This is a genomic window from Corynebacterium sp. AOP40-4SA-5, assembly GCF_052377355.1.
Lineage (GTDB): Bacteria > Actinomycetota > Actinomycetes > Mycobacteriales > Mycobacteriaceae > Corynebacterium.
In genome coordinates, this window is sequence record NZ_JBQSWS010000010.1 from 1 (window position 1) to 107,698 (window position 107,698).

General features: G+C 67.0%; 120 protein-coding genes, 4 pseudogenes and 1 riboswitch. Of the genes and pseudogenes, 82 read left to right on the forward strand and 42 right to left on the reverse strand.

Annotation, left to right across the window (positions count from 1 at the left end; all coding sequences use genetic code 11):
* The 6 genes from rraA to ACT3S3_RS07685 all read right to left on the reverse strand — a co-directional run.
* On the reverse strand, nt 1-495 hold a 495-nt coding region (gene rraA / locus ACT3S3_RS07660; protein WP_444614832.1), incomplete at its 3' end, for a ribonuclease E activity regulator RraA.
* A gap of 27 nt (nt 496-522) precedes the next feature.
* Nucleotides 523-1,125, reverse strand: a complete 603-nt coding sequence (locus ACT3S3_RS07665) for an alpha/beta hydrolase family protein (protein ID WP_444626568.1) — start codon at nt 1,123-1,125, stop codon at nt 523-525.
* Nucleotides 1,126-1,196: 71 nt separating this feature from the next.
* Nucleotides 1,197-2,339, reverse strand: coding sequence for a tyrosine-type recombinase/integrase (locus ACT3S3_RS07670; RefSeq protein WP_444626570.1), 1,143 nt, complete (start codon nt 2,337-2,339; stop codon nt 1,197-1,199).
* Nucleotides 2,340-2,482: 143 nt separating this feature from the next.
* Nucleotides 2,483-3,094, reverse strand: a complete 612-nt coding sequence (locus tag ACT3S3_RS07675) for a DUF4352 domain-containing protein (RefSeq protein ID WP_304043196.1) — start codon at nt 3,092-3,094, stop codon at nt 2,483-2,485.
* On the reverse strand, nt 3,091-3,567 hold the full coding sequence (locus tag ACT3S3_RS07680; RefSeq protein ID WP_444626671.1) for an ImmA/IrrE family metallo-endopeptidase: 477 nt from the start codon (nt 3,565-3,567) through the stop codon (nt 3,091-3,093). The genes ACT3S3_RS07675 and ACT3S3_RS07680 overlap by 4 nt, the downstream gene beginning before the upstream one ends.
* Entirely contained in the window at nt 3,455-3,985 is a 531-nt protein-coding gene (locus ACT3S3_RS07685; protein WP_444626673.1) for a hypothetical protein, read from the reverse strand. Before ACT3S3_RS07685 ends, ACT3S3_RS07680 begins: the two co-directional genes overlap by 113 nt.
* 189 nt (nt 3,986-4,174) lie before the next feature.
* Here ACT3S3_RS07685 and ACT3S3_RS07690 point away from each other — a divergent pair, with 189 nt between their 5' ends.
* From ACT3S3_RS07690 to ACT3S3_RS07790, 21 genes are all read left to right on the forward strand, one after another.
* Nucleotides 4,175-4,405, forward strand: a complete 231-nt coding sequence (locus ACT3S3_RS07690; RefSeq protein WP_444626571.1) for a transcriptional regulator — start codon at nt 4,175-4,177, stop codon at nt 4,403-4,405.
* 28 nt (nt 4,406-4,433) lie between these two features.
* The gene (locus tag ACT3S3_RS07695) at nt 4,434-4,655 is read left to right on the forward strand and encodes a hypothetical protein (RefSeq protein ID WP_304043188.1); all 222 of its coding nucleotides are present in this window, start codon (nt 4,434-4,436) and stop codon (nt 4,653-4,655) included.
* Complete coding sequence (locus ACT3S3_RS07700) at nt 4,652-5,515, forward strand: hypothetical protein (protein WP_304043185.1); 864 nt, start codon at nt 4,652-4,654, stop codon at nt 5,513-5,515. The genes ACT3S3_RS07695 and ACT3S3_RS07700 overlap by 4 nt, the downstream gene beginning before the upstream one ends.
* A gap of 3 nt (nt 5,516-5,518) precedes the next feature.
* Nucleotides 5,519-5,929 (forward strand): hypothetical protein, encoded by a 411-nt coding sequence (locus ACT3S3_RS07705; RefSeq protein ID WP_444626574.1) that lies wholly within the window; start codon nt 5,519-5,521, stop codon nt 5,927-5,929.
* A gap of 534 nt (nt 5,930-6,463) precedes the next feature.
* Nucleotides 6,464-6,718 (forward strand): hypothetical protein, encoded by a 255-nt coding sequence (locus ACT3S3_RS07710; protein WP_444626575.1) that lies wholly within the window; start codon nt 6,464-6,466, stop codon nt 6,716-6,718.
* A complete protein-coding gene (locus ACT3S3_RS07715; RefSeq protein ID WP_444626576.1) occupies nt 6,715-6,984 on the forward strand; it encodes a hypothetical protein in 270 nt (89 codons plus the stop codon). The genes ACT3S3_RS07710 and ACT3S3_RS07715 overlap by 4 nt, the downstream gene beginning before the upstream one ends.
* 26 nt (nt 6,985-7,010) lie before the next feature.
* Nucleotides 7,011-7,277: a hypothetical protein gene (locus ACT3S3_RS07720; RefSeq protein ID WP_444626578.1), complete on the forward strand. Its 267-nt coding sequence runs from the start codon at nt 7,011-7,013 to the stop codon at nt 7,275-7,277.
* Nucleotides 7,274-7,813: a hypothetical protein gene (locus ACT3S3_RS07725; protein ID WP_444626580.1), complete on the forward strand. Its 540-nt coding sequence runs from the start codon at nt 7,274-7,276 to the stop codon at nt 7,811-7,813. The genes ACT3S3_RS07720 and ACT3S3_RS07725 overlap by 4 nt, the downstream gene beginning before the upstream one ends.
* Nucleotides 7,806-8,063, forward strand: a complete 258-nt coding sequence (locus ACT3S3_RS07730) for a hypothetical protein (RefSeq protein WP_444626581.1) — start codon at nt 7,806-7,808, stop codon at nt 8,061-8,063. The genes ACT3S3_RS07725 and ACT3S3_RS07730 overlap by 8 nt, the downstream gene beginning before the upstream one ends.
* Entirely contained in the window at nt 8,060-8,932 is an 873-nt protein-coding gene (gene bet, locus ACT3S3_RS07735) for a phage recombination protein Bet (RefSeq protein ID WP_444626583.1), read from the forward strand. The genes ACT3S3_RS07730 and bet overlap by 4 nt, the downstream gene beginning before the upstream one ends.
* Entirely contained in the window at nt 8,913-9,287 is a 375-nt protein-coding gene (locus ACT3S3_RS07740; RefSeq protein WP_444626585.1) for a hypothetical protein, read from the forward strand. The genes bet and ACT3S3_RS07740 overlap by 20 nt, the downstream gene beginning before the upstream one ends.
* Nucleotides 9,287-9,595: an HNH endonuclease gene (locus ACT3S3_RS07745; protein ID WP_444626586.1), complete on the forward strand. Its 309-nt coding sequence runs from the start codon at nt 9,287-9,289 to the stop codon at nt 9,593-9,595. Before ACT3S3_RS07740 ends, ACT3S3_RS07745 begins: the two co-directional genes overlap by 1 nt.
* A complete protein-coding gene (locus ACT3S3_RS07750) occupies nt 9,595-10,242 on the forward strand; it encodes a GIY-YIG nuclease family protein (protein WP_444626588.1) in 648 nt (215 codons plus the stop codon). Before ACT3S3_RS07745 ends, ACT3S3_RS07750 begins: the two co-directional genes overlap by 1 nt.
* Nucleotides 10,243-10,245: 3 nt before the next feature.
* Nucleotides 10,246-11,172, forward strand: a complete 927-nt coding sequence (locus ACT3S3_RS07755; protein WP_444626590.1) for a hypothetical protein — start codon at nt 10,246-10,248, stop codon at nt 11,170-11,172.
* Nucleotides 11,169-11,693: a hypothetical protein gene (locus tag ACT3S3_RS07760; RefSeq protein ID WP_444626591.1), complete on the forward strand. Its 525-nt coding sequence runs from the start codon at nt 11,169-11,171 to the stop codon at nt 11,691-11,693. Before ACT3S3_RS07755 ends, ACT3S3_RS07760 begins: the two co-directional genes overlap by 4 nt.
* A 2-nt stretch (nt 11,694-11,695) precedes the next feature.
* Nucleotides 11,696-12,181, forward strand: coding sequence for a single-stranded DNA-binding protein (locus ACT3S3_RS07765; RefSeq protein WP_444626592.1), 486 nt, complete (start codon nt 11,696-11,698; stop codon nt 12,179-12,181).
* Between the two features lie 124 nt (nt 12,182-12,305).
* A complete protein-coding gene (locus tag ACT3S3_RS07770) occupies nt 12,306-13,106 on the forward strand; it encodes a hypothetical protein (protein ID WP_444626594.1) in 801 nt (266 codons plus the stop codon).
* Nucleotides 13,107-13,321: 215 nt separating this feature from the next.
* On the forward strand, nt 13,322-13,645 hold the full coding sequence (locus tag ACT3S3_RS07775; RefSeq protein WP_444626596.1) for a hypothetical protein: 324 nt from the start codon (nt 13,322-13,324) through the stop codon (nt 13,643-13,645).
* A gap of 2 nt (nt 13,646-13,647) precedes the next feature.
* Complete coding sequence (locus ACT3S3_RS07780; protein ID WP_441582805.1) at nt 13,648-13,926, forward strand: hypothetical protein; 279 nt, start codon at nt 13,648-13,650, stop codon at nt 13,924-13,926.
* Complete coding sequence (locus tag ACT3S3_RS07785; RefSeq protein ID WP_444626598.1) at nt 13,923-14,297, forward strand: hypothetical protein; 375 nt, start codon at nt 13,923-13,925, stop codon at nt 14,295-14,297. Before ACT3S3_RS07780 ends, ACT3S3_RS07785 begins: the two co-directional genes overlap by 4 nt.
* Nucleotides 14,294-14,497: a hypothetical protein gene (locus ACT3S3_RS07790; RefSeq protein ID WP_444626600.1), complete on the forward strand. Its 204-nt coding sequence runs from the start codon at nt 14,294-14,296 to the stop codon at nt 14,495-14,497. The genes ACT3S3_RS07785 and ACT3S3_RS07790 overlap by 4 nt, the downstream gene beginning before the upstream one ends.
* 183 nt (nt 14,498-14,680) lie before the next feature.
* On the opposite strand, the gene ACT3S3_RS07795 is transcribed toward ACT3S3_RS07790, so the two are convergent.
* On the reverse strand, nt 14,681-14,854 hold the full coding sequence (locus tag ACT3S3_RS07795; RefSeq protein WP_444626602.1) for a hypothetical protein: 174 nt from the start codon (nt 14,852-14,854) through the stop codon (nt 14,681-14,683).
* Nucleotides 14,855-14,959: 105 nt separating this feature from the next.
* Between ACT3S3_RS07795 and ACT3S3_RS07800 the strand changes: the two genes are divergently transcribed.
* The 9 genes from ACT3S3_RS07800 to ACT3S3_RS07840 all read left to right on the forward strand — a co-directional run bounded on the left by ACT3S3_RS07800 (nt 14,960) and on the right by ACT3S3_RS07840 (nt 19,976).
* Nucleotides 14,960-15,274: a hypothetical protein gene (locus ACT3S3_RS07800; protein WP_444626604.1), complete on the forward strand. Its 315-nt coding sequence runs from the start codon at nt 14,960-14,962 to the stop codon at nt 15,272-15,274.
* Entirely contained in the window at nt 15,271-15,588 is a 318-nt protein-coding gene (locus ACT3S3_RS07805) for a hypothetical protein (RefSeq protein ID WP_444626606.1), read from the forward strand. The genes ACT3S3_RS07800 and ACT3S3_RS07805 overlap by 4 nt, the downstream gene beginning before the upstream one ends.
* Nucleotides 15,585-16,421: a hypothetical protein gene (locus tag ACT3S3_RS07810; RefSeq protein ID WP_444626608.1), complete on the forward strand. Its 837-nt coding sequence runs from the start codon at nt 15,585-15,587 to the stop codon at nt 16,419-16,421. Before ACT3S3_RS07805 ends, ACT3S3_RS07810 begins: the two co-directional genes overlap by 4 nt.
* A gap of 28 nt (nt 16,422-16,449) precedes the next feature.
* Nucleotides 16,450-16,779 (forward strand): hypothetical protein, encoded by a 330-nt coding sequence (locus tag ACT3S3_RS07815; RefSeq protein ID WP_444626610.1) that lies wholly within the window; start codon nt 16,450-16,452, stop codon nt 16,777-16,779.
* Complete coding sequence (locus ACT3S3_RS07820) at nt 16,776-17,159, forward strand: hypothetical protein (RefSeq protein WP_444626611.1); 384 nt, start codon at nt 16,776-16,778, stop codon at nt 17,157-17,159. Before ACT3S3_RS07815 ends, ACT3S3_RS07820 begins: the two co-directional genes overlap by 4 nt.
* Nucleotides 17,156-17,485, forward strand: a complete 330-nt coding sequence (locus ACT3S3_RS07825; RefSeq protein ID WP_444626612.1) for a hypothetical protein — start codon at nt 17,156-17,158, stop codon at nt 17,483-17,485. The genes ACT3S3_RS07820 and ACT3S3_RS07825 overlap by 4 nt, the downstream gene beginning before the upstream one ends.
* Nucleotides 17,475-17,774: a hypothetical protein gene (locus tag ACT3S3_RS07830; RefSeq protein ID WP_444626613.1), complete on the forward strand. Its 300-nt coding sequence runs from the start codon at nt 17,475-17,477 to the stop codon at nt 17,772-17,774. Before ACT3S3_RS07825 ends, ACT3S3_RS07830 begins: the two co-directional genes overlap by 11 nt.
* A 9-nt stretch (nt 17,775-17,783) precedes the next feature.
* The gene (locus ACT3S3_RS07835; RefSeq protein ID WP_444626615.1) at nt 17,784-18,365 is read left to right on the forward strand and encodes a hypothetical protein; all 582 of its coding nucleotides are present in this window, start codon (nt 17,784-17,786) and stop codon (nt 18,363-18,365) included.
* A 418-nt stretch (nt 18,366-18,783) separates the two neighbouring features.
* Nucleotides 18,784-19,976 (forward strand): IS3 family transposase gene (locus ACT3S3_RS07840; RefSeq protein WP_443410448.1). Its coding sequence is split into 2 segments (ribosomal slippage): nt 18,784-19,068 and nt 19,071-19,976, totalling 1,191 coding nucleotides; the frame shifts between segments, so codons are not numbered across the junction.
* Between the two features lie 72 nt (nt 19,977-20,048).
* Here the strand turns inward: ACT3S3_RS07840 and ACT3S3_RS07845 are convergent.
* Nucleotides 20,049-22,121 carry a GmrSD restriction endonuclease domain-containing protein gene (locus ACT3S3_RS07845; RefSeq protein ID WP_444626617.1) on the reverse strand — a complete coding sequence of 691 codons (2,073 nt, stop codon included), beginning with the start codon at nt 22,119-22,121 and terminating at the stop codon, nt 20,049-20,051.
* Between the two features lie 295 nt (nt 22,122-22,416).
* Here ACT3S3_RS07845 and ACT3S3_RS07850 point away from each other — a divergent pair.
* From ACT3S3_RS07850 to ACT3S3_RS07990, 29 genes and pseudogenes are all read left to right on the forward strand, one after another.
* A pseudogene (locus tag ACT3S3_RS07850) lies at nt 22,417-22,668 on the forward strand (integrase core domain-containing protein); the annotation flags it as partial.
* A 262-nt stretch (nt 22,669-22,930) separates the two neighbouring features.
* Nucleotides 22,931-23,524, forward strand: coding sequence for an NUMOD4 motif-containing HNH endonuclease (locus ACT3S3_RS07855; RefSeq protein WP_444626619.1), 594 nt, complete (start codon nt 22,931-22,933; stop codon nt 23,522-23,524).
* 87 nt (nt 23,525-23,611) lie between these two features.
* A complete protein-coding gene (locus ACT3S3_RS07860) occupies nt 23,612-24,286 on the forward strand; it encodes a hypothetical protein (protein WP_444626621.1) in 675 nt (224 codons plus the stop codon).
* A 136-nt stretch (nt 24,287-24,422) separates the two neighbouring features.
* Nucleotides 24,423-24,758, forward strand: a complete 336-nt coding sequence (locus ACT3S3_RS07865) for a hypothetical protein (protein WP_444626623.1) — start codon at nt 24,423-24,425, stop codon at nt 24,756-24,758.
* Nucleotides 24,718-26,301: a hypothetical protein gene (locus ACT3S3_RS07870; RefSeq protein ID WP_444626625.1), complete on the forward strand. Its 1,584-nt coding sequence runs from the start codon at nt 24,718-24,720 to the stop codon at nt 26,299-26,301. Before ACT3S3_RS07865 ends, ACT3S3_RS07870 begins: the two co-directional genes overlap by 41 nt.
* Nucleotides 26,302-26,313: 12 nt before the next feature.
* Nucleotides 26,314-27,753, forward strand: a complete 1,440-nt coding sequence (locus ACT3S3_RS07875) for a phage portal protein family protein (protein ID WP_444626626.1) — start codon at nt 26,314-26,316, stop codon at nt 27,751-27,753.
* Nucleotides 27,746-29,125, forward strand: a complete 1,380-nt coding sequence (locus tag ACT3S3_RS07880; RefSeq protein ID WP_444626628.1) for a head maturation protease, ClpP-related — start codon at nt 27,746-27,748, stop codon at nt 29,123-29,125. The genes ACT3S3_RS07875 and ACT3S3_RS07880 overlap by 8 nt, the downstream gene beginning before the upstream one ends.
* A 9-nt stretch (nt 29,126-29,134) precedes the next feature.
* On the forward strand, nt 29,135-29,557 hold the full coding sequence (locus ACT3S3_RS07885) for a hypothetical protein (protein WP_444626629.1): 423 nt from the start codon (nt 29,135-29,137) through the stop codon (nt 29,555-29,557).
* Between the two features lie 139 nt (nt 29,558-29,696).
* Nucleotides 29,697-30,617, forward strand: a complete 921-nt coding sequence (locus ACT3S3_RS07890) for a hypothetical protein (RefSeq protein ID WP_444626631.1) — start codon at nt 29,697-29,699, stop codon at nt 30,615-30,617.
* Between the two features lie 50 nt (nt 30,618-30,667).
* Entirely contained in the window at nt 30,668-30,949 is a 282-nt protein-coding gene (locus tag ACT3S3_RS07895) for a hypothetical protein (protein WP_444626632.1), read from the forward strand.
* Between the two features lie 9 nt (nt 30,950-30,958).
* Nucleotides 30,959-31,378 carry a Gp19/Gp15/Gp42 family protein gene (locus ACT3S3_RS07900; RefSeq protein WP_444626634.1) on the forward strand — a complete coding sequence of 140 codons (420 nt, stop codon included), beginning with the start codon at nt 30,959-30,961 and terminating at the stop codon, nt 31,376-31,378.
* Nucleotides 31,375-31,707: a hypothetical protein gene (locus ACT3S3_RS07905; protein WP_444626636.1), complete on the forward strand. Its 333-nt coding sequence runs from the start codon at nt 31,375-31,377 to the stop codon at nt 31,705-31,707. Before ACT3S3_RS07900 ends, ACT3S3_RS07905 begins: the two co-directional genes overlap by 4 nt.
* Complete coding sequence (locus ACT3S3_RS07910) at nt 31,707-31,994, forward strand: hypothetical protein (protein WP_444626638.1); 288 nt, start codon at nt 31,707-31,709, stop codon at nt 31,992-31,994. Before ACT3S3_RS07905 ends, ACT3S3_RS07910 begins: the two co-directional genes overlap by 1 nt.
* On the forward strand, nt 31,994-32,365 hold the full coding sequence (locus ACT3S3_RS07915; RefSeq protein WP_444626640.1) for a hypothetical protein: 372 nt from the start codon (nt 31,994-31,996) through the stop codon (nt 32,363-32,365). Before ACT3S3_RS07910 ends, ACT3S3_RS07915 begins: the two co-directional genes overlap by 1 nt.
* A 71-nt stretch (nt 32,366-32,436) precedes the next feature.
* Nucleotides 32,437-33,150, forward strand: coding sequence for a phage tail tube protein (locus tag ACT3S3_RS07920; protein WP_444626642.1), 714 nt, complete (start codon nt 32,437-32,439; stop codon nt 33,148-33,150).
* Nucleotides 33,151-33,217: 67 nt separating this feature from the next.
* Nucleotides 33,218-33,580, forward strand: a complete 363-nt coding sequence (locus tag ACT3S3_RS07925) for a hypothetical protein (protein ID WP_444626644.1) — start codon at nt 33,218-33,220, stop codon at nt 33,578-33,580.
* Between the two features lie 108 nt (nt 33,581-33,688).
* Nucleotides 33,689-34,054 (forward strand): hypothetical protein, encoded by a 366-nt coding sequence (locus ACT3S3_RS07930; RefSeq protein ID WP_444626645.1) that lies wholly within the window; start codon nt 33,689-33,691, stop codon nt 34,052-34,054.
* A 77-nt stretch (nt 34,055-34,131) separates the two neighbouring features.
* Nucleotides 34,132-34,416 carry a hypothetical protein gene (locus ACT3S3_RS07935; RefSeq protein WP_444626647.1) on the forward strand — a complete coding sequence of 95 codons (285 nt, stop codon included), beginning with the start codon at nt 34,132-34,134 and terminating at the stop codon, nt 34,414-34,416.
* 10 nt (nt 34,417-34,426) lie between these two features.
* Nucleotides 34,427-39,478: a phage tail tape measure protein gene (locus ACT3S3_RS07940; RefSeq protein WP_444626649.1), complete on the forward strand. Its 5,052-nt coding sequence runs from the start codon at nt 34,427-34,429 to the stop codon at nt 39,476-39,478.
* Between the two features lie 13 nt (nt 39,479-39,491).
* Complete coding sequence (locus ACT3S3_RS07945) at nt 39,492-40,277, forward strand: hypothetical protein (protein ID WP_444626651.1); 786 nt, start codon at nt 39,492-39,494, stop codon at nt 40,275-40,277.
* Nucleotide 40,278: 1 nt separating this feature from the next.
* Nucleotides 40,279-41,910 carry a Gp37-like protein gene (locus ACT3S3_RS07950; protein ID WP_444626653.1) on the forward strand — a complete coding sequence of 544 codons (1,632 nt, stop codon included), beginning with the start codon at nt 40,279-40,281 and terminating at the stop codon, nt 41,908-41,910.
* Nucleotides 41,911-41,930: 20 nt separating this feature from the next.
* Nucleotides 41,931-42,458 (forward strand): hypothetical protein, encoded by a 528-nt coding sequence (locus ACT3S3_RS07955; RefSeq protein ID WP_444626655.1) that lies wholly within the window; start codon nt 41,931-41,933, stop codon nt 42,456-42,458.
* Nucleotide 42,459: 1 nt separating this feature from the next.
* Complete coding sequence (locus ACT3S3_RS07960) at nt 42,460-43,251, forward strand: hypothetical protein (protein WP_444626657.1); 792 nt, start codon at nt 42,460-42,462, stop codon at nt 43,249-43,251.
* The gene (locus ACT3S3_RS07965; protein WP_444626658.1) at nt 43,248-45,014 is read left to right on the forward strand and encodes a hypothetical protein; all 1,767 of its coding nucleotides are present in this window, start codon (nt 43,248-43,250) and stop codon (nt 45,012-45,014) included. Before ACT3S3_RS07960 ends, ACT3S3_RS07965 begins: the two co-directional genes overlap by 4 nt.
* Entirely contained in the window at nt 45,007-45,318 is a 312-nt protein-coding gene (locus ACT3S3_RS07970; protein ID WP_444614847.1) for a hypothetical protein, read from the forward strand. Before ACT3S3_RS07965 ends, ACT3S3_RS07970 begins: the two co-directional genes overlap by 8 nt.
* A 39-nt stretch (nt 45,319-45,357) precedes the next feature.
* Complete coding sequence (locus tag ACT3S3_RS07975; RefSeq protein WP_444626660.1) at nt 45,358-46,602, forward strand: peptidoglycan DD-metalloendopeptidase family protein; 1,245 nt, start codon at nt 45,358-45,360, stop codon at nt 46,600-46,602.
* 2 nt (nt 46,603-46,604) lie between these two features.
* Nucleotides 46,605-47,063 (forward strand): hypothetical protein, encoded by a 459-nt coding sequence (locus tag ACT3S3_RS07980; protein ID WP_444626662.1) that lies wholly within the window; start codon nt 46,605-46,607, stop codon nt 47,061-47,063.
* 50 nt (nt 47,064-47,113) lie between these two features.
* On the forward strand, nt 47,114-47,515 hold the full coding sequence (locus ACT3S3_RS07985; RefSeq protein WP_444626663.1) for a hypothetical protein: 402 nt from the start codon (nt 47,114-47,116) through the stop codon (nt 47,513-47,515).
* Between the two features lie 92 nt (nt 47,516-47,607).
* The gene (locus ACT3S3_RS07990) at nt 47,608-47,802 is read left to right on the forward strand and encodes a hypothetical protein (protein ID WP_444626664.1); all 195 of its coding nucleotides are present in this window, start codon (nt 47,608-47,610) and stop codon (nt 47,800-47,802) included.
* A gap of 1,465 nt (nt 47,803-49,267) precedes the next feature.
* On the opposite strand, the gene ACT3S3_RS07995 is transcribed toward ACT3S3_RS07990, so the two are convergent.
* A complete protein-coding gene (locus ACT3S3_RS07995) occupies nt 49,268-49,573 on the reverse strand; it encodes a hypothetical protein (protein ID WP_441579486.1) in 306 nt (101 codons plus the stop codon).
* 136 nt (nt 49,574-49,709) lie between these two features.
* On the opposite strand from ACT3S3_RS07995, the gene secA2 reads away from it, so the two are divergent.
* From secA2 to ACT3S3_RS08015, 4 genes are all read left to right on the forward strand, one after another.
* Nucleotides 49,710-52,127, forward strand: coding sequence for an accessory Sec system translocase SecA2 (secA2, locus tag ACT3S3_RS08000; RefSeq protein WP_301442623.1), 2,418 nt, complete (start codon nt 49,710-49,712; stop codon nt 52,125-52,127).
* A 220-nt stretch (nt 52,128-52,347) separates the two neighbouring features.
* A complete protein-coding gene (gene odhI / locus ACT3S3_RS08005; RefSeq protein WP_075816070.1) occupies nt 52,348-52,782 on the forward strand; it encodes an oxoglutarate dehydrogenase inhibitor Odhl in 435 nt (144 codons plus the stop codon).
* A gap of 73 nt (nt 52,783-52,855) precedes the next feature.
* Nucleotides 52,856-53,596 (forward strand): transcriptional regulator FtsR, encoded by a 741-nt coding sequence (gene ftsR, locus ACT3S3_RS08010; protein ID WP_301442614.1) that lies wholly within the window; start codon nt 52,856-52,858, stop codon nt 53,594-53,596.
* A gap of 262 nt (nt 53,597-53,858) precedes the next feature.
* The gene (locus ACT3S3_RS08015; RefSeq protein ID WP_301442615.1) at nt 53,859-54,470 is read left to right on the forward strand and encodes a MerR family transcriptional regulator; all 612 of its coding nucleotides are present in this window, start codon (nt 53,859-53,861) and stop codon (nt 54,468-54,470) included.
* A 9-nt stretch (nt 54,471-54,479) separates the two neighbouring features.
* Here ACT3S3_RS08015 and ACT3S3_RS08020 read toward each other — a convergent pair whose 3' ends face one another.
* The 6 genes from ACT3S3_RS08020 to gndA all read right to left on the reverse strand — a co-directional run bounded on the left by ACT3S3_RS08020 (nt 54,480) and on the right by gndA (nt 61,690).
* A complete protein-coding gene (locus ACT3S3_RS08020) occupies nt 54,480-55,337 on the reverse strand; it encodes a hypothetical protein (RefSeq protein ID WP_301442616.1) in 858 nt (285 codons plus the stop codon).
* A gap of 2 nt (nt 55,338-55,339) precedes the next feature.
* A complete protein-coding gene (locus ACT3S3_RS08025; protein ID WP_301442617.1) occupies nt 55,340-56,266 on the reverse strand; it encodes a 3-methyladenine DNA glycosylase in 927 nt (308 codons plus the stop codon).
* A complete protein-coding gene (locus ACT3S3_RS08030; protein WP_301442618.1) occupies nt 56,256-57,317 on the reverse strand; it encodes a hemolysin family protein in 1,062 nt (353 codons plus the stop codon). The genes ACT3S3_RS08025 and ACT3S3_RS08030 overlap by 11 nt, the downstream gene beginning before the upstream one ends.
* Nucleotides 57,310-58,731 carry a hemolysin family protein gene (locus ACT3S3_RS08035; protein ID WP_444614830.1) on the reverse strand — a complete coding sequence of 474 codons (1,422 nt, stop codon included), beginning with the start codon at nt 58,729-58,731 and terminating at the stop codon, nt 57,310-57,312. The genes ACT3S3_RS08030 and ACT3S3_RS08035 overlap by 8 nt, the downstream gene beginning before the upstream one ends.
* 7 nt (nt 58,732-58,738) lie before the next feature.
* A complete protein-coding gene (locus ACT3S3_RS08040) occupies nt 58,739-59,881 on the reverse strand; it encodes a DEAD/DEAH box helicase (protein ID WP_441579487.1) in 1,143 nt (380 codons plus the stop codon).
* Nucleotides 59,882-60,241: 360 nt separating this feature from the next.
* Complete coding sequence (gene gndA / locus ACT3S3_RS08045; protein ID WP_301442620.1) at nt 60,242-61,690, reverse strand: NADP-dependent phosphogluconate dehydrogenase; 1,449 nt, start codon at nt 61,688-61,690, stop codon at nt 60,242-60,244.
* Nucleotides 61,691-61,809: 119 nt separating this feature from the next.
* On the opposite strand from gndA, the gene ACT3S3_RS08050 reads away from it, so the two are divergent.
* Nucleotides 61,810-62,313, forward strand: a complete 504-nt coding sequence (locus tag ACT3S3_RS08050) for a PaaI family thioesterase (RefSeq protein ID WP_367620299.1) — start codon at nt 61,810-61,812, stop codon at nt 62,311-62,313.
* Nucleotides 62,314-62,349: 36 nt separating this feature from the next.
* Here the strand turns inward: ACT3S3_RS08050 and ACT3S3_RS08055 are convergent.
* The 3 genes and pseudogenes from ACT3S3_RS08055 to ACT3S3_RS08065 form a co-directional block, all read right to left on the reverse strand.
* Nucleotides 62,350-64,622 (reverse strand): annotated as a pseudogene (locus ACT3S3_RS08055) (bifunctional hydroxymethylpyrimidine kinase/phosphomethylpyrimidine kinase).
* Nucleotides 64,619-65,458: a hydroxyethylthiazole kinase gene (thiM, locus tag ACT3S3_RS08060; protein WP_444626666.1), complete on the reverse strand. Its 840-nt coding sequence runs from the start codon at nt 65,456-65,458 to the stop codon at nt 64,619-64,621. Before thiM ends, ACT3S3_RS08055 begins: the two are co-directional and overlap by 4 nt.
* Nucleotides 65,447-65,545: riboswitch (TPP riboswitch) on the reverse strand. It overlaps the preceding gene by 12 nt.
* Before the next feature lie 111 nt (nt 65,546-65,656).
* Nucleotides 65,657-67,084: an NAD(P)/FAD-dependent oxidoreductase gene (locus tag ACT3S3_RS08065; RefSeq protein WP_441582028.1), complete on the reverse strand. Its 1,428-nt coding sequence runs from the start codon at nt 67,082-67,084 to the stop codon at nt 65,657-65,659.
* Between the two features lie 329 nt (nt 67,085-67,413).
* Here ACT3S3_RS08065 and ACT3S3_RS08070 point away from each other — a divergent pair, with 329 nt between their 5' ends.
* On the forward strand, nt 67,414-68,778 hold the full coding sequence (locus tag ACT3S3_RS08070; protein WP_441579176.1) for a class I SAM-dependent methyltransferase: 1,365 nt from the start codon (nt 67,414-67,416) through the stop codon (nt 68,776-68,778).
* 5 nt (nt 68,779-68,783) lie between these two features.
* Here ACT3S3_RS08070 and ACT3S3_RS08075 read toward each other — a convergent pair whose 3' ends face one another.
* Nucleotides 68,784-70,136 (reverse strand): MFS transporter, encoded by a 1,353-nt coding sequence (locus tag ACT3S3_RS08075; RefSeq protein WP_441579177.1) that lies wholly within the window; start codon nt 70,134-70,136, stop codon nt 68,784-68,786.
* Nucleotides 70,137-70,286: 150 nt separating this feature from the next.
* Between ACT3S3_RS08075 and ACT3S3_RS08080 the strand changes: the two genes are divergently transcribed.
* Nucleotides 70,287-71,966, forward strand: coding sequence for an FAD-binding dehydrogenase (locus tag ACT3S3_RS08080; protein ID WP_301442253.1), 1,680 nt, complete (start codon nt 70,287-70,289; stop codon nt 71,964-71,966).
* A 31-nt stretch (nt 71,967-71,997) separates the two neighbouring features.
* Here the strand turns inward: ACT3S3_RS08080 and ACT3S3_RS08085 are convergent, their stop codons facing one another.
* From ACT3S3_RS08085 to ACT3S3_RS08120, 8 genes are all read right to left on the reverse strand, one after another.
* Nucleotides 71,998-72,498: a phosphoribosyltransferase gene (locus tag ACT3S3_RS08085; RefSeq protein ID WP_301442252.1), complete on the reverse strand. Its 501-nt coding sequence runs from the start codon at nt 72,496-72,498 to the stop codon at nt 71,998-72,000.
* A 41-nt stretch (nt 72,499-72,539) separates the two neighbouring features.
* Entirely contained in the window at nt 72,540-74,378 is a 1,839-nt protein-coding gene (locus tag ACT3S3_RS08090; protein ID WP_301442255.1) for a BCCT family transporter, read from the reverse strand.
* A gap of 202 nt (nt 74,379-74,580) precedes the next feature.
* Nucleotides 74,581-75,057, reverse strand: a complete 477-nt coding sequence (locus tag ACT3S3_RS08095; RefSeq protein WP_301442251.1) for a GyrI-like domain-containing protein — start codon at nt 75,055-75,057, stop codon at nt 74,581-74,583.
* Nucleotides 75,058-75,077: 20 nt separating this feature from the next.
* A complete protein-coding gene (locus ACT3S3_RS08100) occupies nt 75,078-76,181 on the reverse strand; it encodes an FUSC family protein (RefSeq protein WP_301442250.1) in 1,104 nt (367 codons plus the stop codon).
* Nucleotides 76,182-76,229: 48 nt separating this feature from the next.
* Nucleotides 76,230-77,033 (reverse strand): hydroxymethylpyrimidine/phosphomethylpyrimidine kinase, encoded by an 804-nt coding sequence (locus ACT3S3_RS08105; protein ID WP_301442249.1) that lies wholly within the window; start codon nt 77,031-77,033, stop codon nt 76,230-76,232.
* An 81-nt stretch (nt 77,034-77,114) separates the two neighbouring features.
* Entirely contained in the window at nt 77,115-78,272 is a 1,158-nt protein-coding gene (locus ACT3S3_RS08110) for an AAA family ATPase (protein WP_441579178.1), read from the reverse strand.
* A gap of 99 nt (nt 78,273-78,371) precedes the next feature.
* Complete coding sequence (locus ACT3S3_RS08115) at nt 78,372-78,989, reverse strand: DJ-1/PfpI family protein (protein WP_301442247.1); 618 nt, start codon at nt 78,987-78,989, stop codon at nt 78,372-78,374.
* Nucleotides 78,990-79,024: 35 nt separating this feature from the next.
* Nucleotides 79,025-79,492 (reverse strand): nuclear transport factor 2 family protein, encoded by a 468-nt coding sequence (locus ACT3S3_RS08120; RefSeq protein ID WP_301442246.1) that lies wholly within the window; start codon nt 79,490-79,492, stop codon nt 79,025-79,027.
* Between the two features lie 17 nt (nt 79,493-79,509).
* On the opposite strand from ACT3S3_RS08120, the gene ACT3S3_RS08125 reads away from it, so the two are divergent.
* A complete protein-coding gene (locus tag ACT3S3_RS08125) occupies nt 79,510-80,547 on the forward strand; it encodes a GlxA family transcriptional regulator (RefSeq protein ID WP_441579179.1) in 1,038 nt (345 codons plus the stop codon).
* Here the strand turns inward: ACT3S3_RS08125 and ACT3S3_RS08130 are convergent.
* Entirely contained in the window at nt 80,535-81,785 is a 1,251-nt protein-coding gene (locus tag ACT3S3_RS08130; RefSeq protein WP_301442244.1) for a pyridoxal phosphate-dependent aminotransferase, read from the reverse strand. The genes ACT3S3_RS08125 and ACT3S3_RS08130 overlap by 13 nt on opposite strands.
* Before the next feature lie 37 nt (nt 81,786-81,822).
* On the opposite strand from ACT3S3_RS08130, the gene ACT3S3_RS08135 reads away from it, so the two are divergent.
* Nucleotides 81,823-83,262, forward strand: coding sequence for an aminotransferase-like domain-containing protein (locus tag ACT3S3_RS08135; protein WP_301442243.1), 1,440 nt, complete (start codon nt 81,823-81,825; stop codon nt 83,260-83,262).
* Here the strand turns inward: ACT3S3_RS08135 and ACT3S3_RS08140 are convergent.
* From ACT3S3_RS08140 to ACT3S3_RS08155, 4 genes are all read right to left on the reverse strand, one after another.
* A complete protein-coding gene (locus ACT3S3_RS08140; RefSeq protein ID WP_301442242.1) occupies nt 83,225-84,124 on the reverse strand; it encodes an HAD family hydrolase in 900 nt (299 codons plus the stop codon). The two genes, ACT3S3_RS08135 and ACT3S3_RS08140, sit on opposite strands and share 38 nt — an antisense overlap.
* Nucleotides 84,108-84,578, reverse strand: a complete 471-nt coding sequence (locus tag ACT3S3_RS08145) for an META domain-containing protein (RefSeq protein ID WP_441579180.1) — start codon at nt 84,576-84,578, stop codon at nt 84,108-84,110. Before ACT3S3_RS08145 ends, ACT3S3_RS08140 begins: the two co-directional genes overlap by 17 nt.
* A complete protein-coding gene (locus tag ACT3S3_RS08150) occupies nt 84,578-84,985 on the reverse strand; it encodes an META domain-containing protein (protein ID WP_301442240.1) in 408 nt (135 codons plus the stop codon). The genes ACT3S3_RS08145 and ACT3S3_RS08150 overlap by 1 nt, the downstream gene beginning before the upstream one ends.
* Nucleotides 84,986-85,072: 87 nt before the next feature.
* Nucleotides 85,073-86,929 (reverse strand): penicillin-binding transpeptidase domain-containing protein, encoded by a 1,857-nt coding sequence (locus ACT3S3_RS08155; RefSeq protein ID WP_301442239.1) that lies wholly within the window; start codon nt 86,927-86,929, stop codon nt 85,073-85,075.
* A gap of 41 nt (nt 86,930-86,970) precedes the next feature.
* Between ACT3S3_RS08155 and ACT3S3_RS08160 the strand changes: the two genes are divergently transcribed.
* From ACT3S3_RS08160 to ACT3S3_RS08180, 5 genes are read left to right on the forward strand one after another with little or no spacing between them, the layout of a single operon-like run.
* Nucleotides 86,971-87,789: a thioesterase family protein gene (locus ACT3S3_RS08160; RefSeq protein WP_301442238.1), complete on the forward strand. Its 819-nt coding sequence runs from the start codon at nt 86,971-86,973 to the stop codon at nt 87,787-87,789.
* A 22-nt stretch (nt 87,790-87,811) separates the two neighbouring features.
* Nucleotides 87,812-88,606 carry a class I SAM-dependent methyltransferase gene (locus ACT3S3_RS08165; RefSeq protein WP_301442237.1) on the forward strand — a complete coding sequence of 265 codons (795 nt, stop codon included), beginning with the start codon at nt 87,812-87,814 and terminating at the stop codon, nt 88,604-88,606.
* Nucleotides 88,607-88,626: 20 nt separating this feature from the next.
* A complete protein-coding gene (locus ACT3S3_RS08170; protein ID WP_301442236.1) occupies nt 88,627-89,193 on the forward strand; it encodes a hypothetical protein in 567 nt (188 codons plus the stop codon).
* Between the two features lie 6 nt (nt 89,194-89,199).
* Nucleotides 89,200-89,796, forward strand: a complete 597-nt coding sequence (locus ACT3S3_RS08175) for a hypothetical protein (protein ID WP_441579181.1) — start codon at nt 89,200-89,202, stop codon at nt 89,794-89,796.
* 60 nt (nt 89,797-89,856) lie between these two features.
* Complete coding sequence (locus ACT3S3_RS08180) at nt 89,857-90,825, forward strand: isopenicillin N synthase family dioxygenase (RefSeq protein ID WP_301442893.1); 969 nt, start codon at nt 89,857-89,859, stop codon at nt 90,823-90,825.
* Between the two features lie 21 nt (nt 90,826-90,846).
* On the opposite strand, the gene ACT3S3_RS08185 is transcribed toward ACT3S3_RS08180, so the two are convergent.
* Together ACT3S3_RS08185 and ACT3S3_RS08190 are read right to left on the reverse strand one after the other, a co-directional pair.
* Nucleotides 90,847-91,158 carry a thiamine-binding protein gene (locus tag ACT3S3_RS08185; protein ID WP_441579182.1) on the reverse strand — a complete coding sequence of 104 codons (312 nt, stop codon included), beginning with the start codon at nt 91,156-91,158 and terminating at the stop codon, nt 90,847-90,849.
* A 4-nt stretch (nt 91,159-91,162) separates the two neighbouring features.
* A complete protein-coding gene (locus ACT3S3_RS08190; protein ID WP_444626668.1) occupies nt 91,163-92,293 on the reverse strand; it encodes an aminotransferase class V-fold PLP-dependent enzyme in 1,131 nt (376 codons plus the stop codon).
* Nucleotides 92,294-92,360: 67 nt separating this feature from the next.
* Between ACT3S3_RS08190 and ACT3S3_RS08195 the strand changes: the two genes are divergently transcribed.
* Nucleotides 92,361-92,708: a DUF952 domain-containing protein gene (locus ACT3S3_RS08195; protein ID WP_301442890.1), complete on the forward strand. Its 348-nt coding sequence runs from the start codon at nt 92,361-92,363 to the stop codon at nt 92,706-92,708.
* 110 nt (nt 92,709-92,818) lie between these two features.
* Entirely contained in the window at nt 92,819-94,105 is a 1,287-nt protein-coding gene (locus tag ACT3S3_RS08200) for a glycosyltransferase 87 family protein (protein ID WP_301442889.1), read from the forward strand.
* 7 nt (nt 94,106-94,112) lie between these two features.
* Here the strand turns inward: ACT3S3_RS08200 and ACT3S3_RS08205 are convergent, their stop codons facing one another.
* Genes ACT3S3_RS08205 through ACT3S3_RS08215 form a run of 3 tightly spaced genes read right to left on the reverse strand, consistent with a single transcriptional unit; the run spans nt 94,113 to nt 96,780 of the window.
* Nucleotides 94,113-94,877 carry a gamma-glutamyl-gamma-aminobutyrate hydrolase family protein gene (locus ACT3S3_RS08205; RefSeq protein WP_301442888.1) on the reverse strand — a complete coding sequence of 255 codons (765 nt, stop codon included), beginning with the start codon at nt 94,875-94,877 and terminating at the stop codon, nt 94,113-94,115.
* Nucleotides 94,874-95,551 (reverse strand): helix-turn-helix domain-containing protein, encoded by a 678-nt coding sequence (locus ACT3S3_RS08210; protein ID WP_444626669.1) that lies wholly within the window; start codon nt 95,549-95,551, stop codon nt 94,874-94,876. The genes ACT3S3_RS08205 and ACT3S3_RS08210 overlap by 4 nt, the downstream gene beginning before the upstream one ends.
* A gap of 17 nt (nt 95,552-95,568) precedes the next feature.
* Nucleotides 95,569-96,780, reverse strand: a complete 1,212-nt coding sequence (locus tag ACT3S3_RS08215) for an NAD(P)/FAD-dependent oxidoreductase (protein WP_441579834.1) — start codon at nt 96,778-96,780, stop codon at nt 95,569-95,571.
* Nucleotides 96,781-96,928: 148 nt separating this feature from the next.
* On the opposite strand from ACT3S3_RS08215, the gene ACT3S3_RS08220 reads away from it, so the two are divergent.
* The 3 genes and pseudogenes from ACT3S3_RS08220 (at nt 96,929) to ACT3S3_RS08230 (ending at nt 99,442) form a co-directional block, all read left to right on the forward strand.
* The gene (locus ACT3S3_RS08220; RefSeq protein WP_301442885.1) at nt 96,929-97,075 is read left to right on the forward strand and encodes a hypothetical protein; all 147 of its coding nucleotides are present in this window, start codon (nt 96,929-96,931) and stop codon (nt 97,073-97,075) included.
* A gap of 12 nt (nt 97,076-97,087) precedes the next feature.
* A pseudogene (locus ACT3S3_RS08225) lies at nt 97,088-98,194 on the forward strand (allantoate amidohydrolase); the annotation flags it as partial.
* Between the two features lie 93 nt (nt 98,195-98,287).
* Complete coding sequence (locus ACT3S3_RS08230) at nt 98,288-99,442, forward strand: tyramine oxidase subunit B (protein ID WP_301442884.1); 1,155 nt, start codon at nt 98,288-98,290, stop codon at nt 99,440-99,442.
* A 10-nt stretch (nt 99,443-99,452) separates the two neighbouring features.
* On the opposite strand, the gene ACT3S3_RS08235 is transcribed toward ACT3S3_RS08230, so the two are convergent.
* A complete protein-coding gene (locus ACT3S3_RS08235; RefSeq protein ID WP_301442883.1) occupies nt 99,453-100,721 on the reverse strand; it encodes an ammonium transporter in 1,269 nt (422 codons plus the stop codon).
* A 230-nt stretch (nt 100,722-100,951) separates the two neighbouring features.
* Here ACT3S3_RS08235 and ACT3S3_RS08240 point away from each other — a divergent pair.
* The 3 genes and pseudogenes from ACT3S3_RS08240 to ACT3S3_RS08250 all read left to right on the forward strand — a co-directional run bounded on the left by ACT3S3_RS08240 (nt 100,952) and on the right by ACT3S3_RS08250 (nt 103,565).
* Nucleotides 100,952-102,061 (forward strand): annotated as a pseudogene (locus ACT3S3_RS08240) (ISL3 family transposase).
* A 111-nt stretch (nt 102,062-102,172) separates the two neighbouring features.
* Nucleotides 102,173-102,580, forward strand: a complete 408-nt coding sequence (locus tag ACT3S3_RS08245; protein ID WP_441579185.1) for a hypothetical protein — start codon at nt 102,173-102,175, stop codon at nt 102,578-102,580.
* Between the two features lie 346 nt (nt 102,581-102,926).
* Nucleotides 102,927-103,565 carry a hypothetical protein gene (locus ACT3S3_RS08250; RefSeq protein WP_441579186.1) on the forward strand — a complete coding sequence of 213 codons (639 nt, stop codon included), beginning with the start codon at nt 102,927-102,929 and terminating at the stop codon, nt 103,563-103,565.
* 780 nt (nt 103,566-104,345) lie between these two features.
* Here the strand turns inward: ACT3S3_RS08250 and mgtE are convergent.
* From mgtE to ACT3S3_RS08270, 4 genes are read right to left on the reverse strand one after another with little or no spacing between them, the layout of a single operon-like run.
* Nucleotides 104,346-105,680 carry a magnesium transporter gene (mgtE, locus tag ACT3S3_RS08255; RefSeq protein WP_301444011.1) on the reverse strand — a complete coding sequence of 445 codons (1,335 nt, stop codon included), beginning with the start codon at nt 105,678-105,680 and terminating at the stop codon, nt 104,346-104,348.
* Between the two features lie 22 nt (nt 105,681-105,702).
* The gene (locus ACT3S3_RS08260; protein WP_301444012.1) at nt 105,703-105,888 is read right to left on the reverse strand and encodes a hypothetical protein; all 186 of its coding nucleotides are present in this window, start codon (nt 105,886-105,888) and stop codon (nt 105,703-105,705) included.
* Between the two features lie 33 nt (nt 105,889-105,921).
* A complete protein-coding gene (locus ACT3S3_RS08265; protein WP_301444013.1) occupies nt 105,922-106,608 on the reverse strand; it encodes a YceI family protein in 687 nt (228 codons plus the stop codon).
* A 35-nt stretch (nt 106,609-106,643) separates the two neighbouring features.
* A complete protein-coding gene (locus tag ACT3S3_RS08270; RefSeq protein ID WP_301444014.1) occupies nt 106,644-107,003 on the reverse strand; it encodes a hypothetical protein in 360 nt (119 codons plus the stop codon).
* 138 nt (nt 107,004-107,141) lie between these two features.
* On the opposite strand from ACT3S3_RS08270, the gene ACT3S3_RS08275 reads away from it, so the two are divergent.
* Nucleotides 107,142-107,513, forward strand: coding sequence for an RNA polymerase-binding protein RbpA (locus ACT3S3_RS08275; RefSeq protein WP_301444015.1), 372 nt, complete (start codon nt 107,142-107,144; stop codon nt 107,511-107,513).
* Nucleotides 107,514-107,698: the final 185 nt, after the last annotated feature.

Here is a 107,698-nt window from a genome sequence, read left to right on the forward strand (position 1 = left end):
CGGCGGATCGACCGGGGCGTCGGTGACGACCACACCGTCGGCGTCGGCGTAGGCGATGTGGCCCGGGGTGAAGTCCACCCCGCCGAAGCTGACGACCACGTCGCGCTCGCCGGCGCCGTCCTTGGCGGACTTGCGGGGGTTGGTGCCCAGGGCCTTGCAGCCGAACTCCATGCCGCCGACCGCGGCGGAGTCGCGGATCGCGCCGTTGATGATCACCCCGGCCCAGCCGTGCTCCACGCCGAACTCGGCGATCATGTCGCCCATCAGCGCGGTGTGCACCGAGGCGTCGCCGTCGACGACGAGCACGCCGCCGGGGTTGTCCTCCTGCAGGATCTTCTTGACCAGGCCGTTGTCCTGGAAGCAGCGCACGGTGGTGACCGGCCCGCAGAAGTCGGTGTGTCCGCCGAGGTCACGGAACTGGGTGTCGCAGCTGCGCACGTCGGCGCCGATGACGTCGACGAGGTCGGCGGTGGGGATGAAGGTGATGTTGTTCATGGTGGCTCAGCCTATCGTGTGACGCCGTCACGCACGCCCGATGTGCGGGGCCGCCCATGTGGCGATCGTCTCCCCGGCGCGTTGGGCCGAGCCGCGCACGGTGAGCAGGTGGTCGGTGTCCTGCAGGCTGATCATCGACTTCGGCCATCGGGCGGCGTCGAGGATGCGGGACGCCTCGGACACCGGCACGGTCTGGTCGGTCGGGGAGTGCAGGACGAGCAGCGGCGCGCCGACGCCGGCCACCGCGGCGACCGCGGCGTCCTGCGCGGAGGCGTCCGCCAGGTCGGAGAGGAAGTCGTGGGAGACGGCGACGTCGCGCCCGGCGAGGTGGACGGTGCGCACCTCGCCGGGACGCATCGCGGCGCAGGCGTCCTGCAGGGAGCGTGCGGCGGACGCCGGACGCAACGGCGCGCCGATCGTCGCGACCGCGGACAGCGACGGGATGCTCCCGGCGGCGTGCAGGGCGGCGGCCCCGCCGAGGGAGTGGCCGACCAGCAACGACGGTGCGGCGAGGCGGGCGTCCAGCCAGGCCGCGGCGGCCTGCAGGTCGGCGACGTTCGAGCTGAACATGATGTCCGGGAAGTCGAAGCGCAGGCAGGCGATCCCGGCGCGCGCGAGTGTCTTGGACACCCGGAAGGCCGCCGGGACCTGACGGTTGCAGGTGAAGCAAAGGGAAGAATCTAACGCAGCAGGTAGACGTACTACACCACCCGCAAACCACCCCGCCCATCCCTCAACGATCCCGCAAGAGCACCGATAGCGGCCCGCGATCCCTCAAGATGCCCCGGCAGGAAGTGCGAGTAGATCCGGTCCGTCGTCGCGATCTCGTCATGCCCCAGCAACGCCGACACTGCGTGCAACGGCTGACCGCCACCCAGCAACGCCGTCGCATAGGCATGCCGCATCCCATGCATGCTGATCGGGGCCTCGATCCCCGCCACGCGCCGCGCCGCGGTCATCGACGCACTGATCACCGGAGAGGAGACACCGTCGCCCCGAGCGCCCGCGATCACACGATCCTGCGGCTCGCGCATCCACCGCTTCAGATCACGGGCAAGCTCCCGACTGATCGGCACGTAGCGGTCGGATGATGCGTTCTTCAAAGGGCCGTCCACCCCGACCTTGTGGGGGCACTGCCGGGCCACGTGTATCCGCATCCGGTCGAAGTCGATGTCGTGCCCCTCGAGGCCGGCGACCTCCCCGATACGCAAGCCTGTCTCGGAGGCGAGGATGATGCACCGGGCGAGCCATTCGGACGGCGGCAGACGATCCTCCTTCTCGACGCCCTTGACCGTGTACGTCGCCACCCCGCCACGCCGTGCAGCATCGATCAGCATGTTGATCTGTACAGGCGTTGGAACCTGGCGCTCCTGGACCGACTTGAGCTTGTTCGCCATCCCCTTCCTCGCGAGCTTCACGGGGTTCTTCACGATCAGGTCATCGTCTACGGCCTGCTGTACCACGGTGGAGAGCTGGCCAACCCGCAGGCTGATTGTCGAGTCCGCGTACGGCTGATTGTCCGCCCACGGGCGTCCTCGACGGAGCGTCGCTATCCATGAGGTGACGTGCGATTTTCGGAGCCCCCCGATCGGCACATTCGCGAGGGCGCCGAGGTTGTCGATGAGCGACTTCCTGTTCGACCTGGTTCCCCGTGCTACAGCCTGCTCCATCCACTGTTCCGCGAGTTCCTTGATCGTCGTCTCGAGGTCTTGGGGGTTGACGTAGACGCCTTTTGCGACGTCCGCCTTCATCTTGTCTTCGTGGAGCTTGGCGTCTTTCCTAGAGTGGAAGGACAGCGATTTTGTCTCTCCGTCGGGGCCGTACCACCGGGCGACCCATGCCACGGGCTTCCCGTTCTTCGGCTTGCCTGTACGTGGTCGTCTCTGGACCATTGCTACACTCCTGGTGTCTGCTGCTTCGTGGACAATCTCATCGGCCCTCATCGCCCTGCCCGGCGGTGGGGGCCGTTTTCTGTGTAGCTGCTGGCTTAGAGGGTGGCGTTCCACTCCGCCTCGGCCGAGTTGAGGAAGGACATGGCCTCCTCGAAGTTCAGCCGGTAGTCGCCGGGTGCGGATGCCGATTCGAAGCACGCGGTCCCGGAGTAGTTACCGCCGGGGCCGACCTCCACGGTGTCGTAGTTCGCCTCTTCGGTGAACGTCTGGCTGTGAGTCACCCCGTTGGGGTCGGTGAGCTTCCAGTCCATCGCACCGTTCAGGCTCAGTGAGTCGTCACCTGTCACCTCGAAGCTCACGTCGACGCAGAGGTACTCTCCGCCAAGAGCGCTTGTGGAGGGGCGCAGGTTGCTGGCGGTGATGTCGGCCTTGTCGGTGTGGACGGTGTCGCCGAGCTGCGCGGCACCGTCACCGCCCTCGTTACCCTCGGCCTGGTCCTCACCGCCGTCACCGTTGTCCTGGCTGTTGGACGAGCTGTCGGAAGTGCTGGAGTCGTCATCGTCGCCGCCGCTGAGCGCGGAAGCGAGGATGATGATCACGACGATGATCAGCAGGATGATGAACCACACGCGCTTGTAGAACGGCTTCTTCTCCGGCGTGGCCTGCTGCGGGGGCTGGCCGTACTGTGGCTGCTGGGGGTTGGTCATGGTAGGTCTCTCCTCTTGAATGTGTCTCGCCACGTCATAGCGAGGTGTGTGGTGACGCCGATTTCCTCGGCGATCTTGTGGATGTCTGGCCCGTAGGCCAGTTCCGCCTTAGCGTATGCCATCGGGGGTATCAGCAGGTGTGAAGCCTCTCTATTGGCTCGATCTTCCACCGCGTCGTCACCGTCGCACAGGTCATCGTGGGCGACATGGGACAGCTCATGAGCGATGGTGCTCTTCGTCTGTGCGTCGCTCATGCCGTGGCGGATACTGACCCTGCCGTCTTTCCATGCCCCTTTCGGTCCGCCGATGTGCCAGCGGACTGGCCGCCCGGTGCGCCAGCGCACCAGGTGGTGGAGGTGGTTAAGGGAAGGGGTCTGCACCTTCTTCCTCTCGTCCGGCGTCTTCGTCTGGGCTGCTGTCCGCCGCATAGGTTCCGGGTTCCCAGTCGAATGGGCGGACAGTTCCATCATCATCGTCGTCGTCATGGACACTTGGGGGAGTCTCAGACTGTTCTGACTGGTCATTCGTAGTGCCACCGGGGGTATTTCGACGTTCTGCAAGCTCGTCGACGGGGGTCTGGAACACCTTGTGGGTGCCGGGGAGCTTCATGCGTTCGAGGACGTGGTTGGCGATTGCCTCCTCACTGAGCGACCAGATGGCTGTTTCGGGATCGACGGTCTTTGCCCACTCCTCGTCGAGGTACCCGGTATCGACCAGTGCCCGGACGGGCGACTTGCTGTATCCCTCGGCGATCTTGATAACGACCTCGGCAGAGAACTGGTGCCGGTTGATCTGGTTGGCGACCGTGCGGAATGAGACATCGGCATGTCGGCCGATCTCGCGGGCACTGTCGCCGGCGGTGATGGCTTCGAGCCATTTCATGTGTTCCATGTGAACCATTCTAGTTCATGATGTCAGGGTGTGCAACTTTGGTTCACGCCGTGACCTGCACGAACAAAAAAGTTTGCCTCACGCCTTGCCAAGTCGGTTCAACTCGTGCCATGATGGTTCACAACGAACCGGAGAGGTTCGACATAGGCCACAGAAGCATTCACGTCACAGGAGGTGACAACACACAACATGGACTACCGACTCGACCCCCAGGTCCTCGATCTCGCCAAGGAAGTCACTGGCGTCGGCGGCGATGAGGAGCTGGGACAGAAGCACCTCGGTAAGACCGGCAGCACAGTTCGGAACTACCGGACGGGGAAGACCACTCCGCCGATCGGCGTGCTGATGGTCCTTCGGAAGCTCACCGGCCGTCCGCTGGACCAGATGTTCCTCCCCGTGGCGACTCCAGCCGCCGCGTAACCCCCACATACAGAAAGGAGGCCCGGGAATGCAGTCCCAGGCCAACACCCACACCGTATCAGACGACACGTACACCCCGTCGCGGGAGTCGAAGATCATGGCCGCTGCCGGCATGAAGATCGCCGCCTCGGACGCCCGCCTCATGGCGAACGAACTCCACCGCGAGGGCAACCTGCCGGCCGCTGCCGCGATGCGCACCTTCGCCGCAGAGACCGAAGCCAAGGCCAAGAAGATGGAGGAAGAAGCATGAGCAACGTCATCAAGTTCGCTCCGGGCGCGTCCCCATTCGACAGCTTCAAACGCGGCCGTGAGGACGGAAGCGAGTACTGGACAGCCCGCGACCTCATGCCCCTGATGGGCTACCCGCGGTGGAACGAGTTCAAGGTCCCCCTCGATCGGGCGATGATCTCGGCTGGGGCACAGGGGCACGACGTCGATGACCTTTTCAGGGGATCGGCTGAAAAGACCGGAGGGCGCCCCCGCGAGGATTATGAACTGTCCCGTTTCGCCGCGTACCTCGTCGCTATGAACGGTGACCCGAATAAGCCGGAGGTCGCCGCCGCACAGGGGTACTTCGCGGTGCAGACCCACGTCGCTGAGACTGCGGCGCCCGCCATCCCGCAGACGTACTCCGATGCGCTCCGTGCCGCTGCGGACGCCTCGGATCGTGCCGAGCTGGAAGCTGCCCGCGCGGATGCCGCGGAGAAGAAGTCGGCTCGGCACCAGCAGGCGCTCGACATTCAGGCGCCGATGGTCGCCAAGGCTGCCGCGCACTCCGGTGTGGACAAGGCGATCGGCCGGCAGCAGTTCGCCCGCCAGGTCCAGCAGTTCGGTGATACCCGCGGCGCCGACATCAAGCAGAACGACGTTTACGAGCTCCTCGGCAGGCATGGCATGACCGTCCGCGGCGACCGGCAGGACAACGGGCACATCACCGCCCAGGCCCGGCGCAACGGCTGGGGGTGGAACGAGACCGGGGTGAGCGAGAAGACCGGTTACGAGTTCACGAAGCCGCTGATCAAGAAGAAGGGCCAGGACATCGCCTGGAAGTGGGTCCAGAACGACTTCGAGACCTACGGCGCAGCACTCAACCCGCGGAAGGCGGCATAAGCAATGAGCAAGGACTACATGTACCGGGCGAGGATCACCGAGTACCCGGAGTTTGAGGAATACATCGCGTTCGATGACCGCGGAAGGTACGGCGAGAACAACCAGAGGCGCCATGAGGAGTGGTCGCGGCCGGTCGGGTGGAGGGCATCTGCCGACTACATCGAGCACTACGGGACGAACAAGTTCTTCGAGCCTCGGACGGAGCGGTGGTACAAGTCCCGCTCCTCGGCGGCGGATCGTGTGAAGCTCCTGGGCTCGATGGGGTATCGGGCAATCGTGCAGCGGTCGGCGCCGGTGGTGTGGCCGCGGGGTCATGCGTCGAAGGTCGAGGTGTCGGAGTCTGCCGCGGTGGTGGATGCGATCCGAACGCTTGTCCGCGCCGGTGTCGTGAAGTCTGCCGACGACCTGCTGTAACCCCCTGGTCACCTGCATGGGGAAGTGCGGGTGACTCGCTCCACCGCCAGTTTGCTGGCCGGCCCCGTCGTGGGGGAGTGGGAGCACTAGACCCTCGTGGTCATGAGTATTTGAAAACTGAACAGTGGAAGTCGCCAGAAGATACTGGCCCAGCCGGGTGGACATGTCCCCGGTGCAACCCCCGATCGTGACCTGTCCGGTCGGGGTGATGGGCAACCCCTCAACGAGGGGAGGAACCCCCGACGTTACGGCGTGGGGGAGGGAAACGAGGGCGACGTTAAACGCTAGACAGCCCTGCCGCGGACGTGGTCCGCCACCGTCGTCATGGACGAGCAGGGCACCAGGGCGGGGCGTGAATCCCGGGGTCGGAAGTCCTCCCCGGAAAGCGCGCTCATGACCGGCGGCCAAACCTCCGCTGATGAGGCGTCCAGCTGCGCCCCGCCCCTTGAACCACCCACGTCGCCGTCGGCGCAGTCTGCCAGGACCATGCGCGCCGACGACGACACCGACCAACCCCCTGAATAGGAGAAGGCCATGACCTCACCTTACAGACCACCCCTGATGATCACCGTCGACGAGGCCGCCAGCCTGATGTCGATGACCCCTAAGGCCCTCTACGGGCAGATCTACCGCGGCACCTCCGGGCTCATCGTCCGCCGGGGCGGCAAGACCCTCCGCGTGTCCCTCAAGTCCGTCCTCGCCGTCGCCGGCATGACCCTCAGCGAGTACATCGACTGGCAGGGCGAAACCGCGGGGGCACCCCGCACGAAGATCCGAGGTGCAGCATGACCCGCCAGATGACCGACAAGGAACGACTGATGCACTCGATGGTCAACCACCCCGCAGGCAAGTCCGGCCCGGCCCGTCCCGCGCCGGGATGTCACCGCAAGCCTGACGAGGCCGACCCGTACACCACTCCGGCGGACGTGCTGGAGCATGACCGTGCGTGGCAGGTCGCCCAGGGGATCATGTTCGGCATCGGCGCCCTGGGCGTGGTGCTGCTCGTCCTCGTCGTCCTCATCACGGTGTTCCGGGCGGTGATCGGCCCGTGGTGATCGACGACCGCACGTACTGCGCAGTGATGACGGGGCGTGACTACGTCGCCGTCGCCCGCATGATCGACCGGGCCCGCATGATCGCGCACGACCGGGAAGCGCAGACCCGCCTGGAGCGCCGAGCTGCGCGCCGCCTGGAGCTGGTGCGCCGCGACGTCAAGGACGACGGCACGGGCCGCGTCTGGGCGCGCACGGACATCGCGGCGGGGCAGGGCCTCGTCCGCTCAACCCAGGGTCACGCCCGTGACGCTGTGGCCGCCACCCGCACCCACATCAAGGAGATGAACCGATGAGCGCTATTCAAGAAGCCCTGGCACTGCGCCAGGCGAACGCTGACCGCGTGGTGTTGCAGTCCGCGGTCCTCAAGGAGCTCAAGGCTCGCCACGATGAGGACCGGGCCCGGCTGCAGGAGGACATGTCCCGTGGCGAGAAGCTGACGGCCCGCGCTGATGATGCGTCGCTCGGCACGGTGAGCTACTCCGACCCGAAGCCCAAGGCGACGGTGACGGACCGCGCCGCCCTCCTCGGCCACGTCGCCGAAACCCAGCCGGACGCGATCGGCCTGCGGATCACGAACATGCCCGCCGCCCTCGCCGTCCTCGAGGAGCACGCGCCGGAGGTGCTGGAGCCCGCGCTGGAGCAGCACGTGGAGGCGCAGTGCCTGCGTGACGCGCTCGGCGGGGAGCAGGTGCCGGGCGTGGAGGTGTCGACGGGGTCGCCGGTGATGTCGGTGCGTGCGTCGCAGGCAGGCAAAGATGCTGCGGCCGCTCTGGTCGCGGGGAGCCTGGCCCTGGCCGTGCAGCAGGAGCTGGAGGCTGGCGATGAGTGACAACACCAGGGCAATGCGGCAGGTCGTCCACTTCTTCGACCCCGACCACCCGTTCGCCCTCCCCACTGGGGATAGCAGTTTCGTGCACTGCCTGATCCGGGCGGTGTGTAAGGCCGACGAGCGTAACCGCGACCGGCTCTACGCCGCCTATCCCGCGATCGTGTGGGCGGTGCAGGTCCTGCAGTACGACCTCGACGGCTACACCAAGGTCGTCAAAGCCATCACCGAAGAAGAGGAGGCCCCACTGTGACGAAGGAACTCGCGATCCGCGACGACCAAGACGAGTTCGACGAGCGCCAGGTCGCCGCCCTGCAGCACATCGGCATGGGCGGCGCCCACCCCGGCGACCTCGCCGTGTTCTTCCATCAGTGCAAGCGCACCGGCCTGGACCCGTTCGCCCGCCAGATCTACATGATCGCCCGCCAGGGCAAGCAGACCATCCAGACCGGCATCGACGGGTTCCGCCTCATCGCTCGCCGCGCCACCGACCGGTCCACGGGCACCCTCGGCTACGAGGACACGCAGTGGGCTGACCCGAACGGGCAGTGGCACGACGTGTGGCTGTGGAACGAGCCGCCGGCCGCCGCCCGCGTCACCGTCGTGCGCGACGGCGCCCGGTTCCCGTCGATCGCCCGGTTCATGGAGTACGCCGGCCGCAAGCGCGACGGGCAGCTGAACCAGATGTGGTCGACGAGGCCGGCACTGATGCTCGAGAAGTGCGCGGAGGCCCTCGCGCTGCGCAAGGCGTTCCCGCAGGACTTGTCGGGCTTGTATACCTCGGACGAGATGCAGCAGGCGACGGTGATCGATCATCAGCCGCCCGCCCCGTCGAAGGCGAAGATGCCGCCGAAGCCGGATCCGGACCGTCAGCTGACGGAGGATCAGCGGGTCTTCGCTGAGCAGATCGAGGGCATGACTGATGTGCAGGCCCTGCGGGGGCTGTGGCGTGATGCGCAGGCCCTGGACATGGTCAGTGAGTTGGCGTGGCGTGCGGTGGCGGTGGAGAACCTCGCGGAGCGCGCCGGACGTCTGGACGGCGGAGAGGAAGACACCCCGCCCGACGACGGTATTGAGACCGTGAATCCGGAGGTGGTGACCGATGGAGACGTCACCGACTGAACCGCTGAACCCCGTCGCCGTCGAGCGTCGGATCCTCGAGCTGTCGAATCTCATCGCCCAGGGCGTGAAGCAGGTCACCGACCACCTCCGCGCCTACCGCCAGGCCGACGCCACCTACGACCGGGCCAAGGCCCACGCGCAGCTCGCCGCCGAGGGCAAGACCGTGGCGGACCGGGAGGCGGAGGTGGAGCTGGCGACGGTGGCCGAGCGTGACGCGAAGGACGTTGCCGAGGTCGCGTATTCGCACGTGAACCGCAGGGTGAAGGCGTTCGAGCGGGAGCTGGACGCGATCCGCAGCATCGGCGCGTCGGTCCGGTCGATGTACTCCGTCGCCGGACGCGGGGAGGGCGCCTGATGACCAAGCAGCGCATGCCCCAGCACGTCGCCGACACCGTCATCGACCGGGCGGACGGCGCGTGCGAAGCAATGATCCGCGGAGTGTGCACCGGCGGGGCAGAGCACCTGCACCACCGGATGATGCGCTCCCAGGGCGGCCGGCACACGGTCGAGAACCTGGTGGGCGTCTGCTCCACCTGTCACCGATACCTGCACGCCAACCCCACGTTCGGCTATAAGTCCCGGCTGCTCATCCACTCGTGGCAGCCCGTCGAGTGGCCACCCCGCTACTACCGGGGGATCTACACCCCACCAGAGGAGGAATGATGACGAACATCACCGCACTACCGCCCCCCATCTCGCTGGACGCTCAGCTGCCCGGCGGCGACTGGGGGTTCACCGAGTACGCGACCATCACCGAAGAAGGCGATGAGGTGGCGCACCTGACCGACCGCCCCTTCGACCCGTCTGGCCACAGCGCCCGAATGGGGCTCGAAGAAGGATCTAGCGTCGCCTACGAGAGCTTCATCCTGTCCGTCTGCGGGTTCACCACCGACGGGGATGGGACTGAACGAGTCGTGGTCGTCATGGGGGAGGGCGGGATCGCCCTCGACCGCCACCTCATCTGCCGGCCGGAGATCCTTTCCCCGGTGACCACGTGGCGATTCCGCCGGAACACCGCACCCTTGCGAGTCGGGAATGTTCTCCCCGAACAGGGGCAGTGGCTCTACGTCATCCGCAACTCGCAGCAGCGGATCATCTACATCGGCATCAGCGTCAACGCGCCCACCCGGTGGACCCAGCACCAGGCGGACAAGCCCTGGTTCGTCCAAGCCGCCACCTTTGAGCGGATTTGGTACCCCACCAGGTCAGCGGTTGAAGCTGCCGAGGCCCATCTCATCGCCCTTGTCAGGCCGCCGTACAACACGACCCACAACCCCGACAAGTCCCGTTCCGGCATGCCAGGAGGGTAGGCGATGACATGGTTCAAGGCAGACGATCAGTTGTCCCGGTCGAAGAAGGTTCTTCAGATCCCGCGACGGTATCGGATGCAGGCGATGGGGCTCTGGATCCTCGCCGGAACGTGGTCGGCCGGCGAGCTGACGGACGGGTTCATCCCCGGGCACATGCTCGACGAGCTCGGTGCCACGAAGGCCGTTGCGGCCCGTCTGGTGGCGTCCGGACTGTGGCGCGAGGTTCCCGGAGGGTTCCTGTTCAACTCCTGGAGCGAGTTCCAACCGAGTTCGGACGATGTCAGGGAGAAGCGCGCACGTGACGCCGAGCGCAAGCGGGAGGCCCGCGAGAAGAAAGCCGCAGAGCAGGAAAAGAGCCGTGACCAGCACGGTGACAAAAATGTCCACGCGGACGCCGAGCGGACAGGTAGCGGAGTCCAAGCGGAGTCCGAGCGGAGTCCGCAGAATGTCCGTTCTACCCGACCCGACCCGACCCGACCCGACCTCTTGTTCTCTAACGAGAACAAGAATGGTGCAGATCGCCCGAAGCGGGGGAACCGGTTCGATGAGTTCTGGGATCGGGTGCCGAAGGGCCGGAAGTCGGGCAAGGACGACGCCCGCACCGCGTACGCCGCGGCGGTGAAGCGGGTGAAGGATGAGCAGGTTCTCATCGACGGGATGGAGCGGTACGCCAACGATCCGAACCTCCCGGCCGAGAAGCAGTTCATCAAGCTGCCGGCGACCTGGCTGCGTAAGGGGTGCTGGACCGACGACCCGCTGCCGGCACGCCTGTCGACCGTGGACTCCCGGACGGATAACACCTTCGCCGCCTGGGGTGGTTCACGGGCGGCGGCCGAGGAGCTCGGCATCGACTGGGATGCCCCGCCAACGTCCGCCACCGTCGACGGTGAAGTCGTCGACGCCGAGATCGTGAGGGAGCTTGGAGCATGAGCGCATTGACGTACCACGACATCGCGTCGGTGGTCCTGCAGGAGGTTCGCAACACGTATTCGAACGGTCGGAAGCCGGATGAGGACATCACCCGGTCCTGGGCGGCGGCGTTTGAGCGTGCCCGTCGGGTGTATCCGGCGATGGTGTGGCGTGAGGCGGTGACGGTATGGGCGGTGTCGAACAGTGATCCGCCGTCGCCGCATGACGTGATCACGGCGGCGGGGCAGGTTGTCGATCAGTGGCAGCTGGACCCGGAGCGCAAGCGGCAGCTCGAGGAGTTCCGTGCGCAGCGTCTGGAGGCGAAGTTCGGCGCCGGCTATGGGGCTCGGGAGTCGTTGCCGGCGGGTGATCGGGGCGAGTTGGAGTCGTCGGAGTCGCGTCGGTCGTGGCGTGAGTTGCGGGCGGAGATCGGTAGGCGCGCCCAGGATCGGCGTGTTTCGGAGCAAGGCGCGGCGGGTCGAGGTGACCTGTTCGCGGACATGAACAAGCAACCCGGGGACGCCCCGGAGAACGGAAGTTAGACATGGCACAGATCAGCATCACCGGCACCCTCGGCAAGGACCCGGAGGGCAAGACCAGCAACGCGGGCAAGACGTTCGCCCGGTTCTCGCTGGCGTGGTCGGAGTCGAGCAAGGACCAGCAGGGCAACTGGCAGGACGGGCCCACGCAGTGGATCCAGGTCACGTGCTTCGGGCGGGTGGCGCAGAACCTCGTGGCGTCGCTGCACAAGGGCGACCGGGTGAACGTGGTGGGCCGGATCAAGCCGGAGGCGTGGTCGTCGCAGCAGGGCGAGCAGACGGTGCTTGCCCTGGTCGCCGACAGCGTGTCGCCGGATCTGACGTTCGCGTCGGTGCAGGTGCAGAAGAACCCGAAGCAGGGCGGCGGTGGGTACGGCGGTGGTCAGCAGCAGGGTGGTTTCGGTGGGCGCCCGCAGGGCGGTGGTGATCCCTGGAACTCGGCCCCGCAGGGCGGTTTCGGCGCCGAGGGGGACGAGCCCCCTTTTGAGTGAGGGGCTGATCTGACGGTCCCGAACCCTCGCACCCCCACTCCACACACCACCAACCCCGTTCAGTCGCTCTACGGCGCCACTGGGCGGGGTTCTGCGTACCTCACGCCCGAAAGGACCACCCACCATGACCATCTGCGCCCGCCCACGGTGCGACCGCGCCGCCAGACGAGGCCACGACCTGTGCCAGACGCACCTGTACGCCACCGGCCAGTTCAAGCCCCGCGTCCCCGTCCAGCCCGTCCGCGACCACCTCGCCGCCTGCGTCGACGGCGGGGCGACGTACGGCGGCATCGCAGTCGCCACCGGAGTCTCCAAGGTCACGATCATGCAGCTCATGGGCCGCTACGAGTACCGCGACCAGCGCCGAGTCGGTGCCGATGTCGCCGAGAAGCTGATGCGAGCCACCCCGGACATGTCCCGGTTCGTACCGGCCTGGCCGTACACCCGCCGCGTCCGCGCCCTGCGCGCCGCCGGGCACACGATCAACGCCATCACTGCCCACATCGGCCTGTCGGTCTGCACCATCATCGACCTCAGTGACGGCAAGTACGACCGCCTGCGCGACGTCACCGCCGAGACCGTGCGGGCGGGCTACGAGTCCATGTCAGCGTGGCCGGTGCGCCCCATCAATCCCCGCACCCTCGCCCGCCAGTGGGCCCCGCCGATGGCCTGGCAGGACATCGACGACCCGGACGAGGACCACACCCCACCGCCAGGCGCAGTACAGGCCGCGGGGCCCGTCATGGCCGCGATGCTGGAGCTCGTCGGCGAGTACGGCATGGAGCCCGCTGCGGACGTCGTCGGCGTGTCACGGGAGACGATCCGCAAACCCCTCGCAGGGGAGCGGCAGTTCATGCTCAAGCGGTCGGCCCTGGCGATTCTGCGGGCACAGTCCGCTCTGCGTCGTGGGGCGGTGGCGGCATGACCGGCTGCAAGCATGGGCACCCGTCCGATGATCGCTACCGCAGGGGCCGCGGTGACCTGGCTTGCCGGGGCTGCGACCGGGACCGCACCAACCGCGCCTCGGCCCTGCGAGCGGCCAGAAGGGCAACCGACAACGGCCCCTGGCACGAGGTTGAGCCGCGCACGTCGTGGCTGCCGCGTGCGGGGTGCCGCGATGTTGACCCCGACGAGTTCGACGTGGGCCTGAACGTATCCGGATCCGCGCCACCCGCCGCCCGCATCGACGCGATGTGGGACCAGGGCAAGATCTGCGAGTCCTGCCCCGTCCTCGCGCTGTGCGCCCGCGACGCCATCGCCCACGGTGACATCGCGATCGTTCGTGCTGGTGTGCCGATCGTGGCGAACGCGGATCTTGCGTGGCGGAAGATGGAGCGTTCTGCTCTGGCGGCGATGGCGGCGACGGATGATCCGGCCGGGACCAGGCGTACGTGGCGCACGGCTGCGCACCGTACGTCGGATCGGCGCCGGGCCGAGCGCAAGGCGAAGCAGGACGCAGCATGAGGATGTTCCGCACCGATCGTCGCGCCCTCCTCGCCGTCGCCGCCACGGGCGCCTGCCAGAGATGGCACGCCCGTGACTTCGTCGCCGACGGTCTCGCCCTCCGCGCCTGCCACGGCCGCGGTCCCCACGACTGTGGTCACGGTTGCCCCGGCTACGGCCGGCATGTCCTCACCGCCCACGGCCAGCACCTCGCCTGGCTCCTGCGCACCATCAGCGACGAGCTCGCGCAGGACACCGCGCCGCCCATGACCCAGCTCGCCATCCCGGGGGTCGCCGCATGACGACGTGGACCATGCCCCTGTCGTACGACAAGCCGCCGCTGACGCTGAATCAGCGCGGGCACTGGGCGAAGACCGACGCGCACCGCAAGGCGCTGCGCGCCTGGTCCAAGGTCGCCGCCCGGAAGATCGGCATCCCCACCGGGCTGGGGCACATCACCACGCGCCTGCACTACCGCGCACCAGACCGCCGACGCCGCGACGAGGACAACCTCATCGTCACAGCAAAACCCCTGTGGGACGGGCTGGTCGACGCCGGCATCGTCCCAGACGACACCAGCGAATACATGACCAAGCTCATGCCGAAGATCCACCCACCATCGCCAGACGGTCCCGCCCTCTGGCTCACCATCACGATCGGAGCCCCACCATGACCCACACCGTGTGCGACGTTGTCCCGTCCGGCCGTCCTGACCCCCGCGACCCGTACCGGGAAGGCGAGGTGCGCATGCCGCACCCGCACTGCCCCGCCTGCCGGGAATGGGCCGAGGAGCACGGCGCGGACTGGGACGAAGCGGCCGAATTCTACGACCTCACCCTCACCGACGACGGCGAATGGGTGGAAACTCCATGACCCGCTGCATTGACTGTGGCGATCCCCTGGCCGATCAGCTTGCCGTGCACCCAATGTGCCGGGCGTGCTGCCAGATCGCCGTGCACATCCTCGGCGATGTCGATGCCCGCGTCCGCCAACTCGAAGGACACCCCGCATGACCCGTTTCCGCCCGCAACCCATCCGCCGCCCGCGCCAGCGGTTTCACCTCTGGGCCCTGGCCAGGTTCGTGCGTGCGAGGTCGGCCTGGCGGACGGACACGCTGCCCCAGGAACAGCCGTCGTCGTGGACGATGCCGTCGCAGGCCTGGCATTCCCACATGCGGTGGGCGCCTTCACCGGTGCCGCCGACCCAGCCGGGGCGGAACGCGCCCCGCACTGTCCAAGGGTGCCCGTTGGGGCACTGGTCGGGGTGGGTCTCAACCCACACCCACCGATCATTCTTCGAATCCATGTTCGACACACTACCCCGAAAGGCCAGATCATGACCATCACCGCAGCCCAAGCCCAGACCCTGCTCGACACCGCCACGGACGGCATCTGGACAACTGACCGGGATGATCCGGACGACGCGTTCCGCATCCTGTCGATCCGCAAGGAGGGGGACCTGATCACCAGAACGCCTATCGCAGACGACGTCCAGACCGACGTCGACGCCGCCATGATCCTCTCCGCCCCGGATCTCGCCCGCACCGTCATCGCCCATGCGGAGTACATCGCCAAGCTGGAGAACGCCGTAGCCACGGCGGCCGCCGTGCTCGACCCCGACGCAGGCACCTCGTGGGAGGCAGACCAGTGACCGCCCTCGAAACCCTGCTGACCCTGACCCTGCTCATCGTGGTGCCGTGGTGCGCGTGGTCTGCGATCGACCTGGTCGCCCTGCGCCGCGACGTGCGTGCCTGGGACTTCGACCTGGAAACCGAGGCCGACCATCGCCGCTCGCTGGGCCGGCGTCACGTCGAGCTGATGGCCCGCGTCGGCGTCCTGGAGGACGCCCGCGACACGTCCTCCGACATCGACGTGCCGGACGTCGACGACCACCCGGACGCGCCCGACACACCCACCACCCCGACGTACCGGCCCGTGCCGGCCGACTTCTGGAGGAACCGATGACCGACCAGACCGACCAGGGCCGCCCCTCCTGCTGCTGTGGTGTGTGCCCTGAACTCGTCGACGGTGGTGTGGACTGCACCTGCCGAGATAACCCCCGCTGCCCGAACTACCAGGAGATCAGCATGCCTGACCAGACCACGACCGTGACCGACGATGCCATCCGGAGGGCGCACGAATGGTGCGACCTCCACTGGCCCACGGACGAGAATCGGACCCCGATGGCGGATGTCATCCGCCACTACCGCGCCACCGTCCCCGCCCCGCCTGCGACCCTCGCCGACGAACTGCGGGAGTGGGCCGGGTCCACCCCGGAGGAGGGCGCGCACTGGGACGAATGGGACGACTTCAACGCCCTCGCTGATCGTGTGGAAACCGTCGAGGAGGAGAACGAGCGGCTGATCACAGAGGCGGGTTACGCCCGTGAGGCATACGCCGGTCAGGGTGAGGCCCTGAAACTCTCTCATCAGGAACACGTAGAAGCCCTCCGCGAGGTGGCCCGCCTGTCCAAGGAACGCGAAGGCCAGGAGAAGGCGCTTCACGAGCACGGACGCCTGCTGTCCGAAGCCCGCGCAGAGCGTGACGAGTTCCAGAACGAGATGATCAGTTCGGAACGGAAGCAGGCGAAGCTGGAAGCCGAGGTGCAACGGCTGACGACAGAACTGGGCCGGAAAGAAGCTAGTAGGCAGCACTACATCCGACACGCTCAGACATCGTCTGACGACCGGGAGAAGCTTCGCGCCGAGGTGGAGCGGCTGAAGAGTGAGGTCAACGCATTCATCGACGCTCACGTGGTCAATGCCGCTAAGGCCACTGCCCTGCCCGACCCCGCATGACCGCCGCGCACCACGAAAGGAACCAGGAATGAGCAACGTCACCCGCGCCACGCTCGTCATCAACGAGACCTACGCCGACGAGTACGTGAAGATGCACATGACCCCGCCGAAGGTAGCTGCTGCTCTGGATGACGCAGGCTGCCTCGCCCCCGACCTGCAGATCATCCGCACGCCCGCCGAACTCGAAGCCCTCGACCCCAGCACCCTCCTCGTCGACTGGGAAGGCGACGTCCACAACGCCGAAGACTGGCTCGCCAACGGCTTCGCCCTCCACGACGGCCACGTCCTCGCCATCATCCCCACCGAACCCCTCCGCCAAGCCTGCGAAGACGAACTCCCGGAGGACGACGACCAATGACCCCCGAAGAAGCACGAGCCCTCGAACCCGGCACAACCCCCGGACCGTGGGAAGCATACGACCCCGGCGACGGAACCGCCCGCCTGTACGCCGGTGAGGGCGATGATTCCCGACTCCTACTGCACAACGTCGACAGCGACCCCCACACAGCGTGCGTCTACTTCACCCGCGAGGACGGGGAACTCATGGCCGCCGCCCCGGACATGCGCGCCACCATCGCCGCACTCGAATGGGAGTACCGGGTTGAGGCATCCACGCACAACGGTTGGCACTCGGTCACCAAATGGTCCGAGGAGTGGCCCCTGCACGACAGGTGCACGCCGCACGACAACGAGAGAATCGTCCGCCGCCCTGTCGGCCCCGTGGAGGTGGTGGAGTGATCGCGCACGAGCCGATGGACCAGACCACCCTCAACATCATGGAGGTCTACCGCCGTCAGGTCACCGACCTGAAGGAACGACTGCACTACTCGGAGGAACGACGGCAGTATGCCGAGGACAATTACGAACCGGAGCGGCAGCGGGTCGACAGCCTCCGGGAGGAACTGAAGACCCAGCGGGACCGAGCTGAAAGATCCAGAGCGACAGCCATGGAGATGGAACAGAAGGTCGCCAAGCTCGAGGGCGTCATCGAGTCGCTGAAGATCGAACTCCAGGACGAACGAGCCGCACACACCAAAACCAAGGAGGGCAGCGATGATCGATGACCTTGCTCACTGGCGGAACAAGGTAGCCGAACGGGCAGCGAACTGGATCATCAACCACATCTCCACACCGAAGTACAGGCAGTTCCTGTCCGGCGTCTACCGCTACGGACTCGATGCCACAGCCAGAGACGTCCACGAAGGTCGGCCCCGACCCCAGCACTGGAAGACGTACATCGAACCGGTGCTATCCGAGAACGTTCTATTCAGAGACGCTGCCGACAACCTGTTTACGAGCATGGACCGTAGATACCACCCGAACCCCGCCACCGAGCGGGGTTCTTCTCATTAGGAGCCGCGAATGACGACACCGGACGAACTCCGGACCATGCTGCAGTCCCTCGCCGAATACTGCGCCCTCATCGAACAAGACCTCCAGGACAGTGCGTACCCCGCCGCCGCGTCATCCAACGCCGGCGCCCGCCCCATCGGCCCCAAGGGCAAACCCCCATGCTCGATCGTCGACCTGGACTTCATCATCGAGGACGTCGCCCCCCGCATCAAAGGCTGGTGCTTCAACCTCCAGGAATCCGCCCACATAATTGGACTCCCCGTGAACCAGCCGTTGAACGTGTGGGTCGCGTGGCTGTCACGCCACAGGGTGACGCTGCTCGATCAGGACTGGGGAGAGGACGCCGCCGACGAACTCACCGACCTCACCGCTCAGCTCCGTGACCGACTCCACCCGAACCCGGACACCAAAAGGCCCGACGTGGGGGAGTTCGCCACCGCCGAGGACATCGCCCACGCCACCGGCCGCAGCGTCGCCAGCGTGAAGAAGTGGTGCCAGCGCAACAAGGTTGAGCACTGGGACATCGGGGGAGTGAGACAGTACCGCACGAGCCAAGTGCACTACCAGTACGAGCACCACAAACTGGCTTGACCGAATGTCCACCTCTCGTTGTATAATCGTGACAGCACATAGTGACCCCGACGATCGGCCCCTGTATGAGGGTTGGTCGCCGGGGTTTCTGCGTGTCAGAGGATTGTGGTGATCCTTGTTGGTGTTGTGGGCGCCGGGCGACGCGTTGAGCCATTGGCTCCGCCGCCCGGTGCAGGCACACACCCCACGGTCGGCGCCAGTCGGTGGCACCCGCAGCAGCCCACCCGGCTCCTTCACGCGTCCTCGTCACACGCACAGCTGCGGACGATCCAGGTTCGATACCTGGGCCGATCACGGAACCTCCCGCTGAAACACGCGGCAAGGTCCAATTCCCACGAGACCCGACGGGGACTGCTGCACGGTTAGGTGACATCTGATCTGACTTACCCCGACGGGGTGGGTCTGGAAGGATGTTGCTGTGCCTAAGCCTTACCCGAAAGAGTTCCGTGCTGATGTGGTCCGCATCGCGCGGAATCGCGAGTCCGGTGTCTCGCTCGAGCAGATCGCGCAGGACTTCGGGATCCATCCGATGACCTTGCAGAAGTGGCTCCGCCAAGCTGATATCGACGAAGGCATCAAGCCAGGACAGTCCAGTACGGAGTCTGCCGAGTTGCGGGAGCTACGCAAGCGCAACCGGCTTCTGGAGCAGGAGAACGAGGTCCTGCGTCGGGCTGCAGCGTATTTGTCGCAGGCGAACTTGCCGGGAAAATGATGTACCCGCTCGTGAAAGAGCTCGCCAGTGACGGGGTCCCCGTGACGGTGACGTGCCGGGTCCTCAAGCTCGCCCGCCAGCCGTATTACCGGTGGTTAGACACCCCGATCACCGAAGCCGAGCTGATCGAGGCATATCGGGCGAATGCCCTGTTTGACGCTCATCGTGATGACCCCGAGTTTGGGCACCGCCTGCTGGCTGACGAGGCCCGTGACGCCGGCGAGGTCATGGCCGACCGAACCGCATGGAAGATCGCCTCAGCTAATGGGTGGTGGAGTGTGTTCGGGAAGAAACGCGGCAAGAACGGCAAAAAGCCCGGGCCTGCGGTTCATGATGATCACTGCCTCGTCACGGACGAGGACGGCCGCGCCCGACATGAGTTCACCGCCCAGGCGCCGAACCAGCTCTGGCTGACCGATATCACCGAGCACCACACGAATGAAGGCAAGCTCTATCTCTGCGCGATCAAGGACGCGTTCTCGAACCGGATCGTCGGCTACTCGATCGACTCCCGGATGAAGTCCAGTCTCGCCGTGCGTGCGCTCAAGAATGCTCTCGCGATGCGCGAGAACACCGCAGGATGCATCGTTCACAGCGACCGCGGATCGCAGTTCAGATCCCGCAAATTCCGGCGCCGACTAACCCGCCACGGGCTGGTCGGCTCCATGGGACGGGTGGCTTCCTGCGGTGACAACGCGGCGATGGAGAGCTTTTTCGCCCTGCTGCAGAAGAACGTCCTCGACCGCCGCAGATGGGGCAGCCGAGAGCAGCTACGCATCGCGATCGTGACCTGGATCGAACGGACCTACCACCGGCGTCGCCGGCAAGCAGGACTCGGCCGATTGACGCCCATCGAATTCGAAACCAAGATGAACACACCACTGGCCCTCGCGGCCTGACTAACCGCTGTCACCTAACCGTGCAGCAGTCCCTTGAACCGCCCTCTCAGCCGTACTGCCGCTTACCTTGGCTCACGCTTCCGCAAGTTCTAGAAGCTCCTCGACATCAACCTTCTGCTCTGGGTCAGCAACGGCACCGCTGAAAGTGATGCCCTCATTCTCTAGGATGACCTTCGGGTCACGGTGATCCTCAGAATCATCCCACCGGAAAGCATCGGCAACGCGCCCGTCGGAAGTCAGAACTCGGTAGGGATGGGGACATTCTCTACAACTAGCGACATGGTTGGCTAGCGGCTGAGGTGCTGTTCCTACTGCCTCGGCAAGTGCGGCATAGGTAGTCCAACGCCCCATGGGGAGCGCAGCAAGGGCACGATGCAAAGTGCTCCAATCAAAGCCACGGCGATCCGAGCGTTGCCAGCGCTTCACGGTATCGATAGCTTCGTCCGAGGCCTGGGGCAGGGGCCAGACTCCGATGGCCTTTGCCGCGAGGCATTCACCACGCGCAATCATTTCCCTCTCGGTCCATACCTCTAGGCCACCAAGACCCGTGTTCAGACGAAGAGGGCTCTCACGGAACCCGCCCACCATGTCGCGCTTCTGAGCGAAGGGTTTGTCCTGGTACTCGGAGTTGTACCCCGTAAGTGTCAGGTTCCCGAGCGTGTGGAGGAACTGCTCGTGAACTCGCTGCCAGTCCTCACCGAGGTCCTGGCGCCAGGCAGCGGAGAGATTCTCGTTCTGCGGCATAATGTGCTCGATCGTGTACTCAGCGACTGAGATTGGCTCCTTTCGTCCTTCATTCTCCAAGGAGCGCAGCAAGAACGCGGTGCGGGGGAAGTGGTACAGATCTGCAGTGCGCAGAGAGGCCGCAAATTCTTCATCTCGCGGGAACCGCTGCGAGGCAGTGAGGGTGAGGAAGCGTGCCGCGATGCTCTCCACGTAGTCCGTTTCACTAATTGTTGTTCCAAGCTGAGCAAAGGTTCCTCTGAGTGTGTTCGTGGGGATCTGGCAGACGGCACGTCGGAGAATGTAGGAAGTTGCCATCGCCACGATCTGCAGCACCTTATCCTCGTCGATCACTCCGTTCTCGAGGTCTGCGTAAACCTGCAACAGGAACGGATGCACGACTGTAGCCCGCAGCTGGTCCAGGTCACGAAAAGCCCGCGCGAGACGGGGTCGTGCCTCCCCGCCGAGCGCGAAGGCAGCGTAGTAGCCAGCGTGCCGGTGGAGATCTTCGACGAGTTCCCGACGGGTTCCGCCTTCTTTCTCTCGACCGAGAGCGAACTCCTTGAAGGCTTCGTAGAGCTCTCCCTTGCGCAGCGTGCGGTCTCGCGTTCGGTAGGTGAGATAGTGACGTACAAAATCGTCGAAACGTCCGTCGTCAGTATGGGTGAATCGCTGCTCCATAGGGAACCAATACTGCTCGTAGAGCGCTGACTGCTCACGTGGAAGCACGTCCATCAGCACGAAGTTGCGGATGAGATCTGCCTGGGACAGCTTCTTGCCCGTCGAGTTCATCGTCTCGAACACCAGTTGCGGGTCGTCCTTGCCGCGGCTGAGGCTGACGTCAACGATTTCCAGCTTCTTGAGACCGTTGCAGATATCGACCAGATCCACTCCGTCGGACTCCAGAAGCTCGCGGAAATAGGCGATATTATCGAGGACCCGCGAGGTCGACGAATCCGGCAGTGGAGTGCGGTCTATAACAGCTTTCAGGGCTTCTCTGTCAGATCGAGAAAGTACCAGCTTATAGCGGCGTTCTCCGTCTTCATCGTCGTTTATCAGGTAGCGGTTGCGGATCTTGCGCGGAGAGAAACCTTCAACAGGTTCGCGTTCGCCTTCCGGTTGCAATTCAAGCCGTTCAGCGAGCGCAGCCAAGAGCAGCATGATCGTAGTGACCCGCTGCTGGCCATCGATGAGAAGATCTGGCTCGGTTGTGCTCCGCGTACCCTGATCGCGCTCCACGTAGACGACCGAGCCCGTGAAGTGACTGTCGAGGCTCACGCTGCGCCCGGCATGGAGGACGTCGGAGCAGAGCCGACTGCACTCAGATTCTCCCCACGAGTAGACACGCTGATAGATCGGGACGATGAACTGTGTGCCAGAACGTGATAGCAGGTCCAACAGGTTCGCATTGTATGCCTTCATGAGTTCACCTTCGCAGATCGAACCGACTCGTGGTGCTGGAAAACCGCACCACCACGAGCTTTCGTCAGAGGTGAACCGGGAGCCGTCCCGGTGGTCGTGGTCATAGGGGTGAGTCTACCGAGGGGACCGGACAGGAACGGTGCGACACCCTTATTCTGTCTCGAACAAATCTCACCACGAAGAGCGTGAGACGCACTGCCGACGAATCATCTCGGCTCCGTTCTGGTCCATCGGCGGCACCTGTCCTGTGTCGGGGGAAGGGTACAGCGAGCGTCGCGAATGCTCGTGCGCAGTCCACGGCATGGTCGGTTCTATGGGCAGGGTGGGTTCGAGCGGCGACAATGCTGCGATGGAATCGTTCTTCTCTCTCCTGCAGAAGAACCTCCTTGATCGGCGTTCCTGGATCACGCGTGAGCAACTGAGGATCGCGATCGTGACCTGGATCGAGAGGACCTATCACCGCCGACGACGGCAGGCCCGTCTGGGACGTTTGACCCCGATCGAATTCGAGGCCATCATGACCACGGACGTCGCCCTCGCGGCGTGACTAACAACTGTCACCTAAACGTGCAGCAGACCCACGCGTAGCGAACGGTCGCAGAGTGGAGACATTGCTCCCGTCCTTCCTCGCGGAATGGTCGGGCTTATTCGCCCCTGGACGCAGGGGCAGCGTCAGCCCCATGCCGGAGGGCCCGCCGCAACAGCGGCCAGGCGGGTTCGAATCCCGCTGACGCGCTTAACTTCAAACAGATGACCCCCGGACTGCGCTAACAGGCCGGGGGTCCAGTCATGCGATTGGAGCGCACGACATGGCAGACACTAGCACGACCGCAGAGACATGGAAGCCCGTTGTGGGGTGGGAGGGACTCTACGAGGTCAGCGACCACGGTAACGTGCGGAGCCTCGACCGCATCGTCTATGCGGGATCAGGGCGGACCAGAAAGAGCAAAGGGAGAACAATCGCCCAACTCCCGATGCCTACCGGCCACCTGTGGGTCCACCTATGCAGAGACGGGAGCAAGGACTCAGACCGCGTCCATCGCCTCGTCATGGCCGCGTGCGTCGGTCCCTGCCCGGAGGGTATGGAGGTCCGGCACATAGATGGTGATCCGACGAACAACCGAGTCGGGAACCTTCAGTACGGAACGCGGTCAGAGAACATGGACGACCGTGTCACACATGGGACTCACCACCAGACGGTGAAGACCCACTGCCCTCAAGGGCACGAACTGATTATGCCGAACCTCAACCCCAAACAGCATGGTCGATCATGTCGTGCCTGCTCTCAGGCAGCAGCGAGGATCAGCTACGAGAAGCGGAAAGGGTACCCGCTCTCAGACCGGCAGACACTGTCCGATGAGAAGTATCGAACGATCATGCAGAGGCCGCCGCTTGCGGCATAGGAGGAGGTGGGTGGGCCGATGACATTGAAGATCGTGATCGGCCCACCTTAGCCTGCAGCTGGCAAGAGCACCTGGTGCCGGGAGAACATGAAACCTGGCGACATCCTCGTGGACTTCGATCAACTTGCCAATGCTCTCACTGGCCTCGACCCCGCAAACCACGAGCACACAGCCATCGTGAAGAAGGTGACCAAGGCGGCACGCGACGCGGCGATACGCGAGGCCCAGAAGCACGCCCAGGAAGTAGACGTTCTGGTCATCAACTCCACACCCGCACAGTCCACCATCGACCAATACCAGGACGACGGAGCCGAGGTGATCGTCATCGACCCCGGCAAGGAGACAGTGATGCACAGGGTAAAGACCCAACGCCCACCACGACTCCTACCCGTCGCAGCCAAGTGGTACGACCAACAAGCCAAGCCCAAGAACACCACCGAACGTGGCTACGGACACCGACACCAAACCATCCGCCGCCGACTGCTCCACAACCACACCGACGGCGCCCCCTGCGACTGGTGCGGACAACCCATGTACAAAACACCCGCCCAGAACTTCGACCACGCACCCCTCGAAGCCGATCACTCTGCGGACCTCAAACACCACGGCCCCGGAGACGCAGACAGACTCCTCCACCGACGATGCAACAGACAACGCAAAGACGGCCAAGAACACCGACGCCCCGGAACACAACCCACCAACGAGAGACCCGGCCCCCAGGCGGACAGCACCCCAACCGGAACCGCCTTCACATGGGGATGAGACGACCCGCACGAATGAATGAACCCTGAAAATCTTGGCAGGGTGCCCTTCATGACTCACCCCGGCACCCCCCATCAGTCAGGATTTTATTCAGGGTCATGAATTTTATGCATTCACCTGGGAGGTGATTGGGACTGTGAGCTGGGAAGGCGGCGACGACTTCAATGCAGGTGGTCGCGCTCTGTACTCCGACCTTCACCGGGATTCGGATGACGTGGCGACGACGGATCTGATCGTCGAGGCGTGTAGGTCGAAGGACAGGCTGGATCGGTTGCACAAGGTCGTGAGTGGGGATGTGGATTCGTGGACGCGCATCTTCAATGAGGACGGCGGGGAGTACGTCCTGAAGTTGGATACTGCGGTGTCTGAGGTTCGGCAGTTGGCGACGACGTTCCGGCATTTGCTGACGGAGATTCAGAGGAGGCAGGGCGATGTCTCAGGTGGTGGAGAGGACGGGTTCGCCGGCCTCTGATGATGAGGTGTTCCGGGAGATTGTAGATCGTGAGTTCCCGACGCTGGAGGGCAGGCAGTCTCCGGAGGTTCAGTTCACCGCCGGGGTGGGGGATCGGACGCATGGGGATAAGGCGATTGAGCTTGCTCGCCGGTTCGGGTTGAAGCTGATGCCGTGGCAGCGGGAGCAGGTGCACCTGGCGCTGTCGACGGATGAGGATGGTCGGTGGCTGCATCAGGATGTGGTGCTGATCTGCCCGCGGCAGAACGGCAAGAGCCTCATCCTCGAGGTGATCATCCTGTACCGGTTCTTCATCCTGCACAACAAGATCATCTTCACGGCCCACCAGTGGAAGACGGCGAAGTCGATCCGGAACCGACTGTGGAAGCGGATCAAGAACCGGGCGTGGGCGGCGCGGAAGCTGGAAGCGAAGAACGGCGGCCGGAACACCGCGAGCGCCGGTGAAGCTGAGATGGAGACCGGCGACGGTGGAAAGATCCAGTTCACCACTCGCTCGGCGGACGCTGGCCGTGGCTTCGACGAGATTGACCTGCTTCTCCTGGATGAGGCGTACAACCTCGAGGCCGGCGAGCTGGACGCGATCACACCGATCCAGTTGGCGGCGCAGGATCCGCAGACGTACTACACCTCCTCGGCGGTGAACGCGGAGAAGCAGGTGAAGGGCGTGGAGTTGTCGAGGGTGCGGAAGCGTGCCTTGGATGGCGAGACTGACGGGATGCTGTATTCGGAGTTCCGTGCCCCGGACGGCCTGGACCCGGACGACCCGGAGACCTGGAAGCTGGGGAACCCGTCGTACGGGGTCGTGGCGACGGAGAAGAAGATCCGGTCGTTGAAGACGAAGCTCACCCCGAAGGGATTCCATGTCGAGGTGCTGGGGTGGGGTGACTGGTTCGCCATTGGTGACAGTGCCGCGGAGACGATCATTGACCTGGAGCGGTGGGAGGCACTGGCTGATGCGGCTCCGAAGCTGTCGGGTGATTCGTGCCTGGCAGCGGACGTTACCCCGGATGGGTTGCGTGTCGGCGTGGTCGCTGCCCTGTCCAGGGCGGACGGTGGTGTTCACCTGTCGTTGAATCCGGCCCGGGAGTTCGACCGTGTTGATGTCGTTTCCTCTGTCGTGAAGACGGTGGAGATGAATGATCCGGTGGCGGTGGTCCTGGACCCGAAAGGCCCGGCGTCAACGCTGATAGACCCGCTGACGAAGCTGGGCGTGGAGCCGGAGGAGTTGTCGTGGCCGCAGGTGTCGGCAGCGACAGAGCTGTTCATGCGACTGGTGCATGAGGGGAAGATCAGCCACGACGATTCCCCGCGGTGGGTGGAGGCTCTGGAGGTCGCCGCGTTCCGCGGTGGTGGCGAGGGCGGCCGGGCACTGACCCGCAAGGGCGGGGTTGTGTGTGAGCTTGTCGCGGCAACGTTCGCAGTGTGGGGGCTGGTTGAGTACGCGATCCCGGAGCAGGCACCGGATGTGAAACGGAAGACGAAGTTCGTGGGCAGGCCGGAGATCGTTCCGGCGGCCCCGGCGATGGCGACGATGGCGTTTTAAGGAGGTGGTCCGATGGCTGAGATCACGGGGAAGCCGAGGGAGATTGGTCATGCGTTGACCGTCCCGGTCGGTGGCACGTCGGAGGATAACTGGGAACTGCGGTTCCCACACTCGGCACGAGTGTTCGCGAAGATGGGCCGGGAGGATTCCCAGGTCACGTCGGTGCTGAATGCGGTGTCTCTGCCGATCAAGCGGGCATCGTGGCGTTTGGACCCGAACGGGGCGGATAAGGAGGTTGTCCGGCATGTGTCGGAGGATCTTCGACTGCCTGTGTTGGGTGAGGACCAAGATGCGCCGGTGGCGCGGCGTCGTGGCCGCGTGGCATGGCATGAGCACCTGCACACCGCACTGTTGGCCCTGCAGTTCGGGTATGCGTTTTTCGAGCAGGTGTACGCGCCGGGGTCGGATGGTCGTGAGCATCTGGTGAAGCTCGCCCCGCGGCGCCCGGGGTCGATCAGGCGGATCAACGTGGCGGCCGACGGAGGACTCGAGTCGATTGAGCAGTCCGCAGTGACCACGCCTGGTGGAAAGTCTGCACATGCGTCGACGATCCCGGTGTCTCGTCTGGTGGCGTACGTCCATGATCCTAAGGATTCGACGTGGACGGGGTCGAGTGTGTTACGCCCGGCGTTCAAGCATTGGAAGCTGCGCGACCGGTTCCTGATGCTCGAGGCTGACGTGCTGGATCGCAACGGCATGGGCGTGCCCGTGTATGAGGGCAGTGAGTTGGCCCAGGACCCGCAGAAAGATTTGCAGTACGGGCAGGAGCTGGCGCAGAAGGTTCGTGCTGGCGCTGCGGCTGGTGCGGCGGTGCCGGCGAAGGCGAAGCTGACGCTGGTGGGCGTGTCTGGCCAGCTGGTGTCGCCGCGTGAGGCGATCGCGTACCACGACAGCATGATGGCGAGGGCGGTGCTGGCGCACTTCCTGAACTTGGAGGGCAAGGGCGGCAGCTACGCCTTGGCGGAGACGCAGTCGGACCTGTTCATCCAGTCGCTGCAGACCATCGCCGAGTGGATCGCCGACACCGCCACGCAGCACATCGTCGAGGACCTCGTGGATGTGGCGTTCCCGGACTATGACGGTCTGTGCCCGCGGATCGTGTTCGACCCTATCGCGTCGAAGAAGGAACTGGCGGCGGAAGCTCTGGCCACGCTCGTGCGCGACAAGGTGATCCAGCCGGACCGGGATCTCGAAGAGGAGATCCGTCGCCGCTACAGCCTGCCGGGGAAGCGTCCGCGGCAGGAAGCGGAGGCAGACGGGTCTATTACGGCGCCGGAGGACAAGGCGAAGCACGCCGAGCCGGCGGAGCTCGCCCAGCTCGTGGATGCGGCGAAGTCTCTGATGGAGTTGGGCATGTCGAAGGATCAAGCGCTGATAGCGACCGGTCTGGACAAGCTCATCGAATCAACACCCGGTGAACCGCCGGGGGAGGAGGTGGTCAGCGATGGCTGATCTGCTGATCTACGGTGAGATCGGGTGGGACGTGCAGGCGTCGTCTGTGGTGCGTGAGATTCACGACCTGGATGGTGCAGACCTCACCCTGCGGGTGAATAGCCCCGGTGGTGACGTGTATGAGGGGCTCGCGATCATGAACGCGCTGCGCTCCCATAAGGGCACGGTCACCGCGGTGGTGGAGGGCCTGGCTGCATCAGCCGCCAGCTTCATCGCTGTTGGTGGTGCTGACCGGGTGGTCATGCGCCCCACGGCAGAGGTGATGATCCACGAGGCGATGAGCTTCGTCGGAGGTAACGCCGAGGACATGACTAAGGCGATCGCGGACCTCGACCGGATCTCTGCCAATTTAGCCGGCATCTACGCCGACAAGGCCGGGGGCGATGCTGGCGAGTGGCGGGAGCGCATGAAGGCCGAGACGTGGTTCTCCGCTGAGGAGGCTGTGGAAGCCGGACTGGCGGACGTCGTTGAGGACGGCCGGACGGTCGAGGCTCGCCACGGTCGCCCCGTTGTCACCGCCCAGTTCCGATATCAGGGTCGTCGGGCTGCCCCGACACCTACAGTCAACCGCCCTGAGGGGCACGACAGGAAGGAGGGCGGCATGTCCGCTCTTGCTGATCTGGCCCAGGAGATGGGTCTGTCCGAGGATCAGGTGAAGGCTGCTTTCGCCCGCGTGGTCCTGAATGAAGAGGTCACGGTCACTAGTACCGTCGACGTCACGTATCCGGAGGGCACCACGGTGGTGCCGACCGGTAAGGCGACACTCGCCCCGGTGGAGGAGGTTCCGCAGGGGCTGACCTTCACTGTTGGTGACGCCCCGGATGGCTGGACCGCGGAGGTCGACGAGGTGACCGGATCTCTGAGTGTCACGGCACCTGCTGGTGCTGAGCCCGACGATGAGGTGGAGTTGACCGTCACTGTGGCCGGTAATGATGCCCCGGTGGACATTCCCGTCGTCGTCACGGTGAAGGCCGCTGCCGGTGACGAGGAGGAAGACCCTGCCCCGCAGGAGCCTGCGGGTGATCCTGGTCGTGTGGTCCTCGACCGCGATACCTACAACGACCTGCAGGCTGCGGCGAAGCTCGGCTGGGAAGCCAAGAACCAGGCCGACGCCGCTGCCCGTGTTGCGGAGGTTGACCAGTGGATCGCAGAGGGCCGTGTGAACGTCGCTCGCCGGTCGAAGGTCATTGCCGCGATGGAGAAGGACCCCGTGTCGGCCCGTGATCTGTACGGGTCGATTCCGAAGAACACTATTCCCCGCGGGGAGGTGGGCCACGGCCAGGACAACGAGGACTCGACGAGCAACAGCTCCGGCGATCTCGCTGCGAAACTGGACAAGGCCCGTCTCCTGTCTGCCCCGAACGTCTACTAGGAGGCCCCAATGGCAACCCCTACTTTCCGCTCCGGCCCGATCACTTTTCGGGTGAAGGAGAATGTCAGCAAGTTCCGTCTCGTCACTGTCGATGGTGACGGCGCTGCCCACGCCAGTGCATCTGGCCCCGTTTTCGGCGCTGTCGTCTCTGACGCGCACGTGCCGTCGGAGCCGCAGCCGAACAGCCTGTACATCGGCAACCCACCGACCGTCGGCGTTTTCATCGGCCCGGCGACCGTCCCGATCGAGGTCGACGGAGACGCTGACAACATCGCGCAGGGCACCCCGCTCTACGCCGCCGCTGACGGCAAGGTCTCCACCTCCGGCACCCTCCTGGTCGGCATGGCCGCCCGCGACGGTGATTCCGGTCGAGTGAAGACCACCCTCATCACCCCTGCCGCCGCAACCGGTGGCGGGGCCGAGGGGGAATGAGATTCCCCGGGGTGAACACCTACCCCGGGGATGATCTCTACCCCGCCTGACAAGGCAACAACTCTGGCATGACCCCCACTCCTCCTCGTGAGGGGATGGGGGTTTTCTCATGCCCACTTAACCCCCTTTAGGAGGGACAATGTCGCAGCTGATTACCAGCGCATATGACGGGGTTGAAGTCACCGTCGACGAGATGATGAGTGACCCCCTCTTCATCCCGCAGCGCATCGTGGACAACCTCGATGGCGCATTCATGGAAGACCTGTTCTTCCGCCAGGCCGAGTCGAACAAGGGCACCGTCGCGTTCCGTGAGGCCGCCGGCGAGTACCTCGCCGACGATGCTGAGGAGATCGCCGAGTACGGCGAGATCCCGGTCTCCACCCCGGAGTACGGTGAGCTGAAGGCCGCGTTCGGCATCAAGACCGGTGAGGCCATCCGCGTCTCCTGGGAGCAGCGCAACGAGAACAAGGTCGACGTGGTCAACAAGTCGATCACGGCCCTGCAGAAGACGATGATCCGCCACGGCATCAAGGCCGTCACCGGAGTCTTCGAGTCTGCTGGTGTCCCGGAACTGCAGGCGTCCGCGCCGTGGACTGGTGGCGCCCCGGACAAGGACGTCCTTGACGCCATCGAACTGGTGCAGGGCGCTCACGAGGACGGTGATGAGACCCGCGTCTTCGACTACGACCCGAACACCATCTTGCTGCACCCGCAGTCGCTGACGAAGCTGCTGCGTAACGAGCAGGTGCAGAAGTACTACATCGGCAACATGGCCAACGAGAACCCCGTGTTCAAGGGCCTGACGACCACACAGCTTTTCGGGCAGCTGCAGGTCGCCACGTCTCGCCTGATCGCGAAGGACGCCGCGTACGTCTTCGAGGCCGGCGCTGCCGGTTTCAAGTCCGACACCATGCCGCTGACCGCCACCCCGATGTACTCGGAGGGTGGTGAGTCTCAGATCGGTGGCCCGACGATGTCGTGGCGCTCGGACCTGGTCCGTAAGCGTGCCATCGCCGTGGACAGCCCGAAGTCCGTTCTGAAGATCACCGGGATCTCCTGATGCCGCGGGTCACGTTGGCCCGGGCATGGAATCCGGGCGAGGAGCGCTACGTGCCGGGCGATGAGGTCGATGTGGACGATGATGTCGCCGCGTGGCTGACCCGTACCGGAGCAGTGGCCCGACCTACCCGAAAGCGCAAGGCGGCCCCAGCCGCCGGGGACGAAAGCGCCGCGGAGGCCCCGGCCGCCGAGTCGTCTTCCGAGGACGACGGCGACGAGGACAAGCGCCCGGCCCGGACCGCTTCCCTCGACACCTGGAAGGCCTTCGCCGAGAAGCAGGGCATCCAGACCAAGGGCATGAGCAAGCAGGACATCATCGCCGCTACTGCGTAGGAGGCTCCAATGGTCACCGTCGATGACGTCGAGAAGCGGCTACCCCGTGACCTCGACCCCGCAGAGAAGACCAGGGCCGGCTATCTGATCGAGGATGCCAAAGCCCGGATCGATGAGGAGTTCGGCCGGGCGGGAATGGACCTCGACACATCACTGTCGAGGCCGTGGTTCCGGGCGACCTATGAGCGCGTGGTCCGGGAGATGGTCGCCGCCCCGATCCTGGTGGGAATCAATGCGGGCATGCGGTCGGCGTCGTCGACGACGATGCAGGAGTCCGACAGTGTCACGTTCGCGGATGTTGAGTCCGTGTCGTGGGGCGGGGTGACCTTGACCGATCAGCAGCGCGCCGATCTCGGGCTGCCGGCCGGGGCCATCCCCAGAGGATGGTTCCCTCGACCGCCGCGGTGGCCGGAGCGGAGGCTGCCGTGAGTGAGCAGATCACGATCCACCCGCAGTCGCGGGGCGTTGATGATGACGGCAACCGCCTGCCCACCCCGCCGGACCGGACGGTGCGGGTGAAATCCGTGCAGCAGGTCTCGGCGGATGAGCTGTCGGACGCGGATAAGGACGGCAGCATCCGTGTCCTACGCGTCTGGTGCTCGTCCTCGGATGGCCCTGCGGACGGAGACGATGTCACGATCCGTGGCCTGCGGTACCAGGTGCGCGTGGCCGCGTGGGACCCCGGCATGCATCGTCGGCCCGTCTTGTCCCGGCACCGGCCGTCGTCCGTGTTCGATGCTGTGAGGGGTGAGGGCTGATGGCGAAGAAGAACGGCATTCGTATCAGCCGGCTGCCGCCGGGATTCGCTGAAGCTGCTTTCGACAAAGCGGAGGCGGACCTCCCGAAGCTGGGGAAGCGGATCCAGGCAGGCGTACCGCGGCAGTACTCGACCGGTGTCCGCGTGGAGCGAAACCGGTCGGGGCGGCCCGTGCTGCTCGTGGCGATCACTGAGCCGAATGGTGCGGCGATCGAAGCGAGGCACGGTGACCTTAAGCGGTCGGCGGCGCAGCAGGGCCTGGACGTCAATCCGTACGGGGGTGGCTGATGCTCGTGCAGCAGGACGCGCCCCTGATGGTGCGGACGGCGCTGCGGTCTGCATTCCCTGATCTCCGTGTCGTATCGGAGCTGCCGGACTCGTGGACGGTCGATGACGGCCCGGTGGTGACGGTGATATCGGCTGGCACGCCGCGCTCGTCGGTGCCGTGGTCGCGGGAGCAGGTACTCGTCACCGTGTATGCCGTCGATGAGCCGACCGCTCGTCGGATCGTGACTCGTGTCGACGCGTGCCTGATCGACCCCACCCGACCCCATGGCTTACTGATCACCCCCGCGTCCGGCCCGGACATCGTCCGAGACCGGGACCTGGGGTGCTTCCTCGGCGCGACGACAGTGCAGGTCGCGACCCCACGCAGATAACCCTAACCAAACTTCCGAACCCCGTGAGCCTCCCCGGCCGCGGGGTTCACCCATTTCCATAGGAGGAAATCATGGCTGAACGTGAGATCGACCTCACCGCACCGAACTACGAAACCGCGCTGATCACCCTCGGCGTGACCGGCGCACTGTCCTATGCCCCGCACGGCACGGCACTGCCGGAGAACATGGCCGACTACGAGGTCCCGTGGGTGGACCTCGGATGGATCGGCGACGGCGGTGTGGGAGAGTCCCTGAACCAGGAGCGCGAGGACTGGACCCCGTGGCAGGCCGTCGGCCCGCAGCGCGGTCAGATCACCTCGGAGGAGGTGCAGTTCACCGCGACGCTGTGGTCCCTCGGTGGCCTGGCGACCGCCCTGTACTACGGCGTGGCCGAGGAGGACATGACCTTCGACACCACCTCCGGGGTTACTCGCTTCGAGCAGGGCGCGGAGCTGCCGGAGGACTTCCGGTTCTGCCTCGGCTTCGACCTCATCGACGGGCAGAAGGCACGCCGTTTCCTGCTCCCTGCAGCGTCGGTCGTGGAGCGTGGCGACGTCACCTACACGAAGACGGAACTGGTCGGCTACGAGTTGACGTTCAAGACCAACTTCGACGCGGAGGCTGGCTTCGCCATCGCCCGAGAGTTCAAGGAGGGCTGGAAGCCCGGCACCTCCGGAACCATCCTCGAGGGTGGGGGCGTGAAGGACTTGGGTGACTGGTCCACCCCGGCGAGTGATGCCCCGGCTGATGGTGGCGAGGCCCCTGGTGGGGCCGAGGGGGAATGACGTGGCCGGGGGAGCAGTCCTACCCCGGCCCTGACCTGTATCCGACCGACCCGAGTGAGGAGGCCTGATGGCTGACTACGAGAAGATCAACTGGCGCAATGGGGAGGAGGGCGGAACGCCCACCTCCGCGGCGAATTTCCGACACATGGATCACGGGATCGCTACAGCTCAGTCTGCTGCCGATGCCGCCCAGCGCACCGCCGACGGAAAGGCCGACCCGTCGGCAATCCCGGATGTGTCTGGATTCGTGACGCAGTCCGCCATCGACTCCGCAGTCGAGGGGCTCGCGTCCTCCAGTGACATCCCGGACGTCTCCGGAAAGGCCGACAAGTCGGAGATTCCCGACGTGAGCGCACTGGCGTCTCAGTCGGCGCTGGATGTTCTGGTGTCGCGTGTTGCGGCGCTGGAGACCGCCGACTCCGGCGAATAGCCCCAGGGGTGGGGTGGGGGATCCTCGGCAGGTCTCTCCCTCACCCCCTCAACTTTCACACCCCCCGTAAGTAGACCTGCCACACCAACTTTCTTAAGGAGACCTGCCATGGCTGTTGATCTTTCCAAGATGCTCGAAAAGCGCCGCGAGGTGCTCGGCAAGGACGACAAGTTCCTCGCCAAATTCGACGAAACCGAATTCTGGATCGTCGCCCAGGAGCTCGCGCCGCGATCCCACCGGGAGCGTCTCGCCGAAATCCAGGCAGACGTCGAGGACGAGGTGTTGACCCCGTTCGAGGGCGAGGACGCCGTCATCGAGCAGTACCTCGGTGATCAGTCCGATGACTTCCGCACCATGTGCGATGAAGCGAATGTCGACCCGTTCGAGGCGCTGAACATGGCGCTGAGTGAGCACAACAAGGAGGTCCGCCGAAACCCTACCCAGCGGTCCTCGCGGAACACCCGGAGGCGGTAGAAGCCTCCCTCGACGCCCACTACGGTCGCGACATCGTCGCCGAGTATTGGCGTGGCGAGGTCACGACCCGAAGGCTGATGGCCCTGATCCGGGGACTGCCCGAGGGATCGGCCCTGCACCGGGAGATGAACGACGGGCACGTGTGGACGATGGACCACTCCCTGATGTGGCACGTCGCCTACCTCCTGCAGCGCGTGGAGACCGTGCTTGGCGCCCAGGGGGTGAAGAAGAAGCCCACGATGCCGAAGAAGCAGGCAACTCCGTGGGACGAGGACGGCAAGACGAAACGCACCGGGCGGGTGGATGCCGGTGATGAACAGGCCGCGGTGAACTACCTGATGGGGCTGCGGAAGAAGACGTAGGAGGTGCTCGATGGCTGAGGCGTCTGGATATGCTGTCCTGCCGGTCACTGTCTCGCTGAAGGGGGTGACCGGGCAGCTGAACAAGGCCCTGGTGGGCCCGTCGGAGAAGGCAGCGAAGAAGTCGTCCGGGGCTATCGCCAAGTCGATGCAGGATGGTGTCGACAAGGCGTCGAAGGCTGTCGAGTCCGCGTCGAAGAAGCAGGTCGCCGCCAGGGATAAGGCTGCGGATGCGGCGGATAAGACTCGGCTGGCGGAGACGAAGCTTGCTGAGATCATGGACAAGGGCGACGCGAAGTCCTCCCAGATCGTCAAGGCGACGAATGATCTGGAGAAGGCACGTCGCGACCAGGCTCGTGCTGATGGTGCTGCGGAGAAGGCGTCTGCTGATCTGGAGACCGCTCAGGGCGAGCTGGCGAAGGCGCAGAAGGAGTCCACCTCTGCGGTGGATGAGTCCTCGAAGTCGATGGCTGCGGCTGAGGAGCAGTCGAAGAAGTTCAGCAAGGCTCTGGATGGCGCGGCGCTGGCTATCGGCGGCATGGCTTTGGGGGCGGCTGGCGCTCTGGTGAAGCTTGGCACGGATTTCGATGAGGCGTTCCGCACGATCCGTACGGGTACTGGTGCCACCGGCGAGGCGTTTGAGGGACTGAAGGACTCTGCGCTGAGCGTGATGGACACCGTCCCTGCGATGGATGGCGGCATGTCGCAGATCTCCGAGACCCTCGCAGACCTCAATACCCGCCTGGGACTGACGGACGAGCCGCTGGAGACGATGACCGGGCAGATGGTCGCCCTATCGAACATGGGCGTCGACGCGGATATCAACGCCGTGTCGCAGGCGATGAACGGCTTCGGCATCGAAGCTGCGGACATGCCGGACGCGCTCGATGAGCTGTTCCAGGTGTCGCAGGCCACCGGGCTGACCGTCACCGATCTGGCGAACAGTGCAGCAAAGGCGGGGCCCCAGCTCCGAGGATTCGGCTTCACGATGCAGGATTCCGCGGCTCTGGTCGGACAGATGGACAAGGCCGGCCTGGATGCCGACGGCACGCTGCAGCGTCTCTCGCGGGCGATGTCCACCTTTGCCGACGAGGGCCGGGATGCTCCGGAGGCGCTGAAGGAGACGATCACCGAGATCGACAGCTTCATCGAGTCCGGTGATGAGGCTGCTGCGATGAATCTGGCGACGGATCTGTTCGGCACCCGTGGTGCCGCACAGTTCGTGGATGCGGTGAAGAGCGGCACCCTGTCGGTCGATGATTTCATGGCGGCGACAGGAGCTACGACAGACACGATCCTCGGGGTGTCCGAGGAGACCCGGACGATGGGCGAGTCTTTCCAGCTGCTCAAGCAGAAGGGCGAGACGGCTCTACAGCCGATTGCGACGAAGCTGGTCGATGCGCTGATCCCGGCTCTTGAGTCCGGGGCACAGAAGCTCGAGGATTTCATCGGCTGGGTTGAGGATAATCAGGGCCTGGTCAAGGGGCTGGCGACTGCGGTTGGAATTGCTGCCGCGGCGTTCGTCACGTGGCGTGGCGCTGTCGCGGCAATCACGCTCGGGCAGAAGACGTTTGCTACTGCGACGGCCCTGTCAACGGGCGGCATCAAGGCGATGAATGCGGCGATGAAGGCGAATGTGATCGGCCTGATCGTCACCGCGATTGCTGGTCTGGTCGCTGGCCTGACGTGGTTCTTCACGAAGACGGAGACGGGGCAGAAAATCTGGCAGGGCTTCATGGATGTCCTGTCGACAGCGTGGACATGGCTTAAAGACACGTTCACCCCGGTTTTCCAGTGGATGGGCGATGTTATTTCGTCGGTCTGGGACGGGATTAAGACCGGCGCATCTTGGCTTTGGGAGAGTGTCCTGCAGCCGATCTTCGGTTTCATTGGGTCCGCGTGGGAGGTTCTTTCCACGGGGATACAGTGGTACTGGGAGAATGTCATCAAGCGTGCATGGGACACCATTAGCACGGTTATATCGTGGTTGTGGAACTCAGTGCTGCAGCCCATATTCGGATTTATCAGTACCGCATGGGAGGCACTGTCCACGGCTATTCAGTGGGCGTGGAATTCGATCATCAAGCCCGCGTGGGATGCCGTATCTGCGGCGGCGAATTGGCTGTGGAATACGGTGCTGAAGCCCGTCTTCGATTTCATCAAGCAGGGTTGGGATAACCTCTCGAACGCGATCCAGGCGGCGTGGAACAACATCATCAAGCCTGCGTGGGATGCTGTCGGTAATGCGCTGCAGGCATTGTGGGACAACGTCGTATCTCCGGTGCTTGGTTGGATCAGTGACCGGTGGGATGACATGGGTAGTGGCATCCGGGCTATCTACGACAATGTCATTTCTCCCGCGTTCGACGCGCTGAAGACGGGGCTGCAGAAGGTCCGGGATTTCTTCGGCACCGTCGTTGACGGCATCAAGGGCGTGTGGGAGAAGCTGCGCGGCATCCTCGCTAAGCCGATCAACTTCATGATCGGCACCGTCTACAACGACGGAATTTTGAAGGCGTGGAATACCATCGCTGGATTCATTCCGGGGCTGAATGAGGCGGACCCACTCTCGAAGATTCCGGAGCATGCGACTGGTGGTCGGATCTCCGGCCCCGGCACCGGCACGTCGGATGATGTGCTGATGTGGGGCTCCAATGGGGAGCATATGCTCACCGCCGATGAGGTCCGCCGCGCAGGTGGGCACGGGGCGGTCTATGCCATGCGTGACCTCCTGGCGTCCGGCGAGAACTTCACCATGAAGGACGGCCAGGTGTACCGCGATGAGCGGAACCCCTCGGACAACGGGCCCCTGCTGCCGGCCTACAAAGACGGCGGTGAGGTCCGTCCCGCGTGGGAGGACAAGGTCGCACGTGGTCACGAGTGGGCAAAGCAGCAGGATGGCAAGCCGTACCTCGCGGGTAACCAGTTCCCCGCAGGCGCGGACTGCTCCGGCTACATGTCCGCGCTCGCCGGGGTGATCCTCAACGGCGACTCTGGCGCACACTGGACCACTGTCGCATTCCCCGCAGGGCAGGGGCAGACGGTCGACGCCGCGGGGCAGCCGTGGGTCGCTGGCCTGGGGCAGGGCATGTCGATCGGTATGTCCGGTGGACCGGCATCCGGTGGGCAGAACGGTCACACGGCCGGCACCCTGTCAGCTGCGGGAAAGTACTCGGCGGTCAACGTCGAGTCCGGTGGCGCGAACTCTCGCGTGAAGTACGGCGCGTCTGACGCTGCTGGCGCGGATGACGGGCAGTTCAACTCGCAGTACCATCTCGCGATCGGCGCTGATGGCGATTTCGAGGCTGCGGGTGGCCCCTCTCCGGAGCAGAAGAAGGGATTCCTCCGGGACAAGGTCAAGGGCATCTTCGAGGAGATGTTGAACCCGATCAAGGACATGTTCGCTTCTGCGATTGGTGAGCCTCCGCCGGAGTGGCTGGGGATACCGCCGAAGGCGATGTCCTCGTCTAAGGACAAGATCGTCGACTTCGTCTTCGACAGGATCGAGGATCTGGGCAATCTCGTGGGGAAGACCTACGACGCTGCCAAGGAGATGGGCTCGATGGTCTTCGAGTGGGGTAAGAGCGGTGCGGGATGGGTCGGTGACAAGGTCAGCGGACTGTTCCGTGACCAGGGCGGTTGGATCCCGAATGGGCTGTCCATTGTCCGGAATGAGACCGGCCGGCCAGAGGCCGTGCTGAACTGGGAGCAGGTCGAGGCCATCAAGGCCATGATCGACAACTTCGGTGTCGGGTACTCACCCGTCGCGGAGGCGGAGAAGATCCTGCGGAACCCGACCGAGGGCGGGTCCACCCCGCAGCAGGCTGTGCGGGGCGGCACCCAAGTCGCCCAGCACGTCTTCGCTGAGGAGATGGGCGACAAGTCCGCACTCGAGCACGGCGTTGACGCGGTCTTCGACTTCTTCGGGATGGGCGATAGCCTGACGAAGAAGCTGCTGACCACCCCGGCGAATGAGCTGGCGCCGCTGCCGGACTGGTACAGCAAGGACCAGGACGGCGACACGGGATCCCCGGCGACGGATACGGAGGCCACGGACACGACGGCGGCCGAGGTCTCGGGCGCTGGTGTGGTCATGGAGGACGTGTCCACCCCGACCTCGGACGATGTCTCGGTCACCGCTGAGATGCCGGACGATTTCATGGCGAATCCGGCTGCTGCAGTGACAGGCCAGTCGAAGCCCCTCGTCGAGGACCTGGACACCATCGATCCTGACCGGCACAAGAAGCCAGAGGGCGGCCCCGAGGGGTATGTCTACGGCATCGTGCAGTCGGCCCAGGACCACGGACTGCCCGCGTCCGGTGCGAAGATCGGCGTCGCCACCGCTCTGGTGGAGGCTGGCGATCCGCTGCAGATGTGGGCCAACCACGCTGTGCCGGAGTCGCTGAACTTCCCGCACGACGCCGTCGGGTCTGACCACGACAGTGTTGGCCTGTTCCAGCAGCGTGACAACGGGGCGTGGGGCACCGTCGCCCAGCGCATGGACCCCTACGACAGTGCGGGGATGTTCTTCGACGAGATGCTTCGGAAGTTCCCGAACTGGCAGTCGATGGACCCCGGGGCAGTTGCTCAGGGCGTGCAGGTCAGTGCTTTCCCGGATCGGTACGCCACGAAGATGGGCCGCGCCGAGACACTCGTCGCGGACGCCGGCTTGTACGACTCCGGCGGCACCCTGCCGCCCGGAGCCCTCGCGGTGAACCTCACCGATTCCCCGGAGCACGTCTTCACAGACGACGCGATGGAAAACTTCGTGGACTCCTCGGACTCCATGAAGGACGCCGCCGACGAGCTGTCCCACGTGGCCGACATGTCCACCCCGGACGTGTCCGCTCCGGTGATCGCCGCCCCCGAGGTCGACGCCCCGTCACCCGAGGACGGTCAGCCCGGTGCGGGCGAGATCACGCTGGTGATCAACCTCGACGGGCAGCAGATCCTCGAGAAGCGGGTCGACACTGTCGAGGGCCGCGTGGAGGTCAACGAGAAGGACATCCGGAAGATGAAAACCGCACGTCGCGCAGTAGATGCGGGCGTGCGCTTGCTGACCTAGGAGGTGGTGGCTGGTGGCGGAGCCGATGCAGATATCCCTCACTGACAGGTGGGGGATCCAGTGGGCACTGTCTGACGCCGCACCGGGGCGTAAGGGGGCGGTGCTGATGGGCCCGGTGGGCCTGGCGTCACCAATCCAGGTGACCGCCCGGCAGACCACCTCGCAGGTCGGAGTGTCGCCGGTGTCGTGGAAGACGGAGCAGATGGAGGCCTCATGGTCGCTGCGTCTGCACCGTGAGGAGACCGACGACCTGATGGAGACATTCTCCCTGCTGATGCGTGGGGTGACCCCGTTGGCGGAGTCGATTCTTAGGGTGACGCATCGGGGTCGGGGGACGTTGACGTGTCCGATTGTTCGGACGTCGGTGGAGCCTGATCTGGAGCAGTCGCCGGATTCTATTCGTCTGCCGTGGCTGGATGTTGATTTCGATGTGACGTCGTATCAGGGGTGCTGGCATGGGGAGACGGTGTCTCACCACGGTGACTCCACCCTCGCCAACGCCGGCGACCTTCCGGCATGGCCTGTCGTGCAGTGGTCCGGGGCAAATGCCTCGGTCACCGCGCCGAGCATCGGGGAGGTCGCGTTGCCGGATACCGGTGGGCGCACGGCGGTGCTGGAGACCGACCCGGCTTTCGCGTCTCGCGTGACGGTCGACGGGGTGGATGCCCCCGACCTGTGGCGCGGGATGCGGGGTCGTCTTTTCCCGGCCCCGGTGGATGCTCACTCGACAGCGCGGTGGAGATTCGACGGCTGTGTGGGTCGGCTGACCTCACGGCATTCGCACATGTGGAGGTGGTGACATGGTGGACGTCCTGTCCGACACGGAGATTCTGCAGGCTGCCGATTTTGACTGGGAGTCGTGGCAGGCTGCGCGCCGGGCCGAGCATGCACTCGGTGCCCGGACGATCTGGCTGGCGGACAATCACATGGTGCCGGTGTGCTCTCTGTCGGGATTCCTGCAGGGGTCGTACGGTGACAAGGCCAATGCGGCCGGAGCAGTGGACCTGACCCTGCCGGGGGATCATCCGTCGGTGCCGACGCTGCTCATGGCGGACGGTGACGGTGCCACGGACCCGAATGCGCTGCTCTCGCAGTGGTTCTGGATCATCGTGGAGACTCCGTACTACCGGGTGACGTACCGTCTGGCGGAGTTGGAGCTGATCCAGACCGACACGGTGTCGTCGGTGACTGTCCTCGGCGAGGGCCTTTTCGAGCATCTGAATCACCTGCCTCTCTGGGCTTCTCCGGGGTCTCCGTTGCTCGCGCAGCTGAAGTATGCCGATATTCGCTTCGGTGACAGCCTCCGGGTCGTCAAGGAATTCATGCAGGCGAATCTCGCCCGCGAATTCCAGTCGTCGCTACTGGCGCTGTGGGACATGTGGTCACCGTCGACGTGGTCGAGGATCCGCGAGGAGGACTGGCCGATCATGGTCAATCCGATCCACGAGTCCCTGACCACCGAGTGGACGGTGCTCGACTCGCGGTTCAACATGGCCGGCGAGACGTTCGAGTCCACCCTCGACGCGGCGGGGCTGCTGGTCACCCTTGACCTTTGGCTGCCCGGTGACGAGCAGCCCGCACCGTCGCACGTCACGCTGACGAAGCCGACTATCTGGATCGACGTCAAACCCCGAGCCTTCGACTCGTCGTCGACGGGTAAGCCGACGGATATCATTCGCGGTATCCGGGCGACGATCTCGGGCGACCAGACCACTAAGGCCCTGGTCCTCGATGACTCGTGGTTCGACGGTGAGAACCCGCACGCGTGGTGCGTGTGGTCAGCCGACCATATGCACGGCACTGAGCACCGACTGATCGTCCGGAAGTCGACCGACTCCCACGTGATCGTCGGCGGGCGCTCCCCGCAGATCGTGAACAGCCTGATCGCCGCCGGGTCGAACGCTCTGTGGCAGGGGATCGGAGCCGGTGTCGGCATGCTCTTTCCGCCACTGGCCCCGCTCGCTGTCGCTGCGGGCGCTTTCATCGGGCACGTCCAGGGGGAGTTGCTCAAGGACAAGCTGTTCGCCTGGGCGCAGTACAGCAGTTCGGCCCGGGCGGTGGCGCATGGACCGTACCGCTACCGCGGGATAGTGACTCCGGGCGACGGCTTCAGCCTGTCGAGTTTGCAGGCGGGATTCACCGGCCTGCAGTCCACACAGGGGAGTGTCGGCACCGAGTTCACCGTGGGGGATGGTCAGCCATACGTCCTCGGGCGCGACTACCTTGCCGGAGACCAGGCGGGCGTCATCAGTCACGGCATCGTCTTCGCCACCTACGTCGCCGAGTGGGATGTGTCCGTCACCCCGGACGGTGACGACGTCTCCCTCGGGCTGGGTGATCCCCGACTCCGTGAATCGCCGGAACGTTCACTCGAGCGGAGCGTGAAAACCCTGTCGTCGGCCATTGATCGGGTGAAAACGGCCATACCGTAGCCCTCAGGAGGAATGTCACTGTGACGAATCAGCAGATGCGGTTCATGTTTGAGCACCCCGCACCCGAGGGGTACCACCCGATGGCGCAGTTGTTCCTCCATCCGATGGGGATGAAGTTCACCCCGGAGATGATGAATGAGCTTGCCACGTTCCTGTTCGACATGGTCGGGGTGAAGCTGCACGACGTGGAGCCCACGTCGGTGGAGTATTTCCGTGACTGGAAAGACGACCGCGAGGTCGACGAGGTCGTGCCGGGGGCGGAGTACGCCGCGGCATGGTCGGAGCAGCTACCGCCGGGTATCAGCTTGGACCCGAGGACTGGCCGGATGGTTGGGACGCTGGGCACGGGGCAGTGGAGGTGGACGGTGCGTCTGGGCCCGCAGCTGAAGTACGACTCGCTCGGGGGTCAGGGCTCACCACATCAGGACGGACGGTGGATCGGGGCGCTGGAGGACCGGGAGCCGATCACGCCCCAGACGGTCGACGTGAAGAGCTTGTCACCGGAGCAGCGGGCCGCGTTGCGCGCTGCGCTGGACGAGGAGGACTGACATGGGTGTTTCCCCCGACCATTACGAGCCTGGCTGGGACGGGTCGCCTCAGGACATCAGTGCCCTTGGTAGGGCTGGGGATGATTTGGGCGCGGGGCTGGCCGGGTCGATGCAGGACACCGTCGGTGGTATCGGCGGGGCGATCATGAATGCCCTGTCGGGGATTGTCACCGGTGGCCCGTTCGCCCCGGTCGAGGAGGCCGCCGTCGAGATCCGCAACGGCCAGGAGGGGCTGGAGAACTCAATCAACTTGCTGTTCGGCCTACCTGGGTACGGCTTCGCGTACATGTCGCGCAACATCAACGCCGAGTGGGGCCTCATTGGCGGAAATGTTCGCCGTATGCCGTTCGACAAGCAACTCGGTCCGGCGAAGAACACCTACATCGACGATCAGGGTCGGCTTGTCCTCGACGGTGTGGGTGCGTGGCTGGTGATGGTGAAGAACCGGGCGAGGGGTACCGGCTACGGCGGCAACGCGATGATCCAGCAGACGGTGCGTATCCGCCGGCCGGACGGCACGGTGTACCACACGGTCACTGATGATGCCTCCACGATGTCAGACACCGGCATCATCAACTCGAAGGGAGCATCATCCTTGCTGTCGATTTTCCCGGTCGTGATCGATGAGCCGGGCTGCACTGTCGACGTGGAGACGTGGACCGGCGCATGGCGCTGGTGGGACGGGGGCTACCGCTACAGCATGATGGCCGCGATTAGGCACTCCACGGATGTGGAGAACAAGGGTGACGAGGTCGTGCCCAACGAGACTGAAGAGGAGGCGAAGCAGGGATGACTGTTTTGTATGGTGACCTGCGGGATGTGCAGGGCGCCCCGTTTGATCAGCAGGGCACGGCGGTGGTGATCTCCGCTACGCAGGCCCGCCCCGCGATGAACAGCTCCGCGTTGACGCTGGTGGAGCTGGCCCGCATCGAGATGGAGGACTCTGGTGGGCACTTCGAGACGGAGGAGCTGGACCCGGGGCCCGTGATCGTCCGCCTGGAGGGAGGGGTGTCTCATGGCCAGCAGTGGGAGATCGGCATCCCGGACGACGATCAGCGCTGGAATCTGGCGGACCTTATCGGTGAGCAGGTCGAGTGGGAGCCGATTGTGGTGTCTCGTGCGGAGGCTGCCGCACGGGAGTCCCGGGCGCAGGCTGACCGGTCCGAGGGGGAAGCGGATCGGTCCGAGCGTGCTGCCGATCGGGTGGGGTCCGCCGAGCGTGTGCTTGAGGCGGAAGCCACAGCGGTGCAGTCCGAGGCAGATGCGTTGGCGCATCAGGAGGAGGCCACCCGGCAGGCAACTCGTTCTGAGCAGGAGGCGGACCGGTCGGCGGGTGAGGCTAGCGACTCGGCGAGTAGTGCGGGCGCGTCCGCTACATCCGAGGCCAACGCGGCCATGTCCGAGGGGAACGCCAAGACCTCCGAGACGAACTCGGCTGGGCACGAGTCCCGGGCGAAGGGGCACGCAGACACCGCTGGCGAGCACTCGACGGCCGCGGACGGTCACCGTCAGGCCACAGCGACCTCCGAGGAGAACGCGAAGACGTCGGAGGACAACGCCGCCGGGCACGAGACCCGCGCCGGGCAGCACGCTGACACCGCGGGGCAGACGGTGCGTGATGCTGTCTCGGAGGCCACGGGCATCACCGAGGGTCACAAGGTCGCGGCGGAGGCGGCTGCGGGCAATGCCCGGTCGGCGGCGACGGAGGGGCGTGGGTACCGGGATGCTGCGCGTGAGGCGGCGGCCCAGGCGGAGGACATCGCCACTGGTGATCTGCCGGCCGCGTCGGAGTCGACGCGGGGTCTGATCCAGATGACGGGTGACTTGGCTGGGTCGGGTGATGATCCGCGTGTGCCTGCCCTGTCGCTGGCGGCGCCGGGCGCGTCGGTGCAGGTTGTGCCACCGGGCCCGGGGTGGGGTAATGCGGTCGCTGACCCGGCGACGACACCCACCGGGTGGGATTTCGACGGTGAGTGGCTGACCCCACCACTGTGGCTGGATCGGGTGACGGTGACTGTCGACTGGTGTGGTGGATCGTCTCTGGCTTTGCGAGGTCGTCGGTCGGACGGCACGGCGTCGACGATCGTCACCTTGCCGGAGGGCGCTCCGGAGACTCACCGGTCTGCCACGGTGGTCGTGGACTTGTCGCGGCATGAGGCCGTGGCGGTGGCTGCGACGTGGACGCAGGAGGACCTCGACGCGGTGTGTACCGCGAGCCTGGTGGTGCAGGTTATGCCCTCCCATCAGCACGCCAGGGAGGACCTGCCGTGGTGGGATGAGGTCATGTCCGGCTACGTGCGGGGCAATGATGAGCGTCTGTCTGATCCGCGGTATCCGACGGAGCATGAGCACGAGATCAACCAGGTCCGTGGTCTACGCGCTGTCGTCGACCGGCTGACTGCCCTGGAGGCTTTGGTGCGGGCGCGTCCTGCGCTGTGGCCGTGGGACGGTGTAGTGCCGTGGGCACCACCGGAGGCCGCGCTGCCGGTCGACAACGTCTGGGATACCGATGGTGGCGACGTGCACAGTGTGGAGGAGGTGACCGGTGATGAGTGATCTCACGCTCGGACCCGTGGTCGGCAAGATCGGCGGGGCAACCGTGCCCCTGGATCTGTCGCCCTCGACGCCGTCCACGTCCGTGCCAGTCGACCTTCCGGATGGTGAGTGGGCGATCGTTGTTGAGGCCGTGCAGACCGGATACGGGGGCGGCAGCGTGTCGATTGGTGACGTGTCGGTCACCACGCCCGGCCGGAATCTGCGGTGCTATGCGGTGCGTCGACACGTTACCTCGCCGACCACCGTTACTGGTTCCACGACAGAGATCCGGAAGATCACTGCCTTCCCCGATCCGACCCCATAGCCCCGCACAGGGGCTTTTTCTCTGCCCAAAGGAGGGCGAATGGACGCACAGACACTATCCACCGCGATGGGCTGCCCCCTGGCCCGCGCCACCGAGATGCTCCCTGGCATGGAGAACGCCATGCGGGCGGCGAACATCAACACGCCGCTGCGGGCTGCGCACTGGTGCGCGCAGATCGGCCACGAGAGCGTGGGCCTGCAGTACATGGAGGAGATCGCCTCCGGTGCCGCGTACAACGGTCGCGCCGACCTCGGGAACACGCAGCCTGGTGACGGTCCCCGCTACAAGGGGTCCGGCCCAATCCAGTTGACCGGCCGGAACAACTTCCGCGCCTTCACCCGCTGGGCCAATGCCCAGGGCCACACGACCATCGACTTCGAGGCCCAGCCACAGCTCGTGCGGAGCAACCCGAAGTGGGGGTTCCTCGCCGCCTCCTGGTACTGGACCGTCGCACGTCCACAGCTCAACAGCCTGTGCGACGCCGACAACCTCGACGGCGTCACCCGCGCCATCAACGGCGGAACCAACGGCATCACCGACCGCCGAACCCGCCTCGCCCGGTGCAAAACACTCGGCACCCGACTACTCCCGTCAGGAGGCGCCCCCGTGGCACGCTTCCACCCCATGAAGCCAGACACCTACACCGTGTCCTCCGGCTACGGCCCCCGCTGGGGCACCCACCACAACGGCCTCGACTTCGCAGCCCCCGTCGGCACACCCATCTACGCGCCCGCCGACGGCACCGTCGTCCAAGGCTCCGACCGCGCCCAAGGCTCCGTCTCCGGCTTCGGCTCCTGGATCTGGCTCGACTGCCAATCCAGCGTCGGCAAGGACTTCATCTTCGGACACGTCCAGCACTCGGGAATCAAGGTTCGCCGCGGGCAGTCCGTCAAGGCCGGCCAGCAGATCGGCGTCTCCGGCAACGAGGGCCAGACCACTGGCCCGCACCTCCACTTCGAGGTCTGGGGATCGCCCGGCCGCACCGGCGGTCGCCACGAAGACCCCGCCGCATGGCTCAAAGGCGCCAGTGCACCGGGCGGATCGACACACACAACGACTCCACCGAAGGAGAACACCGTGACTGACTACGCACGCCTTGGGCTTGAGCAGCTCGCCGGATCTGGCCACAAGGACGGGGAACCGACCTTCACCGGCTGGGGCATCGAAGACCTCATCACCAAGGGCCGCGAGAACCTGCAGAAGTACGGGTCGGCGACCGTGCCGCAGATGCTCGCCATCGCCCACGCCGACGAGCTCCGTGCCATCATCAACGAGGGGAAGTAATCATGAGCGAACAGAAGCGTGAATCGAAGTGGGCTCAGGGATGGTTCATCCGCCGCGCCTGCTACGCCATCGTCGGCCTGGCGCTGCTCATCCTCGCCGGCTTCGGCCTGATCGAGGAAGGCCAGATCGACAGCATCACCGCCTCACCGTTGCTCGGCACAGCGATCGCGTGGATGGCTGCCGCGAAGACCAACCCCGGCAGTGACTCGACGACCACGAATGCGGACGTGGAGGTGTCGCAACGGGCACGCGCCGAGCTGGAGGCACAGATCGCGGCGCTGCAAGCTCAGATTGGTGAGCAGGTGCAGTCCGCGGTGTCCGGGGTGGTGGACCTGCTGCCGGACCGGGTGCAGGATGCCGTCCGGTCGGTGTATGACCAGCCCTATGGCCGCCATGACATCGACGCAGAGACCGTGGTGCCGGACACCGCCGGGCCCGGCACCTACCCCGGGGGCCAGTGATGCGCGGCGCCTGCGCGCTGGCTGTGCGCGCCTTGTGCTCGGGGTGGGTGATGCTCGGCCTTATCGGACTGTCCAGTGCGGCTCGCGGGTTCTTCTACCTGCCCGCCGTCGTGCGCGACTCCGACCGCCTACCCACCGTCGAGGCCTTCGCCCCGCTGTGGGTGTGGGCCATCGTCTGGATCACCGGCGGGTCCATCGCCGTGGTGTGCGCCCTGGTACGCCGGTGGATGAGCCTCGGCGTCGGCCTGATCGTCGGCCTGCCCGTGATGTGGGCCGTGCTCTATCTCGGGGCGTGGCTCACCGGGGAGAGCAGGGGCGGCTACGTCACCGCCTTGACCTACGGGGTGGCAGCCTTGACCATCACCGCGTACTACGTGCTGCTGAGCCAGAGGGGAGGTGGAGCACCATCGACATCGACGGAAACGCCGTCATCCTCGCCGGCTCCATCCTGAGCCTGATCGGCATCATCGCCACGGCCATCTACCAGCTGCGCGGCAAGTCCGCCGAGCAGGGCCCTGAGTGGTACAAGACCCTGTCGGCAGAGGTGCGCCAGCTTCGCGCCGACATGGTCGATATGCGCCGTGAGATGGACGGGATGCGCACCGAACTGTCAGGCCTGCAGATCTGGAAGACCTCCGCGCTCGCCCTGATCCGGCAGCTTCTCTCCAAGGTGCACCCGGACGAGCATCCGGCGATCCCGCCGGAGTTGCGGGAGGACCTTGACCACCCCGCTCACTAGCCCCTGTGGGTAGTAGTTTTGCCTGGGAGTGCGCTATGGTATCAGTGTGCGGGGAGTGATGACCCACGTACAGCAGATGCGCCAGCATGCATCGGCCTTTTCGAGGATCCGCGCACCGACTCCCTCCTGTGGGACGGTGCGCGGTTTTCTTTTTCACCGTGGCCAGCGACAATACGGAGGCAAGACCCCTTTTTGGGGGTGTGTATTATCCCCGACGTAACACCTTCAGGCTTCTCAGCGGTAGTCTCGGTGAAGCAACGGAGCAAGAGCCTCGTTGCAGCCATATACTTCTATCGAAAGGCATTACCATGCTGGAAATCATTGGAACCATCGTCGACGCCGTTGCTACTTTCTTCACCGGGGCCATCGACCAGGTCGCCGGGTCCATCGGTCGCGGCTAGGCCTAGTAGCCTCAACCGCTTCGGCGGTGTCTGATCCCCTCCGGGCTTCGGCCTGGAGGGGGTCTTTTTGTGTTCCGTGAGTTTTCGGCCTGTATCCTCGGTTACGGGTCGGCGCCAACGTCGGCCCCGTCGGGATTGTGTTGTCCTGGCTCCTTGGGTGCCCCCTCGCGATCGATTGGTCTCTGCCGCGAGGGGGTATCGGGGGTCACGCGTCATGGTCGCCGTTGCTGGTGAATTCTCACGAGAACCTGCACCATCCCCCGAACTAGCGCCCGTGCGGAGTAGGTTGTCCTGGGATTGCGTTACGTTGAGCGTGTTCGGGGACGGATCGATCACGCGCAGCAGATGCTCCAGCATGCATCGACCTTTCGGGACTCCGCGCACCGACTCCTCGCAGTGGGGTGGTGCGCGGTTTTCGTTTATGCCTTTTGCCCTGCGACGACGACGCATCGGCACCCCTTTTTGGGGGCGTATGTTATCGGCAGCGTAACGAGTTCAGGGTCCTTATCGGAAGGGCCGGTGAAGCAACGGAGCATGAGCATCGTTGCAACCATGTACTTCTATCGAAAGGTATCCCCATGCTGGAAATCATCGGAAACATCGTCGACGCCATCTCCGGTTTCTTCACTCAGGCCATCGAGCTCGTCCGCGGCTCCATCAACTAAGAGCCCGTCGCCTCTGGCGACAAAAGCCCCCGCACTTCGGTGCGGGGGCTTTTTGCGATCCGGGGACACCTCCGCCGGCCCCCGGTACGCTCAGTGGGGGCGGGGACCACCGGGGCCGCCCCGCCAGGGTCGAGCGCCGTGGGCACCCCCTCACAGTTCCCATGTGCAGCTCCCCGACAGCCCCCCATCGACTTCGCGACGGTGGGGACTCCTCATTGTGTTGGGACAACTTTTACCGTTCTTGGTTGGCGACCGACGTTTGGCGACTATGCTCAACAGTGCGGGAGATAGGTGAACACTTGACCCTGCCGGCCCCCACCGTCTCCCCCGACGGTGGGGGTCTTACTTGCGTCCGGGGGCCCGCGCAGGTCGGCCCGTGCCCGGCGCGAGGGGAGGGGCTCATCCCGCATCCATCCCATAGGAGACCCGCGAGACCCCCATTTCGACGCGACTGGCGAGACTGGCGGGAACGTTCTGACCTGCATCGATGATAAAACCACTGGTGGACAATCCTGACCAGTCGTTGCAGGTGAAGCAGTGGGCGAACAGGGCGACCGGGACGCCGGCCTCACGGAACTCCTGCGGGGACAGCCCGCGCGCGTCGCCGGGCAGGTCCACGGTGCCGGTGATCACGGGCACGGGGCGTCCTGCCACGTCGGCACCGCGGAACTCGACGTCGACGGAGGTCACGCTTCTCGAAGTCACCCGGCCCACAGTAGTGCCCCGCGGTAATGCCGCAGTAGTGCCCCAGTGGTGTGCCGCACGGGCGCGTGCCGACTATCCTTGCAACCGACAGCGTGCGAAGCACGACCCCTGAGACATGCAGCAAGCGGAGGCGAGGATGGCCGGATTCGGCTGGTTCTGGAAGGCCATGGGTTCGTCGGCGACGGCGAACCAGAAGAAGTCGAAGACGATCGTGTCCGAGTCGGCGAAGGCCGTGGAGCGACTGTCCGGCGCCACCGACGCCGAGGTCGTGGAGATCGCCCGGTCCTGCGTGACCGCCGGAGACACCCCCTCGGTGGACGACGCACCGCTGCTGCTCGCGGCGATGCGGGAGGGTGCCGAGCGCACGATCGGCATGCGGCCGTTCGACGTCCAGCTGCAGGGCACCCTGCGCATGCTCGTCGGTGACGTGGTGGAGATGGCCACCGGTGAGGGCAAGACCCTCACCGGTGCGATGACCGCGGTGGGCTACGGCCTGCAGGGGCGCAAGGTGCACCTGATCACCGTGAACTCCTTCCTCGCCGGCCGCGACGAGCAGTGGATGGGCCCGCTGCTCGATTTCTTCGGCCTGACCCACGGCGCCATCGCCGAGGAGTACGGGGCCGACGAGCGCCGCGACGTCTACTCCCGTGACGTGGTCTTCGGTGCGGTCAACGAGATGGGCTTCGACGTGCTGCGCGACCAGCTGATCACCCGCCGGGAGGACGCGGTGCGTACCCCGGCCGACGTGGCGGTCATCGACGAGGCGGACTCGGTGATGGTCGACGAGGCGCTGGTGCCCCTCGTGCTCGCCGGATCTGAGCCGGGGCCCGCCCCGACCGGCCAGATCACCGACCTGGTGCGCCGTATGGAGGAGAACCGGCACTTCACGGTCTCCGGCGACCGCCGCAACGTGTTCCTCAGCGACTCCGGTGCGCGGTTCGTGGAGAAGGGCCTCGGGATCGAGTCCCTCTACGGTGCCGGTGACGATGCCCGTGCTGCCAGGGACGCCGGGGATGCCGGGGACGGTGCGGATACAGAGGACGGCGCGGATGGTGCAGACGCTGTGGACGCTGTGGAGGCGGTGGACGGTGCGGACGCGGGTGCCCTGCTGTCGCAGGTCAACGTCGCGCTGCACGCCCAGCACCTGCTGACCCGCGACGTGCACTACATCGTGCGCGACGGCAAGGTCGCCCTCATCGACGGCTCGCGTGGCCGCGTCGCCGAACTGCAGCGGTGGCCGGACGGCCTGCAGGCCGCCGTGGAGGCCAAGGAGGGCCTGCAGGTCACCGACGGCGGGCGCATCCTCGACCAGATCACCGTGCAGGCGCTGCTCGGGCTCTACCCCCGTAAGTGCGGCATGACCGGTACCGCGGTGGCCGCCAGCGACCAGCTGCGCCAGTTCTACGAGCTGTCCGTCAGCGTCATCGACCCCAACCTGCCGAACCGTCGATTCGACGAGGCCGACCGTGTCTACACCACCGAGGAGCAGCGCGACGCCGCCGCCGTGGACCACATCGTGGAGGTCCAGGGCACCGGTCAGCCCGTCCTCGTCGGTACCCAGGACATCGCCGAGTCCGAGAGCGTGGCCGAGGCTCTGGCCGAACGCGGCGTGCAGTGCCGCGTGCTCAACGCCAAGAACCACGAGGCGGAGGCCGGCATCGTCGCCGAGGCCGGACGCGCCGGGCACGTCACCGTGTCCACGCAGATGGCCGGCCGAGGCACCGACATCCGCCTCGGCGGACGCGACGAGGACGACCACGAGCACGTCGTGGAGCTCGGCGGCCTGCACGTCGTCGGCATCGGGCGGTTCCGTTCCCAGCGTCTGGACAACCAGTTGCGTGGGCGTTCCGGGCGTCAGGGTGACCCGGGCTCCTCGGTGTTCTTCGTCTCCCTGGAGGACGACGTGGTCAACACCGGCGGTGCCGGTGAGGAGCTGCGCGCCGAGCCCGGCGAGGACGGACGCCTGGAACAGCGCAAGGTGCTGCAGTTCATCGACCACTGCCAGCGCGTGGCGGAGGGCCAGATGCTCGACATCCACGCCACGACGTGGAAGTACAACAAGCTGATCAACGACCAGCGTGAGATCGTCGACGACCGGCGTGCCAAGGTGCTCGACACCGACACCGCCTGGCAGGACCTCAGCTACCACGACGTGGAGAAGGCCGGACGCCTGCAGGCCGAGGGCATCCCCGAGGAGGTGCTGGAACAGGCGGCCCGGGAGATCATGCTTTACCACCTCGACGTGGAGTGGAGCGACCACCTGGCCTACCTGGACGACATCCGTGAGTCGATCCACCTGCGTGCCATCGCCCGCGAGAGCCCGATCGACGAGTTCCACCGGATGTCGATCGCCGCCTTCGGCGAACTCGCCGAGCGCGCGGTCGCCAAGGCGAGGGAGACCTTCAGCGAGGTCGAGATCACCTCCGAGGGGGTGGACCTGGCCGGCCAGGGACTGCACAAGCCGAGTGCGACGTGGACCTACATGGTCAACGACAACCCGTTGTCCAGCACCGGAGGCAGCGTGGTCGGCTCGATCGCGGCGATGTTCCGGTAGGGTCCGGCAGGTTTCCGGTAGGGTTCCGGATAGCCGCACGACCCCGCCGCACGGTGGGGGTACCCGGTTTCGGCGAGGCTTTCCGTAGTCTCGCGGGGCCGCCGGGTAGTATGGTGGGAAAGGCTTGCAGGCGTACCGTCTGCTCTTCTCATCGGCTCCAGCCGCGACCTGCGGCCGGAGCCATGGTCACACTGCAACAGATTCCAGGAGGAACTGAAACATGAGCGACAACACCGGGATCCCGGAAGCATCGGTCGAGACGACCTCGGTCTTCCGTGCTGACCTCCTCAAGGAGATGGAGACCGGTGCGCAGTCCGAGTCCGCACCGGCAGGTGTGGAGGGTCTCCCGTCGGGTTCTGCGCTCCTCGTGGTCAAGCGTGGGCCGAACGCCGGTTCACGGTTCCTGCTCGACCAGGACACGACCGCGGCCGGCCGCCACCCCGACAGCGACATCTTCCTCGACGACGTGACCGTCTCCCGTCGCCACGCGGAGTTCCGCCGCAACGGTGAGGAGTACGAGGTGGTCGACGTGGGAAGCCTCAACGGCACCTACGTCAACCGCGAGCCGAAGAACTCCGCCGTGCTGAGCAACGGCGACGAGATCCAGATCGGCAAGTTCCGTCTGGTCTTCCTCAACGGCACGAAGGACGCCTGAGGTCCACCCTCTTCGGTAGTATCACCCCTGTCGACACCACGTCACCGGACCCGCACCTGATGTGAGGAGCACTGTGTCAGCGAACGCCGCAGCCGCCGGGCAGCCGCAGCCTGAGTCCCGGCCCACCGCCGGGCGGGTTCTGCCCACGTCGTCGATCGGGGACGTCCTCAAGCAGCTCCAGCCGGACTTCCCGGACGTCACGGTCTCCAAGATCCGTTTCCTGGAGTCTGAGGGGCTGGTGACCCCGCAGCGCAGCAAGTCTGGTTACCGGCGGTTCTCCCCGGAGGACATCTCGCGGCTGCGCTACATCCTGGCCAACCAGCGCGACAGCTTCCTGCCGCTGAAGGTCATCAAGGAGCAGCTCGAGGCGATGGACTCGGGCAAGGTCACCCCGGTGGACTCGCGTCGTTCCGTGGCCGGCACGGTCACCCCCGAGCAGTTCCGTCAGGCGACCGTCCGACGACTGACCCGGGCGGACGTCGCCTCGCGGGCGGGGGTGGAGGACTCGGTCGTCGCCTCGCTGGTGAAGATCTCCCTGCTGACGCCGGACGCGGCGGGGTTCTTCTCCGTCGACGACGTCGACGTGGTGCGCATCGCGGCGAAGATGGGGGAGTACGGGATCGACCACCGGCACCTCAAGACACTGGTCACCCAGGCGCAACGGCAGGCGGACCTGGTCAACCAGGTCGCCGGGCCGGTCGCGCACGGTCGTGACGAGAACGCCCGGGAGCGTTCCGCCGAGGTCAGCCGGGAGGTCAGCGCCCTGGTCGTCTCACTGCACGCGGCGCTGATCAAGGGGAAGCTGCCTCACTGACGCCGGTTCCTCCACGCCCCCGGCCACGGACCGTGGCCGGGGGTTCTCTGTTTTTTCCGTGCATGACACGCGTGTTGTTACACGGGTGTCGGGTGAATTCTCGTGTTAGCATTACCCTCGACCTCAGGTTGAGGGTCAGGGATGCGGATCCCCCGGGTGAGGTTTTCGTGCTCACCTGTTGACTCCACGGCCATCCCGTCTAATCTTGAGAGCAGTGAATCACAGGTGTGCAAGCAGACACGCCGAACAGAGGAGAATCAGCATGGAGCGCAGTGACGCCCGGGGCGAGTCCGGACACGAGCAGGGCACGACGCCCGCCGGCGAGGCTGTCCCGGCACCGCAGCAGGACACCCTGTTCGACGTCGAGGGTCCCGACCAGGAGGTCGGCTACCGGGTGACCATCGCCTGCCAGGTCGCCGGCATCACCTACCGCCAGCTCGACTACTGGGCACGCACCAAGCTGGTGCAGCCGTCGATCCGCACCGCACACGGCTCCGGCTCCCAGCGCCTGTACTCCTTCCGCGACATCCTCGTGCTGAAGATCGTCAAGGGCCTGCTCGACACCGGCATCTCCCTGCAGAACATCCGCCGTGCCGTGGACAAGCTCGGCAACCTCGGCGTGGACGACCTCGCCGGCATCACCCTGGTCTCCGACGGCAAGACCGTCTACGAGTGCCGCTCCGCCGAGGAGGTCATCGACCTCCTGGCCGGTGGACAGGGAGTCTTCGGCATCGCCGTGCCGGGCCTGATGAAGGAACTCAGCGGCACGATCACCGCCTTCCCCTCCGAGCCGGCCGAACCCGTCGTTCAGCCCGACGGCGCCTTCGACCCCGCCGACGAGCTGGCCGCCCGCCGTCTGAAGAAGTCCTCCTAGCCAGATCTCTCAGCCCAGAGGCACATCCGCCAACACGCCCGCGACCCTGCTCAGCCAGGGGGACGCGGGCTCAGCTGTAACTGATTCCCCTGTGCCTTCTGCATCGGCCTTCTCCGCGAAGTCAGCCGCAGCCCGGGCCTGGTTCTCGTCCACCGCAGGGGAGGACCCGAAGGCCACCAGCGGGAACTGCACCTCGCCGACGGTGGCATCGTTTCCGCCAGCCTGCTCGCCGAGCAATGACGCCGAGGAGAGCACCGGCAGGTTCTCGTCCACGGCGGCCTGAACGTCCGGCGCCGCCCGCAGTGCCTCCAGCGTGGCGTCCGACTCCATGTCCAGGGGGACGCCGGCCGCTTCCGCGGCGAGGGCGGTGACCATCGACGCCGCACCCGTGGGCAGCACGGCGCGTGCCACGTCGGCGTCGGCCCCCTCGGGGACCCGGTGCACCAGGTCGTCCGACCCCACCACAGGCACCTCGTTCGGCGCGCCGGAGAGCCCCGAGATGAAACCGGTGCCGGCGGGGATCCACACCGGGGCGACACCCGGCTGCCCACCCCGGTAGGCCAGCGTGGCTTCGGCGGTGGAGCGTACCTCCACCGACGCGGTCACACACCGGTCCCGGACCACGGGTTCGGTGTCGTTGTAGTCGGCGACCAGCTGCCGGGCCACGTCCTCGGCCGCCGGGTCCGCCCACACGGTGAGCTCCTGATCGCCGTCGATGCAGGCGCCCTCGGCCTCGTCGGAGGACTGCCGGGAGGCCAACACGAACCACCCCACGACCAGCGCGACGACCAGGATCACCGCCACGAGGGCGAACCACACCCACCCGGCCACCCGGACCGGGCTCTGCGCTGCGCTGTGTCGTGCCATGGTCAGTCTCCGTTTCCTCGGGATGCCCGCTGCGTGGAGCGGAAGAAGTCGTCGATGATATCCACCAACGCCCGGCGCAGCACCTGGCCGCGCTCGGCGAAGTCACGCTGGCGGCGCACGTACTCCGCCCGTCCGTCCGGCGTCTCCACCGCGACCGGGGTGAAACCCCAGGCGGAAAGGTCGTAGGGGCTGGCCTCCATGTCGGTGCGGCGCACGTCGCACGCCAGGCGGAAGGTGTCCAGCCACAGCTCCCCGGGCACGAGCGGCCCGAGTTTCGTGGCCCACTTGTAGAGGTCCATCGTGGCGTGAAGACAGCCCGGCTGCTCCATGTCGGCCTGCGTCTCACGGGTGGGGTTCAGCGTGTTGCGCGGCACGGCGTCCTCGGTGAAGAAGCGGAAGGCGTCGATGTGGGTGCACCGCAACGTATTGGCCTCCACGACCCCGTCGGTGGCCTCGCGTCCGAGCCGCAGCGGCTCGGGGTGACGGGGTGCGTCCCGGTAGACCATCGCCCACTCGTGCATGCCGAAGCAGCTGAACCGCGCCGGACGCCCCAGCGTGGATGCCAGCAGGCGGCGCATGTAGGTGAAGCTGGTGCCGCGCTTGGCCATCAGGGCGTCGGCGTCCAGCTCCCACAGCGCCGTTCCGTCCGGCGCGGTCGTCTCCCGCAGCGTCCCGGCGGTGCCGGGACGCTCGTCGCCGTCGGCGACCAGTGACACGCCGAAGCCCGGGTTCCAGCGGCCCAGCTTGCCCGGCGTGACCGGGTAGTAGGTGTACATGAAGTCCCAGACCGGGTGACGTTCACCGCGGGAGCGGCGTTCCCGACGCCCGGCGGTGAGTTTGTCGACGGTCGCGCGGTGGTGTTCCTGGCGTGCGCGCCACTGCTGCGGGGTGAGCACCGTGGCGGTCAGGTCTCGCGTGTCAGTCGTCATGGGTCCAGTCTCTCACCGTTCCCACGAGTTCCTCGATCACGTCCTCCAGGGTGATCACCCCGACGACGACCCCGCCGTCGGAGATCTGCGCCATGTGCGAGCTCGTGCGGCGCAGCTCCTTCATCGCGTGGTCGAAGTTCACGCCACCCTCCACCGTGATCAGCGGGCGGATGTCGTGCTCGTCGACGAGCTGGTCGGGGCCCGTCGAGGCGTCCAGCAGGTTGTCGAGAACGTCCTTGACGTGGATGTAGCCGAGGTAACCGTCGTCCGTCCCGGTCACGGGGAAGCGGGAGTAGCCGGTACGCGACACCGCCTCTTCGACCTGGCCGACGGTGATGCGTCCGGTGGTCTCGTCGACGGCGATGGTGTCGACGTCCGACAGCGGGATCATCACCTCGCTGAGCGTGCGCTTCGAGGAGTTCAGCGCCTTGGACAGGCGCGTCGCCTCGGACGGGCCGATGAGCCCCTCGGAGCGGGACTCGGCGATCATCTGCGAGAGCTCCGAGGGCGAGACCGTGGCGTCCAGCTCGTCCTTCTGCTCCACGCCGACCATCTTCAACGTCACCCGGGCGATCCAGTTGAGGAAGACCATCACCGGGTGCACCAGACGGCAGAACAGCAGGTGAGGGGAGACCAGAACCGTGGCAACCGTCTCTGGGCCGGCCAGCGCGATGTTCTTCGGCACCATCTCACCGAGGATGATGTGCAGCACCGTGACGATGAGCAGCGAGATCGCGAACGCCACCGGGTGGAGCAGGTTGTCCGGCAGCCCCACGGCGTGGAACGGTGCCTCGATGAGGTGCGCGATGGCGGGCTCGCCGACCTTGCCGAGCAGCACCGAGGCCACGGTGATGCCGAACTGGGCACCGGCGAGCATGATCGTGAGGTGCTCGGTGGCGTAGAGGACCTTGTCCGCCCGACGGTTGCCGGCGGCGATCATGTTCTCCAGCCTGTCGCGGCGTGAGGAGATCAACGAGAACTCCACGCCCACGAAGAAGGCGTTGAGGCCGAGCAACAGCACGGCGAAGGCGATGGCCCAGAGGTCACCCATCCTGACCACCTCCCTGTGCGGATTCCGTGTTGTCGGTGTCTGTGCCGGTATCTGCGCCGCTGTCAGGCACCGGGCGCAGATGCACCCGGTCGACACGTCGGATGTCCATGGACTCCACCGTCGCCTCCCAGCGCACCGGGTTACCGTCGGTCATGCGTTCCATCAGGTCGCGTTCGCCCCGGGGCAGCAGGACGCGGTCGCCTTCGACCGGGATGCGGCCCAGCGTGGTCATGATGAGTCCGCCGAGGGTCTCGTAGGGGCCGTCCGGGGCGATGTAGCCGCAGGCGTCCTCCAGCTCGTCGCAACGCAGCAGCCCGGACACGTCCCAGAACTGCCCGCTGCGCTGGACCTCGGAGTCCTCACGGTTGTCGTGCTCGTCCCAGACCTCGCCGAGGATCTCCTCGACGACGTCCTCGATCGACACGATGCCGGCGGTGCCGCCGTACTCGTCGACGACGAGCACGAGTTGCGAGCCCGCCGAGCGCACCAGGTTGAGCACGGCGTCGCCGCCCAGGCTGGTGGGCACGGTGGGAACTCGGCGGGCCAGGTCACGCACCGTGGTGGTGGCCCGTTCGTCCGCCGGCACGGTCAGGGCGTCCTTGACGTGGACGACACCGATGGTCTCGTCCAGGTCGCCGTTGACCACCGGGAAGCGCGAGTGACCGGACTCGTGGGCCTCACGGATGAGGTCGAGTGCGGTGTCGGTGGTCTCCAGGGTGTCCACGGTGGATCGCGGGGTCATGAAGTCCTCCGCGCTGGTGTCGCCGAACTTCAGCGAACGGTCGAGGATGCGCACCTTCGACTGGTCGAAGCCCTCCGCACCGGTGGAGTGCCGCACGAGGGCGGAGAGCTCCTGCGGGGAGCGGGCCGAGGCTAGCTCGTCTGCGGGCTCGATGCCGAAACGTCGCACGATCATGTTCGCCGCGTTGTTCATCAGCTGGATGAACCGGTGGAAGACGGTGTTGAAGATCCACACCGGCCGCGTCAGCAGCCGTGCGGTCTGCAACGGGTTGGCGATCGCCAGGTTCTTCGGCACGAGCTCGCCGAAGACCATCGACAGGATCGTGGCGATGACCAGGCTCAGCACCAGCGCCACCGAGGTCGACGCGGAGGCGCCGAGCCCGACGAGTTCGAGCACCGGGGTGAAGAACTTCGCCAGGATCGGTTCGGCGAGGTAGCCGGTGGCCAGGGTGGTCACCGTGATGCCCAGCTGGGTGCCGGACAGCATGAAGCTCAGGCCGCTGTGGGCCTTCTTGACCATGTGCGAGGCGGCGTCGCCGCGTTCGGCGATGTCGTCCTCGATCGTCGAGCGCTCCAGGCTGGTCGTGGAGAACTCCACGGCCACGAAGATCCCGGTGCCGGCGGTCAACAGGACGAAGCCGACCAGCCCCAGGATGCTGAGCAGGATGTCCATCCCAGTCCTACCTGTCCAGCCCCAGCTCGCCGAGGTAGGCGGTGAGGCCGTGACGGTCGAGCACCCACACGGTGGGGCTCACCCCGGCCTTGCGCATCATCTGCTCGGTCTCACGCCGGGTATCCGCGGTGGTGAGCGTCAGCACGGTGCCGGACTCGCCGGCACGGGCGGTGCGTCCTGCGCGGTGCACGTAGGCCTTGTGCTCGGCCGGCGGGTCGATGTGCACCACCAGGTCGACACCCTTGATGTCGATGCCGCGGGCTGCGATGTCGGTGGCGACCAGCACCGTGGCACGGCCGTCGGAGAACTCCTCGATCGCCCGGGTGCGGGCGCCCTGACCCTTGTTGCCGTGGATGCCGACAGCGGGGATGCTGTCACGGACAAGCTTCTTGACTTGACGATCGACGGTGTGCTTCGTCCGCATGAACATGATCGTGCGGGTCGAGGCACGCCCGAGCTGCAGGACCACGTCGTTGCGGGCGGTCTTGTCGTCCACCACACCGAGGAAGTGGGACATGGTGTCCACCTTCGCCCGGACCTCACCGGTGGAGTGCGTGATCGGGTCGTTCATGTACCGCTGGACGAGGACCTTGATGTCCCCGTCGAGGGTGGCGGAGAAGAACAGGTGCTGCGCATCCGCCGGGATGTGGTCGACGAGGCGGCGAACCTGCGGGAGGAACCCCATGTCCGCCATCTGGTCGGCCTCGTCCAGCGCGACGATCTCGACCTGGGACAGGTCGAGGGCCTTCTGCCGGATGAGGTCCTCGGCACGCCCCGGGGTGGCGACCAGGAGGTCGACCGGACGGGCCAGGGCGGTGAGGTTGCGCTTGATGTTCACGCCACCGACGACCTCGATCACACGCTGGCCGACGGACTCCGCCAACGGGCGCAGCCGTCCGGCGACCTGCTGTGCGAGCTCGCGGGTCGGCACCAGCACCAGTGCGCGGGGCTTGCCCGGGCGCGAGGCACCGCCGGTGAGACGGGTGATCAGCGGCAGACCGAAGGTGAACGTCTTACCGGAACCTGTCGGACCGCGTCCCAGGACGTCCTTGCCCGCCAGCCCGTCGGGGATGGCGGCGGCCTGGATCGGGAAGGGGTGCTTGAGCCCCTGCGCCGTCAGCTCCTTGACCACCGGGTCCGGAAGACCCATGTCGGCGAAGAGTACCGAGGTGTCCACGCCTGCGGCCGGGCCGGTCGGAACCGGTGCGGCGACCTTGGGCTGGCGGACCTGCTGCTGCACCTTCGGCTGCTGGTTCTTCTGCTGGTTCTTCTGGGCGGGGCGCTGCTTGTTGCCCTGCTGGCCGCCACGCTTGGCGCCCTGCTGCTTGTTGCCCTGCTGCTTGTTACCCTGCTGGCTCCGGTTGCCGGAACGTCTGCCGGGATTCTCGGAGCCGCCGGCGGTGCCTGAGGCACCCGCACGACTGCCCCGGACGACCTTACGGCGCCGGTTCTGCCGGTTCTGTCCACCGGCACTGGCGCTTCGTCGTCCTTCTGATTGACCTGACACGGGTTACGCTTCCACCTCGCTGCGGTCGGCGGACCAGAGGGTGTGGAAGTGACCGTCGCGGTCGGTGCGCTCGTAGGTGTGGGCACCGAAGAAGTCGCGCTGACCCTGGATCAGGGCGGCGGGCAGCCGCTCGGAACGCAGGGAGTCGTAGTAGGACAGCGAGGAGGCGAAGACCGGGATCGGCAGGCCGAGCTGCGTGGACGCCACGACGACCCGACGCCAGGAGTCGATCAGACCGCCGACCTCGGTGTTGAAGTACGGGTCCAGCAGCAGGGACTGCACACCGGGGTCGGTGTTGTAGGCGTCCACGATGCGGTTGAGGAACTTCGCGCGGATGATGCAGCCGCCACGCCAGATGGTGGCGAGGTCGCGGGGGTCGACGTCCCAGCCGTGCTCGTCGGAGCCGGCCTTGATCTCGTCGAAGCCCTGGGCGTAGGCCACCAGCTTCGAGGCGTAGAGCGCACGCCGGACGTCCTCGACGAAGTCGTCCTTCGAGACGCCCAGGGCGTCCAGCGTGGTGACCTCGCCGGAGGGCAGGTTGCCGGTGGTCGCGGCGCGCTGGTCGCGGGCGCCGGACAGCGCACGGGCGAAGACGGCCTCGCCGATGCCGGTGGTGGGGATACCCAGGTCCAGGGCGGCCTTGACCGTCCAGCGGCCGGTGCCCTTCTGGCCGGCGGCGTCGACGATGACGTCGATCAGCGGCTTGCCGGTGGCCTCGTCGGTCTGGGAGAGCACCTCGGCGGTGATCTCGATGAGGTAGGAGTCCAGGTCGCCGTCGTTCCAGGTGCGGAAGATGTCGGCGATCTCGGACGGCTCGATGCCCACGGCGTAGCGGAGCAGGTGGTAGGCCTCGCCGATGACCTGCATGTCGGCGTACTCGATGCCGTTGTGGACCATCTTGACGAAGTGGCCTGCGCCGTCCGGGCCGATGTGGGTGCAGCAGGGGGTGCCGTCGACCTTGGCGGAGATGTCCTCCAGCAGCGGGCCGAGGGACTCGTAGGACTCGACCGGGCCGCCCGGCATGATCGCCGGGCCGTTGAGTGCGCCCTCCTCGCCGCCGGAGATCCCGGCGCCGACGAAGTGCAGGCCACGCTCGGACATCTCCGCCTCGCGGCGGATGGTGTCGGTGTAGAGGGCGTTCCCGCCGTCGATGATGATGTCGCCGGGCTCCATGGCGTCGGCGAGCTGGGAGATCACTGCGTCGGTGGCGGGACCGGCCTGGACCATGATCAGGGCACGGCGGGGACGCTCGAGGGAGGCGACGAAGTCCTCCACGGTGGCGGAGGGGACGAAGCTGCCGGTGTCCCCGAACTCGGCCATGAACGCGTCCGTTTTGGCGGAGGTGCGGTTGTAGACGGCGACGGTGTGATCGTGGTTGGCGAAGTTCCGGGCGATGTTGGAACCCATCACCGCGAGGCCGACGACACCGATCTGTGCGGAGGAATCTGTCATGGTGCACCATGATAGCGCCCACCCGTCCATCTTCGCCCGCGGCGGTCCGACTGTCGCTAGACTCACCGGGAAACACACCGGAGCAGCCGGAGCACACGTACGTGAGGGAGAGACAGACAGTGACGCAGAACGACACGGCCACCGGGCAGAGTGCAGCCATGGAACGGATGCTGGAGCTGATGGGCTCGGCGAGCTCCTCGGAGCTCACCGAGGCACAGACCGCCGAGCTCTCGGAGATCTTCGCCACGTCGATCCCGTCACTGGACCGGACGCTGGGCCTGCGCTACGTCGAGTTCCTCCCGGAGGTCGTCGTGGAGCTCACGATCACCGAGGACCACGTGCAGCCCTGGGGCATCACCAACGGCGGGATCTACGCGACGATGGGGGAGTCGGCCGGGTCCTTCGCCGGTTACATCGCCGGCGGCGGCGGTCTGGTGATGGGCACCACCAACTCCACGAACTTCCTGCGCCCCTCCACCCCCGGCGACGTGATCCGCTCGACGGCACGCGCCGTGCACACCGGCCGGACCAGTCAGCTGTGGCGCATCGAGCACGTCAACGCCGCGTCCGGCAAGCTGTGCGCCACCACGGAACTGCGGACCGTGGTGGTGCCCAGCAAGTAGCGTTGGCCAGCCCCGGTGACCCCGGCAGCCGTCCGCTCAGCGGCGGTGCGCCTGGTCGAAGAACTCGAGCTCCCACCGCGAGGCGTCGAGGAAGGCGCGGGCGGCCTCGGCGCGCTGACGCGGACCAGCGGTGGCGAAGGCGTCCTCCACCAGTGAGATCGCCTGCCGGACGCCGGCGGTGAAGTCCTCACCGGAGTAGCTGTCCAGCCAGGCGGCGTAGGGGTTGTCCGGCGTGGACCCCGCGGCGAGATCCATCCCGACCTCGGCGTAGAGCCAGTAGCACGGCAGCACCGCCGCCGCGCCGACCACGTGGTCGCGCGACTGCACGCTGCGCGTGAGGTGGGCCGTGTAGGACGCCGTGACGTGGGAGGGGGCGACGGCGGGTGCGTCGCCCAGCCACGTGCGGTGCAGGGACGCCTCCTCCTCGAGGCACTCCGCGGCACCCTTCACCCAGAACAGCGACGACGCCTGGTCCGGCGCGGAGGCCGCCAGCGCCGCCAGCGCCGGGGAGTACTGCGCCAGGTACACGGCGTCCTGGGCGAGGTAGAAGTCGAAGTCAGCCTTCTGCAGGGTGCCTGCCCCCAGGTCGGTGATGAACGGCAGGGCGTTGATCTGGCTCACCAGTGCGGACTGGGCGCGCCACAGGGCCGTGGTCCACGGGCCGGCCCCGGGGATGTGGGGGGTGACCTCGTCGTGCGCGGCGCCGACGGCGGCGAGCTCCCCGGGGCTGTCCAGCAGCTCCGGGACACCTGCGGTGAGCTCCCAGGGGGTGGTGTCCGAGGCCGCGGCGAGACGCCGGGAACGGTGCGTGTGGTCGACCGGGCCGTTACCGGTGCCGACGTGCAGGTCGTCGGCGTGGCGGATGGCCTCGGACAGCCAGCGGCTGGACCAGTGCAGTGCCGTCGCGGTGTCCTCCCCGGCGGCGAGCCGGGTCGTCAAGGCCGAGGACAGCGAGCAGCCGGTGCCGTGGGTGTTGTGGGTGGTGACCCGGGCGACGGGCACGGTGGTCACGGTGCCGTCCGGGGCGACGACCGCGTTGTCCGCGGTGGGGCCGGACAGGTGCCCACCCTTGACGATGACGGTGGTGTCCAGGTCCGCGGAGAGCCGGCGCCCCTGCGACAGGGCCTCGTCCAGGTCGGCGGCGACCTGGGTGCCGCCGAGCACGGCGAGCTCGGCGAGGTTCGGGGTGATCACGTCGGCGGCCCGGCACAGCTCGACCAGGGCTGCCTCGGCGTCCTCGGTGAGCAGCCGGTCGCCGCTGGTGGCCACCATCACCGGGTCGACCACGGTCACCGGGACCGGGTGTGCGGCCAGGTAGCCGGTCACCGTGCGGGTGATCTCGGCGGTGCCGAGCATGCCGATCTTCACCGCGTCCACGGTGACGTCGTCGAAGACGGCGTCGAGCTGGGCGAGGAGGAAGTCGGTGTCGGGTGCGTGGACCTGCCGCACGCCGTGGGTGTTCTGTGCGACGAGTGCGGTGACCACGCTCATGGCGAAGCCGCCGGCCTCGCCGATGGACTTGATGTCGGCCTGTGCGCCCGCGCCCCCGGTGGGGTCGGTGCCGGCGATGCTGAGTACTCGGGGGATCATGTGTGGGCCTCACTCGTCTGGGGGCTGGTGCCGGTGTTCTCGTACAGGGTGCGCAGGTCGCGGGCGGCCGCGGCGGGGTCGTCGGCGGCCATGACCGCCGAGACCACGCAGATCCCCGCCACGTCGGACGCACCCAGCGCGGCGGCGTTGGCGGCGTTGACGTGGCCGATGGCCACCGACGGGATCCCCAGCTCCAGGGCGTGGGCGGCCAGGTCGTCGACGCTGCCGGGGCCGGTGACCCCGAGCGCGCGACCGGTGTCGGTCTTGGTGTCGGTGAGCTCCACCGGGCCCAGTCCGAGGACGTCCGGCGGACGCACCCCGTCACGCATGAGCGCGGCGATCCGGTCGACCTGGGCGTGGTCGTCGACGGACAGTCCGATCATCAGGTCGTCGGGCAACAGGTCCCGGGCGGTGGGGTAGTCGATGTCGTCCTGCCCGATGTGCAGGTGCAGTCCGAGCCGGCGGGCGGTGTCGATCCGGTCGTTGACGAACAGGGGCACGCCAGTTCCGGCGAGCACCTCGGCGAGCTCGGCGGCGCGCGCGGTGAACTCCTCGTCGCCGAGGGTCTTGTCCCTGAGCTGGACCACACTGACCCCGCCCTGCACCGCCCGGGCGACGACGCCGGCCACGGCGTCGCGGCCACCGCCGAGTTCCGGGTCGGTGACCAGGTAGAGACCCCAGTCCACGCGGGAAGGGGCGGGGACGCTCACCGGGGTCATTCGGCGGTCTCCATCGCCGAGACGAGCCCGGGGACCAGGCCCGGGTCCTGCGAGACGGTGTCGAGTGCGTCGAGCCAGGCGACGGCGAAGCCGCCCGGGCCGCGCAGCTGTCCCGAGTCGTCCCGCGCGGCGAGCGTGCCGGCGGCACCGACGTGGGCGTGGGCGGCGAGGACGACGTCGTGCGCGTCAGTACCTGCTGAGGCGGCTGCGCCGAGATAGGCGGCGGTGAGCGCGCCGAGGGAGCAGCCCGTGCCGATGACGCGTTGCATCATGGGGTCGCCGGAGGTCAGCCACGTGACCCGTCCGGTCGAGACGATGAGGTCGCGCGCGCCGGAGACCGCCACGACCCCGCCGGTACGTTCCGTCAGAGAGCGTGCGGCCTGCAGGGCGGTGTCGACCTCGTCGGTGGCGTCGACGCCGCGTCCTCCGCCGGAGCGTCCGGCCAGGGCGATGACCTCGGAGGCGTTGCCGCGCACGGCGGCGGGACGACGCAGGACGACCTCACGGGCGAACTCGGTGCGCGCCGCGGGGCCGCCGCAGGCCACCGGGTCGAGGACCCAGGGGGTGCCGGCGGCGTTCGCACCGCGCACGGCCTCGCGCATCGCGGTGTACTGGGCGGCGGTGGGGCTGCCGGTATTGACCAGCAGGCCCGAGGCCAGGGCCGCGAACTCGGCGGCCTCCTCAGGTGTGTCGACCATCGCCGGGGCGGCACCCGCGGCGAGGAGGACGTTGGCGGTGACCTGGGGGACGACCTGGTTGGTGATGCACTGCACCAACGGCTGGTCCCGACGCAGGGAACTGATGATGTCAACGGTGGTGGCGAGCGTGTCTGACACGGACCATCCCTTCGCTAGTTCGAACTAGAGCAGGTTCTACGGGTGTGATCTCAGCGCGGGTCGTTCCGCGCACCCCGAGTCTCAGCAGTCCAGCCTACCGTGTGTGCGCACACGCGAAAGCCCGGGGCCGTCGAGAGGGAACGGCCCCGGGCTTGATCCGGAGGTGCTAGCCGGAACTAGCCGAAAACTAGTCGGCTATTAGTCGGCCACGGCGCGGGTGTCGCGACCGTCGCCGAACTTGAGGTTGTCGCGGACCTCGATGGAGCGGATGTCCTGCTCGTCCTCGAGGGTGCGCAGCTTGCGCAGCGCGTTGCGGGCGTGCAGCTGCTGGCGGGTGGCCACCAGGTGCCAGCGGTTGGCCGAGAGGGTGTTGAGGCCCCAGCTGAAGGCGGCGACGAAGCGGTTGCGGAAGCCGACCATGAACATCAGGTGCACGGCGAGCCACATCAGCCAGCCGATCGGGCCGGAGATCTCGGCCTTGTCCAGCTTCACCACGGCGTTGAAGCGCGAGACGATGGCCATCGTGCCCTTGTCGAAGTACTTGAAGTCCGGACGCTCGGTGGCGCCCTGCTCCACCTCGGCGCGGATGATCGAGGCGGCGTGCTCGCCACCCTGGATGGCGACCTGGGCCAGGCCCGGGAGCTTGTCGAGGCTCATCATGTCGCCGACGATGAAGATCTCCTTGTGGTCGCCCACGGAGAGGTCCTTGTTCACCGGGACGCGGCCGGCACGGTCGGCCTCGATGCCGTCGATCTGCTCGGCGATGTGCTTGCCCAGCGGGCTGGCGGCCACACCGGCGGACCAGATCTTGCAGTACGCGGCGACCGTGGTCTCTTCCTCGGTCTTCATGTTCTTCCAGGTCACGCCGTCGCGGTCGACGTTGGTGACCAGGGAGTCGGTGACGACCTCGACGCCGAGCTTCTCCAGGGTCTGCTGGGCCTTGCGGCCGAGCTTCTTGCCGAACGGGGGCAGGACCTGGGGGCCGCCGTCGACGAGCAGGATGCGGGTCTGCTCGGTGTCGGTGCGACGGAACTCGTTGCGCAGGGTGCGGTGGGCCATCTCGGCGAGCTGGCCGGCGAGCTCCACACCGGTGGGGCCGGCGCCGACGATGACGAAGGTCAGCTGGCGGGCCTTCTCGGCGGGGTCGTCGGTGATCTCCGCGCGCTCGAAGGCGCCCGTGATGCGGGCACGCAGCTCGAGCGCGTCGTCGATGCTCTTCATGCCGGGGGCGAACTCGGCGAAGTGGTCGTTGCCGAAGTAGGACTGGCCGGCGCCGGCGGCGACGATGAGGGAGTCGTACTGCAGCACGACGTCCTTGCCGCCCAGGTCGGCGGTGATGATCTTCTCGTCGACGTTGACGTCGCGGACCTCGGCCTTGACGACGCGGGCGTTGCGCTGCTTGCGCAGGATCTGGCGGATCGTCGGGGCGATCTCGCCGGAGGACAGCACGCCGGTGGCCACCTGGTACAGCAGCGGCTGGAAGAGGTGGTGGTTGGTGCGGTCGATGATGGTGACGTCGACGTCGGCGCCGGCGAACTTCTTGGCGGCGAACAGTCCACCGAAACCTCCGCCGACAATGACGACGTGGTGACGGCCGGAGGGCCGGAAGGGTGCGGTTGTTGTCATATCAGCGAAACTCCTCGTTCTGCGGTGACCGCGCGGGCGTTCCTACGGTGTCGGCGCCGGTGGTCATCACGTGTTCTCTCTGCGTTGTGTCTTTAGCACTGCTGCGTGTTCTACAGGGGGTCGGTGGACGCCGGTGTAGTGTCGTCAGCCGACGGACCTCCCGGTCGCGTCGGACCTGAGTGCCCATACTAGTGCCTGTCCTCGACGGGATCATCACGCGGGCTGGATGCGGTGGGTCCTCTCGGCGGGCCTTTCTGTTTCGGGTGCAGCCGGGGGTGGCCGATTGCTTTTGCCTAGAATACCTAAGACCAGCGAGGACGGAGGCGGACGTGACACGACCTGTCGACGACGGCCATCGCCGTGGCGTCCGACGTGACCCCCGCGATGCCCGCGAGAACCGCGAAAACTACGTCGACGCAGACCGGTGGCCGGGGGTGGCGCGGGCGCCGGAGGCCCCGTTCCTCGGTCGTCGGGCGGTGCACCTGCAGCAGCGGCTGGAGAACCTGACCCAGGACCACGGAATCTCGCTGACCCCCGGTTCCTCCCCCCGCTTCGTGGTGGACGACGGCCTGGTTCTCGACCGGGTCGTCGACGCCGGCTGGCTGGGTCTGGCGGAGGGCTACATGGCCGGGGAGTGGACGGCCGACCCCCTGCCGGAGGTGCTGGGGGCGCTGCTGACCCAACCCCTGGAGGGCGGGCTCGGACGACGCCTGTCGCGCCGTCGGCGCCGGGTCGCCGGTCATGTGCGCGCCGGCGACCTGCCGGACGCCCTCGTCGACATCTACGCCGGGCAGTCGCGTGCCACCGGCTCGGCGTTGTTCGCCTCCGGGACGAGGACCTCGGAGGTCGACAACCCGGAGCAGGGCGGTCAGCGTCCGCCGGTGACGGTGAGCTACCTCGACGCGCCGACGGACCCGGCGGCGGTGGACCGCGCCGACCTGGATTCCGCCCAGCAGCACCGCATCGACGCCATGCTCGACGAGGCGCAGGTCGGCCCGGGGCACCGGGTGCTGGAGCTGCCGTCGTCCGGCGGTGCGCTGCCGGTGGCCGCCGCGCGGCGCGGCGCCCACGTCGACGTCCTGACGTCCGACGTGGACCACGCGGAGCGTGTGCGCGCCTTCGCCCACGAGGCGGGCGTGGGTGGTGCGGTGCGCGTCCAGACGATCCGTGGGCCGATCCCGTCGCCGCGCCAGTGGTCGGGCACCTACGACGCGGTCTTCAGCGTGGAGCGCATGGAGACCCTCGGCAACGACGGCACGATCCACTTCCTGCGCGCCGTGGAACGCATGCTCGCCGGTGACGGGATCGCCGTCGTCCAGTCGGTGGTGCGTCCGACGGACCCCGTCGACGGGGAGGACCAGGATCTCCGCCCGCCGGAGGCGAGCGTGACCGAGAGCCTGGACGTGATGCGCGCCTACGTGTGGCCGGCGTTGGAGTACCCCACGCCCACGCACGTGACGGCGCAGGCCAACCGTGCGGGACTGCGTCTCACGGCGCGCAACCGGATGGGGTCGCACTACGCCACGACGCTGGCCCTGTGGCGCTCGGCGTTCACCGCCCGCGAACGTGCGGCGGCCGCCGCCGGTTTCGACGCGGTGTACCGCAGGCTCTGGAACTACCAGCTGGCCCTGCACGAGGCACTCGCGCGGGCAGGTGCCCTGGACTGCGAACAGTTCGTGTTCCGCCGTAACTGAGTCCGCTACACGGAGTAGAGGTCGGAGTCCTTCGTCTCTGGCATCAGGCGGATGGCCACGAGGCTGATCAGCACGACCACGGCCAGGTAGATCCCGACGGCCCACGGGCCGTACGCGGTGGCCAGCGCCACGGCGATGAAGGGGGCGACGGCGGCACCGAGGATCGAGGAGACGTTGTAGGCGATCCCGGAGCCGGTGTAGCGCACGTTGGTGGGGAACATCTCGGGCAGCACGGCGGACATGGAGCCGAAGATCAGGCCCATCAGGAACATGCCGATGCCGAGGAAGATCCCGGCCTTCACCTCGCCGGAGGTCGCCGGGTCGAGGAACGCCTGGAAGGCGCAGGCGTAGAAGAGCACCAGCACGGAGACCACAGTGAGGTAGCGGCGTCGGCCCACGGTGTCGGAGAGGTAGCCGGCCAGCGGGATGCCGACGACGAAGAACATCACCGTGATCAGCTGGATGACCAGGAAGTGGTTGTAGGGGATGCCGAGGCCTTCGCCGGCCTCACGGTCGCCGATGCCGAAGGACAGGAACCAGGTGGTCACCAGGTAGAACAGCGTGTAGGTCGAGACCATCACGAAGGTGCCGAGGATCAGGGGACGCCACGCGGTGCGGAAGACCTCGACGGTGGGGACCTTGACGTCCTCGCCCTTGTCCAGGGTGTCCTGGAAGACGGGGGTCTCCTCGAGCTTGAAGCGCACGTACAGGCCGATGGCCACCATCACCGAGGACAGCAGGAACGGCACGCGCCAGCCCCAGGTCATGAATGCGCCACCGGGCTCGCCGTGGGTGTGGTCCAGGCCCAGGACGAGGATGAGGAACAGGCCGTTGGCGAGGATGAAGCCGAACGGTGCGCCGAGCTGCGGCCACATCGCGGCACGGGCCCGCTTGCCGTCCTCGGCGTTCTCCGTGGCCAGCAGGGCAGCGCCCGACCACTCGCCGCCCAGGCCCAGACCCTGGCAGAAGCGCATGAGCGCCAGCAGGGCCGGGGCCCACAGGCCGATGGGCAGCAGGCCGATGATGAAGGTGGCGACGCCCATGGTCAGCAGGGCGCCGATGAGCGTGGCCTTGCGCCCGATGCGGTCACCGAAGTGGCCGAAGAGCACCGAGCCGACGGGGCGGGCGACGAAGGCCAGCCCGAAGGTGGCCAGGGAGGCCAGCAGCCCGATGGTGGAGTTCTCGTTCTCCGGGAAGAAGAGGTGCGGGAAGACGATGATCGCCGCGGTGGCGTAGGCGTAGAAGTCGTAGAACTCGATCGTCGTCCCGATGGTGGAGGCGAAGATCACACGGCTCTTCTTGTTGCCGTTCGGCCGCGCCGACGGCGGGGCGGGGTGCTCGGTGAGTGAGGTGGTCATGGGGCGGCTGCGATTCTCTCTTCGTCATTTTCGGCGGTTATGGGACGAGGGGAAAAATTACAGGTCTCACTCAGCGAACGCAAGCGTCCGTTGTGTGAGATATGTCGGTCCGCGTCCCATTCCACGGGCGAGCCCCTAGACTGCTTTCGTATGGGAGATAACCGTGGCAGCACAGACACCGTGATCATCGTCGGCGCCGGGCTCGCCGGACTCGTCGCCGCCTACGAGGCGCAGAAGGCAGGACGGGACGTGCTCGTCCTGGACCAGGAGAACCGGGCGAACCTCGGCGGGCAGGCCTACTGGTCGCTCGGCGGGCTGTTCTACGTCGGCAGCCCCGAGCAACGGCTCATGGGCGTCCACGACTCCGAGGAGCTGGCCTGGCGGGACTGGGAGAACTCCGCGGACTACGACCCCGCCGAAAACGACCGCTGGCCCCGGGAGTGGGGACGCGCCTACGTGCACTTCGCCGCCACCCAGAAGCGCGACTACCTGCGCGACCTCGGCCTCAACGTCCTGCCCACGGTCGGCTGGGCCGAACGTGGCAGCGGCGACGCCTCCGGGCACGGCAACTCCGTGCCACGCTTCCACCTCACCTGGGGAACCGGACCCGAGGTCGTCCGGGTGTTCCGCGAACCGCTGCTGGAGGCCGAGCGCGCCGGGCGGGTGCGTTTCGCCTTCCGTCACCGGGTCGACGAACTCATCGTGGAGGACGACGCGGTGGTGGGGGTGCGCGGCAGCGTGCTGGCCCCCTGCGACGAGCTCGGACGCGGCGTCGCCTCGCCGCGCGAGGTGGTCGACACCTTCGAGCACCGTGGTGCGGCCGTGGCGGTGACCTCCGGCGGTATCGGCGGCAACCTCGACCTGGTGCGCCGCTCATGGCCCACCGAACGGTGGGGCGGGTGCCCGGAGGACATGGTCACCGGTGTGCCCGCGCACGTCGACGGACGGATGATCGGCATCTCCACGCAGGCGGGTGCGGCCACGGTGAACACCGACCGTATGTGGCACTACACCGAGGGCATGGCGAACTGGGACCCGGTGTGGCCCGGCCACGGCATCCGCATCATCCCGGGGCCGAGTTCACTGTGGTTCGACGCGACCGGGAAGCGCCTTCCGACCAACATCTTCCCCGGCTCGGACAACCTGGCATCCCTGGAACACATCGGACGCACCGGCCACGGCTACAGCTGGTTCGTGCTGGACCAGACGATCGCGGACAAGGAGTTCATCTTCTCCGGCTCCGAGCAGAACCCGGACCTCACGGACAAGTCCTTGCGGAAGCTGGCCGGCAAGGTCGGCCCCGGCACACACGTGGCGGTGCGCAACTTCATGGACCACGGTGAGGACTGGGTCATCGCCGACGACCTGGAGACCCTCGTGCAGGGCATGAACGAGCTCACCGGTGCAGATGCTCCGGTCGTGGATGCGGACGTCCTGCGCCGTCAGATCGAGGACCGCGACAGTCAGCTCGACAACAAGTTCTCCAAGGACGCGCAGGTCAACTACATCGGCACGGCACGGAAGTTCCTCGGTGACAAGATCGTGCGAGCGGCCAAGCCGCACCGGATCCTCGACCCGGACAACGGACCGCTGATCGCGGTGCGGCTGCGCATCGTGACGCGCAAGACGTTGGGCGGGATCGAGACCGACCTCTCGGGACGCTGCCTGCGTGCCGACGGCTCGGTGCTGCCGGGCCTGTACGCCGCCGGCGAGGTCGCCGGGTTCGGCGGAGGCGGCATGCACGGCAAGAACGCCCTGGAGGGGACGTTCCTGGGCGGCTGCATCCACAGCGGCAAGCGCGTGGGTGAGGCGCTGGGCCAGGGGGCCTAGAAGCTCGAGAAGCTCGAGAAGCTCGAGAAGCTTAGGAGGCCTCTCCGCCGGTGGGGGTGCCGGACGGGGTGATGACGGGGAAGTCGGACCAGGGGAAGTCGATCCACTGGTCGGTCTTCTTCCACACGTAGTCCGGCTTGATGATCGAGCGCGACTTCTCGTAGATCACCGCGGTGCGGGCCTCGGCGACGGTCTCGGCACAGAACTCCTGGACCAGTTCCAGGGTCTTGCCGGAGTCGGCGACGTCGTCGGCGATGAGCACCTTCATGCCGGACAGGTCCACGGCCTCGGGCGTCGGCGGGAGCATCACCGGCTGGTCGAGGGTCTCACCGACCCCGGTGTAGAACTCCACGTTGATCACGGAGACGTTCTTGATCCCCATCGCGTAGCCCAGGGCACCGCCGATGAGCAGCCCGCCGCGGGCGATGGAGAGGATCAGGTCGGGCTTGTAGTCGTCCACGACCGTCTGCGCCAGGTCCTTGATCGCGGTGCCGAAGAGGTCGTAGGTGAGAATCTCGCGTTCGTCGCTCATGGCTCCACATCGTATCGTGTGGAGCCCGCGGAGGTGACAGCCTAGTCCCGGTTACGCGGCTCGGCGACGGTCTCGGTGGTGGGGCCGTCCTCACCGTCGGACGTCCACCCGTCCGACCACTGGCCGGCACCGTAGTCGTAGCCGACGTCGTTCCCGTCCTCGTCGGTGCGTCGGTACCAGTTGGTGACCTTCGCGGAGGTGGAGTCGAAGTGGGCGCCGGCACCGGCGCCGTCCTCGGTGCGGGCGACGGAGAATTCGAAGTCGTCCCCGTGCTCCTGCATGCCCTTGTACACCGCATTCTGGATGGCGGACTTCGCGTAGTCGCGCCGGATGGCGGCCGGGTCGGTCATCAGGTCCTTCACGAACGCGACGGCCAGCCCGATCAGCACCACGGAGAACGGTATGGCGATGAGGATCGTCAGGTTCTGCAGTCCGGTCAGCGCCGTCTCCCCACCGGTGAGCAGCATCACCACCGCGATACCCATCATGCACAGGCCCCAGAACACCACGACGAGCTTGTTCGGCGAGGGGTTGCCGCGCTCGGACAGGGTGCCCATGATCAGCGAGGCGGAGTCCGCCGAGGTGATGAAGAACACGGCGAGCACGAAGATGATGATGAACGGGGTCAGCCAGCTCAACGGCAGGTTGTCGAAGACGGCGAACAGGATCTGCTCGGCCGAGGAGTCGCCGTCCACGCCCTCGCGTCCCTCCTGGAAGAAGGTGATTGCCGTGCCGCCGAAGATGGTGAAGGCCAGGATCAGGATGAAGGTCGGGGCCAGGGTGGTCACCAGCGCGAACTCGCGGATGGTGCGGCCGCGGGAGATGCGCGCGATGAACAGGCCGACGAAGGGGGTCCAGGCGATCCACCACGCCCAGTAGAAGGCGGTCCACATCGACTGGAACTCCAGGGTGTCCTCACCCCAGGACAGCGAGCGTCCCATCATGTCGAGCATGTTGTCGGCGTAGGCCATGATGCCCGAGGGCACCAGGTTCAGCAGGAACAGCGTGGGTCCCAGGAGGAACACGAACAGCACCAGGCCCAGCGTCAGGGAGATGTTGAGGTTCGACAGGTACCGGATGCCTCGGCTCACCCCGGACACCGCGCTGATGATGAAGCACAGGGTCAGGAAGGCGATGATCATGATCAGCACCGTGTTGGTGATCTCCGAGGCGCCGGAGACGATCTGGACGCCCTGGCTGATCTGCAGCGCAGACAGGCCCAGGGTGGCCGCGGTGCCGAACAGGGTGGCGATGATCGCCATCATGTCGACCAGGCGTCCGGCCAGGCCGGCCGTCTGGCGCTCGCCGAACAGGGAGCGGAACGCGGAGCTGAACAGCGAGACCCGGCCGCGCCGGTAGGAGCTGTAGGCCAGCGCGCCGCCGACCATCGCGTAGAGGCCCCAGATGGCCAGGCCCCAGTGGAAGTGGGTCTGTGCCAGGCCGCGGTGGATGGCCTCGGGGGTCTCCGCGTCGACGGTGTGCGGCGGCGGGTCCATGTAGTAGGTCAGCGGCTCGGAGGGGCCGAAGAAGAAGATGCCCACGCCGAGACCGGCGCCGAACATCATGGCCACCCAGGCGAAGCGGGAGAACTCCGGCTTCTCGTCGTCGGTGCCGAGCTTGATCTGCCCGAAGCGCGAGAACGCCAGGTAGATCATCAGCACCACCGCGGAGACCATCACCACGTTGAGCAGCCAGCCCATGTTCCTGATGGCCCAGGAGAACATGGTCGAGGAGACGTCGGAGACCGACGACGGGCTCGACACACCCCAGACGATGAAGGAGACGATGAGCGCCGCGGTGACGAAGAAGACCGTCTTGTCGAGGCCGAAGCGGTTACGTTGGTCGTCGACGCTGATGCCCGGCACGAGGCCGGGGTGCATGTCGTCCGGGTAGCGTCCCGCCTCCGGGGAGGCGGGGGACGTAGGTTCCGGGGAATCCGGCACGGAGTCATTCCGTTCTCCGCCCGGCTGCGGACGTGTCGGGAGGACACTGTCAGCATTACCGGACGGGGTAGATGTCAGTTCGACGCATCATGTTACGGGATCGGCCCCCGTCAGCCCATTGTGCAGCTTTTCCGGACGGTCACCGCACGAGGACGCCGATCAGCGTCTCGTTGGCGTCCGGGTCGCCGTCCGGCGTCGGTTCGGTGAGGTACTGCTCCCAGGACGTGCCGGTGGGGGTGAGCCCCTGCGACCGTGCCCAGCAGATCACCTCGTCGAAGGCGCCGGCGAGCAGGTCGTAGTTGCCGCGGACCAGCAACGTGACCGTGCGCGTGGCGGGCAGGGTCTCTGCCGTCACTGCCGCGTCCCGCGCGCCGGGGAAGGCGGCGTCGAGCGGGACGGCGACGGAGATGTCGACGCTTGCGCCGGGGAGCGTCCCGGGGACGCCGTGGGTGACGGCCATCGGGGCGTCCGAAACGACGACGCCCGCGGCGTCCAACGCGGTGAAGATCGGCGGGAAGGAGCGGTCGTAGAACGTGGCCAACTCCTCGACGGCGACGGTGTCGCGGACGACGGCGAGATGGCGGGCGGGCAGGTCGACGAGCTCAGGTTCCGGCATGGGAATCCTCCTTGTGGGTGTCAATCTACCTGCTCGGCCCGCCGCACCGCACGGGGTCGGCGTCTGGCCAGCCACGCGGACAGCAGGACGACACCGATGCCGACGACCGCGCCGATCGCCGTCTCGGCGACCCGCGCGCCCAGCAACGTCGACACCGGCTGCGGGTGGGCGAGGAAGACCATCAGCAGGGCCAGCGGGGTGATGAACACCAAGGCCAGGGAGTAGTTGCGCAGCACGAACATCTCGGCCAGGAACTGCATCACCACCACCCACACGAGGATCTGCCAGGGCTCGCTGGGGAAGGACAGCAGAAACGCCGCGACCCCGACACCCAGGACCGTACCGGTGATGCGGTGCAGCCCACGCTCCACCTGCTGACGGTGTCCGGGCGCCGACAACGGCACCACCGCGGCCACCTGCGCCCAGTACGGGGAGGGGATGCCCGTGGCCGTGGCCACCGACCCGCCGAGCAGTGCGGCGAGACCGTACTTCGAGAACTGACGGACCATCGCGGCGCGCGAGTAACTCGGCGGCGCGTGCACCACCGCGTCCGCATTCGCCTCGCCCGCCCAGCGGGACAACGCGCTGAGCAGCACGCACCAGGACGCCGCGGACCCGGCGATGAGCAGCGCGCCCCACACCGGTGCGGTCACCGGTGCCGAGGCCACTGCCGTGGTGGCGAAGACCGTGAACACCGCGCCGGACGGTTTGAGGTCGAGGACCATGATCACCGTCGCCGTCACCGCGGCCACCAGCGTGCCCGCCAGGACGGTGACGACCGCGTGGGTGGTGTCCGTCAACGACTGCGAGGCCTGGGCGATCAACGCGCCGAGTCCCACGCACACCGTGAGCATCGCGCCGATGCCCGACTGCTGGCGCACCCGGGTGCGGGTGGGCATGTAGCGACCGTAGATCGAGGTGAACGCGCCGAAGGAGGCGAACAGCGACCATTCGAGCCGGTCGACCAGCAGGAGCAGCACGAGCGGCACCGCCAGTGACACGGCGATACGCACCGCCGGAGCCAGGTCCCTGTTGCCCGGCGCGACGGTGAGCATGCTGCGCGCGGCCTCCCGGAGGTGGGAGGTGCCACGGTGTTTCTCGGAAGCTGCGTTTATGTCAGGCACTGTTCGATCATAGGTCCACCGGTGACAGGCGCTCGCCGGTGGTGACGCTCAGGCGCCCTGCCAGACGGTGTCGAAGGGCGTGTTCGCGGTGACGCGGTGCTCGATGCCGCGGGTGACGAGATCCTTGGAACGCTGGACGGCCTCGACGATCTCGGTGCCCTTGGCCAGCTCCGCGGTCAGCGCGGCGGCGACCGTGCAACCGGCGCCGGAGACACGCTGCTCACCGATCTTCGGGGCGGAGAACCGGGTGATCTCGTGGCCGTCCCACAGGACGTCCACGGCCTCGTCGCCGGGCAGCTCGACGCCGCCCTTGGCCAGGACGTAGGGGACGTGCTCACCGATGCGCCGGGCGGCCTCCTCGAGCTCCTCGACGGTGGTGATGCTGTCCATCCCGGACAGGGTCTGGGACTCGAAGACGTTCGGGGTCACCACGGTGGCCAGCGGCAGGATCTTCTCCCGCAGCGCATTGTCGGTGTCCAGTGCCGCGCCGGGTTCCTGACCCTTGCAGATCAGCACGGGGTCGACGACGAGGTTGCGCCAGGAGCGCTCGGAGAGCTTCCCGGCGACGGTGTCGATGGTCTGCGGCGTGCCGAGCATGCCGACCTTGGCGGTGTCCATCGACTCCACCGGGTGGGTGGCCAGTGCCGCCTCGAACTGTTCGGCGATGATCTGCGGGTCGACCGGGTGGAAACGGTGGCCCCAGTTGTTCGCCGGGTCGAAGGCGACGATGCAGCTCAGGGCGCCGACGCCGTAGACGCCGAGCTGCTGGAAGGTCTTGAGGTCGACCTGGATGCCTGCACCGCCGGTGGCCTCGGAGCCGGCGATGACGAATGCGATGGGAGGTGTGTTCATGTACACAATGGTAAGGGCTGGTTTGGATCCCGTGCGCATGAGTCCTCGGTATCCCGGTGGGGCGTGGGGGCCGCCTGAACGCTACGACACCTCCAGCGGGCCGCCGGGGCTGTCGAGGAACTCTCGGAGGTAGGGCAGTCGGAAAGCCACCGTGCCCCAGGCCGGTGAGTGGATGATGTCCCTGTCGATCAGGGCGGCCCGCACCCTGGACAGTGAGGTCACCGGTTTGCGCAGTTCCTCGGCCAGGTCGTGGATCCTGACGCGGTCTGGGTGCTCGGGGTCGGTGGCACGGTCCATGACGGTGGCCATCGCGTGGAGGAAATCCAGTTGGGCGTGGGGGAGTGTGGCGAGTTCGGGTTGGTGCACCTGGTTGCCCAGCACCGGGATCGCCAGGCCGACGGCCTCCTCCACGGCGCCGGTGGAGACCGTGCCCGTCCCCTCGGCGAGGGAGATCCGCCAGGCCAGTGAGCCGATGAGCTGCAGCAGGTAGGGGTAGCCGAACGCCGACCGGGCGGCGTGGCGGGCGGACTCGGGGGAGAAGACGACGTCCGTCGGCTCCGCGGTGCGCTGCAGCAGGTCGACCGCGTCGTCCTGCTGCAGCGGGGCGAGCTGGTAGCGCTGACTGCGGCGAAGGAAGGTGGTGCCCGGGGCGTTGAGCAGCGACTGGATGCCGGCGGTGAGCCCGGCTCCGATGAAACTGACGGCGATGTCGTCGCGCACCAGGTCCTGGACGGCGGTGGCGAGGACGCCGATGTCGTCGGCGTCGGCGGCCTGGACCTCGTCCATGGTGATCAGGATCCCGGAGCGGTGCGCACCGGTGAACTCCGCGAGGCGGCGGAGCTGGGACGCCAGGGACGGGGTGACGGGTTCGGCGTCCTCCTGCTCGGTGCGCAGGGACCCGATGCCGGCGATGGACGCGCCGCTGATGCGCCTGCCCGGGCGGCCGTTCAGGGAGTTGATCGCCTCGGGGATGGCGGTGTCGATCAGTTCGCCGAGCATGTTCTTGTTGCTGGAGGTGCGCAGCAGCACCCACCCGTTGGTGCGGGCGATGTCCTCGAGCTCGTTGATCAGCGCGGTCTTGCCGATGCCGCGGGCGCCGTTGATCAACAGCATGCGGCCCGGGCTGCCGGCGTCGGTCTCGATGGCGTGGCGGTAGGCGTCGAGGATGGTCCCGCGCCCACTCCACACGGTGGGGGACTCGCCGAAGCCGGGGCGGAAGGGGTTTGCCGGGGAGGTCATGCCGGACAGTCTACGGGAAGTGGCTGGATAGAGTGGATAAAACGGATAGAAGCCCGACATGGATAAAATGGATAAGGCTCAGCGATTCGAGCAGCTCGACTACTTCACGCCGTGGATAGCGGAGAAGGGATCCCACCCAGGATCCCGGTGGACGGCCAACTCGATGTTCTCCGCGATCCGATCTGCGTCTTCATGGCCTGCCAGTTCCGATATCAGTGCGTGGGCCATGTCCATCCCCGCGGCAACTCCGGACGACGTCCATATCGGTGTCCCGTTCCCCTCATCGACGACCCACCGTGCCTGCGGGACCCAGGCCACCTGATCGCTCTGGGAGGTGACCCAGTCCCACGCCTTCTTGTTCGATGTCGCCCGACAGCCGTCGAGTACCCCGGCAGCAGCAAGCAAGGCGGAACCGGTGCACACCGAGGTGATGACCGTGGCGCGGTGGCAAATCTCTGCGAGGACGGTCAAGAACTCGCGGTCGCCGGCCAGCCGACGGCTGCCGTTCCCACCGGGAACCAGGACGATGTCGGGGCCGCCCGGGCGGTCCCGGACGTCGGTGTACCCGGTCTGGGCGGTGACTTCCGCACCCTGGGCGCTTCCCACCGGTTGCCCGGTCCGCGGCCCTGCGTACTCCACCGTCCAGCCCGGGGCGTGGCTGAAAAGCTCAATTGGGCCGAAGACGTCCAGCACCTCGAAGCCCTCGTAGAGGATCACTGTCACGGTCCTCTTCTGCGCGGTGTCGGCCGGGCTCACCATATCGGGATCACCCCAACTCCAGGAGTGACACGCAGCTCCGATTCGGCTATGGCGAGATCGTTGATGCTGGCTTCGCGCCGACGCATCAGTCCGTTGGAGTCGAACTCCCACAGTTCATTGCCGTAGGACCGCCACCACTGACCGTGGGTGTCGTGCCACTCGTACTGGAAGCGAACGGCGATTCTGTCCTCGTCGAACGCCCACAGGTTTTTCCTCAGCCGGTAGTCGAGTTCGCGCTCCCATTTCTCGGTGAGGAACCGGATGACCTCCTCGCGTCCGGTGACGTGGTTCTCACGGTTCCGCCATTCGGTGTCCGTCGTGTACGCCCGGGCAACCCGTTCCGGGTCTCGGGTGTTCCACGCATCTTCGGCCGCCTGAACCTTCGCGAGTGCCGTCTGTCGTGTGAACGGCGGGCGCGGCGGCCGGCTTGGTTGAGTAGCTCCAGGGGTTTCTCTCGTCATGTGGTTGACGCTATTGCGTGGACTTCCCGGCACGTGAGTGGCATAAATGCCACATGTCGAACATTTCACGCCATCGAGGTGCTGAGGCTCCCCACAAAGTGATGATCCTGGCGTTCCCCGAGGTCGTCGCCTTCGACCTGGCGACCGCATCCCAGATATTCGGCTTCCGTGGCGAGGACGAGTACGAAGCACTCGTGGTGGGGACGACTTCCACGGAGGTTCTTACCTCTACCGGGTTCACGATCGGTGGGGTCAGCCGACCGGAGGAGATCCTGCATGCGGACACCGTGGTTGTCCCGGGCTTCAACAGGTCTCTGAACCCGGCTGACCGGCCGACCCGAAACGCCCTTTCACTATTGCGTCAGGCACATGCTCATGGTGCGAGGGTCGTCTCGATCTGCACCGGCGCTTTCGCGCTGGCTGCGGCGGGGCTCCTGGACGGCCGCACGGCGACGACCCACTGGAAGGAGGCGGACGAACTCCAGCGCAGGTACAGCGACGTCCACGTAGACCCTGGGGTCCTCTACATCGACCACGGAGACGTCGCCACCAGCGCAGGGGTCGCGGCAGGCATCGACCTGTGCCTGCATTTGGTACGCCGCGACATGGGGGAGCAGGTCGCCACCCGGATCGCTCGACGAATGGTGGTGGCCCCGCAGAGGATCGGCGGCCAGGCACAATTCATCGACCGTCCCTCGCCGGAACCGCGGGGCGGTATCGCGTCCGTGGCGCAATGGATGACCGCACACCTCGGCGAACCACTGTCGACCTCGGATTGTGCGGCACGCGCGGGAATGTCCGTGCGGCACTTCCAGCGTCGGTTCACCGCGGAGGTCGGGGTACCGCCCGCCGAGTGGCTCACCCGGCAGCGGGTTGCGGAGGTGCGTCGGCTGCTTGAGGTCAGTGACCTGACGATCGGGGCCATCGCACACCGGACCGGAATGGGGACAGCGACGAGCCTGCGCCGGCACATTCTGCGTGAGTTGGGGGTCACTCCCACCGCCTACCGGCAGAGTTTCGGTCAAACCCACCACCCACCGGACTACTGCCGGTAGTCCGCCAGGAAGTTGCCCATGCGTTCCATCGCCGTGGCCAGCACCTGCTCCTCGGGCAGGAGCACGATGCGCAGGTGGTCCGGCGTCGGCCAGTTGAAGCCGGTGCCGTGGACGAGCAGGATGTGCTCGCGCTCCAGCAGGTCCATGACGAGTTTCTCGTCGTCCCGGATCTCGTGGACGTCGGGGTCCAGGCGGGGGAAGGCGTACAGCGCACCGCGCGGTGTCACACAGCTCACCCCGTCCATGGAGTTCAGGGCGTGTTCGACCACGTCGCGTTGCCGGGTGAGTCGACCCTCGGGCCCGGTGAGCGTACCGATCGAATGGTCGCCCTCGCCGGTCAGGGCGGCGACGATGGCGTGCTGGCCGGGCACGTTGGCGCACAGTCTGGTGGAGGCCATGAGGTCCAGGCCGTGCAGGAAGTCGGCGGCGTGCTCCTTCGGCCCGGTGACGACCATCCAGCCGGCGCGGTACCCGGCCAGCCGGCTGCTCTTCGACAGTCCGGAGTAGCTTAACGTCAGCACGTCCGGCGCGACCGCCGCCAGGTGGGTGTGGGCGGTGCCGTCGTAGGTGATGGCGTCGTAGATCTCGTCGACCAGCAGGGTCAGGGAGTGCTTCCGGGCGAGCTCGGCGATTCCCTCCAGGATGTGCGGCGGGTACACCGCACCGGTCGGGTTGTTCGGGTTGATGACCACGATGGCGGTGGTGCGCGCGGTGATCCGGGCCTCCATGTCTGCCAGGTCGGGGTTCCACCCGTCGTCCTCGGCGCAGCGGTAGTGCACGGGTGTGCCGCCGGCGAGGGTGACCATGGCCGTCCACAACGGGTAGTCGGGGGCGGGGATGAGGATCTCGTCGCCGTTGTCGACCAGCGCCTGGCAGGTCATGGTGATCAGTTCGCTGACCCCGTTGCCGAGGTACACGTCTTCGCGGCGCAGTTCCGGGAAGCCGGGGATCTCGGCGTAGTGACCGGTCACGGCGTCGAGCGCGGCAGGCATGCCGTGGGAGTCGGAGTATCCGTGGGAGGTCGGCAGGGCGCGCGCCATCTCCTCGGTGATGTGCGGCGGGGCGGTGAAACCGAAGGGCTGCGGATTGCCGATGTTGAGTTTCAGCACGTCCACCCCGGCGCGTTCCATCTCCGCGGCGCGGGCGGCGACGGGACCGCGGATCTCGTAGAGGACGTTGCGGAGTTTCGAGGACTGCCGGACGCTACGGCGTGGGTGCCCGGTTCCGGTCGGTATCACTGGTGCGTACTGTGCGGTAGCGCTACTATTCACTGTCATGGCCCAGAGTAGCAGTGCGCAGAGTAGCAGTGCCCAGTTGGTGACGGAACTACGCCGCTGGATCGACGGTCGCGCGCCCGGCACACGACTGCCCGCCACCCGCACCCTCGTCCGTGACCACGAGGTGGGGCCGGGGACCGTGCAGGCCGCCCTGCGCGTCCTGGCCGCCGAAGGGACGGTGGAGACCCGCCCCGGCGTCGGCACCTTCGTCACCGAGGGGGCGGGCGTCAGACGCCTGCGCCCCGCGGACTACTCTTGGCAGGCCGGGGCGCTGGGCGCGGCGAACCCGGCCACCGCCACCGGCGACGGCCCGCTGCGTCCCACCCCGGACGACGCCGTCAGCCTGCACAACGGCTACCCGGACCGCCGGCTGCTCCCCGAGAAGCTCGTGCGCCAGGCGCTGGTCCGCGCCGCCCGTGGCGAGTACGCCGTCACCGCCGCCCCGCGTTCCGGGCTGCCCGGGCTGCGCGCCTGGTTCGCCCACGAACTGGGACGTCACACCCCACCGGGCACCGCCCCGGCCGCCGCGGCGGACGTCACCGTGCTGCCCGGCACGCAGAGCGGCCTAGCCGCGATCTTCCGCGCCGTCGCCGCCCCCGGCGACCCGGTGGTCATCGAGTCGCCGACCTACTGGGGCGCGATCCTCGCCGCCGGGGAGTCCGGCGTGCGGCTCGTGCCCACCGGCGGCGGGCAGGACGGCCCGGACCCCGTCGAGCTCGACCGCATCCTCACCCGCACCGGCGCGCGGGCCTTCTACGCCCAGCCGCGCTACGCCAACCCCACCGGCGTGACCTGGTCACAGGCCACCCGGCGCGGGGTCATCGAGGTGCTGGCCCGCCACGGTGCCTTCCTCATCGAGGACGACTGGGCCCACGACTTCGGCATGACCGACCTCCCCGAACTGCCGCCGTTGGCCGCGCTCGACGACGCCGGACGGGTGATCTACCTGCGCTCGTTGACCAAGAGTGTCTCGCCCACGCTGCGGGTCGGCGCGGTGATCGCCCGCGGCCCGGTGGGCGGGCGTATCCGCGCCAACGTCGCGGCGTCCACCATGTACGTCAGCCCGGTGCTGCAGGCCGCGGCGTTGGACGTGGTCGGCCAGCCGGCGTGGCGAACCCACCAGCGCTCCCTTCGCGCCCGGTTGCGCTCGCGGCGTGACCTGCTGGTCGACGCGGTGCGAACCCACCTGCCGGAGGCGGTGCTCACCCGGGTGCCCGCCGGTGGGCTGAACCTGTGGGTTCGCCTGCCCGACGGCACGGACCTGCACCGTCTCGTGGTGGAATGCGAACGAGCCGGGGTGCTCGTCGCCTCCGGTGACGGACTGTTCCCGGCCGAACCCGCCGGCCAGTTCGTGCGGCTCAACTTCGCCGGGCCCGACCCGGCACGCTTCGACCCGGCGGTCAGGACGATCGCGGAGGTGCTGCCGCGCTGTCGCTGAATTGCGCGCTGAGCCCTTCCAGCAGGACGGCGACGCCGTCGTCGTCCGCGGCGGCGGTGACCTCGTCGGCGGCGGCGCGCACGTCCGGCCCGGCGTTGGCCACGGCCACGCCGCGTCCGGCCCACCGCAGCATGGGGATGTCGTTGAGGCCGTCGCCGACGGCGAGGACCTCCCCGGGTTCCACGCCCAGGTGCGAGCACAGCCGGGCCAGGCCGGTGGCCTTGGACACCCCGGCGGCCATGAGTTCCACGAACGGGGCGCCGGACATCGTGAGCTCCACCCCCGTGTCCTCGGCCCGCACAGCCAGCAGTGCGCTGACCTTGTCGAACAGGACGTCCACCGGGACGTCCGGGTCGCGGAAGACGAGTTTCACCGCCGGTGCGTCCACCAGGTCATCGACGGTGGCGCGTTCCATCGACGCCGGGTCGCGGCTGTGGTCGGTGGCAGAGGCGAGGGCTGCGTAGTCGTCCTCGGCGATGAACCGGGCCCCGCACTCGCGCACGGCGGCGAAGCAGGCGCGCGGGAACCCCGCACGCACCGTGGCCACCACCCGACGCAGCGCGTCCGGCGTGGCCGCCGTGGCGAACAGGGGTTCTGCGCTCCGGTCGTCGGAGGTGCCCAGGTGGACGGCGTAGGCGCCGTTGCCGCACACGGCCCACCAGTCGAAACCGGTGCGCGCGTTCACCGCGCGCACGCCGACGACGTTGCGGGCGGTCACCGGCACGACCGTGATCCCGGCCCGACGCGCCGAGCGCAGCGCGGCGACGGTGCGGTCGCTGACCGTCCGGTCACCGCGCAGCAGCGTGTGGTCCAGGTCGGTGGCGACCAGACGGATCACCGGACGCTCACTCAGGCGCCTCACCGGGGACGAGGGTGCCGAGCTCGCCGCCGTCCTGGTCGAGCACGGTGAGCGAGTCACCGTGCAGCTCCACGGTGCTGACCCCGAGCAGCCACTGCGACCAGCCGTCCCCGCAGGCCATCATCGTGGTGGGGAAGGGGGCGACGCTCGCGCCGCCGGTCTCGCCGCCGGTCTCGCCATCGCTCTCGTAGGTGCTGCGGATGCCGTTGCAGGCGTCGCTGCCGGTCACCCCGCCCTCACCGTCGAAGGTGAGGTAGCCGTTGCCGTCGGGGTCGACCCACGTTCCTGTCAGGGACGAGTCAGGATCTGGGGCAGTCACTGTGGTGGCCTCCGTGCTCGGTGTGGTGGTGGAAGACGCGCCGCCCCCGTCGGTGTCGCCGCCGCAGGCGGAGAGGCCCACGGCGAGGACGGCGGCGCCGAGCGTCGCGACGAGGGCGGAACTGCGGCGGCGGTGCATCAGATCTCCGGGCGCAGGGCGCCGAGGACCCCGCCGTCCTCGTCGTGGACGACGAGCAGCGCACCGTAGTGGTGGACGCTGGCGGCGCCCTGCAGCCAGTCGCTCGTGGGCCCGGGGCACGCCATCAGCGTGGAGGCGAACGGCTCGACCTCGGCGACGTTGCCGTCGACGGTGTAGGACGAGGCGACGCCGTTGCACCCGTCGGTGCCGGAGATCCGGCCGTCGTCGAAGGTGAGTTCCGCGGCACCGGTGGGGTCGACGTCGACCCAGGTGCCGGAGAACGGGGCGTCGGGGAGAGAGGACTGCACCGGCTCGGCGGTGGCCGCCGGGGCACCGGCGAAGCCGACGAGGGCAGCTGTGGTCGCGGCGGTCATGGCGCCGGTCAGGATCTTTCGCGTGAGGGTCATTGGGATCCACTCCTCGGTGGGTCTCGGGGAGATGTACAGAGTTGTACAGGTTCTTACCGGACTCAATCGTCCGGCTCGGCGGCCATGTTAACTGCCCGAGGCCCCGGTGACGTCAGCGAGGGCGTCGTCGCGCAGGAAGTCGCCGGCCATCTCCACGGCGGGGCCGGAGGAGTCCGCGCCCTCGATGAACACGCAGAAGGCGATGTCGCCGACGGTGCCCACGAACCAGCCGTGGGCGTCACCCTCGCCGACCTCGGCGGTGCCGGTCTTGCCGCCGAGACCGTCGATGTCACTCAGCGACGACGCCGTTCCTGAGGTCACCGCCTCGCGCATCATCGAACGCAGGGAGTCGACGACCCCGGAGTCCAGCGGCTCCGGCTCGGCGCCCGTCTCCCCGTCCTCCCCGTCGGCGGTCGTCGCGGTGGTCTCCTCACCCTGGATCACCGAGGGGGTCACCATCGACCCGCCGTTGGCGACCGAGGCCTCCATCAGCGCCAGCCCGAACGGCGAGGACAGCACCTCACCCTGCCCGATCGCGGCCTCCACGCGTGCCGCACCGGGCTCGGTGACCGGCACGGACCCGGTCATGCTGGTCATGCCCGGGGCGTCGAAGTCCACGCCGAGGCCGAGCTGCATCGCCGTGTCCTTCATGTCGGAGGGCTCCAGGTCACGCGAGATCAACGCCTGGGTGGTGTTGCAGGACTCGGCGAAGGCGGTGTGCATGGGCACCGTGCCCAGGTCGAAGTCCTGGTCGTTGGGGATGACCCGGCCGTCGACCTCGACCTCGGCGGGGCACTCCACCTCGTCGTCGGGGCCTACGGTGCCCCGGCCCAGCGCGGCGGCGGTGGTCACCGTCTTGAACGTCGACCCGGGCGGGAACTGCCCGGTCATCGCCGGGGTGCCCTGCCCGTCGGCGGCGCTGTTCTGCGCGGAGGCCAGCAGCCCGCCGGTCGACGGGTCGATCGCCACGATCGAGGCGGCCCGGTCCTCACCGTCCATGGCGCGTTGTGCGGCGGCCTGGATGCCCATGTCCATCGTGGTGCGCACCGGCTCGGACTCCGCGGGCGCTTCCTGGCCCAGCACCTCGCCCTCGAGCCCCTGCTCCTCGTCGGCGGTGGTGGTCAGCGTCCAACCGGCGGTGTCGTCGAGACGCTGCTCCCAGTAGGCGCGCAGGTCTCCGTCGACCGGGGAGGACGTCCCGGAGGACGACAGCAGCCGGCCCTCCTCCCGGGACTCGACCCCGGGGACCGCGCCGAGGGCGTCGGCGACGTCCCCGGCGTCCTCCGGACGCAGCGAGAACAGCGTGGTCGCCTCCTCGCCGGCCTCGGTGATCTGCGTGGCGACGGAGTCGGTGTCCAGGTCGTCGATCGCCGGACGCGCCGCGTCGGCAATGGCGGACGCCTGCTCCTGCGGCTCCATCTCCTCGGTGGCCGCGGCAGTGAACACGGTCACCGTGGTCCACGACATCTGCGCGTCATTGCGCGCGTCGAGGACGGGCAGGTCGAAGGCGCGGTCGTCGGAGTAGGACACGGAGGTCTGCGGTGTCAGCGCGGAGTCGAGGATCTTCGGGTCCCACACCACCGGGTCGTTGCCGCCGTCGGTGGTGCCCAGCGAACCCTGCGAGGTGACCTCGTCGCCGGAGGGCACGGTCCACGTCGCGGTGGTCGCGCTGTCGTCGAGTTCGAGGTGGAGTGTCGTCTCGCCGATGTTTCCCTCGAGTTCGGTGAGGTACTGCTCCGCGGCCTCGGGGTCGTCGGTGTGCTCGGCGGCGCCGGCCCAGTCGCCGGCGTTGACCAGGTCGACGAACTCGTCGGTCGGCGAGTCGCTCCACGGCACCGAACACCCGGCCAGGACCAGGGCGCTGGCGGTGAGGCTCGCACCCAGGCTGGCCCTGACGGTGCGGATCGCCGTGACGGACGTGGGACGGTGGGCAGGCTTCGTCATAGCGCCAATGGTAGAGGCAGCCGCCGGGTATCGTGAACCGCGTGAGTGAATACGCAGACGTCAGCGCCGTCACCCGGACCGGCGAGAACCAGTGGAGCGCCGACATCGACGCGGGGTGGACGATCCTCGGCAACCCGAACGGCGGGTACCTGCAGACCGTCATGGCCCGCGTCGCCGTCGCGGTGGCGTCCGGGCGGGACGCCCACCCGCACGTCGTCGCGGCGTCCTCCCATTTCCTGCGCTCTCCGCGCCCCGGCGCGGTGGAGCTGACCGCCGAGCTGCTGCGCGCCGGACGCACGACCACGCAGGTGCGCGTGCGGATGAGCCAGCAGGGCGAGATCACCGGGGAGTCGCTGTTCACCCTCGGGGCGTTGGGGGACGCCGCGGTCGACTGGGCCACCGACGACCTCCCCGACCCGGGCGCGGGATTCGACGACTGCACGCGGTACGTCCCGCCGCGCGAGCAGTTCCCGGTGGAGATCCTCCACCACGCCGGGCTGTACCTGCACCCGGGGCAGAGCGCGTTCACCGAGGTCATCGCCGACTCCGCACCCCGTGGTCTCGGCGAGGTGCGGGCCTGGGTGGAGTTGCCGGACGGGGAGGACTTCACCCCGGAGTCGCTGCTGCTGGCCGCGGACATCCTGCCGCCGGCGACGTTCGACGTGCGCCCGGGCGGCTGGGTGCCGACCATCGAACTGTCCACCTACGTGCGGGCGACGCCGGTGCCCGGCCCGGTGAACGTGCTGCTCAAGGCGAACCTGGTCCAGGGGGACCGGGTCGACGAGTCCGCCACGGTGTGGGACGCCGACGGCAATCTCGTGGCCCAGTCCCACCAGTTCGCCGGCATCCGGTTCAGTTAAGAATGAGAAGGAGGCTTGCGCGATGAAGTACACCCACGGACATGGACCGGCCGTGCTGGCCAACCACCTGACCCGCACCGCGCAGGATTCGTTGGCGTTCGTCCTGCCGCACCTGCACCGTGACTCCCGCGTGCTGGACGTGGGCTGCGGTCCCGGATCGATCACCCTCGACGTTGCCGCCATTGTCGCCGGACTCGGCGGGTCGGCGTCGCAGGTCACCGGTGTGGAGAACACCGACGAGCCCCTGCGCGCGGCCCGTGGGCTGGCCGAGGAGCGCGGCATCGGCGCGCAGTTCGCGCTCGGCGACGCCCATGCGTTGCCCGTCGCCGACGGTTCCTTCGACGTGGTCATCGCCCACCAGGTACTGCAACATGTGGCCGATCCGGTCGCCGTGCTGCGCGAACTCGTGCGCGTCGCCGCCCCGGGCGGGGTCGTCGCGGTGCGCGACGCCGACTACGCCGGCATGTTCTTCCACCCGCAGCCCGAGGGGCTGGTCGGGTGGCAGCGCGACTACCGTCGCCGAGCCCGTGCCAACGGCGGGGAGCCGGACGCCGGACGCCTGCTGCCCGCCTGGGCCCGGCAGGCCGGCCTCGGCCCCGGGCAGCTGGGTTTCACCACCTCGACGTGGACCTACACCCACGGCGCGGGGGCGTCGTGGCTGGCGGACAGCTGGATCCGCCGGACCCAGGCGGCTGAGTCTGCTGAGGCAGCACAGGTGCAGGACGCCGCGGGGATCTGCGCCGGCTGGCGTTCCTGGGCGGCGGACGAGGCGGCGGTCTTCGTGATGCCGCACGGGGAGTTGTTGATCCGGGTGTGACCTGATGGAAGACTGGGCGCATGAGTAACCAGCAGCCCTACCGTCCTGACCAGAACCGTGGCTACGGTCAGCAGAACCAGCCGACGCGGCAGTACTCGCCCCAGCAGCCGCAGCAGGGGCAGGGCTACCAGCAGCAGTACCAGCCCCAGCAGCCTCCCCGGCAGCAGCCGGAGAACCTGTTGGCCGGACGCTTCGACACGAAGAAGGTCGTCATCAACCTGGTGATCCTCGGCGTGCTGTGCGCGGTGATCTCCTTCGCGATCCTGCTGGTCGTCGACCTCATCGTCTCGGCGATCACCGGGTGGGCGGCCCAGGGCCCCGGCGCGGCGGTGGTCTACGGGCTGATCGCCGGCATCGTCGGCGTCCTCGCCGGACTGCTGTACATCCCGGTGGTGGGCACGGGCAACGAGAACCTCTTCGGTGCGGCGATCCTGGCCCTGGCCATCGCCGCCGGGGTGGTCTACGTGCTGCTCGGCGGCCTGCTGGACGGCGACTGGAACACGCTCCTCACCCTCGGCGCGATCCTGTGCACGGCGGGTACCGCCTACGTCGCACCGGCGCGTATCGAGTCGGCACGTGTGAGGTGACCGGACATGGCCCCGTCAGCGTCCCAGGATGACCTCCGGGCGGAGATTCGTCGTGTGGAGCGCGGGGCGGGGGTCGGGTGGCGCCGCATCGTGACGGTGTTCGAGGACGCCGGGGGCGCGCGGTTGTCCCACGCCGAGCTGGCTGCCGCGGTGCACCCGTTGATGGTGGGGCAGGGGCTGGACAACCCGGGGTGGTGGGGCCAGGGAGCCACCGTCGCCTACGAGAAGCAGATCGGACGACGGGCCACGGGCCAGTCGAGCGGGGGAGATTTCCAGGTCGCGGCGTCGCGCACGCTGGAGGTGGCGGCCGTGGTCACCGACGGTGACGCGGGTGTGTGCGTTGTTCGCGACGTGGTCGGCGCGCTGGTGTCGGGGGAGGGGACGTCGCTGCGTCCGGTCGGGGAACCGCGGGTCTCCGACACACCGAAACGGTCCTACTGGCGTAGCGCCCTCGACGACGGGACGTCCTTCGAGGTCGCTGTCGCGCCGAAGGACGCCGCGGCGCGGCGTGTCGTGGTCACGCTCACGGTGACGGGGATGGCGTCCGCGGGGCAGCGCGAGGACGTCCGCAGCGTCCTGAAGGAGGTCCTTGCCTCTGTGTGAGGTGGGTGTACGATACCCACACACAGTTGGCTGAAGAGAGGCAAACCTTTGACGGGCACGATGCTGGATATCCCCTTGTTCGACGTCGCGGACTGGCGTGATGCACCCGCGGACCGGCGTAGGGCCCTGGCGGACCGCCTCGACCGGGCGATGAAGGACTCCGGGTTCTTCATGGTCTCCGGCCACGGCATCGACCCGTCACTGTCGTCGGAACTACGCGCGGCCGCCGCAGAGTTCTTCGCCCTGCCGGACGATCTCAAGGAGCGCTACCGCACGGTGGTCGGTGGACGCGGTTGGATCCGCACGGGCGACGAGGCGAACGCCTACTACGGCGACGTCCCCGACGTCGACAAGGCCGACCTCAAGGAGACGCTGACCTTCGGCCGTGAGCACGCCACGGGGGACGCCGACATCGACGAGACGTACTTCCGCGCCAACGTGTACCCGCAGGAGGTCCCGGCGCTCGAAGCGCTGGTGTCGCGCTGGGCCGAGGCGGCGCGTGCGCTGTACCGCGACCTGCTGGAGATGCTCGCCACCGCCCTCGGGCTCGACGAGGGCTACTTCGTCGAGCGGGCGGGGGATTCGCCGCACACCTTCAACATCAACCGTTACCCGGCGTTGTCGGTGGTGGGGCGGGCGAAGGAGGGGCAGTACCGTATCGCCCCGCACACCGACTGGGGGCTGGTCACCATCCTGGACCGTCAGCCCGGCTACGGCGGACTGCAGGTGCAGGGTGCCGACGGCAGGTGGCAGGACGCCCCGTTCGTGGAGGGGGCGTTGACGATCAACATCGCCGACCTGCTGGCCCGGTGGACGGGGGACCGGTGGCGCTCGACCCGGCACAGGGTGCTCGCACCGAGCGAGGACGCGCCCTCGGAGGAGCTGTACAGCATCATCGCCTTCATGGAGCCGGACATGACGCAGGTCGTCGAGCCCCTCGCGCCTCCCGTCGGTGGTGGGGCGGTCTACGCGCCGGTGCGTGCGGCGGACTACTTCACCGAGCGCAACGCCGCCGCGTCGGTGAGCTGAGCGGGGTCTGCCGGGTAGCAGTCACTGACCGTCCCCGTCGATGGCGGCGTTGAGACGCTCGACCTTTCCGGTGATCTCGCCGTCGTGCCCGGGCCGCAGGTCGGCCTTGAGCACCAGCGACACCCGCGGCGAGTACTCGCCCACGGCCTCGCAGGCGCGCTTGACGACGGGCATCACCTCGTCCCATTCACCCTCGATCGTGGTGAACATCGACGTGGTCTCGTGGGGCAGCCCGGACTCCCGGACGACCTCCACGGCCTTGGCCACGATGTGGGCCATCGAACCGTCTGGTTCCGGGGTGGTCGAGGGGGCGATGGAGAATGCGAAGAGCATGGCCCTACATCCCCAGCTTGTCCAGGGCGGTGCGCAGTCGGTCGACCGCGCCGTCCACGTCGGCGAGCTTGTCCAGGCCGAACAGGCCCAGGCGGAAGGTGGAGAAGCTCTCCGGCTCACCGCACTGCAGCGGGACACCGCCGGCGACCTGCACGCCGGCCTCCTTGAACTTCGCGCCGGACTTCACGGCAGGGTCGTCGGTGTAGGCGACGACCACGCTGGGGGCGGCGAACTCGCCGGTGGCGATGGCCTGGATCCCGTGCTCCTCGAGCAGCGCGCGGACCTTGGTGCCCAGTTCGATCTGCGCGGCGCGCAGGTTCTCCAGGCCACGTTCGCGGGCCTCGACCATCAGCGCGGCGTTGTGCGCGAGACCGTCGGTCGGCAGGGTGGCGTGGTACGGGGTGCGACCCTCGCCGTACTCGTCGGTGATGAACAGCCACTTCTTCAGGTCCACGGCGAAGCTGGAGGACGTCGAGGCGTTCACGGCCTTGCGCGCGGCGGGGCTGAGCATCACGTAGCCGGCGCAGGGAGTTCCGCTCCAGCCCTTCTGCGGGGCGCTGACCAGCACGTCCACCCCGGTGTCGGTCATCGAGACCCAGGACGCTCCGGAGGCGACGCAGTCGAGGACGACCAGGGCGCCGACCTCGTGGGCGGCGTCGGCCATGGCGGTGAGGTAGGCGTCGGTGAGCTGGATGCCGGCGGCGGTCTCGACGTGCGGTGCGATGACGATCTCGGGACGCTCACGGCGGATCGCGGCGGTGACCTCGTCGATCGGGGCGGGCCCCCAGGTGGACGTCGGCTCGTAGCCGGTCTGACGTGCCTTGAGCACGGTGACGTCGTCGGTGATGCGTCCGGCGTCGATGATCTGCGACCAGCGGAAGGAGAACAGCCCGTTGCGGACGATGAGGGTGCGCTTGTCGGTGACGAGCTGGCGGGCGACCGCCTCCATCGCGTAGCTGCCGCCCCCGGGGACCACGGCGACGGTGTCGGCGTCGTAGGCGCTGATCAGAACGTCGCGGATGTCCTGCATGACTGTGGTGAACCGTGCCGACATGTGGTTGAGGGATCGGTCGGTGAAGACGACGGAGTACTCGAGGAGGCCGTCGGGATCGATATCATCGTGTGGGAGCTTCATGGTCATATTCTCCCACATCGTGAACTCAGTTTCAGCAGGAGGGGCCGGACTGCGGCACAGTGGTGGCATGACGATCTTCCACATTGCACGGGTCCCTGACTGGACCGCCGCCCTGGAGACAGGGGAGTACCGGGTGTCCACGGTGGGGCTGTCCGTGGACAGCGTCGGCTTCGTCCACGCTTCGACTCGGGAGCAGGTCGGGCCGACCGCCCGCAGGTTCTACCGCGACGAGGACGCCGCCCTGTGCGTCCTGGTCATCGACGACGACCGCGTCCGCGCGGCCGGCACAGAGGTCCTCGAAGAGGACGCCGGTGACGGGCAGAACTACCCGCACATCTACGGTCCGGTGCGTCCTGACTGGGTGACCGAGGTGCGTCCGGCGTCTTTCGGGCAGGACGGCCGCTTCATCTGGTGACAGGGCCTGGCCAGCAACCTGTCAGTCGTCACGGACGGGCAGGCCAGGGCGGTTCCCTAGCCTGATGGACCGTCCCTCGTCACCGACCTGATGGAGTGATCCGCCCCACCATGACGATCTCCGCACCGCACGACACCGCCGTCAAGACTCGCGGGAGTCAGCCACGTGACCAGCCCCGTGACCAGCCGCAGAGCAGGGCTGGACGCATCGCCGCGGTGAGTGCGCTCGTCATCGGGGTCGGGTTGCTGGTCTGGCAGTGCGCATGGGTGCTGGGATATGCGCGCGACAGCTACCTGCTGGATCTGGGCGTGTTCCGGGACACCGGGCAGGCGATCGTCGACGGTGGGGGACTCTACGGCGACGACCTGGACTCCCGCACCGGCTTCCCCTTCATCTACCCGCCGCTCGCGGCCGCCCTGTTCGTCCCGCTGACCTGGTTCAACGACCAGACCATGGAGATGCTCTGGACGCTGGCCTCGGTGGTGGCGTCCTGGGCGGTGCTGGCGATGGCTGCCCACCGGCTGCGACTGCGGTGGGCGCCGCTGGTGGCGCTGCCGATGCTCGGTCTCGCTCTGTGCATGGAGCCGCTGCGGGCGAACATGGAGTTCGGCCAGATCAACGTCTTCCTCGTGCTGCTGGTCACGGCCGACGTCCTCGGGTTCACGCCCCGTCGGCTGCGTGGTGTCGGGGTGGGTCTGGCGGCCGGCATCAAGATCACCCCGGCGGCGTTCGCCCTGGTGTTCCTGGTGACACGTCGGTGGGGTGACCTGGCGCGCTCCGCCGGGACGTTCCTCGTGACCGCCGCACTCGGCTGGCTGATGCGCCCCGGCGAGGCGGTGTTCTTCTGGACCAGTGAGTTCTTCGACGACGAACGCGCCGGCCCGCCGTCCTTCGAAGCCAACCAGGCGGCGACCGGTCTGCTCACCCGGGCGGGGATGGACGGCGACCTGGCGCAGACGGTGATGCTGCCCGTCCTGCTCGTGGTCGCGGTGGCCGCGGGCTGGGCCTCCCGGCGCCTGCTGCGCGCTGGACGTCCGGTGACCACGCTGCTGCTGCTCGTCCTGGCGGTGAGCGTGGCGGCACCGTACGCGGTGACGCACCACTGGTCGGGCGTGATCGTGGCCGTGGCACTGCTTGCCTCCCAGCTCCTGGGTGGTGCACGCGACTGGCCGACGACCACGGCGGCGGCGCTGCTGGTGGTGGCGAACGTGTTTCTGCACTACAGGATCGCCGACTGGGGGTGGGTACAGGACGCGGTGGGGCAACCGTGGATCCTGGCCAACGCCCAGGGCGTGGCCGGTATCGTGGCGCTGCTGCTCCTGCTCCTCGCGGCCTGGCGTGCGGTGCCGGAGGAGAGCGTGGCGCAGGCGACCGAGTTGGAGGACGCCGTGCGCTGAGCGGGACTCACCCGATGTGGACACCAACCGGACGCACCGGACGCACTGCCGCCTGCCGCTGCATCCGCAGCAGCAGGTCGGTCAGGTTTCCGGACGCTGCGGCCGGATGTTCCGGGTGCCACTGCACCCCGGTCACCGGGGCGGTCTCGTGGACCACCGCCTCGACCGTGCCGTCGGAGGCCCGGGCGACGACCCGCAGCCCCGGTGCCAGCCGGTCCACCGCCTGGTGGTGGATGCAGACGGCAGGGCCGTCGGGGACGATCCCCGCCGGGCCGCCGGCGAGGCGCGTGAACACTCCGGGGTCCGGGCCGTCCTCGCGTCGGTGGTTGGCACCGTGCGCGCCTGCACAGGTGGGCAGGCTGCTGGACATGTCCTGCACCAACGTGCCGCCGAGCGCGACGTTGACCAGCTGCATACCGCGGCAGATGCCCAACACCGGCACTCCCTCGGCCACCGCCCGGGTCACGACCCGGATGTGGGTTTGGTCGGCGGTGGTGAGGTGACGTCCGGCACCGGCGCAGGACGCCCCGGCACCGTAGAGCGCCGGGTCCACGTCCTCCCCACCTGCCAGGACTATCATGTCGGCACTCTCAGCACTCTCAGCACTCTCGGCGCTGTCGGTACTGTCACCTGCGATGAACTCCACCCGCCACCCCAGGTTCCGCACGGCCGCGGCGATGCGGTCGTTCAGCAGGTCGAGCAGCGACTGAAAGGCGGGGTCGTGGGGACGGTGGTCGCTCGGGTGGTGGACGGCCACGGTGGGTGGGGTCACGTGCGTTCCTCCGGGTAGGCGGTCACGGCCAGGAACCTGATGGGCAGTTCGGTCAGCTCGACGGGACCGTGGACTCCCTCACCGTCCAGGAGCAGGGCGTCTCCGGGGCGCATCCGGTAGTCGGTGTCCTGGTGGCGGTAGGTCATGTCGCCGTCGAGCATGTAGATCAGTTCGGTGCCCGGGTGCTGGAAACGAGGGTGCGTCTCCGAACGGTCGTGCAGGGTCACGAGCACCGGCTCAAGGTGCGGCCCCGAGGAGGTGTCACCGTGGCCGCGGAAGGATCCGAGCAGTTCGTAGACGTGGTTGTGACGGGTTCCGCGACCGCTGATGCGGGTGCCGGTGCCGGCGGGGGTGTGGGCGGCGGGGCGTTCGACCTGTGCGTCACGGAACAGGGTCGGCACCGGGACGTCGAGTGCCTCGGCGAGGTGCGCCACCGAGGTCAGTGAACAGGAGGTCTGGGCGTTCTCGATCTTCGACAGCATCGCGCGCGACAGTCCCGAACGTTCGGCCAGGCCGGTCAGCGACATACCGCGCGAGGTGCGCAGCGCGCGCACGCGACGTCCCAGGCTGACCTCGATCGCCCGGTCGTCGGCGCGGGATTTCGCGGCGGACGCCGGGTCGATCTCATGGTCCTGTGCGGTGTCCTGTGCTGTGTCCTGTTCAGGGTTCGGCATGGGGTCAGATCCTATCCTCACCGCATCTCGCCGGCACCTACGTAGGGGTGCAGGCTGCGGGTCAGGTCATTCTCGGCGAAGCGCCCCAGTCGGAAGTCGGACGCCGGGACGTCCGCGTCCGACGATGCTCCGTCCAGCAGCAGGTCGGCGACGGCCGGGGCGATCTTGTAGCCGTGTCCGGCGAAGCCGACGGCGAGGAACAGTCCGTCGACCCCGGACGGCCCGATGATCGGGTTGTAGTCGGGGGTCGTGTCGTAGCAGCCGGCGTAGGACGAGCTGAGCGCCGGGTTCGGCATGTCGGGCAGACGGTGCATGAGCTTGCCGATGGTCCACTCGACGAAGTCGTCGTCGGCCCTGTTGCGGTAGTTGTCCGGGTCCGCCCAGTGGGGATCGCGGTGGTCGGAATTGCCGCAGAGGATTTCGCCGTTGGGTTCACCGCACAGGTACTGCAGGCTGACCAGGTCGGAAAGTACGGGGACGCGTCCCAGGTCGGCGCCGGGGGAGACGAGCATCAACTGGGCGCGTTGGGCGTGCACCGGCAGGTCGAGGCCCACGGTGGAGCCCAGCTGCCGGGCCCAGGCGCCGGTGGCGAGGATGACCTGACCGGCACCGACGGTGGAGCCGTCGGCGAGGGCCACACCGGTGACCCTGTCGTCCGCGCCGCAGGTGAAGCCGGTGACGTTCACGCCGCTGCGTACCGTCGCGCCCTGCCGGCGGGCGGCGACGGAGAAGGCCATGCCGAGCATCGGGGCGTCGCCGCGTCCACCGAGCGGTCCGTAGGCGATGGCGTCGAAGTCGTCGACACGCAGGCCGGGCCACAGTTCGCGGGCGTCGTCACCGGTGATGAAGGAGACGTCGATGCCGAGACCCTGCTGCATGGCGACATTGGCCTTCAGCGCGTCGGAGTTCTCGGCGCCGACGCCGACCATGTACCCGCAGTTGCGGAAGCCGCAGTCGTCGCCGAGGATCTCCTCGGCCCGGTGGAGGAATTTTGTTCCGTTCCACCCCATCTTCGCCACCGACGGGGTGCCGTAATGCGAACGAACCACGCCGGAGGACTTGCCGGTCATGCCGCCGCAGAGTTGCCCGCGTTCGAGCACGAGCACGCTCTTCTCCCCGCGGGAGGTCAGCCCCCAGGCGATGGCGAGGCCTTCGAGACCGCCGCCGACGATGACGTAGTCGTAGTTCGCGGTGTTTTCCGTGCTCTTCGTGCTGGTCGTGGTGCCCATCTTCGGATGCTCCCTGTTGTGGTGGCCGGGTGGCTGGGTTATCGTGGGGGTGATTCTTCTTGTGAATCAAACGATACTGACATGAAACACTACACATGTGACGGGGACGTGACGAGTGCGTTGCGACCCTGAGGAGAGGACCACCGGCATGAACGGGATCAACGAACTCCGGGACCCCGACGCCGCCCTCGGGCGCTTCCACCGGATGTGGGCGCAGCTCGCCGAGATCGGCGTCACCGAATCCGGTGTACGACGTTTCTCCTGGACCGCAGAGGACCGGGCGCTGCGGGCGTGATTCACCGCGCAGGCCCGGGAGCGCGGCATGCACGTGGCCACCGACGCCAACGGCAACCTGCGTGCCTGGTGGGGCGAGCCGCGCGAGGGCTCCGTGGTCACCGGCTCGCACCTGGATTCCGTGCCGGACGGGGGACTGTGGGACGGCCCCCTCGGCGTGGTCCTCGGCTTCCTCGCCGTCGATGAACTGCAGGCCGCGGAACAGGCGGGCTCCTTCGCCGCACCGCGGTCCCTGGCGGTCGTGGACTACATGGACGAGGAGGGTGCACGCTTCGGCGTCGCCTGCCTGGGGTCCAAGCTGATGAGCGGGGCGATCGACCCCGCCACCGCCCGCGCACTCGTCGACGCCGACGGGGTGAGCCTCGCCGAGGCGATGACCGCCGCGGGCGCCGACCCGCAGGACGTGGGGGAGGACCCGCAGGAGCTCGCGCGCATCGGTGCACAGGTCGAGGTGCACGTTGAACAGGGGAGGAACCTCGCCGGACGTCTCGACGCGGCCGTGGGCGTGGCCTCGGCGATCTGGCCGCACGGGCGGTGGGAGTTCGTCTTCGACGGCGTCGCCGACCATGCGGGGACCGCGCGTCTGGAGGACAGGAAGGACGCCGCGTTGCCGTTCGCCGAGACGGTGCTGGCGGCGCGCGCGGCCGCCGGAGCGCTGGACGCCCGGGCCACCTTCGGGCGCTTCCACGTCGAACCTGCCGGCCCGAACGTGGTTCCCGCCCGGGTCGTCGCCTTGCTCGACGCGCGCGCCGCCGACGACGGCACCCTGGCGTCCCTCGTCGACCGGGTGGCGCAGGCCGCCCGGCAGGCGTCCGGGGACCATGGCGTGACCTGCACGGTGACGCGGGTGTCCTACGCGCCCGTCGTGGAATTCGACGCCGACCTGCGCGACGTGCACGCCAAGCTCGCCGCCGACGCGGGGGAGTACCTGCCGGAACTTCCCACCCAGGCAGGTCACGACTCCGGGATCCTGGCCACACGCGTACCGACCTCGATGTTGTTCGTCCGCTCACCGCACGGGATCTCGCACTCCCCGCGGGAGGACGCCGCGGACGCCGACGTCCTGGCAGGACTGCGCGCCCTGGTCAGGTCCCTGGCGTTCCTGATGCGGCAACCTTAATGCGCCCGAAATCAGGGCGAGACCGACGGGAAAATCCCCCGCCATAAAATTTACTTCTGTTCAACACTGGTAACCACCAAGGAGAGTGCCGACATGGCCGAGCAGCCCGACACCACCACACCCGACACGAGCATCAACTTCCGCTACCTCAGCGAACCCGACATGATCGAGGCAGGGGTCCGCGACATCGCCCGCTGCGTGGACGTGATGGAGGAGACCCTCATCCTCCTGAACAGGGGCGACTACATGATGGCCGGACTCAACCACAACTCCCACGGGGCGATGATCTCGTTCCCGGAGAAGCCCGAGTTCGACGGCATGCCGGCCGACGGTCCCGACCGTCGGTTCATGGCGATGCCCGCCTACCTGGGAGGACGCTTCAACAACACCGGCGTGAAGTGGTACGGGTCCAATGCGGAGAACCGCAAGGAGGGACTGCCGCGCTCGATCCACGTCTTCGTGCTCAATGACACGGTGACCGGCGCGCCGAAGGCGATCATGAGCGCGAACATCCTCTCCGCGGTCCGCACCGGTGCGGTGCCGGGGGTGGGCGTGAAGTACCTCTCCAACCCGGACTCGACGACCCTGGCTGTCGTCGGCCCAGGCGTGATGGCGCGCACCAACACCGACGCGATCCTCGCGCTGCGCCCGGGCATCACGACGATCAAGGTGAAGGGCCGCAGCCAGCGTGGTGTGGACTCCTTCCGCGACTACATCCAGGGGGAGTACCCCCGGGTCGAGGTCGTGGGCTGTGACTCGATCGAGGAGGCGGTGACCGACGCCGACATCGTGATGGCCTCGACCACCACCGACTTCGCCGGCCCGTCGGCCTTCCCGTACTTCAAGGAGGAGTGGCTGAAGCCGGGCTGTCTCGTCGCGGCCCCGGCCGCCGCCCGGTTCGACGACGACTTCCTCGCCGGCGACGCCCGCCTCGTCCTCGACGCCTACGGTCTCTACGAGGCGTGGGAGGAGGAGTACGGCGACCAGGCCTTCGTGCTGCTCGGCATCCCGGGGACGAAGTGGTACGACCTGGTGCGTGAGGGAAGTCTCGACAAGTCGAAGATCGAGGTCATCGCCGACGTCGCCGAGGGCAAGGCCCCGGGCTGGGACCCGGAGACCGTCACCGTGTACTCCGTGGGCGGCATGCCCGTCGAGGACGTGGCCTGGGCCACCGACCTCTACGCCACCGCCGAGGAGAAGAACCTCGGCACGGTACTGAACCTGTGGGAGAAGCCGGAACTGGCCTGAACATGCCAGCTCAGCTGATGGTGCGGTCGGCGGTGCCGGCCGGCTCCATCGTCCTGTCGTAGGCCTGTTCGTCGTGGATCGCTGCGTCGATCCCGCGGCCCTCGTCCTCCTCGGTGATGCGGATGGGGTGGATCTTGTCCATCACCCAGGCGATCGCGTAGGTCATCAGGAAGGAGAACGAGACGGTCACCACGATCGCCACGATCTCCCGCCAGACCAGGTCGGGGGAGCCGCCGAAGAAGATCCCGGCACGTCCTGCCGGAGCGGCGGCCGCGCCGAAGAACACGACGAACATGGCACCCGCCATCCCGCCGACGCCGTGGACGGCGAAGACGTCCGCCGAGTCGTCGACGCCGTAGCGTCGTGCCAGCTTGATCGCGCCGAAAGCGGCTGCGGAGGCGGCCATGCCCACGAACACCGCTCCGACGGGGTGGACGGCGTCCGCCACCGGGGTGATGCCGACGAGACCGGCGATCATGCCGGTCCCCAGGCCCATCAGCGTGTAGTGGCCGTTGACGACCCGCTGCATGATGATGAAGCCCAGCATTCCTCCCGCCAGGGAGAGCAGGGAGGTGAGGATCACGTACTGGGCGAGGAAGTTCGCTCCGCCGGCTGTGCCGCCGTTGAAGCCCATCCAGCCCATGGCGATCATGCCCGCGCCGATGAGCATCAGCGGGAGGTTGTGGGGCCGGTGGTCCTTGGTGGCGCGTCGTCCGAGGAAGACGGCCAGGGCGAGGCCCGCTGCGCCGGCGTTCATGTGCACGGCGGTGCCACCGGCGAAGTCGTGCAGGCCGAGGACGTTGATCATCCATCCGCCGGTGGTGCCGGCCTCCTCGTCGTCGGCGGCGAAGACCCAGTGGGCCATGGGGGCGTAGACGAGCAGAACCCAGACGGCGGCGAAGATCATCCAGGCATCGAACTTCATACGGCCGGCGGCGCCGGAGGAGACCAGGGCGACACTGATGGCGGCGAAGAGGGTGAAGAACGCCGTGTTCAGGGTGGTGCCGTTTCCGTCGTCGGTCATGAGGTCGTTGAAGAAGGCGAACTCGAGGGGGTCGCCGATCAGTCGTAGGCCGGCGACGCTGTCGCCGACGACGAGCCCGTGACCGACGATGATGTAGACCACCGTGGTGACCGCCAGCGAGGACATCACCATCATCATCATGTTCAGGACGCTGCGGCCGTTGAGCATCCCTCCGTACAGCATCGCCAGTCCCGGGAACATGAGCAGCACCAGGGAGAATGCGGCGAGGATCCACGCTACGTCTGCAGCAGGCATGAGCACTCCTTCTCGTTGATCGGTGTCCGTTATGTAGGACAAATGTGAATCTACGAGAGGGGAGTTTCCTCGCGGTCCCGACGGGATTTCCCGAGGGTTAACGGGCTCTTCGCGATACGGAGTGCATGGCTGACGGTGGGGCCGATGCGGTGTGGCACAACATATAGAGGTCCTGGCCGGTACAAGATGAGAGTTACCACACCTTCATCTGACCGAACCAGGACCCTACAATGCACACTACTGGCAACCTCGTAGCTGACACCATCTGCCGCACCGCTGAAATCGGATTGACCATCACTGGCGCCGCGGACGTCGCCCCGGTGACCGTCGACGATCAGTGTCCTGGCTGCAAACATGCAGGTGTGCTGCGAGATCACGTCACCCGGCAGCTGGTGGACCTGCCGGTCGTCGGCTTCCCGACGCGACTTCACGTCCGTGTCCCGCGGTTCACCTGCCCCAACGATGCCTGCAGCCGGAAGATCTTCCAGGCTTCACTGGGTTGTGCGGACGATGGGTCGAAAACTGACCCACCGGGTGACTCGCTGGATCCTGCAACGCCTCGCGATCGACCGCATGAGTGTCTCAGCCACTGCGAAAGCCCTAGGTGTCGGGTGGCCGCTGGTCAACAAGATCGCGGTTCAGGCATGCCGCAACCTTGTCTACGACTCCGGCGATCACCTCGCTGACGTGCGGATACTAGGGGTCGACGAGCACGTGTGGAAACACACCCGCCGTCCCGGCGATCCCTCCTCGATGGTCACGGTGCTGGTGGATCTGACCCCACTGGTCGATGGGCGCGGGCCAGCGCGGTTGATCGACATGCGGCCCGGGCGCAGCGCCGAGGTTCTACGAAGCTGGTTGCAGCAACGCAGCGAAGCGTTCCGCGAGTCGGTTCAGGTGGTGACGATGGACGGCTTCGCCGGCTACGCCACCGCCGTGGACCACGCCCTGCCCGCGGCGACGAAGGTGATGGACCCATTTCATGTGGTGCACCTGGCCGCCGAGAAGCTCACCGCGTGTCGGCAGCGTCTGCAACGTGAGACCAGGACGTCATCGCCGCGTTCGGGGCCCCGGACAAGTCACGGGGCAAGAAGTTGATGGCCGGGTTGATCGACACGCTGCGCAGGGCGCTGCCGAAGGGCTTGGAGGAGTTGGCGCAGTTCGGGCGCATGTTGTGGCGGCGTCGGGCCGATATTTTGGCGTATTTCGACGTCGGAGCCGTCAACGGGAGATTGGACCACCTGCGCGGTATTGCGCTGGGGTTCCGAAATCTGGACCACTACATCTTGAGGTCGCTGATCCATTCCGGGCAGCTCCGCGACCGGATCAACGCACTGTGAATCGCGAAGAGCCGGTTAACGCTGGACACCTGGGCGAGCGGGCTGTACGGTCATGTACATAGTTCCATTGACTAACTTTGTGATTCACTGCATCTTCGAGGGGTGTCGACCGTGAGGGGAATCAAGGCCCGTCCGATGATCCTGGCGGTCGTTGCCGGTGTGGCGATCTCGACGGCGGCGTGCGGTGGGCAGGACGATGCCGAGGGGGAGGAGAGTACGAACCTCCCGCAGGACATCGTGGTCTATCGTCCGAGAATGCTGGACAACGATCTCACACAGGACGATGTGCCGCTGTGGCCCGGGCCGGATCCGGATGACTTCCTGGCGCCGCATTCTCCGTCGGGCGAGAGTGGCGAGCTCTCCGGTGATGATGCCGAGGTCGTGTACCGGGCGGCGTTGGACAATCCCGGGTCATTGCTCGAGGAGGGGCGGGATCCGAGCGATGCGACGTCGGCTGTCTGGTGGGTCGATGGCGGTGCCCAGTGGCTGGTCGTCGAAACCCGTCCTGAACTGATTTGACACTTTTCACAGCGATCCTGACGTATACGGGCTGAGGCAACATACCCACCCCGTTCTGATGTCATTTCTCACTCTCAGTAATTCTGATATTTTCCAGAGTTGCGGTGCTGCACTCCGCGTATCGGAGCTTGTGCAGTGAGTTTGAGGATTCGGCCATGGCGTAGTCGAAGGAGTCGCGCATGGGGCCCATGGCATTGCCGAATCCGTTGCAGTCTGATAGCTTCACTATGCGGTGTTTTTCGCCGTTATGCGATAAATGAAAAGAGGAGCCGTGATGGGCCTGAAATGCGGCGTGTGGGATGTTAATTGTGTTGCTACGTCATAATTCCGATGGAAGGATCTGAATATGAGTACTAAGCTGGCGCAGGTGGTGGTTCGAGCGAGCTCTGACGAGCCCTTCGTCGTTCCGGAATCATTCGATCCGCTGCTCGACTTCACTAATATCGAAAGATTTATCGGTTTTGCAAATACAGGTGACGATGAGACGGGGATGACCGTCTCGTCTGCAGCGTTGTGGGAGACGCATGACTATTGGTGCTGGAGTGATGAAAATGGACATCATTCTTCGTTTCAGTTCTCGGTGAGAATGGTGAACGGCAGGATACCTCTGCGTTATCTATTTGCCGTATGGTCGATTGTAATATCTCCGCAGTTACGGGGCGATATTGCTCGAATCGAGATGGACTGCCTCGGCGTAGGAGAGGTTAAAAAGTCAGTCAGCTCCCCGGCGTATCTCGAAAAATCATGCGGTCCGCCGGCAGCGCAATCTGAAGATCGTTCCTCTTGCGGTGTTCCGCTGGAAGTTAACGGGCATAACTCTCCGCCGATCAGGTTCGCTGCCGAGAATTCCGACGGCGATCACATCGAGAGTTCTGTCGTTGAGTTCACGCCACTCCGCGTTGCTGAGGTCTTCGAAATGCTTGTCCCGGACTTGTCGGGTTCTTACGCGAGAGAGTTCTCCATACGGGCGCGTAGGAAGCGGTAGGGAAGTTCTCAAAGGCTCGCAGGTCCATGTAGAGCTCACGTTCTTCGTCGGATGGTGTTGTCGAGTGTGTCGAGGCTGGATGGCAACGAGATGCATCAGTATTCGTCCGGTGGCTCCCGCAGTTCGGTGGGCCGGAACAGTCCGTCAGCATGCGGCCAGGCCTGGAGTGGCCCGGAGCGGCACGGAAGCTAGCGGCAGCTGTAGGGGCTGGGCGCTCGACGAGTGAACTGGCATTGGGAACAAGTTGATTGGCAAGTCGTCGTGGGTCCCGGCCGCGTTCCGATGCCTGCTAGAGAGCAGCGTCGGCGGTCATGAGGGGAGCTCTAATCCGACGAAGTGTCATAATGTATATTATCGGCGAACAAGGACGGGTTGGTGGGAGGGGCGGGAGACGTCGCTGTGTTGGCTGCGTCCGGACGTCTGCATCGCGTGCGTTCTACTTCCGCCTGTCCTGCTTCCGTGTGGCCTGCGTTCGGCGCGGCCGGCGCCTCGTCGTCTCGTTTGACGTCGGGTCGGCGTCGTCGCTGGCGTCGAGTTTCGCCTCGCGCACCCGCAGCGTCCGGTGCGCCGTTCCAGTGTCCTGTGCGACGTCCGACGTCCTTTCCGGCATCCTGGACGCCGACGCCGACGCGGACGCCGACGGCGACACGGCGATGCCGCCGCAGCGTCCTAGCGGGGCTCGGAATCCGATGAAGTGCCTCCGGTCCCCTCGTTCACGAGTGCCCCCTAATTACGTCACTGTGACGTTATTAGGGGGCACTCTGCCCTGGTGATCCAGGGTCACAACATGCTCGACAGGACCACCTGGGCGATGCTGAAGTAGATCACCAGGCCGGTGGCGTCCACCAGCGTCGAGACCACCGGCGTGGAGAACACCGCCGGGTCCACGCCGATCTTGCGGGCGATCAGCGGCAGCACACCGCCGACGATGCACGCCCACGTGCAGATCGCCACGATCGTCAGGCCCATCACCGCGCCGATACGCCACTCGTAGAACAACGTGATGAACGGGAAGATCAAGGCGCCGAGGAACACGCCGAGCATGAAGCCCACGCGGGTCTCACGCCAGATGACCTTCCAGATGTCCTTTGGGCGCACCTCGTCGACCGCCAGGGCGCGGACCACCGAGGACGCCGCCTGCGAACCGGCGTTGCCGCCGGTACCGGTGACCATCGGCACGAACGTCGCCAGGACCACGACCTTGGCCAGCGTGTCCTCGAAATGCGACATCACGTTGACCGTCAGCACGGCCGTGAGGATCAGCACCAGCAGCCAGACGCCACGCTTGCGCGCCAGGTCGAAGACCGTCGCCGAGAGGTACGGCTGCTTGAGGGGCTCGGAACCGCCGGCACGGTAGACGTCCTCGGTGACCTCCTGCTCGAGGATCTCCATGGCGTCGTCCACCGTGATCACGCCGAGGAAACGTCCTTCACCGTCCACGACGGGCAGGGCCAGCAGGTCGGCCTCCTGCACGAGACGTGCGGCGACCTCCTGGTCCTCGGTGGCGTTGACGGCGTGGGTCTCCACGTTCATCAGCTCGGAGACCGGCGTCCCGTCCGCCGCGGACACCAACGCCGCGAGGTTGACCACGCCGACCAGGTGCCGTGTCGAGTCCGTGACGGCCAGCACGGCGATGTCCCGGTTACGCAGCTGGCGGCCCCGGAGCTTCTTGAGCGCCTGCTCCCTGGTGTTGTCGACGTCGATGACCGTGGGAACCGGGGTCATCACACGGCCGGCGGACTCGTCCGGGTAGCCGAGCAGCTGGGCGGTGACCTTGCGACGGTCGGCGGGAAGGTCGGCCATCATCCGGGTGGCGACGGCCGCCGGCATCTCCCCGAAGAGTTGCGCACGGTCGTCGTCGGGCAGGCTGAGCAGCAGGTCGGCGAACCGCGCCTCGCGCAGGCCGGACAACAGGTCGGCCTGGTGGACGACGTCCAGGTACTCGAAGACCTGGATCGCGCGGTCCTTGTCCAACAGACGGAAGATGACCGCCTGTTCGTCGGTGTCGCGACGCGACATCTCGTCGGCGATCGCGACCGTCGTCATGTCCTTGAGTTGCGCCTGCAGGGCGGCGACGTCCTGCCGCTCCAGAAGGTCGGTGATCTCGTGTCCCATGGGGCCTCCTGAAGTGTCGTGTCTAGCTGCGGTATCGCTCGTCTCGGTAGAGCTTCAGTAACTGCCATATGGTCATGGCGAGGAAGAACAGGCACACAACGGCGAAGATGTAGGCCACCGTGCCGCCGGTGTAGAGCATGAAGGCGGCCGCCGCGACCAGGGCCACGAGCCGGATCCACCGGGTGAAGACCATGACGTCTCTGTCCATGGTGCCGTCCTCTCCGTCCGTCAGTTCTGTCTGTTAGTTCTTCAGTCCGAAGACCAGGAGGAGGTCCACGGTCCCCTCTTCGGCGATCTGCGAGGCGACGAACTCCGGGGAGACGATGCCGAAGTCCTCGCGGTTCACCGGCACCTGGCCTTCAACGATGACGTTCTCGCCGGAGCGCAGCACCTTCAGATCCGCGGACACCTCGTTGGTCTCACCGTGCATGGTGAGGTCGCCGCGGACGGTCACCGTGTCGACACTACCGTCCTCCGGCAGCGAGGACAGGTCGACGGGGCTGGTGATGCTGAACGTCGCCTCGGGGTAGTCGTCGGTGTGCAGGATGTTGTCGCGCACGTGGATGTCGCGCTTCTCGATGTCGGACGCGATGCTGGCGACGTCGACGGTGACCCGTCCCTCCTGCAGGACGCCGTCGTCGACGACGAGGGAGCCGTCCACCGAGGACGTCCGCCCGGAGGTCGACTTCTCCTGGCCGGGAAGCACCTCGTCAAAGGTGTACCCCGCCTCCGAGGAGTTCGCGCCGACGCCCGGGACGACGTCCCAGTGGCCGTCGATGCCCACGGTCGGAGGTTCGCCGCTTCCGTCGGCGATCGACGCCGTCTGCAGACCCTCACTGGTGATGAGTTTGTAGACAGGGGGGCCGACGATGGCGATGGCGAGGGCGACGACTGCGACGACGACCAGCGTGACGATACCTTTCCGCATGACTGACCATGCTAGTCGTCACCGGGGGTGAACCCCTATTCGCTTCTCCCCCGCACTCCCTCGGCGGCGCGGGCCAGTTCGACAAGTTCCTGGCACAGTGCGGCAATGCTGTCGGACGGCTCCCCGTCGGTGACCGCCTCACGGATGTCCTCGGCGGCGCACCGGACCTCGAAGAGACGGTCGGTGAGTTCGTCGGCGGCGGCGCGCGGAAGGATGACGGAGTCGGCCGGGATCGCCGTGTCCTTGAGCGACTGGCGTTGTTCGTAGGCGCGCTGCCTGCAGGACTGGCTGCAGTAGCGGCGGCGTCGGCCGGGGCCCTCCTGGGCGATCTCCCGGCTGCACCACTCACACCGGTGCGGTGCGGACCGGTGCTGGATGGTCAGGTCGTCGGTCATGTCGTCCATCATTGCACTTCTGGGGTAGGGTTGTGTGGTTGAGCTTTGTGGTGTCGCCCGGGAATTATTCGGGCGCCTCGTCCGTTGTACGGGAGGAATAATCCACCACGTCCGCATGATGAGAAGGGTGATGCACCGATGGCAGATCGTGTACTGCGCGGCAGTCGTATGGGAGCGGTGTCCTACGAGACCGACCGGGACCACGACCTGGCTCCGCGCCAGATGACCAAGTACCAGACCGACTCCGGTGAGATCTTCGAGGTCGCCTTCGCCAACGACGCGGAGATCCCCAGCGAGTGGATGTGCAAGAACGGTCAGCTCGGCCAGCTCATCGAGGGTATCGGCCAGGACGCCAAGCCGCAGAAGCCGGCCCGTACGCACTGGGACATGCTGCGCGAGCGTCGCTCCCTGGAGGAGCTGGACGTGCTGCTCGACGAGCGCATCGAGCTGCTGCGCAAGCGTCGCCGTACGGCGATGAAGCTGATGAAGGAGCAGGCCGCGAACTCCTGAGGTCGCTGACCGTCCGCCGGTGCCCGTCGCCGGTGGGCGGTTTTTTCATGCCTCGGCATCTTCCTTCATGATATCGAATGTATGTTCGATGGGAACGTCCTTGCGCATTTCCATGTCCGTGCCACTTGATACCGTGTTCGACATGGCTGACACCACGGCTCCACCACCACCGACACCACCGTACC

Coding starts and splice junctions, on each gene's coding strand:
- ACT3S3_RS07675 (WP_304043196.1), bottom strand. CDS start 3,094: ATGACCAACCCCCAGCAGCCACAGTACGGCCAGCCCCCGCAGCAGGCC.
- ACT3S3_RS07680 (WP_444626671.1), bottom strand. CDS start 3,567: ATGATGATGGAACTGTCCGCCCATTCGACTGGGAACCCGGAACCTATG.
- ACT3S3_RS07685 (WP_444626673.1), bottom strand. CDS start 3,985: ATGGAACACATGAAATGGCTCGAAGCCATCACCGCCGGCGACAGTGCC.
- ACT3S3_RS07690 (WP_444626571.1), top strand. CDS start 4,175: ATGGACTACCGACTCGACCCCCAGGTCCTCGATCTCGCCAAGGAAGTC.
- ACT3S3_RS07695 (WP_304043188.1), top strand. CDS start 4,434: ATGCAGTCCCAGGCCAACACCCACACCGTATCAGACGACACGTACACC.
- ACT3S3_RS07700 (WP_304043185.1), top strand. CDS start 4,652: ATGAGCAACGTCATCAAGTTCGCTCCGGGCGCGTCCCCATTCGACAGC.
- ACT3S3_RS07705 (WP_444626574.1), top strand. CDS start 5,519: ATGAGCAAGGACTACATGTACCGGGCGAGGATCACCGAGTACCCGGAG.
- ACT3S3_RS07710 (WP_444626575.1), top strand. CDS start 6,464: ATGACCTCACCTTACAGACCACCCCTGATGATCACCGTCGACGAGGCC.
- ACT3S3_RS07715 (WP_444626576.1), top strand. CDS start 6,715: ATGACCCGCCAGATGACCGACAAGGAACGACTGATGCACTCGATGGTC.
- ACT3S3_RS07720 (WP_444626578.1), top strand. CDS start 7,011: ATGACGGGGCGTGACTACGTCGCCGTCGCCCGCATGATCGACCGGGCC.
- ACT3S3_RS07725 (WP_444626580.1), top strand. CDS start 7,274: ATGAGCGCTATTCAAGAAGCCCTGGCACTGCGCCAGGCGAACGCTGAC.
- ACT3S3_RS07730 (WP_444626581.1), top strand. CDS start 7,806: ATGAGTGACAACACCAGGGCAATGCGGCAGGTCGTCCACTTCTTCGAC.
- ACT3S3_RS07740 (WP_444626585.1), top strand. CDS start 8,913: ATGGAGACGTCACCGACTGAACCGCTGAACCCCGTCGCCGTCGAGCGT.
- ACT3S3_RS07745 (WP_444626586.1), top strand. CDS start 9,287: ATGACCAAGCAGCGCATGCCCCAGCACGTCGCCGACACCGTCATCGAC.
- ACT3S3_RS07750 (WP_444626588.1), top strand. CDS start 9,595: ATGACGAACATCACCGCACTACCGCCCCCCATCTCGCTGGACGCTCAG.
- ACT3S3_RS07755 (WP_444626590.1), top strand. CDS start 10,246: ATGACATGGTTCAAGGCAGACGATCAGTTGTCCCGGTCGAAGAAGGTT.
- ACT3S3_RS07760 (WP_444626591.1), top strand. CDS start 11,169: ATGAGCGCATTGACGTACCACGACATCGCGTCGGTGGTCCTGCAGGAG.
- ACT3S3_RS07765 (WP_444626592.1), top strand. CDS start 11,696: ATGGCACAGATCAGCATCACCGGCACCCTCGGCAAGGACCCGGAGGGC.
- ACT3S3_RS07770 (WP_444626594.1), top strand. CDS start 12,306: ATGACCATCTGCGCCCGCCCACGGTGCGACCGCGCCGCCAGACGAGGC.
- ACT3S3_RS07780 (WP_441582805.1), top strand. CDS start 13,648: ATGTTCCGCACCGATCGTCGCGCCCTCCTCGCCGTCGCCGCCACGGGC.
- ACT3S3_RS07785 (WP_444626598.1), top strand. CDS start 13,923: ATGACGACGTGGACCATGCCCCTGTCGTACGACAAGCCGCCGCTGACG.
- ACT3S3_RS07790 (WP_444626600.1), top strand. CDS start 14,294: ATGACCCACACCGTGTGCGACGTTGTCCCGTCCGGCCGTCCTGACCCC.
- ACT3S3_RS07800 (WP_444626604.1), top strand. CDS start 14,960: ATGACCATCACCGCAGCCCAAGCCCAGACCCTGCTCGACACCGCCACG.
- ACT3S3_RS07810 (WP_444626608.1), top strand. CDS start 15,585: ATGACCGACCAGACCGACCAGGGCCGCCCCTCCTGCTGCTGTGGTGTG.
- ACT3S3_RS07815 (WP_444626610.1), top strand. CDS start 16,450: ATGAGCAACGTCACCCGCGCCACGCTCGTCATCAACGAGACCTACGCC.
- ACT3S3_RS07820 (WP_444626611.1), top strand. CDS start 16,776: ATGACCCCCGAAGAAGCACGAGCCCTCGAACCCGGCACAACCCCCGGA.
- ACT3S3_RS07830 (WP_444626613.1), top strand. CDS start 17,475: ATGATCGATGACCTTGCTCACTGGCGGAACAAGGTAGCCGAACGGGCA.
- ACT3S3_RS07835 (WP_444626615.1), top strand. CDS start 17,784: ATGACGACACCGGACGAACTCCGGACCATGCTGCAGTCCCTCGCCGAA.
- ACT3S3_RS07845 (WP_444626617.1), bottom strand. CDS start 22,121: ATGAAGGCATACAATGCGAACCTGTTGGACCTGCTATCACGTTCTGGC.
- ACT3S3_RS07855 (WP_444626619.1), top strand. CDS start 22,931: ATGGCAGACACTAGCACGACCGCAGAGACATGGAAGCCCGTTGTGGGG.
- ACT3S3_RS07860 (WP_444626621.1), top strand. CDS start 23,612: ATGAAACCTGGCGACATCCTCGTGGACTTCGATCAACTTGCCAATGCT.
- ACT3S3_RS07870 (WP_444626625.1), top strand. CDS start 24,718: ATGTCTCAGGTGGTGGAGAGGACGGGTTCGCCGGCCTCTGATGATGAG.
- ACT3S3_RS07875 (WP_444626626.1), top strand. CDS start 26,314: ATGGCTGAGATCACGGGGAAGCCGAGGGAGATTGGTCATGCGTTGACC.
- ACT3S3_RS07880 (WP_444626628.1), top strand. CDS start 27,746: ATGGCTGATCTGCTGATCTACGGTGAGATCGGGTGGGACGTGCAGGCG.
- ACT3S3_RS07885 (WP_444626629.1), top strand. CDS start 29,135: ATGGCAACCCCTACTTTCCGCTCCGGCCCGATCACTTTTCGGGTGAAG.
- ACT3S3_RS07890 (WP_444626631.1), top strand. CDS start 29,697: ATGTCGCAGCTGATTACCAGCGCATATGACGGGGTTGAAGTCACCGTC.
- ACT3S3_RS07900 (WP_444626634.1), top strand. CDS start 30,959: ATGGTCACCGTCGATGACGTCGAGAAGCGGCTACCCCGTGACCTCGAC.
- ACT3S3_RS07910 (WP_444626638.1), top strand. CDS start 31,707: ATGGCGAAGAAGAACGGCATTCGTATCAGCCGGCTGCCGCCGGGATTC.
- ACT3S3_RS07915 (WP_444626640.1), top strand. CDS start 31,994: ATGCTCGTGCAGCAGGACGCGCCCCTGATGGTGCGGACGGCGCTGCGG.
- ACT3S3_RS07920 (WP_444626642.1), top strand. CDS start 32,437: ATGGCTGAACGTGAGATCGACCTCACCGCACCGAACTACGAAACCGCG.
- ACT3S3_RS07925 (WP_444626644.1), top strand. CDS start 33,218: ATGGCTGACTACGAGAAGATCAACTGGCGCAATGGGGAGGAGGGCGGA.
- ACT3S3_RS07930 (WP_444626645.1), top strand. CDS start 33,689: ATGGCTGTTGATCTTTCCAAGATGCTCGAAAAGCGCCGCGAGGTGCTC.
- ACT3S3_RS07935 (WP_444626647.1), top strand. CDS start 34,132: ATGGCCCTGATCCGGGGACTGCCCGAGGGATCGGCCCTGCACCGGGAG.
- ACT3S3_RS07940 (WP_444626649.1), top strand. CDS start 34,427: ATGGCTGAGGCGTCTGGATATGCTGTCCTGCCGGTCACTGTCTCGCTG.
- ACT3S3_RS07950 (WP_444626653.1), top strand. CDS start 40,279: ATGGTGGACGTCCTGTCCGACACGGAGATTCTGCAGGCTGCCGATTTT.
- ACT3S3_RS07960 (WP_444626657.1), top strand. CDS start 42,460: ATGGGTGTTTCCCCCGACCATTACGAGCCTGGCTGGGACGGGTCGCCT.
- ACT3S3_RS07965 (WP_444626658.1), top strand. CDS start 43,248: ATGACTGTTTTGTATGGTGACCTGCGGGATGTGCAGGGCGCCCCGTTT.
- ACT3S3_RS07970 (WP_444614847.1), top strand. CDS start 45,007: ATGAGTGATCTCACGCTCGGACCCGTGGTCGGCAAGATCGGCGGGGCA.
- ACT3S3_RS07975 (WP_444626660.1), top strand. CDS start 45,358: ATGGACGCACAGACACTATCCACCGCGATGGGCTGCCCCCTGGCCCGC.
- ACT3S3_RS07980 (WP_444626662.1), top strand. CDS start 46,605: ATGAGCGAACAGAAGCGTGAATCGAAGTGGGCTCAGGGATGGTTCATC.
- ACT3S3_RS07985 (WP_444626663.1), top strand. CDS start 47,114: ATGCTCGGCCTTATCGGACTGTCCAGTGCGGCTCGCGGGTTCTTCTAC.
- secA2 (WP_301442623.1), top strand. CDS start 49,710: ATGGCCGGATTCGGCTGGTTCTGGAAGGCCATGGGTTCGTCGGCGACG.
- odhI (WP_075816070.1), top strand. CDS start 52,348: ATGAGCGACAACACCGGGATCCCGGAAGCATCGGTCGAGACGACCTCG.
- ACT3S3_RS08015 (WP_301442615.1), top strand. CDS start 53,859: ATGGAGCGCAGTGACGCCCGGGGCGAGTCCGGACACGAGCAGGGCACG.
- ACT3S3_RS08020 (WP_301442616.1), bottom strand. CDS start 55,337: ATGGCACGACACAGCGCAGCGCAGAGCCCGGTCCGGGTGGCCGGGTGG.
- ACT3S3_RS08025 (WP_301442617.1), bottom strand. CDS start 56,266: ATGACGACTGACACGCGAGACCTGACCGCCACGGTGCTCACCCCGCAG.
- ACT3S3_RS08030 (WP_301442618.1), bottom strand. CDS start 57,317: ATGGGTGACCTCTGGGCCATCGCCTTCGCCGTGCTGTTGCTCGGCCTC.
- ACT3S3_RS08035 (WP_444614830.1), bottom strand. CDS start 58,731: ATGGACATCCTGCTCAGCATCCTGGGGCTGGTCGGCTTCGTCCTGTTG.
- ACT3S3_RS08040 (WP_441579487.1), bottom strand. CDS start 59,881: ATGGGTCTTCCGGACCCGGTGGTCAAGGAGCTGACGGCGCAGGGGCTC.
- gndA (WP_301442620.1), bottom strand. CDS start 61,690: ATGACAGATTCCTCCGCACAGATCGGTGTCGTCGGCCTCGCGGTGATG.
- ACT3S3_RS08065 (WP_441582028.1), bottom strand. CDS start 67,084: ATGACAACAACCGCACCCTTCCGGCCCTCCGGCCGTCACCACGTCGTC.
- ACT3S3_RS08075 (WP_441579177.1), bottom strand. CDS start 70,136: ATGACCACCTCACTCACCGAGCACCCCGCCCCGCCGTCGGCGCGGCCG.
- ACT3S3_RS08080 (WP_301442253.1), top strand. CDS start 70,287: ATGGGAGATAACCGTGGCAGCACAGACACCGTGATCATCGTCGGCGCC.
- ACT3S3_RS08085 (WP_301442252.1), bottom strand. CDS start 72,498: ATGAGCGACGAACGCGAGATTCTCACCTACGACCTCTTCGGCACCGCG.
- ACT3S3_RS08090 (WP_301442255.1), bottom strand. CDS start 74,378: ATGCACCCCGGCCTCGTGCCGGGCATCAGCGTCGACGACCAACGTAAC.
- ACT3S3_RS08095 (WP_301442251.1), bottom strand. CDS start 75,057: ATGCCGGAACCTGAGCTCGTCGACCTGCCCGCCCGCCATCTCGCCGTC.
- ACT3S3_RS08105 (WP_301442249.1), bottom strand. CDS start 77,033: ATGAACACACCTCCCATCGCATTCGTCATCGCCGGCTCCGAGGCCACC.
- ACT3S3_RS08110 (WP_441579178.1), bottom strand. CDS start 78,272: ATGACCTCCCCGGCAAACCCCTTCCGCCCCGGCTTCGGCGAGTCCCCC.
- ACT3S3_RS08120 (WP_301442246.1), bottom strand. CDS start 79,492: ATGACGAGAGAAACCCCTGGAGCTACTCAACCAAGCCGGCCGCCGCGC.
- ACT3S3_RS08135 (WP_301442243.1), top strand. CDS start 81,823: ATGGCCCAGAGTAGCAGTGCGCAGAGTAGCAGTGCCCAGTTGGTGACG.
- ACT3S3_RS08145 (WP_441579180.1), bottom strand. CDS start 84,578: ATGCACCGCCGCCGCAGTTCCGCCCTCGTCGCGACGCTCGGCGCCGCC.
- ACT3S3_RS08150 (WP_301442240.1), bottom strand. CDS start 84,985: ATGACCCTCACGCGAAAGATCCTGACCGGCGCCATGACCGCCGCGACC.
- ACT3S3_RS08155 (WP_301442239.1), bottom strand. CDS start 86,929: ATGACGAAGCCTGCCCACCGTCCCACGTCCGTCACGGCGATCCGCACC.
- ACT3S3_RS08165 (WP_301442237.1), top strand. CDS start 87,812: ATGAAGTACACCCACGGACATGGACCGGCCGTGCTGGCCAACCACCTG.
- ACT3S3_RS08170 (WP_301442236.1), top strand. CDS start 88,627: ATGAGTAACCAGCAGCCCTACCGTCCTGACCAGAACCGTGGCTACGGT.
- ACT3S3_RS08175 (WP_441579181.1), top strand. CDS start 89,200: ATGGCCCCGTCAGCGTCCCAGGATGACCTCCGGGCGGAGATTCGTCGT.
- ACT3S3_RS08180 (WP_301442893.1), top strand. CDS start 89,857: ATGCTGGATATCCCCTTGTTCGACGTCGCGGACTGGCGTGATGCACCC.
- ACT3S3_RS08185 (WP_441579182.1), bottom strand. CDS start 91,158: ATGCTCTTCGCATTCTCCATCGCCCCCTCGACCACCCCGGAACCAGAC.
- ACT3S3_RS08190 (WP_444626668.1), bottom strand. CDS start 92,293: ATGAAGCTCCCACACGATGATATCGATCCCGACGGCCTCCTCGAGTAC.
- ACT3S3_RS08195 (WP_301442890.1), top strand. CDS start 92,361: ATGACGATCTTCCACATTGCACGGGTCCCTGACTGGACCGCCGCCCTG.
- ACT3S3_RS08200 (WP_301442889.1), top strand. CDS start 92,819: ATGACGATCTCCGCACCGCACGACACCGCCGTCAAGACTCGCGGGAGT.
- ACT3S3_RS08210 (WP_444626669.1), bottom strand. CDS start 95,551: ATGCCGAACCCTGAACAGGACACAGCACAGGACACCGCACAGGACCAT.
- ACT3S3_RS08215 (WP_441579834.1), bottom strand. CDS start 96,780: ATGGGCACCACGACCAGCACGAAGAGCACGGAAAACACCGCGAACTAC.
- ACT3S3_RS08220 (WP_301442885.1), top strand. CDS start 96,929: ATGAACGGGATCAACGAACTCCGGGACCCCGACGCCGCCCTCGGGCGC.
- ACT3S3_RS08230 (WP_301442884.1), top strand. CDS start 98,288: ATGGCCGAGCAGCCCGACACCACCACACCCGACACGAGCATCAACTTC.
- ACT3S3_RS08235 (WP_301442883.1), bottom strand. CDS start 100,721: ATGCCTGCTGCAGACGTAGCGTGGATCCTCGCCGCATTCTCCCTGGTG.
- ACT3S3_RS08250 (WP_441579186.1), top strand. CDS start 102,927: ATGAGTACTAAGCTGGCGCAGGTGGTGGTTCGAGCGAGCTCTGACGAG.
- mgtE (WP_301444011.1), bottom strand. CDS start 105,680: ATGGGACACGAGATCACCGACCTTCTGGAGCGGCAGGACGTCGCCGCC.
- ACT3S3_RS08260 (WP_301444012.1), bottom strand. CDS start 105,888: ATGGACAGAGACGTCATGGTCTTCACCCGGTGGATCCGGCTCGTGGCC.
- ACT3S3_RS08265 (WP_301444013.1), bottom strand. CDS start 106,608: ATGCGGAAAGGTATCGTCACGCTGGTCGTCGTCGCAGTCGTCGCCCTC.
- ACT3S3_RS08270 (WP_301444014.1), bottom strand. CDS start 107,003: ATGACCGACGACCTGACCATCCAGCACCGGTCCGCACCGCACCGGTGT.
- ACT3S3_RS08275 (WP_301444015.1), top strand. CDS start 107,142: ATGGCAGATCGTGTACTGCGCGGCAGTCGTATGGGAGCGGTGTCCTAC.